The organism is Roseobacter fucihabitans (genome assembly GCF_014337925.2).
GTDB classification, from domain to species: domain Bacteria; phylum Pseudomonadota; class Alphaproteobacteria; order Rhodobacterales; family Rhodobacteraceae; genus Roseobacter; species Roseobacter fucihabitans.
Window position 1 is genome coordinate 3014028 of sequence record NZ_CP143423.1, and the last position, 114088, is coordinate 3128115.

Sequence of the window (114088 nt, forward strand, 5' to 3'; positions counted from 1 at the left end):
AACCGACTAACGGTATTGAGTTTCTTTTTTGCGGCGACCTGTCCTCGGCCTGAGATGAAGCGGCATATGCGATATCAGCGGGCAGCCAAGAAGATCCCAGTGGTACTGAGCGCCGAAGAAGTCACCCGCATTATCGAAGCAGCACCTGGGCCTGGGCTGAGATACCGTGCCGCCTTCAGCGTGGCTTATGGTGGCGGGTTACGGGCAAGCGAAGTCACCCATCTCAAGGTCGGTGATATTGACAGCGACCGGATGCTGATCCGGATTGAGCAAGGCAAGGGGCGCAAAGACCGGCAGGTCATGTTGTCGCCCAGCCTGCTGGACCTGTTGCGCGACTATTACCGAGAAGCCCGCCCGCGCTTTCCTCCTTGTCGGATTTGTCGCCGCTGCAGCTCGCGCTGACAGCAGCCACAAACCTTAGACAGAACGGGCTTTTGATGCGGCTACGCCGATGACGGCTCTTAAGAATAACATATGGGTCATTCACACTTGAAATGCTGTGCCTCTCCTTGCACCATTAAACCAACGACCCAATACTAAAGGAACTGACGGCCTTCTTTTCAAAGGAAAGAGTTTTTTATGAGACCAGTATTCGGATTTTCTTCTGTTATCTTGCTTTGCCTTCCTGTCGTCGCATTCGCACAGGACGCGAAACGTGAGTTCGAAATTAGCTTTTTCGCCGATAATTTTGCGGCGACTGTATTACCCAACGCTCCACGGATCAAAGCGGGAGACTTGCTTAGACTGCAGACCCTCGAACTTGAAGACAGTCTAGAGGCTTGCATGCCCGGTGAATGGACGAACCGTTATGACCGGAGTCCGCCTTCGTATTCCCTAAGCACCGGCATGAAATCACATTCAGGCACTATCGAAGCCCGGGTTGCTTCGAATTTTGGGCTAACTGTGAGCGGAACCGTGGCCGCCGATGTGCGCTCAGCCATCTCAGCTACCGGTTTCCAGATTGAAGCTGACTCGGTGCGCCTAGAACTGCGTAGGATAGTTAACATCATTAATATTGACGATCCGCTTTGCGGAGTGTTCGTCGACGCATTGGGTTCGGGCTACGTGCCCTCAGACCAAGTGCTGGTCGGAAATGCCTTTTTTGTTGATGGCGATATCCAATATGAATTCACCCTCTCGTTATCAGGCGAGGCTGAGGGTGAAATCACAGCTGACAGACTAGTTGCATTCTTGAATTCTGTGCCGTTCTTATCTCGAATTGCACCGTACTTCGACGCGAGTGCCGGGTTAACCGTAGGTGGTGCACAGGTAACCTCGGACACGATCACAGCGGGGTATGGATCGACCGGCCAACGTGCTATCGCCTTTCGACCTTTCTCTGTTAACACGCAAGAGGCCAAGATTTTTTTCGATAGTTTAATTGAGGCATCAGGCGGCATCAGCAGTCTTGCTGAGATTGCTGCGGACAAAGAGCGAGCAGTCGACTTTCTGCAAGAGTTCCCGCAATTCATCCTTGGAGGAGAAGGCTCATTCTTGAGATTTCTATATGCTGGCGAAGGTCTGGTGCCCTACCAGTCATTCGTTAACGAACAGGCTGACTTTGCAACGGACTTCGCTCAAACAGTCTCTTGGGTGCTCACAATCAATGCAGTAGCGGCACTTAACTGAGCTCTCTGAGCGCGACACCGCTTCCGGTAACTATTTCGATCAAGTTAGCGCGAAGCGAAGGGTTCAAAATGCTCATCGTTGAAAACGCGTATGTCCGTAAGCAGACTCTAGGACATGACGCAGCATTCGTCACTTTGGGCTCGCAGTTCGAATTCGCTGCGATTTGCACGAATGGCGGCTAACTTCAAACGCTCGACCAACATCCGTCGTGTTGATTTAGTCAACTTTTTAGCTTCGCAATCTTTGCTTTTCCGTTGCAGCGTGGATAGCTGACGCATGAAAGAAACGGGCCGTATCGACCCCGCTTTTCAACTAACCAACCATCTTCGCAGCTGGGACAACTCGGATATTCGGCACCGCAAGAGCATTTACTCAAACCAGTCTTCGCGTTTCGAATGGGCAAGCCTGCTCCACAAGCAGCGCAAGCGTTCAACGAATGCCCACAAAGGCTCGCGTGTTCACACCTATACCATGTGCGCCCACCTTTCGTCGGCACAGGGACCAGATGCCCGCCACATTCTCCACATGTGTGGTTGTATTCCTCTTGCTGCTGAGCGCCCACGGCCCCGTACTCAGGGTCATCCATCAACTCGGTGATAAAAGCTGATTGTTTTGATGCCGACCCCATCAGGGTCACGGACTTGCGGGCGCGGGTGAGAGCAACATACATGACACGGCGTTCTTCGGCGTTTTCAAATGGCTCTGCTTTAGGTGAGACAAGACTTAGGAGAGGGTCGTCAACAATTTCAGACGGAAAGCCGGTACGCCCCCGGAACATGTTCAAGATCACCACATGATCGGCCTCAAGCCCCTTGGAGGCATGGATCGTGCGAAACGAAATATCCAAGTCAGGGAAGTCGCGACGCAACTGCGAGAGATTTGACGGGGCCAAATGCCGATATCGCCCAAGCAGTAAAACTGATGTTTGCTTCTCTTGCTTAGCGGTCTTTCGTAACGAGTGAAGCACCTGCGACAACTTGCTGTTCTCATCGGCCTTGATGGTTAAGATAACTTTCAATGCAGGCTTTTCAGAGGTCCCAGCGGGTATCACTGTTTTGTTCAACTGGGCTGGGTTTTGTAGCACAAACCTCTTTGCGGCGTGCGCAATCTGATCGATAGAGCGAAAAGTTCTGCCTAAGTCGACTGTACAGTGAACCCCAGATTTCCCATCAAATTCTCCACCAAACTCGCCGCCAAAGTTCCGCATTAGATTGATGTCGGACCCTGCAAATCGGTAGATTGATTGCCAGTCATCACCAACCGCAAATATTCGGGCATCGCTATGCTGCGCCTTTAACGCTTTGACCAATCGGCCCCGACTGCGGGATATGTCCTGAAACTCATCTACCAAGATATGTTTGAAGGGGCTGTGATACTCGTTCGTCTCGGCATACTTGGTTGCCCGCAGGATCATATCTTCAAAATCGATCCGTCCATTTAGCAGTGTTTGGTATTCTGAATAGACAGGCTCAAAAATGGACAAAAAAGCTGAAGCCCGTTTGCCAAGTTTCAAGGTGCGCCCTTTGTTGGCGCATTCGCCAAGCTGATATCCTCCTCCCTTATAATGCTTCAAGAAAGTCCCAAGCAACTGAACAAAGCTATCGGCTTGGTTTAGCTCGACCACCCTGTCAAAGAGTGTTTCAAGTGATCGTGGATTAACAGTTTCAAACGGCGCTATTTTCTCTGCCAGCGCATCCAGTAAGCGACCATCTTCACGTTCGTAACCGAACGTTTCGATCAAAGTCGTTTCGTGTTCAGCGTGGACACCGCGCTTCCATTCCATGCCAGCGAGATATTCTTCGCGATCAACGAATGGCGCTGTCGTCAGGCGATAGGTTCCGTCTGCCGATTTTGAACGGCGAACCCCGAAGTGCTCAATGTATATCCCACTACTAATCAGGCGAAAATCAGGACAATAATCACGGTATCCGCCTTCGGAGACCTTGTGCTCGTAGTCGGGTTCGTACTCATATTCGATGCCATTCTCGTAAAGCCAATTGGCAATCATCAATTCTTCGAAGCTTTTGACCTGTTCGCCCTGAAGGGTGCGCAGATCAAGCTTTTCGATGTAGGTGTAGTAGCTGTGCTTCTTTTTGAAATCCCATTCGCTTTTCTCATCGAGACGCGTGTATGAAAACCAGCCAACGATGGACTTCGATACCTCAGAAGCTGTCTTGACCAAGGCTTTTAAGATGTCTCGGATCAAAGCAAGATAAGCCTTGTCGTCGGTGGCATGGGCGGCCAGCGCTGGCTTGCTTCCCTCAACAGTTCCGATGATATCATAAGCCAGCGAATGAAAAGTTCTGGCCTCCAACGGCTCACCGCACTTTTCTTCAATCCGCTCACTCATCTCTTTGGCGGCGGCACTGGCAAATGCTAAAAGCAGTACTTCTTCTGGTTTGCGCGCGCCCGACTTCAGTAAATAACCTGCTTTGGCGGTGATAACGCTGGTTTTCCCTGAGCCAGCCCCTGCTAAGATCAGTGTTGCGTCTTCATCAGCAACGATTGATTTACGCTGCTCTGGCGTTAATGGGTTGCTTTCGAAAGTATCAAAGAAGTCGCTCCACTCAACAAGCTGACGTTCCTCAAAAGCTGCAATTGCTTGCTGCCTATCGTGTTGAGCGTTTTGAACAAACGTCTGAATTTTTCCAATTTGATCCCGCTGAACATCCCCGAGCGCTTGCTGTGGAAGCTTTGATAGAAGGCTTTGGTCAAGGCCACGCGCACGTTCCACTATTGGTGACACGACGCACGCCGCAGGATAAGTTGCTGGGTCCGAAAGCTGTGCAATTTCCAAAAGCAATGTGTCAATGGCTGCGCGACTTCGCTCAAAATCTGCTTGGTTGATCGCTTCCCAGTCCAAACGAATTTTGTCCGAGAATACTAAAGCTTCTTTTTGCCGAACGCCTTTGAGCAATTGAACAGGTTGTTCGTCCAATTGGAGCCTCAGCGAAGCGCCCCAAAATCCACTCTCAACAATCGGACTTGCTGAAAGCTCTCTCAGCCCAGCAGTCACCGCATACCCAGCTTGGACGACGATCTCATTTCCATCGTACCCTATGTATCTAGGGTATTTCCCGAAGGGGTTGAGAAGGAAACCAACCAACGGTTTTGGCTTTAAGCGCTTCAAAATTCTGGAACTTTCAAATCAATAGAAGAGAAGATCTATGGTTTGAGGGTATCGCGCATTACGATGACCTAAAAGTCTAAATCAAGCATCTGAGGGTAAGCTTGATCTGGTCATACGGACGGTAAGAATGGCCGCTGGGTGCGTTACCTACCACACCACAAAGGTTTACAGCATCACCAAGAAGCCCAACGCCACTGCATCGGACGAGTTTTTTGTCGGCTTGCTTAATTCAAAGCTAATGTGGTGGTATTTGAAGCACACTGGGGACACGCTGCAGGGTGACGCAAGAACTATGAAAACCAACTATATCAACCCGTTTACTCTACCCGCAGCCGTGAGCAAAGAACACGATTTGGCAATCTCTGCACTCGTCACTGAGATAGTGAAAGATAAAGCCGGACCAGCGCGCACCGAGGAAATCCAGTGCCTCGAAGAGGCAATCAATGCCGCCGTCTACAAGCTCTACGACCTGAGCCAGGAAGAAATAAAGGTGATCGAGCAGGCAATCTGAAACGATGCAGCACGCACCAATGTCCGCTAATCGGGCTGCGAGCGCAGCATCTGGGGATCGTGCTCAAAGTCCGTAATGGGCCGTCACTACGGTGTCTGTCGCCGCTTTGCAGCTTCTCGAAACCGGAAGTTCATCGATTGTGTTTATTCTGCCATAGTTCAGCTCGGTCGGCTGATGATGCTAGGCTTGTGTAGAGCGGATCAGATTATAAAAGAAGCAACATGAAGAATATCTTTTTCTCTACGGCATTGGCGCTTTTGGTTGCATCAGCAGCCCTGGCTCACAATGGCGTCAAGAACGCAGCCGTGATGACACGTATGAACGCAATGAGCGGCATCGGCGCTGAGATGAAAACGCTTGGAAAGATGGCCAAAGGTGCGGCCGCCTTTGATGCCAACACCGCCAAAACAGCCGCTGCTGTAATTGCTAAGCATGCCGCGAATACACCTGCATTGTTTGAAGCTCAAGAAGATGACCCCAAGTCAGAGGCAACAGCAATGATCTGGACCAACTTTGCGGATTTCACGGAAAAGGCTGCCGCAATGGAGACTGTCGCTCTGGGCCTGTCGAAGTCCATCAGCACGCCAGATGATCTTGGTGCGGCACTGAAAGCACTCGGTGACACCTGTAAAGCGTGCCATACAGGTTACAGGCAAAAGAGATAGTTAACTGAGATGACTTTGAACCGTCGCACATTTTTGACCACTTCATTGGCGCTTTTGGGTGCGCCCAGAGTATCGCTTGCAGCGCCGTTTGTTCTGCGTGCGGAGCCAGTCACGGCGCAGATTTTGCCAGTTGGAGATGGGGTGACCCAAATGCTTGGCTTTAACGGCAGCACGCCGGGACCGGAGCTGAGGTTTCGAGAAGGCGACACATTAGATATGCGCTTTGACAACGCTATTGGTGAAGGCTCTGCGGTGCATTGGCATGGCATTCGGATCGACAATGCGATGGACGGCGTGCCCTACCTGACCCAAACGATAGTCGAGGATGGAGAGTATTTCGACTACCGGTTCACACTGCCAGACGCGGGAACATATTGGTATCATTCCCACAACCGATCGTGGGAGCAAGTGGCGCGCGGCCTCTATGGCCCCTTAATTGTGGAAGAGAAGACCCCGCCAAAGGTGGATCACGATATAACCGTCATGATCGACGATTGGCGGATCGAACGAACAGGCGACACAATTGAGGATTTCGGCAACCGTCACGACTTTTCCCATGCCGGGCGTTTGGGCACCTTCGCCAAAGTTATCCCTTCAATGTTCGAGGTGCGTCGTGGCGACCGTGTGCGCCTGCGCCTGATCAATGTCGCAACAGCGCGTGTCTTCCCGCTGGAAATCGCGGGACTTAAAGGCAAAGTCGTTGCCCTCGACGGGATGCCTCTTGACACACCGCAAGACATCGGGCCGCTGATGATCGCCCCGGCACAACGCATGGATATTATCGCTGATGTGTCCGAAACGGTGAAATTCATTTTTCCAACGCGGCAAGACCCCTATGAAATGGGCGAAATTATCGTGCGTGGAGAGAACCCAAGCCCTTCTTCAACCAACATCGAAGCTCTGCTGCGCCCATACGCTCCGCAGCCAGCGACTACCCCAGATCACGACTTGACCATGGCGCTGCAAGGCGGCGCGATGGGCGGTGCGCATGGCGGCGATGACATTTGGAGCCTGAACGGGGTGTCTGGTTTGTCTGATGATCCTTGGCAGACATTCAAACGAGGTGAGACAGCACGCATCAAACTGGTTAATGAAACGTCCTTCCCGCATGGCATTCATCTGCACGGGCATCACTTCTACGAATTAGAGCCGGACGGCACTCTTGGCCCGATGCGGGACACGACGCTTCTCCAACGGCAAGAAACCCGCGACATCGTCTGTGTCTTCGACAACCCCGGCAAGTGGTTGCTGCATTGTCATATGCTGGGCCATCAAGCCAGCGGGATGAAAACATGGGTGCAGGTTACATGAGGTGGCTCTGGTTTGCTGGATTGCTTTTGGCCTGTCCTGCTGTCGCGGATCATGAATTGGACGGTCGTGACATCAAGGTTGGTCAGACGCTTTATGTCGAGCATTGTGCATCTTGCCACGGCGTAAACTGGAAGGCGAACCAGACTGGCAGACACCCAACGCAGATGGTGTTCTGCCCGCACCACCCCATGACAAAACGGGCCATACGTGGCACCACGACAATGCGCTGCTGTTTGAATACACCAAGCTCGGTGGCAAAGGCGCGCTGTCGGCGCGGGGCGTCAACGACTTCAATAGCGGGATGCCTGCGTTCGAAGATGCACTATCCGACGCAGATATCTGGAACGTTCTCGCGTACATCCGATCAACTTGGCCGGAACGTGAACAACAGATTCAGGCCAGCCGTAATCCGGCGCACTAATCCAAAGATCGGTCATGCTAATTCGTATTGACCGCGCCCGGTACGTCGCATGCGCCCTTCATTACAAAGCGCTGTCAAAGCGCGATAGCAGGCTTCGTGCGATAGATTTATGCGGCTGGCCAGCTCCATCGCGCTCGCTTCGAGATAACCAGCCTGAACGGCAACCATGATCCGTTCTTTCGCTGACCGAATGGACAGCATTTCAATATGCGCGCGATAATGCTGCACTTGGAGGGCCAAGTGTCTGGTAAAAGCCAGGGAGAAGTCAGCGTCAGCCTCCATCAGCTTCACGACCGCAACCTTGTCCAGCTTTTCGACACTGCCCGCCGCAGTACAGATCGCATCACAATGGTAGGTTTCTGAGAAGATTGAAGCTTCGGCGAAAGAGCCACCCGCCGCCGCGTGATGCAGTGTCAAGACTTCCCCATTTTCACCATGTCTGCGCAGCGTAACGCGACCTGAAATGATACGAAACAGTCCAGACGTCGGTTGTCCTTGGCGAAACAGCACATCCTCATGCCGCATGTCGATCTTATGACATGCCAGCGTCGGCAGTCTGGAGAAAACATCATTCATATGATTTCGATCATATGCCGGACGCGCAGTCGTTCATAGTCTCAAGCTGAACCGAGGAGACACAAATGAAACAGATCATTACCACAGCAACTGCCATTCTAATTGCAACAAGTGCATTGTCGCAACATGCATACAGAACAAACAATATTGCCAAACTGGCCAATCTCAGTTTGCGGCGATTGCTGAAATCGTGACTTTGTTGCGTGCTGATGAGAATACAGATTGGGCTTCAGTCAACATCACAGCTCTGAGAGACCACCTTGTCGACATGGATAACGTGACATCGAGATCATCTGTTGAAACGAGTACTGACGCATTGACCGTGACCTTCACTGTCACTGGAGAGCCGATGGTTGCGCAATCCATTCAACGCATGGTGAGGGCACATGCATCAATGCTGCAAGCCGGTGCAGGTTGGACGGCCAACGCACAAAACCACAGCGATGGTACAAAAATGGTCGTTGCGGCAAACTCAATAGATGAGTTTCAAGAAATCTTGGGGTTGGGTTTTTATGGGACAATGACGGTCGGGGCACACCATCAACAGCATCACCTAATGATCGCAAAGGGAAGGTCGCCACATTGAAGAAACCGCACTTTGACTACTGACTTTAACAGTATTTCCTTGCGGCGCGCACAGCATAAATTGGCGCTTCTCCTATGGGCACGGTGGCCGCTCAGGATCTGTGATATGGTGAACCGTCAACGTTTGGTTGTCGTTGTGGGAGGGATTGGCGGATCGGAGGATCAGTCATGGCAACACCAAACTTACCTGCCATTCGCGCACTTCGCCCTGCTTGGAACAAGGGCCGTATCGTCGGTCAAAAGCGACCGCTGAAACCAAAACATGTTTGGGCCATCAGGGTCCGGCTTGAGCTTGCCGAGAACCATCGCGACCTTGCCCTGTTCAATATGGCCATTGATAGCAAATTGCGCGGTTGTGATCTCTGTCGAATGCAAGTCGTCGATGTAATGGCATCCGGCCAGATCAAGGAACGGGCATCAGTGCTCCAAAGCAAAACGCGGAAGCCGGTGCGTTTCGAGATATCGGAAGGCACCCGAGCATCAGTCGCGAAGTGGATGGAAGACCCGCTGATGGTCGGGTCTGAATATTTGTGGCCCGGTCGCTTCCACGAGCGACTTCACATCTCGACAAGGCAATACGCGCGGATTGTTCGAGATTGGGTGACATCAATTGGTTTGGAAGCGACCGCCTATGGAACCCACTCAATGAGGCGAACCAAGGTGACACAGATCTACAAGAAAACTGGCAACCTGCGTGCAGTTCAGCTTCTACTTGGCCATACGAAAATGGACAGCACCGTACGCTACTTGGGCGTAGAACTTGAAGATGCGCTTGCTATTGCGGAGGCCATTGAAATCTGAACAACGGGACCGCTCGTTAGGGCGGCCCAAATGTATGTACCGGCTGCTGTTCGCAAATGATTTATGGCATGTTCTCGGCAGTCGCTCATATGTATTCGGCCTGTTTATCAATACGCGGGTCGTTGCCTTTTTGGGGTTATCCAAGGCAGTTGTGTGCCCAAACCATTCTTATCGACGTATCTTTAGAAAAGCCGGGCGGACGGGACCAGTCGACGTTGAATGTAACGATAAATGTAGACAAAGGCGCTGTCGATGAGTGCCTAGCGGTCCACTTCCGGCATAGATAACGCGAGTAGTTCAACGCAAGTCTCTGCGGTTCGTCACCATAACTCTGATCTTCGAGATTAGACAGATATTTGCGCCATCTCGCGTTGACGTAAACGCCTGACACGACAGCGGGTCGGGCTGTATCAGCTGCTTCAATACGCATGTTGTAGACATCGACGACCGCACCATCGGCCAACTCTCCTCGAATTTCAGGCCAGGGACTGTTCATTTCCGGATGTGGCGCGAACATGGTCCAGTGCTGATAAAGACCAAAGAATTGTCGAATGGCATGAAACTCCTCTGGCAAACGTATTCCTGCGGGGGGAACGGTAGACACATTCTGGATTGTCACAAATATTAGCGCCATGGCAGCAATCAGGTTTGTGAATCGACTTGCACCGTGTTTTATCAATCGCTGTTCCCTGCCTCTTGGCGAGACCGCCGCAAGCCACCTTCGATTACGTGCGACCCATCGGTAGGCTCGGTCGCCGGCCCACGCTAAAGGTTTGAAGGTGAGCAGCGGCATCGTAAACCAGAAGACAGGTGAGGTGGCGACAAGTCTGCACATGGCCGTCCACCTTAGATGGTGCGACTGACCATCCGTTAAGACCCAGCTGTTCGTCTCTTCAAGAAGAGGACCGATTACTAGATCTTTCTGGGCTGGTTCGATCGACACGTCCCTGAGGAACAAAAAGGTTGTGATCAGGTGGCAGATTCTGCGGCAAAATCCACAATCTCGATCATACCAGATCGTCAGACGCGATTGATCTTTATAACGTAACCTCTCCTCTATCGCATCCCACATCCAAGCGGGCATGAAAGTCAGATTCATAATGATTGAGATCAGAGGAAATAGCCCAATCTCAAGACACATCCAAAAACCGATATGCATGGTCATGAAACAAAGCATAAGTGCCGCGCGCAGTGGGCGGTTCAGGATCGGAGAAAAAATTAGAATTGGGCCAACAAGTTCCAGCGTCCAGACATAGTAAGTCAGTCCCTTCAAAACGCCTTCGAATTGTCGGAACCAGATCGCAAACGGCGTCGCGAGATAGTCAAGGTGGAGGGCATAGTAGACGGCTGTGCCATCTGGCATCCAGATATCGTCGCTCTTAAGGAGCGCACTGAAGAAATACATCGACATACCCTGCAAAAGGAGCGCAGCGGTTCCAATCGAGCAGTAATTGTGGTCCCTGTCTTGCCTGTCTTCGCCCAATGCTGCATCGACCGAATAGCGCGCGCCGGTCGGCAGAAACATTGCCCAAAACAGCAGCAACAATGCTAGGTTATCTTCTCCGGAGAGAATAAGTGTGTTTCGGTTTTGAAGCGAAAGCAAAAGAAGCCAGCACATGAAGGTCGCGAGCCGTGTACGCCACCCGACAATCAGCATCAGCGCAAAAACAGCAGCGAGCAAAAAGAGGCCGGCCTGGAAAGCTGCACTGCCATTCATCAGATGCAATGAGAACGATGACGGCGACAAATGAGACAGGGCAACGTCACGTGGCAGAACACCGAAATCGGTGTAATGCGCTGTAAGATCGCGGCTTCGCAAACAGAGATCGACGAATAGGTAGGCGCCCATCAACACCCGAAAAAGCGCCAAAGTCCTCAGATCAATGCCAAACACCTCTTGTCGCGATGCGATATGCCAAAAGTTCGTGTCGGTTTTTCCCGAAGTGCGGTGTGCTGCAGCTTGCGATCCGTCGGTGTCCAAACTGTTATCCTTTGAGGACGTAAGTTCCTTTGTTTTACGGCAACATAGTGAACGGGCTGTTAAGCAGGGTTTCGACGGAGCTTGGACAAGATGGCGAGGGCGTTCATCCCGAAAAGGGGGGCACCTGCAACAAGCTGGTATGGTCGCCGCAAGATTGTGTTAACCAAGGCGGCTCTGTCGCGACCCCATTCCGGTTTTCTTTACGTTTTTGGAGCAAACTAAAAACGCTTTCGAACAAGGATGAATCAGGATGTTCCGACTCTTATTAGCTGCCATGGCCGTTGTTGCCTTTAGTTTCGCCGCCGCCGCAGAAGGTTGGGTGTTGCAAAGCACCAATGGCAATGTTCGTATTTCAGTCGACGGAAAAACGTGGAGCCGAGCCAAAGAGGGTGCCGACGTCGCAAGTGGAACGTGGATTAGGACAGGAGCGGGCAGTCGAGCGATACTTGGGCGAGGTGTGGAGCGGATCGTCTACCGGGCCAATACACTGGCGGCTGTGTCGGTTTCCCAGCCGACGGGTCAGACCACGCAGGTCACGCACGAAAGAGGGGCGGTTTTTCTATCCGTCGCCACCACGAAGCGGCAACGTACAAGTGTTGTGACACCCCACCTCGCAGCTGTGATCAAAGGGACTGTTCTGGAGGTGATCACCGATGAGGAAAGCGCTTCGGTGCGGGTGGACAAAGGTGTCGTTGAGGTGAGTATTGATGAGCGCAGCGTTGACGTGACCGCCGGACGTGAGGCGTCGTCAGACGGTCGGTCGCTGAGCGTGTCTGAAGCTACGGTCACAAGCCGCGTACCGGGCGCATCAAATACATTCGGTCTAGATCTCAATAACGTTCCGGGGGCTACCGGCAACGGGAATGGTAACGGCAACAGGAATGGCAACGGCAACGGCAGCGGCAATGGCAACGGGAATGGCAACGGCAACGGCAACGGCAATGGCAACGGCAACGGCAACGGCAACGGCAACGGCAACGGGAATGGCAACGGCAACGGGAATGGCAACGGCAACGGCAACGGGAATGGCAACGGCAACGGGAATGGAGGCAGAAACTGACATCTTTTATCGTACCACGCCATATTTTCATCGCACATCTCATTGTCGTGGTGGTCTTTTTCGCTGACCGAAGTGGCTTTCTTTTAGGCTTGAATGATCGTCTGGAAGATTTTCGTACTACACACGCTGAGCGTGCAACCTCGGGTAACTTCGTCTTTGTCGCCATTGATGCGACTTCCATCCAATCAGCAGGAGGATGGCCCTGGTCACGTCAAGTGCACGCGGAAATTCTCAACAATCTGACCGATGCCAATGCGCTTGATGTCTTCTTCGACATCGATTTTGCATTTTCATCCGATCTTTCAGGTGATACCGCCTTCGCTAATGCCTTAGATCGATCCGGAAGCACCTATTTGCCTGTGTTCCAACAGGCGGAACGAGCTGGCAAAGCCGAGCAAATAACAAATTGGCCGCTGGCGCTTTTTGCCGAACGAAGTTGGCCTGCGCTGGTCAACGTGTTTAGCGATAGACAGGGCACGGTGCGCTTCTACCCTTTCGGTGAAACCATCGACGGCAACTACATTCCCTCTGCTGCTGCGCTCCTTACGGGGACCTTCTCAGTACGGTCAGGCAACTTTCCCATCAATTTCTCTTTTCGCCCAGAAAACGTGCCTACCATCTCCGCAATTGATGTGGCGACTGGCCAGTTCGATCCAGATTTGATCGCGGGACGCTCGGTCATTGTTGGGGCTTCGGCGATCGAATTGGGTGATCTCTTCGCCGTACCCATTCACGGGATTATTCCCGGGCCGTTGGTTCACATCCTGGCGGCAGAAACGTTAGCCGCCAGTCTAGTGCCAGCAACCCTTACGGTCGAGTGGGTTCTATTGGCCCTGTTGGCGCTTCTACTGCTCCTGCAAACGCCACTATTTCGCAAACCTGTCGTTTTAATTTTAGCCGCGGGCTTTGCGATTATTGCCAGCGAAGCTACGGCTTTCATACTGTTTGCAACCAATTCTGTTGTCGTCCCGACCGGAGCTCTTTATCCTAGCTTGCTCGCCTTCTGCAGCTGGTCTTTGTTACTAAGGCTGAAGCAGAATGGTTGGGTTATCAACCGCCAAAAACAAGAGGTTGCGAACACATCGGCGCTGCTGCAACAAGTGTTCGATGACAGTTTCGACGCCATTGCCATCGTGGATGAAACCGGCGCGGTTAAGATGCATAGCGACACCGCAGCCAATCTCTTTGGTTTCAATGAAAAAGATCAACTTGAGTTGCCAGCACGCTTGAAAGAAGAGGCTTTGGCAATGATGCGCAACGGCGGTAACAGAGCTGTCCACACCTATGAGACTTTCGACAGCAGTACGCCGCTCCAAATAGAATATAGCGTTACGCCATCTCAGACGATCTCATTTGAAGGCACGAAAGAACACACACAGAGTATCGCCACGTTGGCGATGCGCGATGTGACGAAAATCAAAGAGCAGGAACGCAAAATCGCCTATCTGTCGAGTTACGACGAGCTGACAGGTGCCTTGCGGCGCAGCGTGCTGCTGGATTTCATGGAGCTGCGCGCTGCGGCGGGCGAGCCCTTTACAGTGTGCGTCTTTAACTTAAGCCGCTTCAAGACAATCAATGTGGTCCTCGGACGTGATGTCGGAGATGCCTTGCTTCAGCAGGTGGTGAAACGGCTGGAGCGGGCCAGACTGAACATTTCAGCCGTGGCACGATTGGGTGGCGATACATTTGCATGCTTTACCGAATTTGCAACGGATGACACAGAGGCTTCGGCGGTGGCACGCAGTCTATGTGAGCGCATTGCGGAACCCTATGCACTAGAGAACGCCAAGGCGCGTGTAGGGGTTAAGCTCGGTTACTTCTTGGTCTCTCCTGATATTGAGTTTGACGCTGTGAGTGCCTTGTCCCATGCCGAAGAAGCACTCGATGCGGCCCGGCTTGCGGGCGACGCCGAACCCCGCCCCCATGACCCTCTGCTATCGCGCACGCAGTTCCGTTCACGACAGATCGAGCGCGCCATGGGCCAGGCGCTGGATCAGGAAGAGTTTGAGGTTTGGTATCAGCCGCAACACGGTCTCGACGATCTGGGACTGATCGGCTCAGAGGCCCTTTTACGCTGGAAATCGGAAACCCTTGGCCAAGTATATCCCGATGAATTCATCGAGATCGCGGAGTCGACTGGCTTCATCAAAGAACTCGGCGAGTGGGTGTTAGAAAGGTCGATGCAAGACACCCTCAAGTTGCCTAGTGATCTGAGCGTCGCAGTAAATGTGTCTGGTCTTCAGATGACAAGCGACACGATCGTTAGTGACGTCAACAGGCTTATACGCGACACTGGTTTTCCCGCGTCACGTTTATGCTTGGAACTAACCGAAACCGTTCTGTTCGACGGGACAGACGACCTAGTAGAAAAGATGCGCGACATCCAGTTTCGTGGCGTGAGTTGGGCCTTGGACGATTTTGGAACGGGCTACTCCTCAATGGGTTATCTATCCAAACTTCCAATCGACAAACTGAAGGTGGACAAATCCTTTACGCTTTGCTTGAGCACTGACCCAGCGGCCGCACCCATTCTTGTCGCGATAAGCGATCTGGCGCGAGGCTTGGGGATGACGCTCTTGTGTGAGGGCGTCGAAACCGAAGACCATCTGAATTTTCTCAAAACGCTCCATTGCGCTGAAGCCCAAGGTTACCTCTTCGGTAAGCCAATGCCGTATTCTGAGTTCGCAACATATGTGGAACAAGAAAAATCCGACGGTGCAAACAGAGCAAGAGCTGGGTTTTGAAGTCCAGACAGCAGCCCCGCGCGAAATACTTCGCGAAAGTAAGTTACTTGCTGTCCGCCAAGCCTCGCAAAGTTTTTTTCTAGCTCCGAAATTCCTTTCGTAGGCGCAAATATTATTCTCTTTTCCAGGTCGCTTGAATGTCGGCTGTAAAGGTTCGGGCAAGCACGATCGGTGCTTGCAGCGAATGACCGGAATCCGCCCATTTAGCCAAAAGTCGGTTTTGGAGTGTAACCTGATCAAGCTCATTGGCACCCATATGTCACCCAGTTGAAAGGCACTCAAACACATGGGGGCGTGAGGGCTTCGTAAGTTTCTGTTTTCGCTTGATTTAAATGGTGCCCGGGGGCGGAATCGAACCACCGACACGAGGATTTTCAGTCCACTGCTCTACCCCTGAGCTACCCGGGCACGGGATGCCAAAATATTGGCTGGGTTCGCGGGTTTTAGGAGTTTGCTGCTTGGCTGTCCAGTGTATATTTTCTTTATTTTACAAAGGATTTTTGCCACGCTTGAGTTGACCATTATGAATCTGGCATTCAAGGCGTTGGAATACGTATGGCTTTAAGGACGCGGACTTATATAACCGCCAAAAATTATTGCGCAGTGGGTCTATCTCCCGACCCTGATCTTTGATGTTTCGATCAAGGTGGCCTGAAGCCCACCTTACGGCACCTGCAATCAATGAGGTTTTTCTTGCCGCTCAGGGTTGCGCAGGGCTTCTTCAAGCACCTGTTCGACATCCTCGGGGTCCGTTGAAGGAACCGCGTAGCTGCCGTTGAACCAGCGCGCCAGATCGACGTCCGCGCAGCGTTTAGAGCAAAAGGGGCGCGTTTTGATGTCGGTTTTCTTTCCACATAACGGGCAAGTCATACCAGCACCTCCGAGGTCGGCAGGCGCGCGCGTTTTCGTTGCAATTCGTAATGCCCCAGCGGGGTCCAGCCGACCAGGGCCGTATCGATATCATCACTGCGAAAACTCTGGCGGAGCGCGGTTTCGAACGTGCGGCGGTCCTTTTTCGCCATGGGCGCGAGATCCAGGACGATTTGACCACCCAACCCGCGCAGGCGCAGCGCCCGCGGCAGGGCCTTGGCGCAGGCCATATTGGCTTTGATTCCGGCCGCCAGCGACGCATCCGCCCCGGTATTGACGTCCACCGCAACCAATGCGCGTGTGGGTTCCACGAACAGGCTGGCACCCCCGGTGAGCGCAACCTGGGCATCCTTCAGCTCTTCAAGGGCATCCAACACACCATGTGTTTCAAACCCGCCCGGATCGGTCACGACATCGGCGGGGGCAACCCAATCACGCCATGCCAGGACATGGGGGCCATCACCTTCGGCCAGCATCTCCATCTCCTGGCCTGTATCCTCAAGCACGCGGGCGGCGAGGTCGGCCATATTGGCGATGTCCTCGGCAATATCATCCGCGTCAGCACCCGCGCAGGACGAGCGCAGGATCAGCCCGGTTGCGATCCCGTTCAACGCATCATGCGCGATTTCCAGCAGGCGGTCGCGTTCGGCCTCATCCTTGATGCTGCGGCTGATGTTGAGCCCCGGCGCGCCGGGTGTGACGATGGCGTAACGGCTCTTGAAGAGGAGTTTCTGCGTCACCGGCAGAGCCTTTCCCGGTTCAGCGTATCCCGATACCTGCACCAGAATCATCTGTCCCGGTGCCAGACCCTTGACCTGGCGCAGAAACGCCGCACCATCGGGGGTCTTCAGGAACATACCGCCCTGCCCTTTGACAGGGCGGTCCGCAATCGCGCGATAAATCGTGCCCGGACGCGGGGCATCGGCATCGATCAGCAGGTCTTCGAGTTGCCCATCGACAAGCAACGCCGCCGCCTCACGCTCCGCGAGATGGTCAAGGATGATGCTGCGACCCTTCATGATATTGCTCCGTTCAAAGGATATCCCGCCGCGCGCAGCAGGTTTGCCGTTTCAGCCAAAGGCAGGCCAACAATGCCCGTAAAAGACCCGCTGATCCAGGGAATGAGCGCCCCGGCAGGGCCCTGAATACCATAGCCGCCCGCCTTTCCGCGCCAATCACCGCTCGCGATATAAGCGCGCAGCTCTTCTTGCGAGATCGATTTCATACGCACCGTACTGACGACGTCCTTTTCCCAGATCTTCGCGCCACAACGCAGCGCCACGGCCGTGATCACACGGTGCCTGCGCCCCGAAAGCGCGCGCAAGAAGGCCGCGGCCTCATCGGCATCGCCTGGTTTTCCCATGATGCGCCGACCCAAGGCGACCGTGGTATCCGCGCAAAGCACCACATCCGTGTCCTCGGCGGAGACGGCTTCAACCTTCTGGCGGGCGATACGGCGACAATAAGGTCGCGGCAATTCGCCTTTTTGGGGGTCTTCGTCGATGTCGGGCGCGCGGATTTCATCCGGCAAAACGCCGATTTGCGCCAGCAATTCCTTGCGACGCGGACTTCCGGACCCCAATATAAACAAGGGCTTACTTGAAGCGGTAGTTGATCCGACCCTTGGTCAGATCATAAGGCGTCATCTCGACCTGCACCTTGTCGCCAGCCAGAACACGGATGCGGTTCTTGCGCATCTTGCCTGCCGTATGCGCGATAATCTCATGGCCGTTTTCAAGCTCGACCCGAAATGTGGCGTTCGGCAGGAGTTCCTTCACGACACCGGGGAATTCGAGCGTATCTTCCTTGGCCATGTTTTCTCCATCATTGCACGTCCACCCATTTATGGACGCCGCCTAGATGCGCGCATTTGCGAAGGTTTTCAAGGGGGGATTCAGCGCAACACCACATTAGATGCCGGGTTATCGCGTCCTTTTTGCTCTTGCCAATGCAAGCGGCCCAAAACCCGACCATCGCTGCGTACATTGGCAATGGCATCCAGATCAACCTCGCCGTAGGTCCACCCCGGCATGCCGATCTTGCCTTGCGCCATCACACCGCTATCGGCAAACCCAACATCAGGCGGGCCAAAGACCGCGCCCATACCCGTGGTCACATCGACCGCCTCTGACCAGGGGGCCTCGCCCACCAGGGACGACATGATGCTCACGCATTGGTTTTCCAGCGCCCGCGCCATCGCGCCGATGCGCACGCGCCAATACCCCGACAGCGCCTCGGTACAGGAGGGCACAAGGATCATGTCGCATTCGCTCAGCGCGCGCCCCAAAAGGGGGAATTCGCTGTCATAGCAGATCAGAATGCCGATCCGACCGATTCCCGTGTCAAAGATCTGCAACGGCCCGCCGCCGATCACGCCCCAGGCATCGCGCTCAAACCGGGTCATGATCTGTTTGTCCTGCACCCCGATGCCACCGCCGGGCGCAAAAAGCCGCGCGCGGTTAACCGGACGGGTGGTGGTTGCGGCAGGTCCCGAGGCGGCCAGAATGTGAATATTATGTTCCGCGGCCAGTTTCTGGTGCACCGCATCCGCATCCGCCAGCCGATCCGACACCGCGAATAACGATTGTTCCAGATCGGCGGCCACGTCACGCCCCGCCAGCGTGGCCAGTTCCATCGCCCCGTATTCGGGGAAAACGGCCAAGCGCGCGCCCGCCTGCGCCGCCTCAAACACCCAATTGGCGATCTTATCTTCGTATTGCGCCCATGAGGTAAGGAAATCCAAAGGGTAGGCGGCGGTGGCAATTTTCATGTCGGAACTCCGGGTCAAATCCTTTGGCTATCGTTTCGAAAACGGCACTGAACCGCAATAGGTTATGACACCGGCACGTGGTTCACCTGTTGCAACCGCGCATCCGCAAGCCTGCATGTCCCTGTCGCGCGCAGCATTGGCTGGATGGTCCCGGTGCCTCAGGCGTTTCATGTGCACGCATCGGTTTCACGGCCAGCTTGTCGTGCATCTCTTGCCCTTTGACAGTGATCCCTGATCACGGCATCAAAGGCGCGATAACACAGGAGACCCCCCATGCAGAAAATCGTGATCCTGACGGGTGCCGGAATTTCAGCCGAAAGCGGTCTTGGGACCTTTCGCGCCGAAGGCGGGCTCTGGGCGCAGCACCGGATCGAGGATGTGGCCACCCTGGAAGGGTTCCAGCGCGATCCCAAACTGGTGGTGGATTTTTACAACGCACGGCGCGCGCAGGCCGCTGAGGCCACCCCCAACGCTGGACATCTTGCGCTGGCAAAGCTGGAGGCGGCGTTTCCGGGCGAGGTGGTTTTGATCACGCAAAACGTCGATGATCTGCACGAAAGGGCGGGTTCGCAAAAGGTGATGCACATGCACGGGGCGCTCAGTGGTGCGCTTTGTGGTTCATGCGATCACCGTTGGCCCGCGCCCATGGTCATGGCACCGGGTGACCCCTGCCCCGCCTGCGAAAAACCGACCGCGCGGCCCGATATCGTGTGGTTTGGCGAAATGCCTTACGATATGGAAGAAATTTTCGATCATCTGGCCAGCGCGGATATTTTTGCCAGCATCGGCACATCGGGCAATGTGTACCCGGCTGCGGGGTTTGTAGCCGAAGCGCGGCGCCACCGCGCGCAGACCGTGGAGTTCAATCTGGAAGCCTCGTTGGTCGCCAGCCAGTTCGACGATATCCGCATCGGTCCCGCCACGCAGACCTTGCCGCTCTGGGTCAGCGAAATTCTGGCCCGGTAACGCAAAAAGAACCCGCCCGGTTGGGGGCAGGTTCTTTCAAAACGCATCAAAGGCGGATCAGCTCAGCGCTTCTGCCGTGTCGGATGATTTCGCAATCGCCTTTTTTACTTTCAGCGCATTGGCCGAAAGCTCAACATCCTTCGCTTTCGCCAGGAACTGATCAAGACCACCGCGGTGATCGACAGTGCGCAGCGCAGCCGCAGAAATGCGGAACTTAAACACGCGACCCAAGGCTTCGGATTGCAGGGAAACGTCGTTCAGGTTCGGCAAAAACCGGCGACGGGTCCGGTTTTTGGCGTGGCTTACGTTATTGCCCGACATCGGGCCTTTTCCGGTCAATTCGCAAACGCGCGACATGGGTTCATCCTTTTTTTATGCATCGCCCCGGCGGTCCGGGATACGACGAAGGGGGCAGCCACAGGCCACGCCCCGGAAATTCGTTTGCTGGCTTTAGTTGGAATCGCTGTGGCGGTCAACCCAAGCCGGGCCGGTTTCACGGTTTTGATGTATCAGATTTGCTCAAGCTGGTCAGAAACGCCGCCGCCGCCGCCGCCGGAGCGGTATGACCTGCGGCCACCTCCTCCCCGAGGCGCATTAACGCGCCCCGCGCCTGCGGTGTTTCCAACTGTGCCAAAAGCCCATTTCTGACGTCCTGTTCGAACCAATACCGCGCCTGATCCGCGCGTGTCCGCTCCCAAAACCCCTGTTCCTGTCGCCAATCGCGCAAGCTATTCAAATCCGCCCAGACCGCATCCAACCCATCCTCCTGCAAGGCCGACACCATCATGGCCTTTGGATAGCCCGGTGGGTCCTGCGCGCGTTTGCGCAGCAGCCGCAGCGCTCCTGCATAATCCGCGCAGGTCCGCATGGCGGCGGGTTTCAGATCACCGTCCGCCTTGTTGATCAGGATCATATCGGCGATCTCCATGATGCCGCGCTTGACGCCCTGCAATTCATCGCCCCCCGCTGGGGCCAACAGTAATAAGAAGATATCGGCCATCTGCGCCACGACGGTCTCGGACTGCCCCACGCCGACCGTTTCGATCAGAACGACATCGAAACCCGCGCCCTCGCACAGGGCGACCGCTTCACGCGAACGCCGCGCCACACCGCCCAGATGGGTCTGGCTCGGAGAGGGGCGGATAAAGGCCGCGGGGTCACGAGAGAGCCGATCCATCCGGGTCTTATCCCCGAGAATCGAGCCCCCCGAGCGCGTGGAGGAGGGATCAACAGCCAGCACCGCGACCTTTAAGCCCTGTGCCACCAGCATCATCCCGAAACTCTCGATGAAGGTCGATTTGCCGACCCCCGGCGTGCCCGACAGCCCGATGCGCAGGGCCTGGCGCGCCTTGGGCAGCAGGTCCAGCAAGGCCACGGCCTGCGCCTTGTGATCGCTGCGCGCGCTTTCCACCAATGTGATCGCGCGCGCCAGGGCACGGCGTTCACCTTTTTGCACACGCTCCGCCAGATCGGCGATATCAAGATTATGGTCAGTTTTCATGATTTTGATTTGTCCTGTAGCCGCGCGTAAATGTCCAGTGCTTGGCCGCACGCGCATCATTCGCTAAGCAGCGGTATGGAAATGTCCCTGCCCATTGATACCGTTCTGCCAGAGGTGATCGCGCGCCTGCGTGGAAACCGCCGTTTGGTGCTGCAAGCCCCGCCAGGTGCGGGCAAAACCACGCGCGTCCCTCTGGCGATCCTTGCAGCGGGGCTCACACCGGGCAAGATCATCATGCTCGAACCCCGCCGCCTTGCCACCCGCGCGGCGGCCGAGCGCATGGCCGATACGCTTGGTGAAAAGCCGGGCGAAACCGTCGGTTACCGGATGCGCGGTACGACCAAAGTATCGCGCGCCACTCGGATTGAAGTCGTCACCGAAGGCATCCTGACGCGGATGATCCAATCCCAACCCGACCTGCCGGGGATCGGGGCCATCATATTTGACGAGTTCCACGAACGCTCGCTGAATGCCGATCTAGGGCTGGCGCTGGCGCTGGAGGTGGCGGGTGCGCTGCGCGGTGATCTGTTTCTGATCGTCATGTCGGCCACGCTTGATGCCGAGCCGATTGCGCATCTGATGGGCGCGCCTGTTGTGACATCCGAGGGGCGTGCGTTTGAGGTCACGCCGCATTGGCTGCCCAAGCCTGTGCCAAAAACGCAACGGCTGGAGCAGGCGGTTACGGACCTGACTCTGAGCGCGCTGACCCAAAACGCCGGCAGCGCGCTGGTTTTCCTGCCCGGTGAAGGCGAAATCCGACGGGTCGAAGCTGCACTGCGCGCGCAGGTGCCCCCGGACGTGAGCCTGTGCCCCCTGTTCGGCGCAATGCCCTTCAAGGAGCAGCGCGCCGCCATCGCGCCTGTCGCATCGGGGCGCAAGGTCGTCTTGGCGACGGCGATTGCCGAAACCTCGCTGACCATCGAAGACATCCGCATCGTCATTGATGCGGGGCTTGCCCGGCGCGCGGAATTTGATGCAGGTTCCGGCATGTCCCGCCTGATCACCACGCGGGTCAGCCGGGCAGAGGCGACCCAGCGGGCCGGACGTGCGGGGCGTGTCGCGCCGGGGGCCTGTTACAAGCTTTGGACACGCGGACAGGATGGCGCACTCCCGGCCCATCCGCCCGCAGAGATAGACGTGGGCGATCTGACGGCACTGGCGCTTGAGGTCGCCGTTTGGGGCGGGAGCGTGGGTGAAATGCCCTTTGTGACACCACCGCATGAGGGCCGTTTGCAAGAGGCTCAGGACGTGCTCAAAATGCTGGGGGCTTTGGATGAAAACGGGCGTATCACCGCGCATGGCAAGACGCTATCAGCCCTGCCTCTGCATCCACGGCTTGCACATATGCTAACAAAAGGCGGTATGAATGCACCGCTTGTCACCGCAATTTTATCTGAACGCGACATTCTGAGAGGTGCACCCACAGATTTACGGCTGCGCATCGAGGCGGCCAGAAATCCGTCGCAATTTCGCAACCAACATAACATGGACCCCAACCGCGCAGCCCTTGCGCGCATCCATCAGGAAGCCAAGAGGCTGGCGTCAAAAGCACAAGGGGGCGGACCCGAAGATATCGGCATCCTCGCGGCACTGGCCTATCCGGATCGCATTGGCCTGCGCCGCCCTGGCGAGGCGGCACGGTTCATTCTGTCAGGCGGAAAAGGTACCGTCATGCCCCAGGGTGATCCGCTGAGCGCAGCACCTCTTATTGTGGCAACGGACCTTGATGGGGACCCCCGTGAAGCCCGAATTCGCCAGGCCGTCGCCCTGGACAGGGGCGATTTACGAGCGACGTTTCCAGATCAGATTGCCTGGCAGACTGTCTGTATCTGGTCGCGACGCGAGGCGCGAGTGTTGACGCGTAAACAGGAACGGTTTGGCGCGCTCATTCTTGAGGATCGCATGTGGCAAGAAGCACCGGCAGAAGAGATCGCGCGGGCAATGCTGGAGGGGGTGCGCCAATTGGGGTTACTGGCGAGCCCGAAAGCCACACGCTTCATGGCGCGCGCCAAATTGATGTCCCAAACAGATCCCCAGTTCCCGGATTTCTCAGAAGATCACCTTATGGAGTGCCTGGAGGACTGGCTGCTGGCGCATTTGTCCGGTGTTAAAACGAGCGCCGACTGGAAGCGGTTCGACATCACGCCGGCGCTGAAGGCGCGGCTGAGTTGGGAGCAGTCACGCGCGCTGGACGCCGCCGTCCCGCCATATTTCATCACGCCGCTTGGCCGTCAGGTTCCCATCGACTATGACGGGCCACAACCGCGCATCGCCCTGCGTTTGCAGGAAGTTTTCGGTGTGACGCGCCACCCGAGCGTGGCGGGAACCCCCTTGCAATTGACGCTCCTGTCCCCGGCGCAGCGCCCGGTTCAAGTCACCGAAGATTTGCCCGGATTTTGGTCATCCTCCTATCAAGACGTGCGCAAAGACATGCGCGGACAATACCCCAAGCACCCCTGGCCCGAAGATCCAACGCAAGCCAACCCGACGCTGCGGGCCAAACCCCGCAAGTGAGCACAGTCGCATCACGGCACCAGGCATGATCGCGAACAACGCCTGATAACGGTGGAATTTCATGTGCAGTGCCTCTGAAAAGAGCTCTGCGATGCCGGAACGCCCATGTTGGACTGTCTTCACTTGAATTTGCGTCTGACCGCCAAAATCATCTGAGGTTGTTTACAAAAAATTCGAACTTTTTGCATACTACTTGGGGTCAGTTCAAAATTGTAAATCAACGCCACCCGCCAATAATTTGGAATCCCTGAATAAATCGGATAGGATGGCTAAAAATCAGGTAATAAATACCCCGTTATGATCAATACTGCAAAAACATCACTGACACATGCGGCACGCGAACGGCAAGTTGCAGCACTTTGCTATCGCGAAACGCAAGCGGGTAAAAAAGTGCTGCTTGTAACAAGTCGTGGAACAGGACGGTGGATCGTACCAAAAGGCTGGCCAATCAAAGGGTTGCCAGATCCCGAGGCCGCCTTGCAGGAGGCTTGGGAGGAGGCCGGCGTGACATCCGCCGAGGTGGAAACCGATCCCGTCGGATTTTATGACTACGACAAAAAGCGATCCGGCGGTGAGGTCACCCCGATCAAGACGCAAGTCTACCTCGCCGAGGTGGACACCCTTGCCGATGCATACCCCGAGGACCACCAGCGCGAGCGGCGTTGGTTCACCCAGAATGAAGCCGCAGCCCGGGTCGATGAACCGGAACTCAAGGACATCCTGCGCGACCTCTAGGCCGTCTCAGACCTCAAGACACCAGCGCAGAATGGCTTTTTGCGCATGCAGCCTGTTTTCGGCCTCATCAAAGATCACCGATTGCGGCCCGTCCATGACATCAGATGTGACCTCATCATCGCGGTGCGCGGGCAGGCAATGCATGAATAACGCGTCCGGCTTGGCCTGCGCCATCAATGCGGCATCCACGCGGTAGGGGCGCAGCTGGTTGTGGCGTCTCTCGCGCGCGGATTGCGCATCATGCATCGACACCCAGGTATCCGTCACGATCAGATCCGCGCCCTGCACCGCCTTGGCCGGGTCCCGTTCGATTTCGATACGCGATCCTTTGGTGCGCGCCAGCTCGACAAATTCCCGTTCCGGATCAAGCGTCGGCGGTCCGGTGAATGTCAGATCGAACCCGAATTGCCCGGCGGCATGCAGAAAGGACGCGCAGACGTTGTTGCCATCCCCGGACCAGACCACCTTTTTGCCTTTGATCGGGCCGCGGTGCTCTTCAAAAGTCAGCACATCCGCCATGATCTGGCAGGGGTGCGTGCGATCCGTCAGACCGTTGATCACCGGGACGGTGGCAAATTCCGCCATCTCGGTCAGCACCGCCTCATCAAAAGTCCGTATCATGATCAGATCGACATAGCGGCTCAACACCCGCGCCGTATCGGCAATGGTTTCGCCGTGACCAAGCTGCATGTCACTGCCCGACAGAACCATGGTTTGCCCACCCATCTGGCGCACGCCCACGTCAAAGGACACGCGCGTCCGGGTCGATGGCTTTTCAAAAATCAGCGCCACCATGCGATCCTTGAGCGGTTGATCCGCATCCAAAGCCCCGCGTGGTTTGCCGAGACGCGCGGTCTTCATATCAGCCGCGGAGTCGATGATCCGCCGCAAATCGGCAGCGTCAGTCAGGTGGATATCCAGAAAGTGGTTCATTTTTTGGTCTCAAATTCATGTGGATCAGGCAAAGCCCGTTATTAACAATTCATGTCTCAAGCGACGGCAAGTGCCGCCGCAGCCGCATCAAGGCGATCAATCGCCTGTGCGATTTCGCTGTCCTCGATCGTCAGGGATGGCAACAGCCGGATCACGTTATCCGCTGCCGGAACGGTCAGGATCAGCTGCTCATACCCCGCCTGAACAAGATCGCCGTTAGGGAGTTTGCATTTCACGCCCAGCATCAAGCCCGACCCGCGCACCGCCTCGAACACATCCGGGTGCGTCGCCACAAGCCCCTCAAGTTTCTGGCGCATCAACCCGGCCTTGCGGTTGACGTCTTCCATGAAACCCGGCGCGGTCACGTGATCCAGAACGGCGCAACCCACGGCACAGCCCAGCGGATTGCCGCCATAGGTCGAGCCATGCGTGCCCAGCGTCATGCCGCTGGCCGCATCTTCTGTGGCCAGCACCGCGCCGATGGGAAACCCGCCGCCGATCCCCTTGGCGACCATCATGATGTCGGGTGTAATGCCCGACCATTCATGCGCAAAAAGCTTGCCGGTGCGCGCAACACCGCATTGCACCTCGTCAAAGATCAGCAGAATATCATACTCATCACAAAGATCACGCAGCCCCTTGAGGCATTGATCGGGCACGGGCCGGATGCCGCCTTCGCCCTGTACCGGTTCGATCAGGATGGCAGCGGTGTTTTCGGTGATCGCCGCGGTCAGCGCGTCATGATCGCCAAATTCGAGATGCACGAAACCGGGCAAAAGGGGCCCGAACCCTTTGGTCATTTTCTCCGAGCCCGCCGCCGCAATCCCCGCAGAAGACCGGCCATGAAAGGAGCCGGAAAACGTGATGATATCGGTCTTGTCGGGCTGGCCTTTGTCGTACCAATATTTGCGCGCCATCTTGACGGCCAATTCGCAGGCCTCGGTGCCGGAATTGGTGAAAAACACCGTGTCGGCAAAGGTGTGCGCGGTGAGCTTGTCGGCCAGTTCCTGCTGTTTGGGGATCTGATAGAGGTTGGAGGTATGCCACAGCGCGCCTGCCTGATCGCATAACGCCTGAACCAGCGCGGGATGCGCGTGGCCCAGGGCATTCACCGCGATCCCCGCGCCAAGGTCCAGAAAGCGTCGCCCATCCGCCTCGATTAACCAGGACCCTTCGCCTTTGACAAAGCTGAACGGGGCACGGGAATAGGTCGGCAGAAGGGTCGGGATCATCGGATCGTCCTTAGCAAAAGGCCTGTGGCGTGAGCACGGAAGGTGCATGAGGCTGGCAGGCAGGTCAACAATGTAAGTTGGAAAATGCGCGCTCATAGGCGCAGGATCACGGCAGCGGGGTCAGGCGGCTGCGCGTCGTCGGATCGTTTTATGTGTGACGGTGATCATGCTGCGGCGTCTACGCGATGCCCACCGGTTTGCAAAGCAGTTTTTGACCTCTTGCTGCACGCGCGTTTGAGGCGCATAGCGACGCTCATGTTTCAGCCCAAAACCGATAATCCCGGTCTCGCGGTGTTTTTGATGATCATCGCCACCGCCTTCATCGCGGCGACGACGCTGTTTGCCAAGGCTTTGGGCGGGGACACGTTGGGGCCGCCTCTGCATCCGCTCCAGATCAGCCATGGGCGGTTTGTCTTTGCCTTCATGGCCCTGGCCAGCGTTGCGATTGTCCTGCGGCCCCGGTTCACGCCGCCTCATTGGGCGCTGCATATCGCGCGCACCAGTTTTGGCTGGGCCGGTGTCACGCTGATGTTTGCCGCGGTCGCCTTCATCCCGCTCGCGGATGCCACGGCCATCGTTTTCTAAATCCGGTTTTCGCCATGATGCTGGCAATCCCCCTGTTGCATGAAAAAGTCGGCCCGATCCGCTGGGGGGCCGCCGTGATGGCGCTTGCCGGGGCGATGATCCTGCTGCGCCCGACCTCTGAGAGTTTTCAGATGGCCAGCCTGCTGGCGCTCGCCGCTGCGCTGATCATGGGATTTGAATTGATTTTCATCAAAAAACTTTCCGGGCGCGAAGCACCGTTTCAGGTCTTGCTGATCAACAACATGCTGGGCATGGGCATTTCATCGCTTACGGTGATTGCCGTCTGGCAGATGCCGAGCCTCGCGCAATGGGGTGTTTTGATTGCGCTTGGCCTCTGTATGGCGCTGGCGCAGGCCTGTTTTATCAATGCGATGGCGCGTGCGGATGCAAGTTTCATCGCGCCTTTCAGCTACGGCACATTGTTGTTTGCCACGCTTTACGACATCGCCTTTTTCGCGCAGATTCCGGATACGATCACCCTGGCGGGCGGGTCGATTATTCTTTCAGGCGGGGTGCTTTTGACCTGGCGCGAGGCCAAGGCACGCAAGCGCGCCGCGCAAACGGAACCAAAGCCCCGCGTTCACCGCTTGTAACTCCGCCTGTAGTGATTAGAATAGGGGGCTGACGATAGATACCGGGCGGTCCGCAATGTGCAGGGCCGCTTTTAACTTAGGGAATGGCTGATGTCTTGGACGGACGATCGCGTAGAACTGCTCAAAAAGATGTGGGGCGAAGGACAATCCGCCAGCCAGATCGCCAAGGAGTTGGGTGGTGTAACGCGCAACGCGGTCATCGGCAAGGTACACAGGTTGGGCCTGTCCAACCGCGCCACCGCCTCCGCGACAGCCAAGACGGACGCCAAGCCCAAACCCGCCCCAAAGGCAGAAGCCAAGGCCAAGCCCGCACCCAAACCCGCCGAACCGGCGACTGCCAAGGCCGACCCGCCTCCGCCGCCCGTCAAGCTGCCGGCGCGCAAGCAGATCATTCCGGCCGGTCAACCGCTGCCGCCGCAGCCCTCGGCCAATGAGATCAGTCCGGAAGCCCTGGCCAAAGTCTCCGAGATCGAGAAAAAGGCTAAGCGCCTAGGTCTGATGGAATTGACCGAACGCACCTGCAAATGGCCCGTCGGCGATCCCGCCACAGAGGATTTCTGGTTCTGTGGTCTGCCCGTGCAACAGGGCAAGCCCTATTGCGAGGCCCATGTCGGCGTGGCGTTCCAGCCGATGTCATCACGCCGCGACCGGCGCCGCTAATACCGGGCATCGACGGACAGAACAATCAAGAGCCCACGCCATTATGGTGTGGGCTTTTTTCGTGTTGAAACAGTTTGAACACAATGGTGAATTGCGCTGCGCGCTGCATCGTTTATGACCATGCAGAGATTTTGAAAGCGGGAGCGCCACCATGCCGTCATCTTCCACGATCCGGGCCGCGGATGCCGTTGCGCGCCGCCTTTATGCGCAGGGGTGCCGCTATGCGTTCGGGATGCCGGGCGGCGAGGTTCTGACCCTGATCGACGCGCTTGAGGATGCCGGGATCAGCTTTGTTCTGGCCAAACACGAAAACGCCGCCGCCTTCATGGCCGAAGGGGCCTATCACCGCACTGGTGCGCCTGCCATTCTGGTGGCCACGGTGGGTCCAGGGGCGCTTAACGGGGTCAATGCGGTCGCCAATGCGCATCAGGACCGCGTGCCGATGATCGTGCTGGCGGGGGCCGTGGACGGCGATGAGGCGCAGAGCTACACGCATCAGGTTCTCGACCAGCAAGCCGTGTTTCGCCCCATTACCAAGGCCAGTTTCTCGCTTGTCCCCGGTGCGGCGCATATCATCATCGACAAGGCCATCGGCATTGCCACCGAAGGGCGCCCCGGCCCCGTGCATATCGACGTCCCGATCGCCGTGGCCGATACGCAGGTGCCCGCGAATGCCGCCCCTGCCCGGCCCAAGGCCTCCCCGGTTGCGCCCACGGGGGGCGATCTGGAAACGGCCCGCTTGTGGCTATCCGAGGCCAAACGGCCCGTCATCATCGCCGGGCTGGATGCGATGGTGGAGGGGGCGGGTGACGCGCTTATGCGATTTGCCGAAACCTACAATGTGCCGGTCATCACGACCTATAAGGCCAAGGGCTTGATACCTGAGGACCACCCGCTTTCACTGGGCGGTGCGGGTCTGTCTCCCTTGGCGGACCGTCATCTTTTACCCTTGATCGAAAAGGCCGATCTCATTCTTTGTGTCGGCTATGATCCCATCGAAATGCGCACCGGATGGCGCAACATCTGGAACCCATTGCAGCAACGCGTGATCGACATCATAGCCGAGCCGAACCACCATTACATGCATCAGGCCAGCCTGAATTTCATCGCCGATTGCGCCGCCAGTCTGGATGCGCTCGCGCACGACACGCAAGCGCAAGCGCAAGAAACCTGGCCCGGTGGCGAGATCGCGGCCACGCAATCGGCGCTCTCGGCGGCCTTTCCCAGCGATGAGCCATGGGGACCCGGTGCGGTAATGGACACCTGCCGCAAGGTTCTGCCACGCACCACGCTGGCAACGGTCGACAGCGGCGCGCATCGCATTCTGCTCAGCCAGATGTGGCACTGCTATGAGCCGCGCGGGCTGACGCAATCCACCGCCCTTTGCACGATGGGCTGTGCCATACCGCTGGCCATGGGCACGAAACTCGCCGACCCGGAACGCCCAGTGATCAGCTTTTGCGGCGATGCGGGGTTCCTGATGGTTGCAGGGGAATTGTCCACCGCGGCGGAACTGGCCCTGAAACCCATCATCCTCGTCTTTGTTGATGCCTCCCTGTCGCTGATCGAACTCAAGCAACGCTCCCGCCAGATGAAAAACCGCGGTGTGGATTTCGCCAAACATGATTTTGCAGCTATGGGTGTCGCCTTTGCCGGCGCGGGGCATACGGTCACGAACCGCGCGGAATTGAGCACCGCGCTACAAACCGCAATGACGGCGGACACCTTCACCGTCATCGCGGCGGTGATCGAACGCGGAGCCTATGATGGTCGTATCTGACACCCCCATGGCACTGGATGGCCTCGTCGTTCTCGACCTCAGCCGTATTTTGGCGGGACCCACCGCAACACAGATATTGGGCGATCTTGGCGCAACCGTGATCAAGGTCGAAAACCCCAAATCAAAGGGGGATGACACGCGCGGCTGGGGTCCGAATTACGCGATGGACGCGGACGGCAAACGCACGGATCTGTCGGCCTATTTCATGGCGGCCAACCGCAACAAGCTGTCCATTTCCGTTGATCTGTCCACGGCGGAGGGTCAGGACACCATCCGCCACCTCGCCGCCCGTGCGGATGTGGTGGTCGAGAATTATAAACCCGGCGGCTTGGCCAAGTATGGTCTGGATCACGACACGCTGCTCAAGGCCCACCCCGCTCTAGTCTATTGCTCGATTTCCGGTTTCGGGCAAACCGGGCCGAACCGAGAACAACCCGGCTATGACCTTATGGCACAAGGCTACGGCGGGATCATGTCGCTGACCGGCGCGCCCGATGGCCCCCCGATGAAAGTCGGCGTGGGGATCGCGGATGTTATGTGCGGGATGTATGCCACCATCGGCATCCTTGCCGCTCTGCGCCACCGCGACGCCAGCGGCGAAGGGCAGCATATCGATCTCAGCCTTGTGGATGCGCAAATGGCCTGGCTGATCAATGAGGGCACCAACTTCCTGACCTCGGGCACATTGCCCGAACGCCGTGGCAATGCGCATCCCAACATTGTGCCCTATGACGCCTTTCCCTGTGCGGATGGGCATGTGTTGCTGGCGGTTGGCAATGATGCGCAATTCGCGCGGTTTTGCGATGTGGTGGGTCTGGAGCGACTGGCGCATGATCCCGATTATACAACCAACCTTGCGCGTATCGAGAACCGCGTGACGCTGACCAAACTGATCACGGACGCGCTGGCACCCTTGTCACGCGACGCAGTTTTGGCCAAATGTCACAGCGTAAAAGTGCCCGCCGGTCCGATCCATACCGTGGCCGAGGCGCTGCACTCGGATCAGGCACAGGCGCGCGGCAGCGTCGTCAAGCTCAAAGCCACCAATACGGCAAAAGGGTCGGTCGACGTGCTGGCCAACCCACTCAAATTCTCGCGCACCCCGGTGCAATACCGCCACGCGCCACCGCGTTTCGGACAAGACACCCAAAAGGTATTCGACATGTTTGGCATTCCGCCCAAAGCGGAGTGAAACAACAGCACAAAATCGGCCCTTTTCCGCCTGCTTTACGGTTGTATTGCTGAAACATTGGCCCGTTTTCAACACGCGTCTTCACGTTGGCGTGTAACAGCGCGCGCGACGCTTCGCGGCCTGTCATATTGCGATAAACATTCGAAATCTTTGTTAATTGAAGGCGTGATCTTAATGATGTTTGATATTTGTCAGAGCCCTGTGACGCTCTCCTCTACGCAGGCACTTGACCACTGGAACGGGATGATCCGCGCGTTCCTGGCACATGGCACGACCACACCGACCCATCTTGGTGCCCTGCTGCAAAGCCATCCGGAGTTCGCCATGGGACATGCAGCGCGGGGGTTGTTTTCCCTGATGCTGGGGCGAGCCGAGTTGATCCCGGTTGCGCGGGAGGCGGCCAAAACCGCGCGGGCGGCTTTGCAAATATCCGGGGCATCCACACGTGAAATCCTCTGGGTGGATGCGCTTGATCATTGGTTGGCGGGACGTCCGTCCGGCGCGATCCTGGCCATGGAAGACGTGCTGAGCCAGTACCCGACAGATACGTTAAGTGCCAAGGTCAGCCACGCCATCAGATTCGTTCTGGGTGACGCCAAGGGCATGCGCGCCTCCGTGGAAAATGTGCTGGATGCGCATGGTGCGGATCACGCGTGCCGGGGGTATCTGCTGGGATGTCACGCCTTCGCGCTGGAAGAGACGGGTGCCTATGATCACGCCGAGCGCGCCGGGCGCGAGGGGATGCTTCTGGCACCGGATGATGCCTGGGGGTTGCACGCGATTACCCATGTTTATGACATGACCGCGCGCCCCGAACTGGGCATCGGCCTGATCGAAACACATACCGCAGCCTGGGATCACTGTAACAACTTCCGCTATCATGTCTGGTGGCACAAAGCCCTGCTGCACATGGATCAGGGCCAGCTTGACGTGGCGCTGGGGCTTTATGACGCGCAAATCCGTGCGGATAAAACGGATGACTACCGCGATATTTCAAATGCGACCTCGTTGCTGATGCGGCTGGAGCTGGAGGGCGTGGATGTCGGCCCGCGCTGGGAAGAATTGGCGGATCTGGCGCAAAACCGCACGGATGATGGCTGCGTGGTCTTTGCCGATCTGCACTACATGCTCGCGCTGGCCGGGGCGCAGCGCCCGGAGGCTCAAGACGCCATGGCCCGGCGGTTCGCACGCGATGCGGCAAAAATCGGCGAAATGCCTGCGCTTTACAAGGATCCCGGTGTTGCGGCACTCGCCGGTCTGAACGCCTTTGCTGAGGGGCGTTATGATGCGGCATTCGGCGACCTTATGAGCGCACGCCCTGCCATGCAGAGCATCGGGGGCAGCCACGCCCAGCGCGATGTGTTCGAACGGCTCACCATTGATGCGGGCCTGCGCGCCGGGCGATATGAGCAGACAGAAGCCGTTTTGCGCGCCCGCCTGGCCCAGCGTGCCGGGTGCGAGGATCGCTTTACCCATACCCGTTTGGCTTCGCTTCATGAGGCCCGGCGGATCCCCGCACAGTGAGTGACGGAGCCTGATGACATTCCCCTGGACAAGGCATAAAAACCCGCCATGACGCTTGCTGACCCCTCATATATTGCACCCCGCACCGGTACGACCACGCAAGCGACGCCCGTGGTGAAACAGCGTGACGTGCGTCTTGATTTCTTTCGCGGTATCGCGATGTTCATCATCCTTTTTGCCCATACACCGGGGAATTTTTTCACCTCCTGGATACCGGCGCGATGGGGCTTTTCGGATGCGACGGAAATCTTCGTGTTCTGCTCGGGCATGGCGTCGGCCATCGCCTTTGGGCGGGCCTATGACACGGTGGGCTGGCGTCTGGGCACGGCGCGGGTAAGTTTTCGCGTCTGGCAGGTCTATTGGGCGCATATCGGGCTGTTTTTCGCAGTGGCAACGCTGCTGGCAGCAATCGATATGACGGGGGCTTATGACAAGGTCTATATTGGCACGCTGAACCTGTGGAAGTTCTTTGCCGATCCCGGCCCACAGCTTGTCGGGCTTTTGACGCTGACCTATGTGCCGAATTATTTCGATATTCTGCCGATGTATATGGTCGTTCTGGCGATGATGCCCGTGATCATGGCGCTGTCACGGGTGCATTTGGGACTGGTTGCTCTGTTCATCGGCGGTACGTGGTTTTTTGCGCAACAACATCTGCTTGGTGGCCTTGGCCTTGCGGCTCTCCATTTTGAATTACCCGCGGAACCCTGGTCAGATCGTTCCTGGTTTTTCAATCCCTTCGCATGGCAGCTGATCTTCTTCTCCGGCTTTGCCTTCATGCGCGGCTGGCTGCCCAAACCGCCCGTCTCACCGATCCTGATCGGCCTGGCGCTGGCACTTGTGCTGATCAACGTGCCGCTTTCCAACATCGGCGTGCGCGAATTTGGCTTCGAGTGGGCGCGTGACTGGCGCATCGCCAATAAGGCGTGGATTTCCAAATCTGACTTCGGATTGCTGCGCTATGTGCATTTTCTGGCCTTGGCCTATCTGTGCTGGGTGGCCGCCGGGGACAAGGGTATGCGCCTTTTGACCACCGGGACCAGCGCGCTGTCGCGACTATGGCAGCGCATCCTGGCGATCATTCTCAAGGTCGGACAGCAATCGCTGGCGGTCTTCATCGTCAGCATGTTCACCGCACGGGTCAGCGGGTTCGTGATGGATGTTGTGGGGCGCGATACCTGGACGGTGGTCGCGGTCAATTTTGCCGGAATGGGGGTTCTGGTTCTGACAGCTTATGGCGCGGGATGGTATAAATCCCAACCCTGGCGCAAGAAGGTGGTTTGATATGCTGCGCCGTGATGTTCTGAAATCTCTGGCGGCTTTGGCTGCCGTTCCCGCTGCGGGTTTCGCAGGGGAACCGGGGTTGCAACTGGGCGATGCGCTTCCTTTTGACGGCGATACCGTCCGGGCGACGGCCAAGGCGCTGGCGACACAAGAATACCAGCCCCGCCCCCTGATCCCCGAAAGCTGGCGCAACCTGAGCTATGATCAATACCGAAAGATTTGGTTTGATGGTCGCAACGCGGTCTGGGAGGACACTGACAAGCCCCAAAGGGTCGATGTCCTGGCACCCGGGCTCTATTTTCCGCAGGCGGTTGAGATCAATGTTGTCGAAAACGGCATGGCGCGTCCCCTGGCCTTTGATATGGCGGTGTTTGACAGCACCGACAAATTTCCCGACGTCGAGATTGACGCGACATTGGGCTATTCCGGTCTGCGCCTGCGCGCCGAATTGGAAAACACCGGCATCTTTCAGGAATACGCCGTGTTTCAGGGCGCGAGCTATTTTCGCGGTATCGGGACGGATGAAACCTATGGCCTCTCCGCACGCGGCCTTGCGCTCAAAACGGGCGATCCGATGGGCGAGGAGTTTCCCGATTTTACCCGGTTCTGGATGGAAACACCGGCGGCGGGGGCGGGCGCGGTCGTGTTGCATGCCTTGCTCGATAGCCCAAGCTGCACGGGGGCCTACCGTTTCGAGATTGCACCGGGGGACACGCTGCGCATGTCGGTCTCGGCTGAAATCTTTGCGCGCACCGAGATAACCCATGTCGGCATCGCACCGCTCACATCAATGTTCCTGTTTGATGAAACCATGCGCCAGCGGTTTGATGATTTCCGCCCCGCCGTGCATGACAATGACGGTTTGCTGATCCACAATGGCGCGGGCGAAGTCATCTGGCGTCCTCTGGCCAATCCGCTCACGCTCCAGATCAGCGCCTTTTCGGACAATAATCCGCGTGGCTTTGGCCTGATGCAACGCCCGCGTAAATTCAGCGATTATGCGGATCTCGAAGCGCTTTATCATGCGCGCCCCTCGGCCTGGATCACACCGCAAGAAGACTGGGGGCCAGGTGCCGTGACGTTGGTCGAAATCCCCGCCGATCTGGAAATCTATGACAATATCGTCGCCTATTGGCGCCCCTCGGCCCCGATTGCCGCCGGGCAAAGCCACAAGATGAACTACCTACTTGACTGGGGCGATGATCCGGCACCCCAGGTTGATACGCCCCTGCGCGTGCTTGGTACGGCCATCGGCGGGCGCCCCGAGGGTGGCAAGATCGTCACGATTGATTTCGAGGACGCCGCCCTTGTGCCGCAGGACCTCGATCAACTGGAAATCGTGCTGCGCAGCAGCGCCGGAACCCTGACGCGCGGTCTTGTGCAAAGAAATCCGGAAACAAATGGGCCCCGGCTGGCGTTTACCTTTGAGCCGGAAGATGCGCGCTACATTGAGTTCCGGGCACAGCTGCGTTTGAACAACGCCCCCCTGAGTGAAGTGTGGTTATATAGGTGGACCACCGGGTGAACAACGATTTGCACAACACGGACACGGCAATGACGACCATGCCCCCCCGCACGCCAATGCGCATGTGGGCGCAGGATCTGTCTGCCTGCCCTGACCAGCTTGCAAGCCACGCCAATCCGAACTTTGGGCGTGGCTTTGGGTGGCGACTGGCGCTTTTCGTCCCGGCCCTCACAGCGACCGCATTATTGGTTGCTGGCATGTATGGCTGGCTGTCCGAAACCGGCATGACCGGTCTGGAATGGGTCCTTTTGATGCTCATCGGGGTGACATTCATTTGGGTGACCCTCTCGGTCAGCACGGTCGGGGTTGCCATTGCCGGGCTTTTGGCACGCGAAAAGGCGCAGACCCGCCCGCGTTGTGATATCATACCGTTGGACGTGGCTTTGCTGGTGCCAATCTACAACGAGGTCCCGAGCGATGTTTTTGGCAATGCAACGGCCATGCTGGATGATCTGGCGCGCCAGAACAGCCCGCATCGCTATACGCTGTTTGTGCTCTCCGATACGCGGGATGATGACATCGCGTTGGATGAATTGCGTGCTTTTGCGGCCCTGCGCGCTTCCGCCCCACAAGGCGTCGCCGTCCATTACCGCAGGCGTGAAACCAATTTCGACAAAAAGGTCGGGAACCTGCTGGATTGGATCACCGGCTGGGGGGCCGCCTATGAGGCGATGCTTGTGCTGGATGCGGACAGCCTGATGACGGGGCGCGCGATTGAGCGGCTTGCCGATGAGCTCAGCGTTGATCCCAGCGCCGGTCTGATCCAGACCTTTCCGATGCTGATCGGGGCCGAAACCGTTTTCGCCCGTCTGCAACAGTTCTCTAACATCGCCTATGGCTGGCTGCTGGCCGAAGGTCTGGCCAAATGGGCGCGCAGCGAGGGCAATTACTGGGGCCATAACGCGATTATCCGTACCCGCGCCTTTGCGGCCTCCGCCGGGCTGCCGTATTTGCAGGGGCGCAAGGGCAAGGCGGAGTTGATCCTGAGCCATGATTTCGTCGAAGCCGGGTTGCTGCGCCGCGCAGGGTGGCGGGTGCGCTTCCTGCCGCGCGTGACGGGCAGTTTCGAGGAAACCCCCGGCACGCTGATTGATTACGCGCTGCGCGATCAACGCTGGTGTCGCGGCAATCTGCAACATCTGCGCCTGCTGAAAACCGCCGGGCTGCATCCGGTCTCGCGCTATCATCTGTTCCACGGCGCGGTCAGCTATCTGCTCTCGCCCGCCTGGTTTTTCCTGCTGATTGTCTGGGCCTTGCTGGGCGTGGATTCCGAGACCAACGTTGTGCGGTATTTCAACGAAACCAACCCGCTGTTCCCCGACTGGCCCCCCGAGATGAGCCATATCGATTCAGCCGTCTTTCTGGTCATCATGTACGCCATGCTGCTGACGCCCAAGCTGGTTGGCGCGGGCATCATCGCGCTGCACCCCAAGGCCACCAGGGTCTATGGCGGGCGCGGTGCGTTCCTGATGGCCTTTGTGGTCGAGATCACCCTCTCCATCGCCTATGCGCCGATCATGATGGTACAGCAAACCCGCGCGGTGTTGCGGGCGCTCTTTGGGCGCTCAGATGCCTGGGTGGCGCAATCGCGTCACGCGCAGGCCTATCCGCTCTCGACCCTGCTGCGCTTCCACTGGGTGGAAACCATCCTTGGTCTGGTGCTTTTGGCGGGCTTGGGTGCGGGGCTGGTATCGTTCTGGCTGATCCCGATTATGGCGAGCCTCTGCCTTGCGGTGCCGCTCTCCGCCCTGAGCGCCGTACCGCTATCACGCAGGCTGCCGGGAGGGCTGAAAATGCAAAGCCCCAACACGATCCGCGAACCCGGCATCGTCAGCCGCGCCCGCCTGGAACGCTCCCGTCTTCACGCCATGCTGAAAGCGGCGCGCATGCCTGCGGAATAATACCGGGCGGTCGTTATTGGTGTTCAGGACATCGTGCGTGGATCAGGAATGACGCGCTTGGGATCATGGTGGATCCGGTCAAGGTGAGGCGGCCTGCAGGACGCGATGGCGGTCAAAAGAGCTCAGCCCTTGCGCCGCACCGGCAAGCCGCGTTTGATCCAGCCGGGTCCTGCACCAGATCCAAGCATCCCTTCAGGAACATCAATAATACGCGTAAACCCGGCGCTCAGGAGTTTCGCGCCCTGGTGATGTGAGCGCACCCCCCGCGCACAGATCAGCGCGACAGGGCGCGTGGTATCCCCCCGCACCACATGCATCAAAGCCTCGATGAAATCGCCGCGCCGCATGTCGATAGGAATCGCCCCCTCGCCGACGCCGGTCAGTGCCCATTCATCCGGGCGTCTGATATCGATCAGTGTAACCTCTCCGGCCAATGCGGCTTGATGTGCCTCCGCAGCGGATAGGGCAGCTTCACCGTTCTCGGCCCAGATATTGAACCAGCGCGCCGCACCTGCCCCACCGGTGACGATGCCGATGGCCCCCAACGCCAAAACGCCTCGCCGCGACAGACGCGGCGAGGGTGTTGCAGAGTTGGCAGGGGGAACCTTTTTTGCCAAACTCAATTCACCGGCGCAGAACTTTCAAACTGCGGGATGGCGCGGTCGGAGGCGGGATCTGCTTCAATGCTGACCCAGTTGTTTTCCGATAGCTCCAGGTTGCCCGGAATGTCCTCTTCCCAGAAACCAACCACATTTTGCGTGATGTTGAGATAGAGTTTTCCGTCCAGAATACGCCACAGGTTCGGGTTGCCCGGTACCTTGCCGCCCTTGGCAACACCGTAGGCACAATGCCCGTCATATTGCGGCAAGTACTTTTCGGGGTTGGCTTCAAAGGCGGCTTTATTGGCCTCTGTGGAGAAGGCAAACGTCGCGCCATTATGAGTGGCGGTGATGTTCTTGTTGCCCGGGATGGCTGCGGGTTGGGATTGACCAACGGCATTCTGGTCCAGATCAAAATAGGCGACCACGTCATAGCCCGACACGGCAAACCCTGTCGGATCAACATATTGATCACCCGCCCAAGCGGAAGACGCGATGGTCAAAGCAATCGCGATACCGGCGATTTTGAGGGGAAAACGATTCATTGCAAACTCCAATTCGGCAAAGGAACATTCCGAGATGATCCTGTCTGTGTCCCGTGTAGAGGACCATTGGCGTTCTGTGCACCCTCTGAAGCACTCTCTCGCGCGCTTGTGAAAAAACACGCGCGCTGCGTGATCACGCCGTGAGACCTGCGTGAGCGATTAACGCAGTTTTGGCGGTCTTTGCGGGTCGGACCCCGGAGCCGGAACCCTGCGCAGGGTCGGTTCCTGCAACTGCGGCAAATCAAACCGCAGCCCAACCTTATCCATTTGCGCCACAATCGGATCACCCGCGCGGAAGAACCCGACGTCAAGTGCTCCCGCTTCGATGCCCGAAAAAGTCAGCGCCTCTGCGACTGCCTTGGTCAGGGCATCCTGGGCTTCTGGCACGGCCTGCACAAACCCCAAAAGATGGCCGCGCCCGCCCGTATCATAAGACACACCAATCAGATACGCGCATTGTGCAAGCCCCATGGCGGTTGCCAATTTGCCATCCAGCGCCGTGATCAGCGCCTCTGGCAGACCCGCAGGCGGATGCATCTGCGTGATTTTCGCTTCGACCTCATCGGGTGCGTTGCCAAGTGTGGCGTGCAGCCAATCCACCGCCCTATGCGGCAGCAACATAGCCGATGGCGTCACATCAAGGTTCACCCCCAACCCGATGCCCTGCCCGGCCAGCATGCCCGCAATCACGCGTCCCGACAGCGCCACATAAGGCACCGGTTGTCCGGCAAACTGGGCCAGTCGCTCTTCGCGATCAAACACCAGCACATAGCGCCCATCCTCAAGCTCAAACACCTCCGGCGTGACCTGATCCCCGTCACCCGCGTCCTGCGCCAGCATCAGAAACATCTCGCTTTCCGCCAGTTTTTCGAAATATCGCAGCCGGGCCGCGTCCTCCTGGGGGGCGGCCTCCATCGCGGCATGCGCGCGGTCCAGCGCGGTTTCTTGTGTCATTGCGGCACCTCGGGCTTGATCGTGGTCTGGTCTGATACGTCCTTTGTCAGGCATCCGGCAATATATCTGCGCACCACCGGATGCCTGCCTGCCGTTACCCTGCGCCGTCCACAAGTGCAAATGATGACGGCGCGGATCAGAAGAATACGGTTTTGATGACAAGAGGTTCGGATGCTTTTGCCCCCTCGCCCGGATGGTTACGGCCTCAGTTTTGGTTTTTGACCTGCATCATCTGTGTAAAAGCGCTGTCGCCTTTGAGCGAACCCCCGGCACGGCTGATTTTTCAGGCGAGCCAATTGTTCCAACCCTCCGGTACACAAATCCCGCCGCTGTTCCACGCGCAACAAGCCGGACAGGAGGCTACGAAACATGAACGTCAAGGGATCACCACCCGCGATGTTACGGGGAATTCCGACGCTCGGGTGGCGCAGGATGGGCCTGCAACCGCCTTGGATGCAATCAAAAATCGGCTCGGGCGGGTCTCGGGGAATGACTGCGCCGATGGCAAACCACCCTGTTGCAGTCCGGATGCAAATCACGGCGGCATCCCTGTCGGATATCTTTCCGCCCGCCGTTTTAGGAGCGCGCCAGCCCTGCGTGAAAACTGCTTCGGGGTCGCCCCGGAACGCCATGTGTCAAAGCCGCGTGCCAACCCCCTCGGGGCCGCGCCAAAGGTGCGAAAACTCCCGGTTGATCTCTGGCAAAGCAGGCATTCAAGCGTTGTTCGGGGACCGATGGCGGAAATCGAGTCTATCGTTTTCAAGAAAAAGCTCCGGGTCGAGCGTAAATTCTGGCCCATGTCGCGGGATCCACACGCCAATGCTGGTTTGTCACCAGATCAGCGAGCAAAACACGCAAGGTCATGAATTCGCGCGGCGTCCCCGCCAGAACCTTCCGATGTGCGGCAGAGAAACAAAATCAGCATCTCTCGATACGACACGGAAAAACTGCGCCTTCCATTTCATTTCGACAAAAGTCGAAATAAATGTTGCAACGACTCAATAAATTCAATACTTCTAGAAACATGGAAATGAATTTTGCAAACGATATCGATCTGACCGTCGCGGCGGCGCAATTTGCGGCTCTGGGCTCGGAACAACGGCTGAGTGTTTTGCGCATGTTGGTGCGGGCTGGCCCGGAAGGGCTGAGTATTGGCGTTCTGGGCGCACGCACGGGCGTGACGGGATCAACCCTTACGCACCATATGAAAATACTGACCTCAGCGGGCCTTGTGACACAGGTAAAACAGGGGCGCAGCGTCATCTGCGCCGCCGTGGCCTTTGACGATGTGCAGGCCCTTTCCAAATTCCTGTTGAACGAATGCTGTGCCGATCGCACGGCCCCGGATGGAGAGCACCGCCATGGCTGATGCCACCCCGACACCTTCCGCAGTCCGACGTCTGCCGCGCCCTGGGGCCTGGGGCGTCACGCTCAGCCTGCTGATCCTGGTTGCAGTGTTTGATACCGCCCGTTTGACATCGACCCTTGAATTTGTGGCGAAAGCACTAGCGGGCACGGCGCCTTTCATCCTTTTCGCGGTTCTGGCCGTCGCCTATCTCAAGGCCTCCGGCGCGGAAACACTGCTGGCCAAGGCCTTTTCCGGCAATCAACCCCGCATGATCGTCATGGCGGCGCTGCTGGGCGGTTTGTCGCCATTTTGCAGCTGCGAAGTCATCCCCTTTATTGCCGCCTTGCTGGCGGTCGGCGCGCCGCTGGGGGCTGTTATGGCCTTCTGGCTGGCCTCTCCGCTGATGGACCCGGCCATGTTCCTGATTACCTCTGGCACGCTGGGATGGGAATTTGCGACCGCCAAGGCCGTCTCGGCGATTGGCCTCGGGATGTTGGGCGGCTTTGGCACCATGCTCTTTGCGCGCACGCCTGTTTTTGCCGACCCCTTGCGCGAACGCCCTGCCGTTGGGGGATGCTGCGGTGCCAAGAAACCCTTCAGCGGCGCACCGCTCTGGCGCTTCTGGCAAGAAACGGAACGGCGCGATACCTTTCGCGATACAGCGCTTGAAAATGCGATGTTTCTGCTGAAATGGCTGACCCTGGCTTATGTAATTGAAGCGTTGATGCTTGATCATGTGCCCGCTGAAATGATTGCGGGCCTGCTGGGCGGAACAGGTGTCTGGACGATTGTGCTGGGCGCTTTGGTTGGGGCGCCTGCCTATCTCAACGGCTATGCCGCGGTGCCTCTGGTGGATGCGCTGTTGAGCCAGGGAATGGCACCGGGGGCGGCGATGTCCTTTGTGATCGCAGGCGGTGTCAGCTGCATCCCGGCGGCCGTCGCCGTCTGGGCCCTGGTCAAGCCGCGTGTCTTTCTGGCCTATCTGTCCTTTGCCCTGATCGGCGCGGTTATTGCTGGAATGGTCTGGCAAACCCTGGCCTGAAACTCCCGCGCGCGCCGCTGAGCTACACTCAAACCGCACAGCCCCGGACAGGACGAACCAGAGCGCCCCGGCAAGAGGGCGGCGTTTGAGACCAAGAACAAGCGTTTGCGTGACAGGAAACGCATCAAGAAGAACGCGGTGCGTTCTTCACGACCCACCTCAGCCCCGCAAAAAGGTGCCATTGCCAGATGTCGATAATCCCGCGGGATATCAACAAGCGCAGACGTCGCAAATTTACCATGTCAAAGGCGCGCCTTTCGTTTTTCACCGCATTACCAACCCTCATCATGGGGTAATATTTTACTAACTTGCCATACCCATATATGCGCCGAAATCGGAAATCTTGATCCAACAGGCGGATGGCAGGGCGGCGGCATCAGTGGATTATTGTTGGGACGCAGTTTGCGACATCAGCGGACCGTATTGCCGTAAGGACGCCTCTATAAAACCCCGCATCGACCCGGTATCGCGTTTGACCCCTGTTGTCTGCAATGAACAGGCCGAGCTTGCAACGCGCGACAAGGTGTTCAATCCACGTAGCTGCAGATGAAACCAACCCGTATGGAAGCCCATCGCCAGGTGCGATATCGTATCATCAGCGCCGCGCCATAGGCCTCGCATCAGGCCAGCAATCCACGTAAATTCGAAAATCCGTCGCGGCCTCCTTGATCTTTTCGAGTGTCTACCTGATGATCTCCTTCACGGCTTTCCTTATTCGCGAACAGGTGATTTCCTAATATGACAAATGTTTCAGTTGGCGCTCTTAGGATCGGCAACGACCAGCCTCTCACCCTGATTGCGGGTCCGTGCCAGTTAGAAAGCGCGGATCACGCGCAGATGATCGCCGGCAAGATGAAAGAAGCCTGCGACGCAGCCGGTGCGCAATATGTCTTCAAGGCGTCTTATGACAAAGCCAACCGCACGTCGCTGAACGGCATCCGGGGCCTCGGGATCGACGAGGGGCTCAAGGTTCTGCAATCCGTGGGCAAAAAGATCGGCGTGCCGGTCCTGACGGATGTACATAATGAAGCGCAATGCGCCCTTGCCGCCGATGCGGTCGATATCCTGCAAATCCCGGCCTTTTTGTGCCGGCAAACCGATATGTTGCTGGCTGCGGGCGCAACGGGCGCCGCGATCAACGTCAAAAAGGGGCAATTCCTCGCCCCTTGGGAAATGCCCAATATCGTAACGAAAATCGAATCGACGGGTAACAAACGCATCCTGCTGACCGAGCGCGGCACGTCTTTTGGCTACAACACCCTCGTGGCTGATATGCGGTCTTTGCCGCAGATGGCACAAACAGGCTACCCGGTGGTGATGGATGCGACGCATTCGGTCCAACAACCAGGCGGGCGCGGTGGCTCTTCGGGGGGGCAACGCGAATTTGCACCGGTCATGGCGCGCGCGGCGGTCGCCATCGGCGTGGCGGCGGTTTTCATCGAAACCCATGAGGACCCGGACAAATCCCCCTCCGATGGCCCGAATATGGTTTATCTGGACCAAATGCCCGCGTTGATCGAAACCCTTATGGATTTTGACCGGCTGGCCAAGGCATCGCCTGTGCAAATCTGATCGTCGTTCCGCGCGACGTCCGGGCGCGCGGAATTCAATCGAACAGCTTTTGTAACAGCTTGTTTTTTAGCTCATCCTTCACGGCATCTTCCGTGGACTGGCCTTCTTGTGTTTCGATCCCGAGCTTATCGGAGAGTTTTTCTTTGGCGCGCGCCTCCAGCTCATCCGCTTTGGCATCCAGTTCCGCATCAAAAGCCGCCTCGAGATCGGGGCGAATTTTGACGTCCGACCAGGGTCCGGTGAACCGTACAGGGATAGAAATACCCTGCCCGCTATTGGCTCTGAGCGCGACGGGGGTTGCGGTGAAATCCACGGTTTGCGTACCAAGCCCGACCTCGCCCGCGCCCGATGCCTGATAGTTCTTGAGCTGCAACAACAGATCGGAATTGCGCAGCACGCCCGCGGCGATGCTCCAAGTCGCGTTGAGGCTGTCAAAGACCGTTGTTCCCGCGCCCGCATCGCCCGAGCGCATCAGCCGATCCAGATCAATACCCAGGATTGTCCCGCGACCCACCGTAAGAGACCCATCCCCGGACAGCGACCGCATGATCGCATCAACCGATCCGCCAGACCCCAGAAATGTTAACCGCACTGTGCCGTCGCCGGTCAGCCGGTTAATATCTGCGGCATCGCTCAGCAAGGGTTGCATCTGGATGCCATTTGCCGTCAAACCGCCGCCGATCGAAAGCCCGGAACGGTTATTCATGACAAACTCGCCCGTCACAGTACCGCCATAGGCCTGCACATCGCGCAACTCAAAGACCATGCGCGAGCGGTCGTTGCGCAGCAAGGCGCGCGTTGCGCCCAGTTTGAACTGACCGAGATCGATGCTGTCAGCACTCAAGGCAATCTCACCATTGAACGCCGCCAAACCGCTGGCATCCAGCGGCGTTTTGGGCCATCCACTGCCAGCCGCAGGTGAATTGGCCGGAGCGGGGGACGCGGCACCAGTTTCGTTCGCCCCCGTGGACGGGGTCTCGCTCTGCGGCAAGACAAGGTTGCCCACATCGAGTTGCGCATTGATCTGGGGCACCGCGCTCAAGATGACATCAGCCGCGCCAGAGAGTTTGTTCCCCCCCAGATCAACCGCCAGATCCCGCAGCGCCAGCCTGAGATCACTCGTGAGGGTCAAGGCCGTTTTGAGATCGATACGGCGGCCAAGCGTGTCCGGCAATGCGACACCCGGCACACCGGCTGCGCGCAGAAAGGCACCGGAATCATCGGTTTTCAGCAGCAGGGTTCCGTCCACCGCCCCCGAAATACTGCCCTTGCCAGTAAATGACAGCGTGCCTGCATCCGTCTGCACATCTGCCCGCAGCGTCTGGGTTTGTCCCGCAAGAAACACCGCAAAACCATCGATACCCGCATTAATGTTCACTCTGGCATCGGCGGGTTGAAGGGAGAGCGCGATGTCGGCTTTTCCAGCCGGGTCGGGCCAGTCCAGCGTCATATCAACGTCGTCATAGGATTGGAGAGGGCTGCCTTCTGCATTGTAGACGAAACTGGCATTGGTAATTTTTACCCGCTCGATGCTGAACCCGCGTGCGGTGGTTTCGGGCGTGGCAGGTGCCGCAGAGCTTGGTTCTGCTTGCGTGACGGCTGCCTCGGAAAACACCCAATTGGCGCGCCCATCGGCGCGTTGTTCAAGCTGGATCACCGGGCTTTCAGCTTCGATATTGGTGATCCGGATGTCACCGCCCAGCAGCGACATGGCCTCGACCCCAATGGCCACCTGATCGGCCTCAAACATCGCATCGGCCTCTGCCCAATCGGTATTGCCAATGCTGAGCCCCTGGACACGCGCCCCAAGAACCGGCCAGAATGTCAGCCCCACATCCCCGCTGATCGATACATCCCGCCCGGTTGCGGCACTCAATTGATCCGTCGCAATCCGTGCAATCCGCTCTGCTGGCAGCAACAAAACCGACACCACGGCGACCCCTGCCAGCACCACCAGCAAAACCACCAGACGCAAAATCCACTTCATGCCGCACTCTTCCCTTGCTCACGAGCCCTTTTCTGGACCCCATACTTCCACTATAGCGCAGATCATGAGCACAAACCCACCCAATCTGCGTCCTGATCTGGCCCCCAAAGCCCGGATGAGTGATCCCGCCCGCCCCGGTCAGCCCACCATCGGCATGGTCAGCCTCGGCTGTCCCAAGGCGCTGGTCGACAGTGAGCGTATTTTGACACGTCTGCGGGCCGAAGGGTATGGTATTTCGCCCGATTATGCCGGTGCAAATGCGGTGATCGTAAACACATGCGGTTTTCTGGACAGCGCCAAGGCCGAAAGCCTGGCGGCCATCGGCGAGGCCTTGCAGGAAAATGGCCGGGTGATCGTCACCGGCTGCCTGGGGGCGGAGCCTGAATATATCACCGGGGCGCACCCCAGCGTGTTGGCCGTGACCGGCCCGCATCAATATGAACAGGTGCTGGATGCGGTGCACGGTGCGGTGCCGCCCAGCCCCGATCCGTTTGTCGATCTGCTGCCCGCGTCCCAAGTCAGCCTGACACCGCGCCATTTCAGTTACCTCAAGATTTCAGAGGGCTGCAATCACAAGTGCAAGTTCTGCATCATCCCCGATATGCGTGGGCGTTTGCAATCACGCCCCGCCCATGCGGTGCTGCGCGAAGCGGAGAAGCTTGTGCAAAGCGGCGTCAAGGAATTGCTGGTCATCAGCCAGGATACCTCAGCCTACGGCGTGGACATCAAACATGCGACGGATCGCGGGCATCGCGCCCATATCACCGATCTGGCGCGTGATCTTGGCTCACTCGGGGCTTGGGTGCGGCTGCATTATGTCTACCCTTATCCGCATGTACGCCAGCTTATTCCGCTGATGGCGGACGGGCTGATCCTGCCCTATTTGGACATTCCGTTTCAACACGCCCACCCGGAGGTGTTGCGCCGCATGGCGCGCCCGGCGGCGGCGGCAAAAACGCTGGATGAAATCGCGGCCTGGCGTGATATTTGTCCCGATCTGACGCTGCGCTCCACTTTCATTGTCGGCTATCCCGGTGAAACCGAGGAGGAATTCCAAACCCTGCTGGATTGGATGGATGAGGCCCAATTGGACCGCGTCGGCTGCTTTCAGTACGAAAACGTGGACGGGGCGCGCTCAAACGCGCTGCCGGATCATGTGCCCCAAGAGATGAAACAAGACCGCTGGGATCGTTTCATGGCCAAGGCGCAGAGCATCTCAGAGGCGAAACTGGCCGCTAAAATCGGTCAACGGATGGAGGTTATCATCGACGATATCGATGCGGAGGCCGCAACCTGTCGTACCAAATCAGATGCCCCCGAGATTGACGGCAACCTGTTTATCGATGAAGGATTCGAGGCGCTCGTTGTCGGCGATATCGTGACAGTCGAAGTCGAGGAGGCCGGAGAATACGACCTTTGGGGCCGTGTGCTCGAATAAGGCGTGAGCTGCATCAACGCGAGCGGCCCCTGACAAATCACCTGTTCCGTGTTACATGGAACGCTCTGAAAAGCGCAGCGATTGCATCATATCGCTTTTATTCCAGAAAGGTTCCTTATGTCCGAACGTCCCAAGATCGCCCAGAAATCCCCCTACCCCGTCGAGGTATCCGCTGGCAAAGCCTACTTCTGGTGCTCTTGCGGCCAGTCCTCCAAGCAACCGTTTTGTGATGGCTCGCATAAGGACACCGGGTTTACGCCCGTGAAATACGAAGCGGATTCGGACAAAACTGTGTTTTTCTGTGGCTGCAAGGCGACAGGTAAGGTGCCGCTTTGTGACGGGGGCCATAACAAGCTCTAAGCGCTCTTGCTAAATATTAACGGGCCACTGTTGATTTTGTTCTCTTTTCGTTCTAGATGTAAAGGAACGTAAGGAGGCGTCGTTATGTCTTTTGAGCCAAGTTTCCCTGGTCTGTTTTCGCAAGCGCAAGGCGCGCGACCCATTGAGCAGCCCCGCCCCGTCACGGAGAAACAATTGCGCTACGCACAGTCCATCGCCGCAAAAACTGGTGCCGTGATCCCCAAGGGAACAGACGCCAATCGCGCGAAACTATCCGCATGGATTGAAGCGCATAAACCGAAAGCCGTCACAGGGCGGTTTTCTAATTACCCCTCCTCCAAGCAGGTCGCTTTTGCGGAACGGATCGCGCGGATAAAGCGCCGCGACATCCCGCGCGAGTGCTTTCGTGACAAAGGCATGATGTCGAACTGGATTGAGAGTAACAAGCCTGGCTGATCTGCGACAATTCGGACCGTGGCAAGAGGCCAAGACCGGGTTATGTCAAGTGCATGACACAAGTGAGCGTTCTTTATAATGCGGATTGCCCCGTATGCCGTCGGGAAATCGACCATTATGCGCGGATCAGTAAGGCGCATTCTTTACCTGTCCGATTTGACAACCTGAATGACCCCGATGTTTTGCGCGAGTGGCGTATCGACAAGGAGCAGGCGGCCAAGCGATTGCACCTGCGCAAAGGCGATCAGGTTTTCAACGGCGTACCCGCGTTCATTGCCTTGTGGGACAGCCTGCCGCGATATCGCTGGCTGGGCAAACTGGTCAAGCTGCCGGGCATCCATCGCCTGGCGGTCTGGACCTATGACCTTATCCTGGCACCGCTGCTTTACTGGCGGCATCAGAAACGTGTTGCCACATCAGCCTGCGGGCATTCACCACAACGCGATCCCTGAACTACCCACGCAGGTCTTTGCGGCCCTTTCAAACCGGGGCATCGCACAATTGGTCAGGTCGCTCATCGCGCACCTCAATCCACTTGTGAAACCGATACAATGATAGCGCCCCTATAACCCCGCAGCGGTACGGCGCACGGTTTCCAATCGCTGGCTGTTGGGTGGATGCGTGCCCAGGAATTTGTCGCCCGGATCTGGAATGCGGGCAAAAAACTGCGCACCCCGCAATGGGTTATATCCCGCACGTGCCGTAATCACCGTGCCCAATGCATCCGCTTCAAGCTCAAAATCCTTGGAATAGCTGCGAGCCCCAAGCTGCGCGCCGGTGCGTTGCGCGGATTGCACCGTTTCCGCACCCCCGCCCACCAGGACTGCAAGGACCCCCCCGATCACCGCCCCGGCCACCGCGTTTTGCTGCTGGCGCGCGATATGTCCGGCGATGTGATGCGCCGCCTCATGACCGAGGACAAAAGCAAGCTCGTCGGAATTCTGCGCGTCATCAATGAGCGCCTGTGTGAAAATGATAATGGGGCGTCCGGCATCATTGAGCGTCTGATAAGCATTGGCGGGTTGATCGGCGCGCGGGTCGATACCAATCTTGAAATTGCAATTGACGCCTCTGGTGCGGTTGCGACACTCCTGCTCGGCTACGGGTTCGACCACGCTGACGATCTGAGAGAAGGATTGCTGCCCGGAGGCTGTATTTTCAATACGCAACGGTCCCGATGTCGCAACAGGCCCCCCACCCGTTGCCACCCCGCATCCGGCAAGCAGCAGCGCGCTTATAACTGTGACAATCGGTTTGCATGGCATCGGGCTGCATCCTCTCGGCTCTTATTTTCACATTCATCATCTTAGCACCTTCATTGTCAGCGGCCAGCCCGATCACGCAGCTTTGTGCTCTTGCATCAGCGGGCGCATGGCGTACTCTGGCCACATGTTTACAATTGAACATGAATTTGACGCGACCGTTGTGACGCTGGTGGATGACGGCAGCGCACCGTTGCAGGAGGACGTGAGCGTGCATGCCACGGAAAGCGCGATCCTGCTGAACCAATATGACCCCCGCACGGATCGCATCGTTTCCATCACCCTGTCACCGGAACAGTGGCGCGATCTGACCGCCGCCCTGAACCTGCCCGAAGGCGTCTACCGCGTTCCCTAGACATCGTTTCAACTGGCGGCTCGCGTCCGCCCCCCTCTCCGGAGCCCACATTCAATGAGCATTGGCACGCATATCACCACCTATTTCGACGGGCGCTGGCACAAGGGCGATGTTGCAGTCATGCGCGCAGCGGATCACGGCAGCTGGCTGGGGACGACCGTCTTTGATGGTGCCCGGTTCTTTGCCGGGCGCGCGCCCGATCTGGCCCCCCATTGCGCGCGGGTGAACCGTTCGGCTGAGGCTTTGATGATCCGCCCGACCGTCAGCACGGCGGATATGGTCGAAATCATACGCGAAGGTCTCAAGCACTATGGCCCGGATGATGCCGTCTATATCCGGCCGATGTATTGGGCCATTCACGGGGATGCCACGGCGATTGTGCCGAACCCTGATGAGACCGGATTCGCGATTAGCCTAGAGCAGGTTCCGATGGCCCCGGCGGATGCGGCGGTGACGCTCGCCCATACCCGGTTTCGTCGCCCCGTGCTGGAATCCAGTGTCGTGAACGCCAAGGCCGGGTGCCTTTATCCCAATAACGCGCGCATGCTGGCAGAGGTGCGCACGCGGGGTTTCAGCAACGCATTGGTGGCGGATGCCTTGGGCAATGTGGCCGAAACGGCGACAGCCAATATCTTTATGGTCAAGGACGGCGAGGCCTTCACCCCCATCGCCAATGGCACCTTCCTCGCCGGGATCACCCGTGCACGTCATATCGCCAATATGAAGGCGGATGGCATAGCTGTGCATGAAAAAGTCCTGAGCTTTGAGGATTTTCATGGCGCGGATGAGGTTTTCATGACCGGAAACATGTCGAAAATTACGCCGGTCAAGGCCTTTGAGGACACACAATATCAGGTCGGGCCGATGGCGCGGCGCTTACGCGATATGTACTGGGATTGGGCAGCCTCCCAGCCGCTATGATGATCCTTGGCTATTGCCTGATCGCAGGAATATGGCCCGGATTTCTTGTTCACTTGCCGAAGTGAGGGCCCCATCGTGGATTGCTTCGGGCGGATAGAGCCAGCTTTCAGCCGGATCATGTTTCATCGCCCAGTCCGGAAACAGGCGATCCTCAACTGACCCGCTGGCCAGCTTCGTAATCTCAAGATGTCTGTCATCCCGGCAAATGCGCTGGAATGTCGCCTCGACCTGCACCGCAGGGCCTTCGAGCAATTGTAAAAACACATCCGAGCGGCAAATCAGGGCACCGGTGATATCATCGCGGGTATTGCGTTGGCGAGATGTTGCAAGAATGGACGCCAGCATGTTCAGATCATAGCCGAAGGGCCGTGACGCATAGATGAGTTGCAAGTTGGGCATGGGTTGATGACCCCCGTTTCTGCATCACAGCATCGCGCCTGCGCGGGCAACTGTCCAGAGGCATTGCAGCGTAGATTGCGATTGCGCCCTCGGGCGTGACCCGTCATGATCCGGCACAAAAAGGGGGACATGGTAGGATGCGTAAGTTTCTTGTCGTTCTGGATGATAGCCGCGAATGCCTGAATGCAATGCGGTTTGCGGCAATGCGGGCCGCCAATACAGGCGGGGGCGTTGAAATCCTGTCGGTTATTCCACCGGATGAATTCAACCACTGGATCGGGGTCGGTGCCATGATGCGCGAAGAGGCGCGCGAGCGGATCGAAGTGCATTACGAAGTTTTTGCCAAATGGATGCGGGACCGACAGGGGATCGATCCGGGGCTGGTGATCCGCGAAGGACAACCCGTCGACGAAATCCTGGCGCAAATTCATGAAGATCCAAGCATCGGCGTGTTGGTGCTTGGTGCTGGAACCGATAAAAAGGGACCCGGACCGCTGGTGACGCAGCTGACCAAAAGCGCGGGCAACTTACCGATACCAATCACCATCGTGCCCGGTGATCTGAGCAAAGAGAAGCTCGAGGCGATTACCTGATCAAATCTGTCGGAAAGGGCCCTCCGAGAAAGATTAGAACGATTCCAAACCTTGACTTAGCCGCCCTGCGTCCGCATATCTGATGTAACATCAGGAGAGGCACCATGTTCATCCAAACCGAATCGACCCCCAACCCGGCGACATTGAAATTCCTGCCGGGTCAGACAGTGCTGGAAATGGGTACTGCGGATTTCCCGACACCGGAAACGGCTGATAAATCGCCGCTCGCCACAAAGATTTTTGCCGTAGAGGGCGTGGCGGGTGTGTTTTTCGGCACCGATTTCGTAACCGTTACCAAGGCGGAAGCCGTGGATTGGGATCACATCAAACCCGCTTTGCTGGGCGCGATCATGGAACATTTTCAGTCGGGCCAACCGGTCATGGCCGGAGATCATACGCCCGTCTCAGGCCATGCCGAGCATGAGGGCGAAGACGGTGTGATCGTCGATCAGATCAAGGAATTGCTCGACAGCCGCGTGCGGCCCGCCGTGGCACAGGACGGTGGCGATATTACCTTTCATGGGTTTGACCGGGGCGTTGTCTATCTGCACATGCAGGGCGCTTGCGCGGGGTGTCCCTCTTCAACATTGACGTTGAAGATGGGCATCGAAAACCTGCTGCGTCATTATATTCCGGAAGTGACGGAAGTGCGCCCCGTCGCCACCTGAGCCCTTGTGTTCCGTGGCATCGCCCGCAATCCCCAAAACGCCGATGGTATTGGCGTTTGACACCTCCTCAGCCCATTGCGCCGTCGCCGTTCTTGTGGGGGATCGCATTGTCGCCCAGGCGCAAGAACCCATGGCGAAGGGGCAGGCAGAACGGTTATTGGTCCTGTGCCAGGAAATGATGACGCAGGCTGGTGTTGCCTATTCCGACCTGACCGCCATTGGCGTCGGGATCGGCCCCGGTAATTTCACCGGCATTCGTATTTCAGTGTCTGCGGCGCGCGGCCTGGCTCTGGGGCTTGGCATCCCGGCGATTGGCATATCCAGTCTTGAGGCCCTTCAATATGGCGCAACTGCCCCCTGCGCCTGTGCGATCGATGCGCGCCGCGAACAGATTTATGTCCAGATATTTAACGGCGAAACCATTCAGGCGCCGGCGCTTTACGGCGTGGATCAGATGCCGGTTTTTGATGGCCCTCTGATCGGCCACGGCGGACAGTCCCCCGCCCGGCCTGTGGCGCAGGCCATCGCCCGATTGACGATGGCACGACAAGACACAACCGCCCCACGGCCCGCCCCGCTCTATTTGCGCGCTGCGGATGCAGCACCGGCGCGCGACGCAACGCCCCTGATCCTGCCATGACACCACAGGCGCTTGCCGATCTGCACCGCAGAGCATTTATGTCCGAGCGGGCCTGGTCAGCGCAGGAATTCAGCGATTTATTATCAAACAAATACGTTTCATTCATTGATGAACCGGGAGGATTTGCGCTCATCCGCTCGGTTGCGGGCGAAGACGAGCTTCTGACGCTCGCGGTTGATCCCGCATGCCGCCGCCAGGGCATAGCGGACCGTCTGATGTCACATTGGCTTGCCAAACCGACCGGAAATATCGCTTTCCTGGAGGTCGCCGCGGACAATACACCGGCCCGGCGGCTTTATGAGAAACATGGTTTCGCCGAAACCGGGAGGCGAAAAGCCTATTATGCGCGCGACGGTCGCCCGGCAGTTGATGCGCTCTTGATGTCAAATGCACCTAAAACATTTCGCATTTAATCTGAGGCATATCCGGCAGCCTTGAGGAGGTTCCAGCATTCGCTTGGATCAAACGGATCATAAATGTCGCCGAGGGCCTGGAAGTTTGTATCAAACGTTTTTGGTCCGATCCGTCTCAGATGGGCTTTGAGAAAGCCATCTCATCCACTGGCCGTCAGGGTATTGCGCAGCAATGTCCCCAGAAGCAATAAAGACCAGTCTGTGTGGCTCCTGGCTCCTCGCGCATGCGCGGCTGGCGGTGGTTGATCCACCCCCGCCTTGCCTTGCGCAGGGCAGGCCGATTACGTTCCCGTGCGATAAGTCCTTTTTCCATATGAGAACCCGGCGTGTACCAAGGCGCGGTGAATTGATGAGAGGTGAACGGATACGCCGTATGCGTCTTCCAGCGCGCCCGATAGTGCATGCAATGTTATGTCTGGTTCGGCACGGATAATCCCGATTAAGAAATCCTTATACGGTGCCAGCTGGCCAAATCCGGCCCACCGGCCTGCCCTGTGGTCTGGGCGTGACGTCGCGCCGCTCTCGTTTGTCCGCAGCATAACGCACCCCCGTTGCCGCACTGACACCAAAAATACGCCCTGCTGCACGACAAAAGATCCCAGCAGCAACATACCCGCAAATCCGGTGCCGAAGATCTAAAGAAAGAGGTTTGCCCATCATCCACCTCCACACTGAAAATGAAGCAGACAAAGACTCCTTTGGGAAACACAAATCAATTCAGATCAAACGCAAACCGCTTTAGCCAATTTTGGCTTAACGCCATATCCGTTTTGGCTAGCTTAATTTCAGAAAAGGGATTTAGCGTGATGACCGATACACTTAGCACATTTGAGTTCTTTCAGAAATTTCCTACTGAGGAAGCGGCGCGTCAATTCTTTGAAGCGCGTCATTGGAATGATGAACCCGTATGTGGTCACTGCGGCTCGGTTGCCGTGACTGAGTGTAAAGATCACAAGCCAATGGCCTATCGCTGCAAAGATTGCCGCAAGCATTTCAGCGTCCGCACTGGCACAGTCCTTGCAGAGAGTCGCCTTCCTTTGCTCAAATGGCTGCTTGCCATCTACATGCTCACCAGCGCCCGTAAGGGCATCTCCAGCACTCAGATGGCTCGCGAATTGGGTGTCACTCAGAAAACAGTATGGTTCCTTGCGCAGCGCATCCGCGAAACTTGGATGGGCGGCAATAGTAACAAGATGGACGGCCAAGTTCAGGTGGATGAAACCTATGTGGGCGGAAAAGAGAAGAACAAACACGCCGATAAGAAGCTGAAAGCGGGCCGTGGCGCGGTTGGCAAGATCGCTGTCGTTGGCATGCGGGACGAAAGCGGCGAAGTTGTCGCCAAGCCTGTTAAGCGCACCAATGCGGCCACACTGGTTGGTTTCGCGCAGGAAAACGCACCAGAGGGTGGCGAAGTCGTTACAGACGAGTCCGCGCCTACAAAGCCTTGAGGTCAAGGGCTACACCCACAAGACGGTTCGTCACTCTGCTGGCGAGTATGTCCGCGACATGGTGCACACCAACGGAATTGAAAGCTTCTGGTCATTGCTCAAGCGCGGGTACATCGGCGTTTACCACTACATGAGCGAAGATCACCTGCACCGCTACATCAACGAATTTTCGTTCCGCCATAACACCTCAAAAGCTAGCACCATGAACTTCATCACCATGACGATTGACCGGATGGTTGATAAACGTCTGACCTACAAGGACTTGATCAATGGCTAAAAAGCCCGAAACCACAATTAAGCCTATTGATGCCAGCTTTGATGAGGTGGTCGGCGCGATCACCCCAAAATCAAGCAAAAACAGAATGTTAACTACCGCCCCCGGGGCTTCCGCGATCACCCCCGCCCAAGGCAGGCTAAATCTGCAAATTGAAAAGCAGATCGAAGTAGATGGCGTCGGCATGGGTGTGCTGACGGATGGGACGCCGTTCCTAACTGGACGAGGGCTTGCCCGACTATGCGGCGTCAGCAACGCACGTATCGTTGAGTTGAGTGCCGATTGGGTAAACGAGCGCCGAGCGCTCACCAAGCGCGTTAAAGAACTGCTGGAGTCCAAAAGCATCAAGGTTGAGGCCCCACACATCAAGATAAATCAGCGCAGCGGTGCCTTCTATGCCTATCCGGATGTCGTCTGCATAGCAGTCTTGGAGTATTACGCCTTTGACGCTGGCGAAGGTGTTCGGGATACCGCAATCAAGAACTTCCGGCTTTTGGCAGGAAAGGCCCTTCATGATTTCATCTATTCCCAAGTCGGGTATGACCCCGAACAGCACGTCCCAGCTGTCTGGAAGCAATTCCACGACCGAGTGTCTCTGACGTACAATTCCGTTCCCACTGGATATTTCAGCGTCTTTAAGGAGATAGCAGACATGATTGTCACGCTTGGGCAGGCTGGCCTCTCGATTGACAGTTCATTTGTGCCGGACGGCAGTGTTGGTATTCACTGGGCAAAGCATTGGAAAGCCCAAGAGCTTGAGTCCAAGTTTGGAAAGCGCGTTCCGTGGGATCACAACTTCCCTGATTATTTCCCTCAAGCAAAATCAAACCCGCAGCCAGCGAATGCCTATCCAGAGGCGGCGTTGCCAGAGTTTCGAAGGTGGATGCGTGAGAATTATATCGGTGATGGAAAATTCACCACATACATCAACACGAAAATCAAGCAAAAGGAACTTCCGGCATCGTTTTCGCAGCTTGTCATAGCAGCGTATGATCTTGACTCATGACATGCAGAAAACGCGTCCTATTCGATACGCCGCCTCAGCGTCTGAAATGCGCGCTAAGATAGTCACCATGCCGTTTGGCTCTGCCACACGCTCTTCCATAAGGAAGTACCCACTGGTGTCCTCTGGCGGCTCTGGGCAGCGTGCCAGCTTAGAGGAAGTGATCGGCGCAATTGAAAGGCGCTTACTATCTTCAGTATTCGCGGTAAGATAGAGTTCCTCTATAACTACCCTGAAAGGTTCTTGGTATGAGTGATAAGCCAACGCACCGATGGGTCAAGACGCCAAAGGTGAGCAGTCGGTTCCTTAGTGACTATATGGTCGCATCTGAAATACAACAGCGCTCCATCGTTCGCAACTGCAAATAGCGCAAAATCGCCAGAGGCATTCAACATATCAGGGCGAAAACCTTCATCGCCAACTCTAATAAAAGATGGAACGCTTAGCGCCGATTCGTTTAGTACAGAAGGTTACCGATATCTTGAAATGGTGGCCAATGATGACTTTGAGCGTGACACCTTAAATGTCAATGGGGATTTCTTGATTTCCTATGGCGAAGACGAAATCGCCGCAGAGGAAAAGTTATGTCTGACACTGGATGGTGCGACGGGACACTTCATAGCCGCGCCTACCAACGCCACAAGACGGTTTCAAAATGTTCAGGCCGCTTGTGTCTCAATTGCCGAGCGATGGGAGAATATTGAACCGCCTGAAAGTGCAGTCTTGTCTAACGGCGGGTTAAGTATATACGCACCCTTTGACTAAGCGCTAGGTGCAGAGTTTTGCGCGATTATCTGCATCAAAACGGGTTTCCATCACCGTACCATCCGCGAAACTGAAAAAGACGCGCGCGCCCGCCATCTCACCGCCTGTAACGCGGATTTGGCCGAGATCCGAGCGAATCTGGCGATCATCCACGTCAATGGTGAACCCGGCGCGCTGCCCCTTGGACATGTTGTTCAGGCGCACTTCCAACTGATCCGCGCCATCCGCCACGTCGATCCGCTGCATCTCACCTTGCGGCTCAAACGGTTGGAACACCTCAACACCCTGCCCCCCCGCAGCCGTGTCAAACACCAGATTTCCCGCGGACCCCTTGAGATCAATACGCAGGCCGGTCACGAAAACACCCGTGGCGGTGTGAATAATGTCAAACCGATCCTTTGGGGCGCTTTCGATGAATTTCACCGTCAAGGCCTGCTTACATTCCGCATGTGCTGCTGGGGCGCAGAGTGCTGCGACGGCCAGAGCGAAGTATTGGAGCTTTAACATTTTGATCTCCCTGTTTGAGATATTTTGATGACACCGCCACAGCTATGTCAAACACCAAGGCTACATGGAGAAACTGCCAAAGGGAATGTATCTGACCATGGTCCCGGTTGTGATCTCGACCGCTGCATCGGGCAGTTCCACAAAGCCTTCGGCCCAGGACAATCCGCTGATACGGCCGGAACCTTCAGAGCCAAAAACCTCCGCCTGCCCATCCCGGATGCGCGCGCGCAGGTATTCCGTGCGGCCCGCCTTCTTGCGCTTGGAAAACCCCGCCGGTACGTCAAAACCCTGCGGCTCTTGCCAGTCCTGACCGGCCAGACGCGCCATGGCAGGGGCCGCAAAGATCATCGCGCAAGTCATGGCCGCGACCGGGTTTCCGGGCAGGCCGAAGACCGGCGTTCCCGCCCACATCCCCAAAGCGAGCGGGCGCCCCGGTTTCACCGCGATGCGCCAAAGCGTCATCGCCCCAGCCTCGCGCAACAAGGCGGAAACATGGTCCTCATCCCCCGCCGAGGCACCACCGCTGGTCAGGATCAGGTCGGCCCGTCCGGCAGCCAGGTCCAGCCGTTGCGCCAGCAAGGCGCGATCATCCGGCACGATCCCCATATCCAGCGGGACATGGCCACAGGCGCGGATCAGTTCCAGCAGCATCGGACGGTTGGCGTCAAATATCTGGCCCGGCTGGGCCGCGTCCCCCGCTTGCACCAATTCCGCACCGGTTGACAGCACCGCAACCTGCAAGGGGGCATGCACCGCGACCTCCCGCACCCCGATGGCTGCGAGCAAAGCCGCCTCAGCGGCCCCCACGCGGATGCCTTTTTCCAGCGCTTTTGCGCCTTCCTGAACGTCTTCGCCAGCGCGCCGTGTATTTGCTCCGGGCTTGATCGGCCCGCGAAATGCGATGTGCCCCTCAGAGAGCGTCACGTCCTCTTGCAGCACGACCGTGTCGACGCCGCCCGGCAAGGCAGCCCCGGTCAGAATGCGCACCGCATGACCCTGCGGTACAACGCCCGGCGCATCGCCCGCCGCCGCGCGCCCCTCTGCCAGCGGCATCCGGTGCACGCCCGCCGCCTTGCCCCCGGCAAACCCATATCCATCCACCGCCGTGTTGGGCAGGGGCGGGTTGGACCGCTGTGCCATGACCTCATGCGCCAGAATACGCCCCGTGGCCGCGCCAACCGGCACGGTGCTCACAGGCGTGACCGGTGAAAGCCGCGCACGCAACATATCAAGGGTTTCGCGCACCGGGGTCCAATGCACACCGGGCGGCAAGGCGAAGCAATCATTGGTCAATTTAGGCGGTTGCGCCGCAGCGTGCCGCAGGTCGGCTTCGTGCCCGAGACCGAAAATCCACCCCTCCTCGGGAGCATCAACCTCCAGGATGCGCGCCAGCACATCCGATCCGATGTTTGAGACCATTCTGGCCACTTCTTGCACCTGCCAGGCGTCCTTGATCTGGCCCAACGGTCCCGCCCCAAGCGTCAGGGAGGGCCAGATTTCGACGAATGCAATTTGACCGGTCAACGGCTCAAACGGCCAAACGGCCACATCAAAGCGTTTTCGCAACCGCGACAGAACGGGCAAGCCCATCAGAACCTGTGATCCCACAGCCCCCGTCCCACCCAGCTGCCAGCAGGAAAACGCACCCTTGGTGGCCTCTTCGGCGGCGCGTTTTTCGGGGAACGGGTTTTCGTAACCGTCCTTGCGACGGGGCAACCCTTCGATGTCGCGTTTCAATGCGTTGAACCAGAACGGGCCTTTTCCCCCGAACCGCTGGTTGATGCCAGCCGCCAGATCAAAGCGGTTACTGGCGTGCGGGGTGTCCTCAATCTGCTCTTCCAACCACGCCCAAACGGCGAACGGATCGTCGCGCCCGGTGAGGGCCTGGGCAAATCCGCGCGGGTATCCGAAGGGAAAATCAAACCCGGCCAACACACGGTTTCCCGCCCGTGTTTCGGCCTCAAACAACTCGACAAGCCAGTCCTCCGCTTGCGCCCGGTTGCGCAGATATACCGGCTCCTCGGCCCGTCCCTGCCGCGCAACGCAAGCCCAGATCGCATCCGCGCGCGGGGTCTTGCCGGTATCGTTGCCGCCGGACCAATCCACCATGACAATCGTGTCAAAGCCCTTCACAAACCGACCTCGGCCAGGATGAAATCAGCAATGGCCCCGGTATCATCGAGGTTGAAAACCGGCCTGTCCAATGTGAGGGGCGTATCACTGGCCACCGCCCGGATCGTTTCATCCTCAGGCGCAATCAGCGGGTTGTTTGTCTCGGCGCGATGGGCCTCGATCTTGGGGTGCAGGTCGCGTTTGTAGCCTTCGATCAGGACTAAATCGACCGGGCTCAGTTTGCTCAGCAACACCTCCAGGCTTGGCTCTTCGGCGTCGCGCAATTCATGCATCAAGGCGAAACGTTTGCGCGAGGATAATAGGACCTCGCGCGCGCCCGCCTGCCGGTGCCGATGGCTGTCCTTGCCCGGCTGATCCACGTCAAACACGTGATGCGCATGTTTGACCGTCGAGACCGAAAACCCGCGGCGCGTGATCTCGCTCACCAGCCGTTCCATCAGACCTGTTTTGCCCGCATTTTTCCAGCCGACGACGCCGTAAACCCTCATAAAAACGCCTCTGCGCGGGCCAGATCCTCGGGGGTATTCACATTGAAAAACGGATCAATCGTGCTTACCGGAAACAGGGCCTCGCGCCCGCCGTGCTTTTCCGTCCAGATCACAACCTTGCGCAAACCACCCTGCAATGCCGCGCGCAGGTCATCGCGCAACGCCACCGGCCAAAGACCAAAAGTCGGATGGCGCGCGCGGCCCCGTTCGGGGTCCGGCGTGGCCGATAACACCAGCGGATGCGTCATGCCGTCGCTGGCCAATAACAGCTGCGGCACCAGATCGCCGGGGAAAAACGGCGTGTCCGCGGCGGCCGTCACAATCTTATCGGCACCGCGCGCCGCCGCCCAATCGAGCCCGGCCAGCACACCGGCCAGCGGCCCCGCAAACCCCTCGATACTATCCGCCAGAACCGGCAGGCCGAAGGGGTCAAACCGCGCCGGATCGCCATTGGCATTCAACGCCAACCCCGCGACCTGTGGCGCAAGCCGGTCGATCACGCGGGACAACAACGTTTGGCGTCCCAACATCAAAAGGCCTTTGTCACCGCCGCCCATGCGCGTGGCCTGACCGCCTGCAAGGATCACCCCCAATGGCTGTTTCATGTGCCGCTCTTTCGGCCCGCGCGGCGCGGTTCCTGTGGCACGGCAGCTGGGTCAGCGTCGCGGATCAGGCGGTCCTCGCCGGACAGGCAGACAAAGCGTTGCCCCTTCATGCGCCCAATCAGCGTCAGACCAACTTGTTGGGCAATCTCAACACCCCATGCGGTAAATCCGGAGCGCGAGGCCAGCACCGGGATGCCCATTATCGCCGTCTTGATCACCATTTCCGAGGTCAGCCGCCCGGTGGTATAGAGGATCTTATCCTCGGCGCTCACGGCTTCAGACAACATCCACCCGGCGATCTTATCCACCGCGTTGTGCCGCCCGACATCTTCCATATAAACCAACGGCCTATCCTCATGACACAGGACCGTTCCGTGGATCGCCCCCGCCTCCAGATAAAGCGATGGCGTGCGGTTGATCTTGGCGCTCAGCGCATAGAGCCACGATGTCCGCACCGGCGTCGTGGGCAGGCTCACCCCCTCCAGCCCCGCCATCATATCGCCAAACACCGTCCCCACGGCGCAACCGCTGGTGCGGGTTTTCTTGCGCATCTTTTCCTCATAGTCGGTCTTGCGGGCCGTGCGCACGATGACGGTTTCAAGCTCCTCGTCATAGTCCACACCGGTAATGTCATCAGCAGCGCTCAGCATGCCCTGATTGCGCAGAAACCCCAGCGCCAGATAATCCGGATAATCGCCAATCGTCATCGCCGTGACGATTTCCTGCGCGTTCAGGAATATCGTCAGCGGCCTTTCCTCCACGACACTGGCTGTAATTCGATTACCCTCGTGATCGATCCCGTCCACCGCCCGCGTGAGGCGTGCAGCGCCGGGATCGGGTGCGATCAAATAGTCACCGATGTCATCCAGTCTGGCCAATTGCATCCCCCCTGCGGCTCGGCTACGTCTGTGGGGTAACTTAGAAGCATCCTATGTCCTCCACCACACCGAAAATACAAACAAAAGCGCGGGCCTTCTGGAAAGGTGCCGCCGAAGGTGCCCCGTTCCTGCTGGTGGTCGCCCCCTTTGCCATGCTGTTTGGTGTTCTGGCGACCGAAGCGGGGCTCAACGTGTTGGAAACGATGCTGTTTTCCGTTGCGGTTTTTGCCGGGGCTGCGCAGTTCACCGCCCTGCAATTGATGCAGGAAAATGCGCCCACGCTGATCATTCTGGCCTCTGCGCTGGCGGTCAACCTGCGCGTGGCGATGTATTCGGCGGCCCTTACGCCATGGATCGGGGCCGCGCCCCTGTGGCAGCGCGCCATTGCCGCCTATTTCACGGTCGATCAATCCTATGCCTGTTCGGTCATGCAATTCGAAAAAGATCCGCAGATGAGCGTGCCGCAACGCATGGCTTATTTCTCCGGGGTGCTCTTTCCGATTGTACCGATGTGGTATGCCAGCACCTTGTTCGGGGCGCTGCTCGGCGCACAGGTGCCCGAGGCCTGGGCGCTTGATTTCGCGCTGCCAATTACCTTTCTGGCGATGGTGGCCCCAATGTTGCGCACCCCTGCGCATGTCATTGCCGCCGTCGTTGCGATCACCACCAGCCTGCTGACCGCCTGGGTCCCCTACTCACTGGGGCTGATCATCGCGGGGACACTTGGCATGATGGCGGGGGCGCAGGCCGAACTGATGCTCGAAGGCAAGAAAGCGCGCCATGATTGATCCCGTTAAACTCTGGACGGTCATCATCGGCCTTGGCATCGGCAGCTACGCCCTGCGCTTCACCTTCCTCGGGATCGTCGGCGACCGACCGATGCCCGCGTGGTTGTTGCGTCACCTGCGTTATACCGCCGTGGCGATGCTGCCGGCGCTGGTTGCCCCGCAGGTTGTCTGGCCCGCGGCCACCGATGGGACCGCGGATCTGCCCCGCATCTGCGCAGCCGTGGTCACGCTCGTGGTGGGGTTGATGACGAAAAACGTGCTGGCGGCTGTTTTCTCAGGGGGCGCGACGCTCTTTGGATTGCTTTATCTGGCGGCCTGACCCGCGCATCTCAGCTTTGCGCCGCAATGATCCCGTCGCGCACGTCGCCTGCGTCATTCTCGTAATATTCATTCATGACGACGCCGGGGCGTGTTGCCAGTTGCCGCATCAGATTGGCAGGATAAAAGGTCGTTTTGACGTCTTCAAACCCTGGCACCTGCCGCAGGATCGAAGACGTCGACTGCGTACAAAAAGCATTTCCCACCGCGCCATTTGACAGCACAAGTTGCAATGCGCGCTCGGCCTGTTCGGGGCTGACGACAAATTCCTGGCTGACCACGTGATAGGTACTGCGCGCATGCGCGCCTTTATAGGCCTGCACCCACCCCGGCGTCATGCCGAACAATACATCGCCACGTTCCGCCACATCGGCGTGAAAAAACGAGCCCGCAGGGTCAAAGATGACCCGCTGGGACCCCGATACCATCAAGGCCGTATGCCCACCACTGCCGGTGTTATTATTGATCACCGTGAATAGGGTCAGCTTTGGCGCACCATCCGCCACATAGGTTTTGGCGGCGATTTCTTCGGGTGTGGCTTGTGGCATGGAGGAGACCGCGCAGCCCATCAGCAGCGCCAAAACGCCAAAAACCACGCCAGCGCGCAGCGCACGGACCGCCATCGAAACAGGGATCACGTGATGAAAATCGCCATCCACACGAACAGGACGATGATCGCGATCACGATACGCGTGGTCCAGCTCATGAAGCCGTCGAAAGTTTTCTCTTGGGTGGTGGTATCCATTTCGCCGTGTTTGTGATCTGCCATTGCCGCAGCCCTTTTTGATGTTGCTGGCACAAGCCCTAATGGATTCGTTCGGCCCTGTCACCCGTCGCCTTACGCCGTGGGACAATTGATCGCGTCCTGCCGCTGCGCGCATCCGGTGGCCCTGCTGGCAGGCACTAACACTCGGGTTTGCCACTGCGCCGCCCTCACGCTTTGCGCTGGTACACCCAGGCCCCATCCGCGCGCCGCTCCCGTGTGGCAAGACCGTCCTGATAGAGATGGCTCACATGCGCGACCGCTTCCACCAGCGCCAACCCGTATTCCGCCGAACCAATCTTGCGTTTGAACAACGGCGTGAAGCACTCGGCCGCGGATTTCGGCGTATCGAGATAATCGAGCAATCGCGTCAGCGCCCCGTGATGGTTGTCGATCAATTGCCGCATTCGCATCGGCAGGCCGGTAAAGGGCAATTTGTGCCCACCCAGCACCAGATGATCCGGCCGCGCCAGTGGCGCAAGCCGCTCGCAGGCCTCCAGCCAGTCGGCAATCGGATCGGCCATGGGTTCGGTCGCATAGACCCCGATGTTGGGGCTGATAGAGGAGAGTATCTGATCCCCCGCCAGCACCAGATTGTCCTCCCGACTCCAGAAGGTCGCGTGTTCGGGGGCATGACCATTGCCGATATGCACGTCCCAGATGCGCCCGCCCATGGTGATACTGTTGCCCTGCGCGATCCGGGTATACCCAAGCGGCAAGGGCGTGACCACGTCACAGAAGTTGAACGGGCGTTCCTGCGCGCGCTGCGCATAGACCTGCGCGTCCATCCCGGCAGAACGGTAGAATGCAAGGGATTCGCGTGACGGCAGTTTTTGTTCATCCAGCGTCAGCATCCGCGCCGTCAGCCAGGCGGTACGTGTCGTCACAAGTTCCGCGCCATATTCCGATTGCAACCACCCGGCCAGCCCGATGTGGTCGGGGTGGTGATGCGTGACAACAACGCGCCTGACCGGTTTACCGCCCAGCGGACCGGTCATAAGCGCGCGCCAGATGGCCTTGCTGCGTTTGGAGGCAAAGCCGGTATCCACCACGCTCCAGGCGTCGCCATCATCCAGCGCATAGATATTCACGTGATCGAGCTTCATCGGTAATGGCAGGCGCATCCAGAGCACACCGGGCGCGACTTCGATCGCTTCGCCCTCGGACGGGGGGTGCTCCCAGGGCGTGCGCAAACCTTCTGGTTGATCTTTCATCAGGCGACCAACTCTTGGGCACTCAGCGCAAACAGATCCTCTGCCCCCGCTTGTGCATGGATCAAAAGACCGACGTGCTCGGGCAACAACCGTTTGATATAGAACCGCGCCAGTGCCTCATGTGTCCCGCCCCTGTCCGCGAGGGCCGCCTTAAGGTGCAGATATCCCCCCATGACCCGCGCGAACGCCCGCAGATAGGGCACCGCCCCGGCAAATCGCGCGTCCATATCCGGCTCGCCCGCGATCCATTCCGTCACCTCGCGCAGGGTTTCAGAGGCCTGCCAGACCGGCTCGGCAAGGTCGGGCAGGGTTGCGCGCGCTGCCTCCGCGCAGGCCTCGATTTCATCGAGCAAATGCGCCGCCGCCTCCCCGCCGTCCATCATCTTGCGCGCCACAAGGTCCATCGCCTGAATGCCGTTCGTGCCCTCATAAATCGCGGTGACGCGCACGTCACGGCTGAATTGTGCAGCACCCGTTTCCTCGATCACGCCCATGCCGCCATGGACCTGAACACCCATTTCGGCCACGGCGATCCCCGTATCCGTGCCAAAGGCCTTGGCGATGGGCGTCAGGAACGCCGCCCGCGCCTGCCAGTCGGCATCACCGGTCGCATGTGCCATATCAATGGCCATCGCACAGCTCAGCGCGATGGCTCGGGCGGCGAAAACATCTGCTTTCATGCTCATCAGCATCCGCCGCACATCCGCGTGATCCACAATGGTGCCCGCCCCCCCGGCGCGCGCCGTATGCCCCTGTTTGCGATCAACGGCGTAGTCCAGCGCGTGCTGGCAGGCCGCTTCGGCCACGCCAATGCCCTGCCCGCCGACACCGAGACGCGCGTTATTCATCATCGTGAACATGGCCGCCATGCCGTCTTGTTCCTGGCCGATCAACAGGCCGGTGGCGCCTTCAAACTGCATTACCGCAGTCGGTGAGCCATGCAGGCCCAATTTATGCTCGAGGCTGACAACCTTCAGATCATTGGCCCGACCCAGCGTTCCATCGGCGTTGGGGATATATTTCGGCACCAGAAACAGGCTGATCCCCTTGGTGCCCGCAGGCGCATCCGGCAGACGCGCCAGAACAAGATGGCAGACGTTTTCGGCGATGTCATGGTCCCCCCAGCTGATGTATATCTTTTGTCCCGTCACCGCGAAAGTACCATCGCCCCTGTCCACGGCCTTGGTCGAGAGCGCCCCCACGTCCGAGCCGGCCTGCGGTTCGGTCAGGTTCATCGTTCCGGTCCACGCCCCGGCGGTCAGTTTGGGGAGATAGAGCGCTTTGATCGCCTCACTTGCGTGGTGATGCAGCGCCTCGATCTGCCCCTGGCTCATCAACGGCGCGATTTGCAGCGACAAACATGCCCCGCTCATCATTTCGTTCACGGCGGATGTCAGCGTCATCGGCAAGCCCATCCCGCCATGTTCCGGATCCGCCGACATACCAATCCAACCGCCCTCCGCAATAGCCTTCCAGCCCTGCGCAAAGCCCGGCGAGCTGCGCACCACACCGTTTTCCAGCCGCGCCGGGTTCATATCGCCAGCGCGCTGCAATGGTGCCAGAACCTCATCAGACAGCTTACCCGCTTCGCTGAGGATCGCCTGGGTGACATCCTCTGTGGCCTCGCGAAACCGCTCGGTTGCACGCAGTTTTGCGTAATCCACCACATGTTTGAACAAAAAGGCAAACTCATCCACGGGGGCATGATAGGGCATCGTGTTGTCTCCGATTGACTGTGCGGCGGCCTTGGCAAGCAAGACATGACCCGGTAAAGGTCCACACATTGCAACATGTGCCGCATGGCTGCCTTCGGCAATAAAAACGCGGCGTCACGGAGCCTTATGGACATGACCTCGCCCCTGATCCTGCCTGCGGATGCCCCAGGCATCGCGCGGGCGGCTGGCTTGCTCGCAGATGGGGACCTCGTGGCCTTCGCGACCGAAACGGTCTATGGGTTGGGGGCTGATGCACGCAACGGGCGCGCGGTTGCGGCGATCTTTGACGCCAAGGGGCGGCCGCGGTTCAACCCGCTCATCGTGCATGTTCCCGACATTGATGCGGCACGCACCTACGTTGAATGGAGTGATGCGGCGGATATACTCGCGCGCACCTTCTGGCCCGGTCCGCTGACACTTGTTTTGCCACTGCTGCCCGATCACGGGCTGTCGCCTCTGGTGACGGCGGGGCTGTCGACCCTGGCCCTGCGCGTGCCTGCCAAACCCTCTGCGAGAGCGCTGCTAAAGGCGTTCGGCGGGCCTGTCGCGGCACCCTCGGCAAACCCCTCCGGACGCATAAGCCCCACAACCGCCACACATGTGCGGCAAGGTCTGGGCGATCGCATCGCTGCAATCCTGGATGATGGTGCCTGCCCGGTGGGTCTGGAAAGCACAATCATCGCCTTTTCGCCGGCACCGGTCCTGATGCGCGCGGGCGGCCTGCCCGCAGAAGCCATACAAACGGCCCTTGGAACTGCGTTGCCGCGTGCGCCGCACCCCAAAAGCGAAGAAACCGTCACGGCCCCCGGCCAGCTGAACTCGCATTACGCGCCCCGCGCTCCGCTCCGAACGCAGGTGACGGAGCCAAATGCCAATGAACTCCTGCTGGGTTTTGGCCCAATGCCCTGCGATCTCAATTTATCCGAAACCGGCGATCTTCAGGAAGCGGCCGCGAACCTGTTTGCACATCTTCACCAACTGGACAAACTGCACCGCCCCATCGCGGTGGCACCCATTCCTGATACTGGCCTTGGCTGTGCCATCAACGACCGGCTGTCACGTGCTGCCGCGCCGCGTGCGCCGTAAGGTGGGCTTCAGGCCACCTTTGCTCCCTGTACTCCCGGTCAGGCATGGCCCGCCGTGGAGGACAGCCCCAAAGGATCCACCCCGAGGCTCCTGAGCGCGGCGCTCCATTTGTCCGCCGCAGGTGTTTCAAAAATCAACGCGGACGTGGCATCCGCCGTCAGCCACCCGTTGCGCGCAATCTCGCTTTCCAACTGCCCCGGCCCCCATCCCGCATATCCCAACATCATCAACGCACGCGACGGCCCGCTGTCCTGCGCAATCTCTTCGAGGATATCCAAAGTCGCCGTCATCCCAAACCCGCCAGGAACGGACAGGGTATGCAGGCTCGACTGATAATCACCCGAATGCAGCACAAAGCCCCGCCCGGTCTCTACGGGACCGCCAAAATGCACCGGCATCGCAGCGGCCTTGCGGGAGGGTTCGATCTCCAATTGGTCCAGAACATCGCTCATGCGCACATCACCGCTTTGCTTGTTGAGGATCAACCCCATCGCCCCTTTGTCTGAGTAGGCGCAGAGCAAAATCACCGACCTCTCAAAACGCACATCTCCCATGCTCGGCATCGCCACCAACAGCGACCCGGTCAAATCAAGCGTATCATCGCGCGTATCGGAAAGTCCCATGGCGTCAGAATGGCCTGACCCTCCTGCCAGTGCAAGAGGCATCCAGAAATCCGTGGCGAAACATGGCTGAACGGAACGTGACTTGGCTTTCCGGGCTTGCTCGGCCATATCAGGCTCATGAGAAATACGATTACCGCTGCCACCGCTGCCTGTCTTTTCGCGCTGCCTGCCGTCGCGCAGGACCAATTTGCCATTCCCGTCACGGCGCAGATCTTGCCCGGATGGGAACGCGAGGATGGCACCCGCATGGCCGCCATCCACCTGTCGCTCGATCCGGGCTGGAAGACCTATTGGCGCGCGCCCGGAGACGCTGGCATCCCGCCCAGCTTTGACTGGTCGGGCTCGCGAAATCTGCACTCGGTCTCCGTCGCATGGCCCAGACCAAAGGTTTTTGACCAAAACGGCATGCGTTCCATCGGATATGAAAACGAGCTGGTGATCCCGCTTACCCTTGCGCGCTCGCACGCCGGGCAACCGATCAGCATTGATCTTGACATGAACATCGGCATTTGTTCGGACATCTGCGTGCCCCATGACGTCAGCCTGAAGGCCATGCTCGACGGCACCGCCACAACACCCACACCGGCCATCGCCGCCGCCCTGGCCCAAACCCCCTACTCCGCGCGCGAGGCGGGGGTGACGCGGGCCACCTGCAAAATCGAGCCGACCAAAGACGGGTTGCGCATTGAGGCGCGGGTCACGGCACCCTCCGCCGGAGGTGCAGAAGTCATCGTGATCGAACCCGGCCTGCCAGATGTCTGGGTCAGCGAAGCGGATACGCGCAGGACCGGCAATGACATCATCGCCGTTTCCGAAATGATCCATGTGGAAGGGGGCAGCATCGCGATTGATCGCTCTGCGGTGCGCCTTACGGTGCTGGGCAGCAGCCACGCCATCGACATACGCGGATGCACTGCGGGTTAGGGCGCGGGGGCGCGCTTGCGCAACAGCATGATCAGCACCGCACAGAGATAGGCGAGCAGAACCAGAGCCGCCGCGCCAATCACGAATAGCAACAACGCAGCGGGCATCACAGGCCAGCCCTGCACCCCCGGCACCAGCGCGGTGATCACAAAGGCCAGGCTCCCTTGCGCGATGGCAACCCCCATTGTCGCACCGGCCCAGCCCAGGATCAGCCCCCAAAGCACCACAAATGACATCCGCAGGCTCAGAACCGGGGCCTGCATTCCGCGCCGCATTGCCCTGATCTGGCGCGAAATATCATGTGACACCGCCACCAGCGCCGGCACCATCATCAACACCAATACGACCCCAAATCCCAACCCATAGACCAATGTGATCACCGTGGGTTTAAGGAACTGCGCCTGGCGGCTGCTTTCATGAAGCAGCGGCGTCATGCCCAGAACCGTGGTCATGGTCGTCAACATGACAGGCCGCAGCCGATCCGCCGCCCCGTCAATAATCGAAGGGATGAGACCGCGATCTTCAGCGTATTCGTCAATGGTTGTGATCAAAACGATAGAATCATTAATTATGATGCCGGTCATGCCCAAAAGCCCCACAACCGTGAACATGCTCAGCGGCACCTCCCAGACCACATGGCCATAGATTGTGCCAATCAGACCGAAGGGGATGACCGCCATGATCAGGAAGGGGCGCGACCAGCTGCCAAAGACCCATGCCAGCACCAGAAATATGCCCAGAAGACACAGGATGAGACCGCTCAGCGCATCGCTGAGGAAATCCTGTTCCTGCTCGGCCAGCCCGCCAAGGCTCCAGGACACTTGATGCTCGCTGGCGATGCGGGGCAGGATTTGCGCGCTGAGCACCCGTTGGATTTCCGCCGCGCGTTCCGGGTCATCCTCGGAGATATCACCGCTGACTGTAATCACCCGCGTGCCGTTTTGTCGCTTGAGCGCCAGAAATCCATCGCGGCTTTGCACGCTGACGATATCTGCAAGCGGGACGTAGACCCCCTCTGGCGTGCGCATCTGCGTGCGTTCCAGAAAATCCGCCGTCAATTCATCGTCCGGCAGCTGAACCTCAATCGTCGCGGTGCGCGCGCCTTCGGGATATGTCGCGGCCTCAATCCCGCCCAGACGGTCCCGCAGAACCCGTCCCAATGTATCGATGCGAAATCCCAGCGCCTGCCCCTTGGCGGTCAGATCAAGGATCAACTCTTCCCTGCCGTAGGCCAGGTCATCCTGTAGAGACAGCACCTCGGGATATTCCAGCAGCGCATCCTGCAACGCCAGGCTGGCTGTTTTCAGTCGCTGCGTATCGGCGCCCGAGAACTCGACTGACAGCGCGTCACCGCCCTGCCCCGACCTCCAGCCACGAAACGACAGCGTTTCGATCAGTGGATGGCTCGCCACCCGGTCGCGCAGATCACCGGTAAAGGCAAAACTGGAATAGGGTCTCAGGTCCGCATCGATAAGTTCAATCGAAATGCCCCCCAAGAGGTCATTATCTTTGAATTCCGCGCCATCCAGCCCGCGACCGATGGTGCCGCCCACTTGCGCCAACACGAAATCAACCGGATTACGCCCGTATTTTTCGGCGTATTCCAGGCTCAATTCTTCGGTGGCGCGCTGCAATTCCTGCATCATGGCGATGGAATCCGCGCGGGTCGCGCCCTCGGTCATGGCGAAATTGCCCGTCACAGATCCGCGTTCAGGTGCGTTGAAAAAGCGCCATTGCACATCGCCACGAATGAAAATACTGACCTGCGCCGCGAGCAGGACGATCAGCCCCGCCAGCACCACATAACGCGCCGCAATCACACCGGCCATAAAGCGGCGAAACAGCACATCACGCATCCAGTCGAACCCGTAATTGACCAGCGTCGAGGGCCAATCCACCCCGCGCATGCCCATCCATTGCACCACATGCGCTTTGCGCGCGCGCGGCATCAGCAGGAAAACACCCGCAACAACGCCCAGCGCGATCAACCCCGTGACCACATCCTGGCGATACGGCAGATCCGCAATCAGCGCACCCTCCGGGGCCAGCCACAGCCGCGCCCCAAAGGCCGCCGTTCCGCCCACAAGCACCACCAGTGCGACGAGAGCCCCGCCGAGTTTCAGGCGCGAAAACCCGGTCTCTTTGGCGCGTGCGATCGAATGGGCCATATGGTTGGGCAGAATCAGAAAACACTCCACCAGCGAGGCCACGAGCACCGCAATCACCGTCAGGGGAATATCCTGGATCAGCGTGCCAAAACGCCCGCCCACGGCCAGCAGCCCGAAAAACGCGATCACCGTGGTCAGGGTCGCGGCGAACACCGGAATGGACATGCGCCGCGCGGCGGATTCTGCGGCCACAAACGGGTCCTCCTTGAGGTGGCGCGCCCGGTAATCGGCATGCTCGCCAACCACAATCGCATCATCGACAACGATCCCGAGCGTGATGATCAGCCCAAAGAGCGAGATCATATTCAACGTGATGCCGCCCGCATACATGATCGCAATCGCCGCCAGCATCGCCGCCGGAATGCCCGCAGCCACCCAAAATGCCGTGCGCGCATTGAGGAACAGGAACAACAGGCCCAGCACCAGCCCAAGCCCCATCAGCCCATTGTCGATCAATATATCAAGCCGGTCCGAAATCGCCGCCGCCCGCGTCCGGATCAATTCAAGCGACGAGCCTGCGGGCAAGGTCGCCTGTAAATCAGCGGCGATCTCCTCCACGGACGCCTGTATCTTGATCGCATCGCCCTGCGCCGAGCGGTCGACGCGCACCGAAATCGCCGGGTTTTGCCCAACGAAATAGGCGCGGTTCCGATCCCCGCTTTCCTTGGTGATACGCGCGACATCCCCCACGTTCAGTTTCGAGCCATCCGGGTTCGAACGCAGCACGATCTGCGCGATCAGTTCGGGGTCGCGTTTTTCGGTCCCGGTGCGAACCTGCGTGTTTGCACCGCGCACGTTACCCGCGGGCGCGGTATCCACTTCCGCCTCAATCGCAGCGGCAATTTCCGCCATGGTAATGCCATAGGTCACAAGGTTCAGCGTGCTCACTTCCACCGTAATTTGTGGTGCTGCCACGCCCCGGATCGTGGCGCGGGTGATGCCAGCCGCAAACAGCCGGTTCACGAATTCATCCGCAAAGAGGCCTAATTGCTCTGGCCCGACCGGGCCGCTGATCACCACATCCGTGACCCGGTCCCGCCAGGCCGCGCGCCGCACAACCGGATCATCCGCACCATCGGGCAGATCCGTCACCGTATCCACCGCATCCTGCACATCGCCTGCGGCGCGCGTCATGTCCCAATTGGGTTCAAAATGCAGCGTGATGGTGCCGCGTCCCTGCCGGGCCGTGGACGACGTGCTCTCCACCCCCTCCACCGTGCGCAGGGCGGGTTCGAGCACCTGCACAATACCCCGGTCCACATCCTCAGAGGCGGCATTGGCCCAGGAGGTATTGACCGTCACGCGCTCCAATACTGTGTCGGGAAAGAACTGCGTGCGCATGTTCGGCAAGGCGGCAAGGCCCGCGACCACCATCATCACCAGGATCAGGTTCGCCAGCGTCCGGTGACGCGCAAAATAGGAAAGAACGCCCCTGGCTGCCCCCGGAATTTGCCGCGCCATAGCGTTCTACCCCCCCATGCGGCTTTCGATGCGCGCCACCACGGCGGCGGCGACGACCGGTTCGGCCAATTGTGCCAAGACACGGTCGCGGGCCTGCTTGGGCATGGTATTGTTGCCCTGCACAAAGGCCACGAGACGCGCACGCCGCTCTGCGCTGAGTTCCAGCATTTCAGGGCCCGTATCGCGCGCCGCGCTGTCACGCCGCAGCGGGCGCACCAGAATACCGGAACCAAGCAAAGGGGTCTGCGCCGCGATCACTTCGCGCCCAACCAACCCGCTGCCACGCACCAGAATGTCGTTGCCCTGACGGCGAAGCAGCGTGACAGCGACCGCCTCTGCGCGATCATCCGCGCCCAGGACAAGCACATCGCCCTGCGCATTCAGGGCGGCTGCCGGCAAGCGCACTACATTATTCAGCGGCGGCTCGAGCACGCTCAGCGACACGAAATCTCCGGGACGAAATCCCGCCACCTGATCCAGCCGGGCAAACATGAGACGCCCCGTCTGGTTCTGCGCCGTGGCCGCACTCACCCGGCTCAAAACGCCGGTGGCCTGCAAATCATTGCCCGCCCCATCCAGCGTCGCCGTCACTGGCACCGCCATCAGGTTGCCTTCTGCGTCCAGCAGCCGCGCGTATTGCGCGGTCGAAATCCGAAAGGCCACCTCAAGATCTGTGGGGTCGATCAGATCCGCAAGACGCTCATTGGCGGAGACCAGACGCCCGGCCACCACGGAGGTGTCGCTCAGGATGCCGTCAAAAGGCGCGCGTACGGTGGTATCATTGAGGTTCCGCTCGGCCTCTTCCAGCGCGATCCCGGCGCGCAACAGCCGTGTGGTGCCCTGATCCACACGGGCTTCGGCCTGCGTGACAACCTGGCGACGCGCCAAAACGGTTGCACGCGCAGCAGCCACGGCCAGTTCGGCCGTTTCCACCGCCGCCGAGGTGCCCACACCGCGCGCGGCCAGATCGACCTGACGGCGGTAGGCCTTTTGGCGCAGATCGACCTGATCTTCGGCCGCTGTTTCCTCATCGCGCGCCAGATCGCGCGAGCGCGCGGCATCGCGCACTTCGGCCTGTGCATCCGCCAGATCCGCTTTTGCGCGGTCCAGGACCGATAGCATATCCGCCGGGTCGATCCGCGCCAGCACCTCACCTGCACCCACGCGACCGCCATCCTCGAAAACCTCAGACAGTTCCACCACGCGCCCCTCAATGGCGGCACGCAACTCCAGGGTGCGCCGGGATTTGATCTCTCCGAAGGTCTCAAGGATCGGGCTGATCGTCTGTGCCTCTGCGCGGATCAGATTGACCGCAAACACACGCTCGTTCGCGCTTGGCGCGGCGGGCTTTTCGGCCAGCCGGTCCTGTATGGCCCCGCCAACCAGTTGCCCCGCATAAAGCAGCAGGCCAAAGGTCAGCGCCGCCAGAAAAAGACCGATCATGCTTTGGCGCAAAAACCGCATTTCGCCGTTATCCTAATCACTTGATCAACACTGGTGTAAACTAGTGCGCACGCGCTGCATACCAAACCCTAAAAAGCAATACGCACCGAAACGTCATTTCCGCCGTTGATGCTCATCCAATCGCGGCAGGATTTCCACAAAATTGCAGGGGCGGTGGCGGAAATCGAGCTGCTTGGCGAGGATTTCGTCCCAGGCGTCCTTGCAGGCCCCCGGACTGCCGGGCAGGGCAAACAGATAGGTGCCATTGGCCACGCCGCCGGTGGCGCGGCTTTGCACGGCGCTGGTGCCAATTTTCTGCATCGACACGATGGTGAATACCGTGCCGAAGGCGTCGATTTCCTTTTCATAAACATCGCGGTGCGCCTCGACGGTGACGTCGCGCCCGGTGAGCCCCGTGCCCCCGGTTGAAATCACCACATCCACGCCGCTGTCCTTGCACCAGGCGCGCAATTGTGCCGCGATATCGGCGCGCTCATCAGGCAGGATGCGGCGGTCGGCCAATTCATGCCCGGCCGCCAGCAGCCGGTGCACCAAGATATCGCCCGAACGATCCTCCGACAGACCCCGCGTGTCCGATACCGTCAACACGGCGATACGCACCGGCAGGAAGTCCTTTGTTTCGTCAATTCGGCTCATCTCAACTTCTCTCCAACAGGGCAAGGCGACCGGCAAGGGCGGTGAAAATTCCCGCTGTGATCCAGTCCAATATTTGACTGCCACGCGCAAGGCGCTGGCCCAATGAGCTCGCGAAAACGCCGACCAACCCGTTTATGGCAAAACCGCCCAAGCCGATCACAGCGCCAAAGATCGCAAATTGCGTCAGAACGGGACCGGCTTCGGGGCGGATGAACTGCGGCATGAAGGCGAGAACGAAGAGGATGACCTTGGGGTTGGTCAGATTGACCAGCAACCCTTGTCGAAAAGGCCGTCCCCGCGGCGCAGGCAGGGTTGCGTCTGTCCGGGGCCTGTTGCGCAACGCGCAAAACGCCAGCCACAGCAGATAGGTAACACCAATCCAACGGATCACGTCAAAAGCGATCGGCGCGGAGGCAATCAGGGCGCTCAGCCCTGCACCCGCCAGCAGGACGTGGATCATGCCACCCGTCGCGATCCCGGCACTGGCCAACCATGCCGCCCGTGGCCCCGCGCGCACCCCCTGACCCAGACAGAACATCATATCCGCCCCCGGTGTCAGGTTCAGCGCCAAAGCGGCGGGGATAAACGCGACGAGGGTCAGGGGATCAACCATCCGAAAGACGCGCTTTCAGGCTCAGCAAATCCGCCCAGGCCTCGCGTTTGGCAAGGGGTTGGCGCAGCAGGTAGGCGGGGTGGAACATCGGCAGGGCGGGAAGCCCAAAGCACTCCGTCCAACTCCCGCGCAACCGCGTGATGCCACGTTTGCCCAGGCATGCCTGCGCGCTGATGTTGCCCATGATCACAAGGACCTGCGGCTTGGCCAGCGCGATGTGGCGTTCCAGAAACGGGCGCATCATGGCGATCTCTGTAGGGTGCGGATCGCGGTTTTGAGGAGGGCGCCAGGGCAACACATTGGTGATATAAACCGGCGATGCCGCAGGGTCGCGCCCCATGTCGATGGCCGCCAGCATCCGGTCCAGCAATTGCCCCGCACGCCCGACAAAGGGGCGCCCCTCGCGGTCTTCATCGCGCCCCGGTGCCTCGCCAATGATCATGACGGGCGCCCCCGGCACACCGTCGCAAAACACCAGATTGCGCGCGCCCCGTTTCAATTCACAATGCTCGAAACCGGCCAGCGCATCACGCAGCGCCTCCAGCGTATCCACACCCGCCGCCGCCTGCTCGGCTTGCGCCACAGCATCCAGTTTTGCCGCGACGGACGCGGCCTGCTGTACAACCGGAGCCGCGCTCTTTGGTTTGGCCAGCTTATCGGGCAATTCATAGCAATTGACCGGCACGTCACAGATCGCCTCGGTCGCGCCAAGCTCGATCTGCCAATCCAAAAGCGCCAGGGCGTTGTGAAACTCTGCTGATTCCATATCCGCACAATACGCCGACCCTGCGGCAAACTGAACAGCCACTTGCACATGAACCCCCGCTTGCCCGCCCCGCGCGCGCTCCCTATAAGGTGGCAAATCACGATAGGTTGCCGCATATGAGTTTTCCGCACCGACATCTGCTGGGTATCGAGGCCCTGCGCCCCGAAGAAATCACCACGTTGCTTGATCTGGCGGATACCTATGCGGGTCTGAACCGCCAGCCGGATAAACATTCCGACGCGCTCGCCGGGCTGACCCAGATCAACATGTTCTTTGAAAACTCCACCCGCACGCAGGCCAGCTTCGAGATCGCAGGCAAACGTCTGGGTGCCGATGTGATGAACATGGCGATGCAGGCCAGTTCGGTGAAAAAGGGCGAAACGCTGGTGGATACCGCGCTGACGCTGAACGCCATGCACCCCGACCTGCTGGTGGTGCGCCATCCCCATTCCGGTGCGGTCGATCTTTTGGCGCAAAAGGTCAATTGCGCGGTGCTGAACGCAGGCGACGGGCGGCACGAACACCCCACACAGGCGCTGCTTGATGCGCTGACGATCCGGCGCGCCAAGGGCCGTTTGCACCGCCTGTCCATCGCCATATGCGGCGATATCGCCCATTCACGGGTCGCGCGCTCCAACATCATGCTGCTGGGCAAGATGGAGAACAGGATTCGTCTGATCGGGCCGCCCACCCTGATGCCTGCGGGCATTACCGAGTTCGGTGTCGAGGTCTTTGATGACATGCGCGAAGGATTGAAGGACGTGGACGTCGTGATGATGCTGCGCTTGCAAAAAGAGCGCATGGACGGCGGGTTCATCCCCAGCGAGCGCGAATACTATCACAGGTTTGGGCTGGACGCTGAGAAGTTGTCCTACGCCAAACCCGATGCGATTGTCATGCACCCCGGCCCGATGAACCGCGGTGTGGAAATCGACGGCACGCTGGCGGATGATATCAACCGCAGTGTTATTCAGGATCAGGTGGAAATGGGTGTGGCCGTGCGTATGGCCGCGATGGATTTGCTGGCGCGCAACCTGCGGCTGACCCGTATGGTGCCTGCATGAGCGCGCGCGTCGAGGTACAATCGCAGGAACGCGGCAAGATCAGAGTGTTCGCGATCAACAAGCCTGCCTCAGAAATCGAAACGGCGTTGAAAACAATGCCGAAATCCGATCTGGCAAGGGACTTGCTGGGCGATCCGCATCTTAACACGGCCAGCACCGAGATTTTTCCCATTGCCGATCTGACCGGCATGGGGTTGGGGGCCTATCTGAGTGAAGGCTACGCCGTGCCGAGTGATCAGATCGCGCCCGATCGCAGCAAACTTGATGCTTTGGAAGGCTATGCCCTGTTGCTGTTCTCGGATAGCTTTGCCGGAGCAGAGACAACGCTGACACCGGGAGAGGCGCTGACCCTGATCGCCACTTACAGCGAATACCAACCCCCGACGGGTACAACCACCATGGCCAGCGAGAGCGCCAGACCCTATAGCGGCCAAGCGTCAAAACGGCCCGACCCGGCCAGGAAAAAACCCACAGGCAGCATGATCATTGTACTGGCGATCGTGGTTTTGGCCGCTCTGGTGCTGTGGTTGCTGTGACGAAATGCGAGGATAAACCCGATGAATGAGCCCAAAGACCCGAAAATGTCCGGACGCATCGCGATGATCGCCCTGCTCGTCGCCTTCTTTGTTGTCGGGCTCATGTTCTGGGTCGGCACGTGAAAGGCCCGCTTTTTAACGCCGGACATGGCCCAACACAAAAGCGCCTGCGGAGCCCTCGCTCATGAATAAACTGACGTTTCTCAACGCCCGTCTTGTCGATCCGGAAACGGATGAAATCACGGTGGGCGGGCTGGTGGTCGAGGACGGCCGCATCACCAAACGCCTGCCCAAGGATGCGCCGCGTCTGACCTCCGGGCGGGTCATCGACTGCCACCTCAAATACCTCGCTCCCGGCATTGTGGACATCGGCGTCAAGGTCTGTGAACCCGGCGAGCGGCACAAAGAAAGCTATCGCTCTGCCGGGCTGGCAGCGGCGGCGGGGGGCGTGACGACCATGATCACCCGCCCGGACACCGAACCCGCCATCGACAACCCCGAAACACTCGAATTCGTGACGCGGCGCGCCAATGAGGCCGCACCGGTCAACGTGATGCCCATGGCGGCGCTGACCAAGGGGCGTGCGGGACGCGAGATGACCGAAATCGGGTTTTTGATGGACGCCGGTGCCATTGCCTTCACCGATTGCGACCGCGTTGTCACGGACACAAAGGTGTTCTCCCGCGCGCTGACCTATGCGCGCAGCCTTGGCGCTTTGGTGATCGCCCACCCGCAAGACCCTGGCCTGAGCCGTGGTGCCGCCGCCACATCAGGCAAATTCGCCTCGCTGCGCGGCTTGCCTGCGGTCTCGCCCATGGCCGAGCGCATGGCGCTGGACCGCGACATGGCGCTCATTGAGATGACCGGCGCGCGCTATCACGCGGATCAGATCACATCCGCGCGCGCCCTGCCCGCCCTTGAACGCGCCAAGGCCAACGGTCTGGACGTCACGGCAGGCACCTCCATCCACCACCTGACCCTGAACGCGCTGGATGTGGCGGATTATCGCACCTTCTTCAAACTGAAACCGCCACTACGCGATGAGCAGGACCGGCTTGCCATCGCGGAGGCCGTCAAATCCGGGCTGATTGACGTCATTTCCTCCATGCACACGCCCCAGGATGAGGAAAGCAAGCGCCTGCCGTTTGAGGAGGCCGCTTCCGGCGCCGTCGCGCTTGAAACGATGCTGCCAGCGGCGATGCGGCTTTATCATGCCGGGTTGATCGACCTGCCCGCTTTGTGGCGCGCGATGTCGCTTAATCCGGCAAAACGTCTGGGCCTTGCGAGCGGACGTCTGGCCATTGGCGCGCCCGCCGATCTGGTGCTGTTCGACCCAGACACGCCGTTTCTGATGGACCGCGCGACGCTACATTCCAAATCCCGCAACACCCCGTTTGACGGCGCGCGGATGCAGGGCCGCGTCCTGTCGACGTTCGTCGCCGGCACCTGCGTCTATGAGAGGTCCTGATGCCAGTCCTTGAACACTCCGCCGCCATTCTGGGGCTCTGGGCCGTCATCGGTTATCTGCTTGGCTCGATCCCTTTCGGCATGGTGCTCGCGCGCGTGATGGGTCTGGGCAACCTGCGCGACATCGGGTCGGGCAATATCGGGGCCACCAACGTGCTGCGCACCGGCAATAAAACCGCCGCCGCGCTCACGCTTTTGCTCGATGGGGGCAAGGGGGTTGTCGCCGTCCTGCTGGCGCGCGCCTTTGGGGGCGAGGATACGGCGCAAATCGCGGCCCTCATGGCGATGATCGGCCATTGCTATCCGATCTGGCTGCGCTTTGCCGGTGGCAAGGGTGTGGCCACCTTTCTGGGACTGATGCTGGCGCTGAGCCTGCCGGTCGGGATCGGCTGCTGTATCGCCTGGCTGGTGGGCGCATTTACCGTGCGCATCTCCTCTATGGGGGCCATTGTGTCTTCGCTCGCTTCCCTCATTTTATTGCCTGCACTCGGGGCGGGTCACGCGCTGTTTCTGGGGCTGGTGCTGAGCCTGATCCTGCTGTGGCGCCACCGCGGCAATATCGCGCGCATCCGCGCCGGGACCGAACCCAAAATCGGCCAGAAACCGTGAACCCGTCAAGATTGGCGCGGCTCGAAACCGCGCTGCTGGCATTGCCAAACGGCAGCTTTACCGGCGCATCGCAGGATCGCCGATACATCGTGACCAAGTCGCTCTTCAATGCGGGAAAATCAATGAAACTGGTCGCCGAAGAACTGGGTGGAGCTGATTATATAAGCCTCAACTTCTATCGTCTGGCGCGCGGATCACGTCTGTTTCCCTGTGAAATGAGCGTCGAAAAAGTGACCGATTTCATCCTGGACCTGCGCCCTCATCCCGTTCAGGCCGAGGCGTAGCTGCCATCCGGCCCATGAGTTTCATCCCCCTGCAAGGCGGGCGAGAACACACAGATGAGATGAAACGGCACGTCACCGTCGTTGCGCACCGCGTGGCGATCATGCAAATTCGGTGCATAAAGCACACCCGGCGTGATGTGATGCACCATACCGCTGTCCAATTCGGTCACGACACCTGCACCGCCGATGCAATAACACGCCTCGACGTGGTGCTTGTATTCCAACGTCATGGCGGCGCCGGGCAACACTTGTGTTTCGGTCATGGAAAACCCCATGCCGTCGGATTTCACCAACAGGCGCAGGCTGGTCCACCCCGGCCCGGCGGCATCGCGCGGCGTCCCTTGCAGGTCGGATTTTTTTGTGACGATCATGGCAATGCCCCATATGGTTTCAAACCGGTGTTTTGAATATTGCATGGGCGCGCATGACATGCCACTTCTGGAGGCATGAAATCACATCTGACCAGCCCTGATGGCACCCCCGCAAGCCGCCTCGCCTTTGGCACAATGCAATTTGGCGGACGCGCGGACGCGACCGCCGCGCGCGACATGTTCGAGGCCTCGCGGGCCGCTGGCATTACCCATTTCGATACCGCCTATGTCTATAACGACGGTGCATCCGAGGAAATCCTGGGAGCATTGCTCGGTGATCAGCGCGACCGTCTGATCATCGCGACAAAGGCCGCCTATACCGGGGGTGGGTCGAAACAGAACATTCACGATTCCTTTGCGATTTCGCGCAAACGGCTCAATCTGGATGTGGTTGATGTGCTTTACATGCATCGCTTTGACCCGGACACGGACCTGCGTGAGAGCATGGAGGCGCTTGCAGAGCTCAAGCAGCAAGGGCTGATCCGCTATGTTGGCGTGTCCAATTTCGCCGCCTGGCAGGTCGTCAAAGCGATTGGTATCGCTGCCAAATTTGATCTGCGGGTGGATATCCTTCAACCGATGTATAATCTGGTCAAACGTCAGGCCGAGGTGGAAATTCTCCCCATGTGCGCCGATCAGGGCGTGGCCTGCGCGCCCTATTCTCCCCTGGGGGGCGGGTTGCTGACGGGCAAATACACCACCGGATCAGCGGGACGTCTGAGTGAGGATGAGCGTTACGCGGCGCGTTACGGGTTGGAGTGGATGCATGACGCGGCGGCCGGGCTGAGCGAAGTTGCGCAGGAGGTCAACGTGAACGCCGCAACCCTGGCCGTGGCCTGGGCGGCGGCGCATCCGATGGGGCCGACACCGATCATCTCCGCGCGCAACGTGGAACAATTGAAACCCTCCCTCGCGGCGATGGATTATATGCTGACACCGGACCTCTATGACCGGCTCGCCACGCTCACCCCGACACCACCCCCGGCAACCGACCGCATCGAAGAGCAGTAATGCAAGACATCCTCGTCATCGGCGGCGGCATCGCGGGCCTGTCTGCTGCCGCGCGCCTGTCCGAGACGGCCAAGGTCACGGTAATCGAGGCCGAAACCGCGCTTGGGTATCACGCCTCCGGGCGCTCTGCCGCGCTGATCGAGCCAAATTACGGTGCCACCAGCGTGCAGGCGCTAAACCGGGCCAGCGTGGCATTCCTCGCAGAGGGCGGGTATCTGAGCCCGCGCGGGCTGATGATCATCGCACAGGCGCATGAGCGCGCCGCCTATGAAGCCGATATCGCGGTGATGGGCACGAGCCCGATCACCAAGGCGGAGGCGCTGGATTTCGTGCCCGTGCTGAACCCCGAAAAGCTCGCCTTTGCCGCCTATCACGAGGATGCGCAGGATATTGATACGGACCTGCTGTTGCAGGATTTCGCCCGGACGCTGCGCGGTCATGGTGGCACCGTCGAAACCGGCTGTCGCGTGGAGGCGATCCGTCGCGACGCGGGCCTTTGGGAGGTGCGCGCGAGCGATCGGGTGTTTACCGCACCAACGCTGATCAATGCCGCCGGTGCCTGGGCTGACGGTATCGCGCAGATGGCCGGGATCGCGCCTCTTGGCATCACACCGCATCGCCGGTCCATGGCCCGCATCCCCGCGCCGGGCGGTCACGATGTGCGCGCCTGGCCGATGTTCTTTGGGGTGAATGAGACATGGTATGCCAAACCGGATGCCGGCTGTTTGCTGGTCTCCCCGGCTGATGAAGACCCCGTGGAGCCGCATGACGCCTGGGCCGAAGACATGACACTTGCGCAAGGTTTGGCGCTCTATGAGGAGATGGTGAGCGAACCCGTTACGCGATTGCTCTCAAGCTGGGCGGGGCTGCGCAGTTTTGCACCTGACCGCACGCTTGTTCTGGGCCGTGACCCTGACGCGCCGGAATTCATCTGGTGCGCGGGTCAGGGCGGGTATGGGTTCCAGACAGCCCCAGCCGCCTCGCGCCTGTTGGCCGATCTGGTTCTGGGGCGCGCCCCGGAGATGGCCCGCGACACCGTCGCCGCCCTTCAACCGGACCGTTTGCGATGAGCGGCAAACTCCCTCCCAGCGCCAGCGTCGCCTCCGCTTTGGAAGGTGCCAAGCTGCACGCCCCAGCAGCGGCGCGCAACACGGAGGCTCTCTGCGGGCTTTTACGGCAACACGCCCCGACATCCGGGCAGGCGCTCGAACTCGCGAGCGGCACGGGTCAGCATGTGATCGCCTTTGCGGCGGCTTTGCCAGACGTCATTTGGCAGCCCACAGAAATCGGTGTCACACGTCTGGCCAGCATCAACGCCTATGCGTCCGGGTCGGGTTTGAGCAACATCAACCCTGCGCGCGTCCTGGATGCCACGCAACCGGGATGGCACCGGGTGCATCCGGACAAGAGCCTGATCGTGCTGGCCAACCTGTTGCATTTGATCACCGAGCAGGCGGCCAACACCCTGATCGCAGAGGCCCTTATGGCGCTGGCACCGGGCGGCAGGGCCATTCTTTATGGCCCCTTCAAACGGGCTGGGACCCTTACCAGCCCAGGTGATGAACGCTTTGATGCACAGCTGCGCGGGGCCGATCCCACCATTGGCTATAAGGACGACAGCGACGTTAAGGGATGGGTGATACAGGCGGGCGGCAGTGGCATCAAAACCGTGGAAATGCCCGCCAACAACCTCGCCTTTATCGCAACCAAAGCTTAGCCATCCACGCGGATACGCTCGTTTTTAGGATCATAGGGGCTGTCCTCGACGATCTCGGCATCCCAAAGCTGATCGAGCATCTTGACCTTGAGCTTGGTGCCTTTGACGGCCAGATCCGGCGTCACATAGCCCAGGCCAATGCTCTTGCCGAAGGCCACCGAATAGCCCCCGGACGTGAGCCGCCCAACGCGCGTGTCACCGTGATACAGCGCTTCGCGCCCCCAAGGGTCTGCATCATCCGGCCCATCGATCAGCAATGTCACGCATTTTGAACGCACACCGGTTTTCTGCAAAGCGTCCTTGCCGTGGAAGTCCTTGTTGAGGTCGATAAACCGCGGCAAATCCGCCTCCAACGGGGTCGCATCCCGGCCCAACTCATTGCCGAAAGCGCGGTAAGATTTCTCCTGCCGCAACCAGTTCTGCGCCCGCGCGCCCACCAGTTTCATACCATGCTTTTCACCCGCTTTTTCAAGCTGATCGAAGAGGTAATTCTGCATCTCGATGGGGTGGTGCAATTCCCAACCCAATTCGCCCGTATAGGCCACGCGGATCGCGCGTACCGGGCACATGCCCAGCTCAATATTGCGCATCGTGAGCCAGGGAAACCGCTTGTTGGACAGAACGGTCGCAGGATCGGCATCCTTTACGATCTCATTCAGCACATCGCGCGATTTCGGCCCGGCGATGGCAAAGACGCCCCATTGCGTCGTCATATCATGGCATTCGATATAGCCAAACTCGGGTGCCTTATCCGCAATCGCCTTGCCCAGATAATCCGCGTCATAGGCCGTCCAAGCCCCCGCGGAGACGAGGTAATATTCATCCTGCGCCAATCGCACAATCGTATATTCCGTGCGCGTGGTACCATGCCCGGTCAGCGCATAGGTCAAGTTGATCCGGCCAACCGAAGGCAATTTATTGCAAGTGAACCAATCGAGGAACTGCGTCGCCCCCGGCCCCCGCACCAAATGTTTGGTGAAGGCCGTGGCATCAATCAGCCCGACGGTTTCGCGGATGGCTTTGGCCTCCTCGACGGCATATTGCCACCAGCCACCGCGCCGAAAAGAGCGCGCCCCGTGATCATCAAACCCCTCGGGGGCGTAATAATTCGGGCGTTCCCAACCGTTGACCCAACCGAATTGCGCCCCGCGCGCAGCCTGGCGGTCATAGGCGGGCGATGTGCGCAGGGGCCGACAGGCGGGGCGTTCCTCATCCGGGTGGTGCAGGATATAGACGTGCTCATAGGCCTCCTCGTTCTTGCGCGCGGCAAATTCCGTGGTCATCCAGTCGCCGTAGCGTTTGGGATCGAGGCTGGCCATGTCGATCTCGGCCTCCCCCTCCACCATCAGCTGCGCGAGGTAATAGCCCGTGCCGCCCGCCGCCGTGATGCCAAAGGAAAACCCCTCGGCCAGCCACATATTGCGCAGACCGGGTGCCGGACCGACCAGCGGGTTGCCATCGGGCGTATAGCAGATCGGGCCGTTGAAATCATCCTTGAGACCACATTCCTCAGCCGACGGGATGCGGTGGTTCATCGCCATATACTGATCTTCGATCCGGTCCAGATCGAGCTGAAACAGATCGGCCCGGAAACTGTCCGGCACGCCGTATTCAAACCGCGCAGGGGCGTGTTTTTCATAAACCCCCAGGATCCAGCCGCCGCGCTCTTCACGCACATAGGATTGCGCATCGGCATCGCGGATCACAGGATGTTCGACATTTCCCTCGGCGCGGAATTTCACCAGCTCGGGATCCTGATCCATGACGATGAATTGATGCTCCACGGGAATCGCGGGGATTTTGATGCCCAGCATCTGTGCGGTGCGCTGCGCATGGTTGCCCGATGCGGTCACGACATATTCGGCGGTGATTGTGATCTGCTCATCCGATGGGATCAGATTGCCGCCCTTTTCCACCATCTTGGTAGCCGTGACCTCCCAATGCGTGCCGTTCCAATGGAAGGCATCCACCTGCCATTTGCGCTCGATCATCACGCCGCGTTGTCGCGCACCCTTGGCCATCGCCATGGTGACGTCAGCGGGATTAATATAGCCATCGGTGTGGTGATAAAGCGCGCCCTTGAGGTCTTCGGTGCGGATCAAGGGCCATTTCGCCTTGATCTCCTCCGGCGTCATCCACTGATAAGGCACACCACAGGTCTCGGCGGTGGAGGCATAGAGCATATATTCATCCATGCGCGCATCAGTTTGCGCCATGCGCAGGTTCCCGACAACGGCAAACCCCGCGTTCAGACCGGTTTCCTCCTCCAATGTCTTATAAAAACGAATGGAGTAGTCATGGATGTGCGTTGTTGCATAAGACATGTTGAAATATGGCAAGAGCCCGGCGGCGTGCCATGTGGAGCCAGAGGTCAGTTCGTCCCGCTCCAGCAGCATTACATCGTCCCAGCCCGCGCGCGCAAGGTGATAGGCGATGGAGGTGCCAACCGCACCGCCTCCGACGACAAGAGCTTTGACCTGGGTTTTCATGACGCGAGACTCCCTGACGCGTGTTAACGGTCAAGCTTTAGCGGTTGAACGCAGAACGTGCAAAACACGCCCGACCGGTCATGGCGGGAAAGCGACATCCCAAGCAAAGGTGGCCTAAAGCCCACCCTACGTAAGCGTTGCTTCAGGTTTTGAAGTTTCAGGGTAGCAGTTGCTCGATTTCCTTTTGTTTATGGCGATTGACGATGGCTTTGAGGACGCCTGTCAGATAATTATGTGACTCGATTTGGGTGAGTTTGCATGTTTCAATCAGTGACGCGAGCACGGCCCAGTTCTGTTACATTCCATGCGCGATCATCGCGGGTGATCGCTCAAAAGTAACCCTTCTTTGTCCTGCCGCTTCCCGGATTGAGAACCATAGCGGCGTCTCATCTATTACCCAGCAGACGATTGCGCAGCAATCTGCCGAGAGGGCATGAAGAGCTTCGCAGATGCTTTGAGATGCGCCAGCAAGGCGCGGCCTCAGTTCATGTGCGGCCTTGTCGACCCAGAACGCCAAAGTGGAGCGGTCGATATCGACGCCCTATCGCGCATAGATTTGCGATTGACGATACAGTGGCAGATGGTCGGCATACTTCGAGACAATCACACTGGCGACAGCCGCCTCGGCCGGCATCCCATCTTCGATCAGTTGCAGTTTGGCAGGCGCGTGCACAATTCCAGCTTCACATGACCGGCATCTATACTTAGGACGACGGGTGACGATGACGCGGAACTGCGCAGGGATGATATCCAGCCGTTTGCTGACGCCTTTGCCCCCCTCTCATTGATCGCTTTGCAATCAACTGCCGGGCAGAGGATGACGTGGCGCTCAGTACCGCAACCACAGGTCACGTCTGGGGCGCGCACTTCCTCGATGCGCAGCAAATGCTTTGGCAGAACCCCGCGCTCTTTGCTTTGGGGTGATCAACTGCTTTATCCTCAACCTGGACGACAGCCATGGCTGTCTCAATATCGTCCAGCGCAAGGTGGTATGGATCCGCCCTCCCGGCGGATTTCTACGTAATCGCCTGCCGGGCAATAGATGGCCCTTCTCGCACTTTGCGCCGTAAAGCGCCTGCTTGAAGTCTGCCAGCAGTTTTTCAAGGCGCACAACGGGACCTTCCTTGAGTTCGATGATGCCATCACACTCATCAATAGTCCTGTTTTGCGCGCCAATCTGGACCTTTGCCGTCAATTAAGAGGGCCTTGAACGCATCGATATCGTCCACTGCCCGACAGGGCATCGCATAGCGATGTCCCGAGAGGGAGGAAGATCAGCAGGAAAAGGCATGGATGTTTTTTACCAAAACCTCGCCTCAGCCGCCTGCGTAAAACGCCGTCCGAGTTATTCTGTCGCAGCAGGTAGACGGCTCTTCAACGGCGTTACCCCCCGCCAATCCAGACCCGCAAACAGCGCCTCAAATTGCGCAGGGTCCAGCCGTAAAACGCCGTCGCGAATGATAGGCCATTTGAATGCATTCTGCTACAATCGTTTGTACTCCATGACCAAGCCGGTCCCATCCCATCCTTTACCCTCGTCGTGCTTGATCTTATCTAAGAGCAGATGACGTGCCCCTAGTTTCCTAGACGCTTGCCTTGTTCATTTTCTGCTGTTCCATTTCATAGTCAACCGGTGACTGCATGCTATTGTTCGTGTGCTTGCGTGTAGGGTTGTAGAACATCTCGATGTAGTCGAACACGTCTTGCCTTGCTGCGTCGCGTGTGAGGTACGTTCGTCGCCTGATCCGCTCCCGTTTCAATAGGTGAAAAAAGTTCTCTGCCACGGCATTGTCATGGCAATTCCCACGCCTGCTCATACTGGCATCCAGATTGTGTTTGCTGAGAACCGATTGCCACTCTGCACCCGTGAACTATAGCCTTGGACGCCCTTCTAAGTGTCAAGCCGCGATCTGAGCCCGATTGATCTGTTTGTGGCGTCGCGCGATGATGTTGAAGACTTCGCGAGCTATGTATCGCTTGACGCAGCGGATTGCTTCGAGTTTGGAATGGCCTTGGGCTACTCGGCGCGCCACGTATTCTTGGGTCTTTGAATCCAGTCGCAACCGTCCAATTGCAATGATATGAAGCGCGCTGTTGGCGGCACGGTCGCCGCCCCGGTTCAACCGGTGGCGTGTTGTTTTGACTGATGACGCCGGAACCGGACTGACACCGCATAGAGCAGCAAAGCTTGTCTCTGATCTCAGTCGTTCAGGATTGTCACCTGCAGTCAGCAAAAGTTGGGCCGCGCTGTTCAACCCAATTGAGTTGCGTGCGATCAGCTCTGGAGCCAGGTCTTTGACAATTGCTTCGATCATATCGTCAAGGTCGGCCACTTCGTCATGCAGTTCGAGATAACGACGTGCCAGTGATTTGAGCGCGATCTTGTAGGCTTCTTCAACATCCCGATACCCTGATAAGTCGGGCTGCCAGGCCGCCAAAGTCCGTATCAATTGCATACGGGTCATTTTGCGCAGAGTGTCGCGCAATCGATCCGGAGCGCAAACAATTGTCGTCTGGATTATTTGCAGCGCGATCCGGCGTGCTTGAACCGCATGCGTCGGGCAAACAGCGCCCCACGCTGTTTGCTGGTCCTCCTCATTGCGGCAAACCTTCAATACACGCAGGGATTCCACCATTCTATCTCGACTGCGCGGGGTGACTGTGCGCCGCTCTGCGAAAGCCGCATGGGCGGTACTTTCAGCATCAAAGTCATCATTCTTGCCGCGCCGTCTTCGATCCAGCTTGTGTGGTGCGGTTACCTCCAGAACATCAACATCAGCGACCTGCATATATCTTAAAAGTCCTGCGCCGCAACTGCCGGTGCATTCCACCCCAATGCGCTGCAGGTTCCCGAATGACCGCATCCACGCCAGCATCAACTTGTAACCCTGCCGCGTCGTCGCAAAGTTCTGCGTGCCCAGCACTTGATCATTATCATCGACAACTGCCGCAACATGAAGATCTTTATGCGTATCAACCCCGCCAACGACTGGGATGGTTTGCTTAGTTTTGCCCATGGGATCATCCTTTGCGGCGGCTTTCGACATACTTCACCAGAAAGAATGCACGGACAGGACAGTCATGAGACCAAGTGGTCAGGCCCTTCTTTGGTCACGCGATATCTTCGAGACGAAGCCTCACCGCAAAGCGTTCCCGGATGATCGACAGGTCCAGGGAAAGACACAAGTCAGGTCGATCGGAGTGAGGGTCAGATCACACCAAGAGGCCAAGCGGTACCAACCCAACGAATGGTCGATCGGTGTTAGAGTCAAACCACCCGAGAACTGGTGTCCATTCTATGACTGTCGGAATGGATCATGACCTTTTGCTTTGGCTTGCGTCGCCAAACCGCGGCCAAGAGCGCTTGTAGGGCGAGATCGGTTGTCATACGCGCCCAAATACTTGCCTGCGATGTGGTGGTGTGTGCCAACCTCAGCGCGACGCAGGCGGCTAAAGAAGCTTTCCGCTTGGTTGGTGCAGGCACCATTTTTGGAATATGCGATCTGGTGGTTGATGCGCTTTATTGGGAAGTAGGCGGCCAGCTTGTCCCAGTGTGACGCTTCGTCAGCGTGAACTGTGGAGCCGTGCTGCACGTTTGCGGCGACCAGAGCGACGCCTTCGGCCTCTGTGGCGGTCACATAGGTAATTGTGCGGCCACCACGCTCACGCATGACGATAACAGACTGACGCTTGCCGGACTGGTGGATTTTCTTGCGGCGGTCCTTGCGGTCCTTCTTTTCGTTTGCGGGCTTAACATAGCCACCGAAGTAAGCGCCATCCACTTCGACAGAACCGGACAATGCGCCTTCGTTGCGGGCAATCTCTATGCTTTCGCGGACCTTGTGCAGCAGGACGAACGCGGTTTTGTAGTCAACCGACAGATCGCGGGACAACTGCAATGCGCTGTAGCCCTTTGCGCCGTTTATAAAGATCGCGATTGCCGCCAGAATATCGCGGATCGCCAGTTTGCGGCTTGCGAAGATCGTGCCAGAGGTCAGGCTGTATTGCTTTGCGCACCCTTTGCACTTGTATACCTGACGTGTTCTGAGGTCGTAGGCTTCACAGCAACCGCACTCTGGGCAATATGGTGCGCCATCGGTGTCAGCGAAGCGGATATTGCGGACAGCATCGCGGGCTTCGTCGTGAGACATGCGCATGACCTTCACAAGTGAAAGTGTTTTGGCTGCGGGCGAGAGTAGAAAGTGCTGTGACATATCATATCCGATGATGTTATACATCGTATACAGGTATAGTGTTCATCACATGCAAGAGTTATATCATCATAAATGATGTATTTTATGAGGATTCGATGATGTCAGCAACAGATGCCTATGAAGCTAAAGCCAAGAATATACTGAAATCCGAACTCAAACGGCGCGGGATCACTTATGCCCAGTTGGCGGAAAAGCTTGCCGCCTTTGGTGCTACCGAGAATGAGCGCAACCTTGCGAACAAGATAAGCCGGGGCAGCTTCACGGCTGCATTCTTTATGATGTGTATGGATGCAATAGGTGCCAACAACGTCAACCTAGAAGCGTGATCGCGCATAAAAACACTAAATAAAGTGTATTACTTCATCATGTTTGGTGAGCTTGCTCCATAATGTCGTAAAATTACCAAGCAAAGCGTCTAGAAATCTAGGGGCACCTCAGCCCTTCATCCGAAATGTCGTTAAATGTGACTGCGAAGGAGTCATAGGTTTGTGCTCTCAGGCAGCCAAGCTCCACCAAACGGCATTGCCTGGCGAAGACCTTCACGGAAAGCTCGCGGCTGTATTCGCCTGCCATGACTCGCTTGACGGTCTTCAGCAGGTTAGAGCCGATGCTGCTGTCGTTTTCGAACTGCTCGCCACAATAATGGACCCGGATCCCGGCACGAGAGCAGACATGCTCGTGACAGGCCCCTTTATCAGCATCCTGAAGCTGGCCCCAGCGGCTGACGTCACAGACCAGAATGGCCCTGAAATCAGCCTGGACTGTTCGGACCTCGACCATCAGGTTCTGCAGCGCCTCGCGGCCGTACAAGCGCAATCCGAACCGTCCGGAGTCGTCAAAGACGCGCAGGATCTGCAAACCCCGGACGGAAGCAAAATTCCGGATTATGTCGAGCTGGTTCTCGGTCGAGCACTTCTGGTGATCGGTCGACATCCGCACATAAACTGGGATTGCACCACAATGCTCAGATGTGGCCAAAACCGGCCACAACTACTTGCCTCCTGCTTCCTTCCACAAACTTTTACACAGGGATCACACCTAACTTTAGGTTGCATTTTTCAGATTTTTTGGTTAACATTTGCTATTCTTTGATTTATTTGGCTTGGTTTGGATGTGAATTTCCGGAACCGCTTTCATTTTTATACTCTGGTGTTGGCATTTGCGATTATCCCCCCGCAGAGCCACGCAGATTTGTTAATTTACCACTTTGATGTGGAAACCGGGGATTCCACCCTGATCATGGATACTGTGTCCCGCCGGAGTTTGCTTGTCGATGCCGGCGACAGAGGATACGGGCGAAATATTCTGGTGCCAGAGCTGAAGAAACTGGGCCTTAACCAAATCAACTACTTTTTGGCGACACATTACGATGCGGATCACATCGGTGGTTTTCACGAGCTGATCGATGAGGGCATTCTGTTCACGGAGGCTGTTTTTGATCGAGGTGGCGTCACCAGTCGAACCGAAACGACGGCAAAAGGGAACAAGACGGAATACGGGACCTATATTGAATACGCCTCCTCACTCAGAACGACACTTCGGCCCGGATGCGACAAGACGATCGACTTGGGCCCGGATATCTCCGTCATGGTCGTGGCCGGTGCGGGCGAATTTCTGAAAGAAACTAAACCGTCCTGCGTTCTGGACAGTATTTCCATACCCAAGAACAAGGACAACGATCTGAGCATCGCTCTGGTGATCTCAATCGGCAACTTTTCGTATTTCATCGGTGGGGATCTGACGGGTGGCGGCAACGGCACGAAAAAGATGGAGCCGCTGGTGGCCCGTGCGGTGGGGGACATTGACGTTCTCAAGGTGAACCACCACGGCTCGGAAACCAGTTCAAACGAAGATTTTCTGCGGTTTCTGTTGCCCGAGGTGGCCGTGATTTCCATCGGCAATGGCGGGCGGAACCTGAAGTATCGCTTGCCACGACAGTCAATTTTGGACCGTCTGTCGGATTTGGAAAGTGACCCCACCGTTTTTCTCACCAACAGCGGCGAAGGTGGTCGCTTGTCCGACAGCTATGTCGAGGATCGCCATATTATCGTATTCTCGGATGGCGAGAGTTATCACGTGAACGGCATCATTTATTCAGCGAATGACAACTAGGAATTCGAACGTTTTGAGGAGCGCGCAATGACAGACCAACAGAACAGCATTCCCGACCAGCCCGAAACGGAAACCGGATTCATGAGTATCTTTCGCCGCAAAGCTGGGCGCGAAATTAACATCACCGAAAAGCTGCTGGATGACGTCGGCCTATTGGCCCAGCATGGCGTGCGCACAGGTCGGGTGCCCGCCGACGTCAGTTTCCAAGATATTTATAACGCCCGCATTCAGTGGGAGACCAAAGGCGAACTCTCACCGCAGGAAATCGGACTTCTGGTGGAGGCCTACCAAAAACTGCAAAGCCAGTTCGCCAATGTCACCCCCGACACCCTGAGCGCCACAACGCCGGAAAAAGAGGGTAAGATGCAGACCAGTCCAGCTGGCCGATATCTGTTCAAACTATGGATTACCGTCATCGTGATGATCGTGATGGTTCTGTTGTCCAATTTCCTGCAGTTCTACCACGATTTCAACTTGACGGATTTTGAGGAGGAATGGGAAGACTGGGACTATAAAGTCAGTTACGCTTATCAGTTTTCGCAATATATGGAGCCCTTCGTTTATGGGACGCTTGGCGCGTTGGCGCATATGTTGAGGGTGACGGCCCGGACGCTGCGAGATCGGGAATTTGACCCCAGTCGTGCGCCTGAACACATTAATCGCATCATTCTTGGCACGCTGAGCGGCGGTGCCATCATCCTGTTTATTGCACAAATAACCGACGAAGACGGTCAGCTCCTGCAAATCTCGGCGGCCGCTCTGGGTTTTATCGCCGGGTATAGTGTGGATTTTCTGTTCCAGACAATTGACAGGATCGTAGAGGCCATCTTGCCACAGGTTGGTCTTTCTACAGTTCAGTTGCGCCAGAAGAATGCTCGCAACCTCGACCTTCTGGCTCAATATCGGGACCTGCTCAACACCGAGACCGACGCTGCGAAGAAAGAGCTTCTAAAAGACGTCGTGTCTGACCTGAAGCGCCTGTAAACCGCGAGACCAGTCCGGTGCAGGCCGCCAAACCTAATAGCTTTGGGTGCCTTTTTGGACCGGGATATCGATTTTTGGCAATTTATTGATGCGTGGCAACAGAAAACGGGGGAATTCGGGGCGAAACTGACGCGCAAAAAACGAAGGCATGTCAATCAACGCGGCGCTGCGAACCCATCGTGATGCGCCGATCCGATTGTCGACGCGGCAACACCTGATCACGCCGAAAAAATACCGCGGAGCTTGCCCAAAAGCTGGCAGGGCCGACCCCGCGCTTGGCCCAATGGACCTCGTTCAACGGGTCCGTCAAATCGGACCCAAGGCAATTTTGGGACGCTTTAGCCACAGTTGTTGAATGTAATGGACGACCGTTTCGGGCCGTCCTCAGCCCCTGAGCACGATTCATTCAAAGTCTGGAGTGACTTCAGATTGGCATCTCAACGGACATCACGCGGGAACAGATACGGCTTGGGCAAATGAGCTTCGACATTTTTCCAATGCTTGAAACCACATATTACGGGGGCAGTCAGTGCGAGATCATCCAGGGCCGTTTCGTCGGGAAAGACTTTGCGCCATTGGCATGATGCAGGGTCTTGGAGGGGCGTGCTTTGGAAGACGAACAGCATGAACACCCCGGCCCATGACTGGACCTTTTGGGGCTGTCGGCGCTGCGTTCATTTGTTTCATGCGCACGACGCGTACCGCCCGACATGACGGCAAGCCTCGGTGCGTTCAATAAAACGCGGGGCGCGCTGCTGGCGCATTCCGGGCACTCACAGGGCACATTGAACCGCTCCAGAGTGGCGAAGGCGGTAAAGGGACCGCAGTCCTCGCAATAATAGTCATATAGAGGCATGTCCTGCTCCTTGTTGTTTGGGGGCCGGGCGGCTTGCATCAAACCGCCCGTTGTATTTTTCAAAGATCCGGCGCAATCGGCATATCAACGGAGCCATCGAGATATTTCTTCGGGCCATCGGCGTTGGGCATCATGTCCCATTCGAATATATCGTTCGGCAACCAAAGCGTGGCACAAGCGTTGGGAATATCAACAACGCCGGAAATGTGCCCCTGCACTGGGGCCGTTCCGAGAATGGAGTAGGCCTGCGCGCCAGTGTAGCCAAATTTCTTCAAATACTCTATGGCGTTAAGGCAAGCCTGCCGGTAGGCAATATGTACATCAAGGTAGTGCTGCTCACCACTCTCATCGACAGAAATCCCCTCAAAAATCAGGAAATCATCATATTGCGGCTTGATCGGAGAAGGTTTGAAGATCGGGTTCTTGACCCCGTATTTCTCCATGCCAGCCTTGATGACCTCAACCTTCAGATGCAGCCAACCGGCCATTTCGATGGCCCCGCAGAAGGTGATCTCACCGTCACCCTGGCTGAAATGGAGGTCCCCCATCGAAAGGCCTGCGCCGTCCACATAAACGGGGAAATAGATCTTGCAGCCCCGGCTCAGATCCTTGATGTCGCAGTTCCCGCCATGTTCGCGCGGGGGCACCGTGCGGGCGGCTTCCATGGCGGCCTTGTCACGTGCATCACCCTGCATGGCACCCATATGCGCGCTTTGTGTATTGGGCAGCGCAGCCAGCGGCGGTACACGCTCGGGGTCGGTGTTGAAAAGCTTGGTCTCGCGGCTGTTCCACATGTCCAGCATCTTGCGATCCGGCAAACACCCGATCAGGCCGGGGTGGATGAGCCCTGCGTATTTCACGCCAGGCACGTGGCGGGATTTGGTGAACATGCCGTCGAAATCCCAGATCGATTTCTGTGCCGATGGGAAGTGATCGGTCAGAAAACCACCCCCGTTGTTCTTGGAAAAGAAGCCGTTAAAGCCCCAGTTCATCTCTTCCTTGGCACCGATGTCCAGAATTTCGACGACCAGCAGATCGCCCGGTTCGGCCCCTTTGACGCCAATGGGTCCCGAGAGGTAATGCACCTGTTCAAGTTCCACATCGCGCACATCGGAGGCATCATCGTCGTTTTTGATCTGCCCGCCGGTCCAGTCGTAGGTTTCGATCTTGAAATCATCGCCCTGCTCAACCCAGATGTTGATGGGAATGTCAGGATGCCAGCGGTTGTGGATATTCTCGTTCGTGTGCGGGCTTTCGCTGAGATCCACAGAAATTAATGTGTCTGCCATGGTGTAGGTCCTCTCCTTCTTAGTTTCTTGACGTCAAACGGATAGAAATTTCGATACGCGGTCGGCGTCGATGCCATCGCGGGGGCTGTCATGGACAAAACTCCCGTTCTCGATCACGATCACCCGGTCAGCCACGTCCAGCGCAAAGCTCAAAACTTGTTCTGACACGACGATCGTCAGGTTTTTCTCGTCGCGAATGCGGCGCAGGGTGCGGGCCATTTCGCGGATGATCGACGGCTGAATGCCCTCAGTTGGCTCATCAAGCAAAAGCACCTTCGGCGCGCTTGCCAGAGCGCGTGCAATGGCCAGCTGCTGTTGTTGACCGCCAGAAAGGTTGCCCCCCCGGCGCGACTTCATTTCCAACAGCACCGGAAAGAGTTCGTATATGTCCTCGGGGATATCCTTGGAGCCTGTCGTCGTAAGCCCGGTTTCGATGTTTTCGCGCACGGTCATGGAGGAAAAGATCATCCGACCCTGTGGCACATAAGCAAGCCCCGCGGCCACGCGCTGGTGCGGTTTCATGCCATAAACAGAGGTTTCGCCCACCCGCGCGTCGCCGTCCCTTTCGGGCAGGATACCCATGAGCGTCTTCATCAGCGTGGTTTTGCCCATGCCATTGCGACCCATTATGGCGACAATCTCGGCTGGTTTCACGTCCAGGTCGAGACCGTGAAGCACTTCGGATTCGCCATAGGCCGCGCGGAGATTCTTGATCGAAAGCATGGAGGCTCCTTTTCAGTGGCCGAGATAAACTTCGATGACCTTGGGGTCGTTTTGCACCCGTTCCATGGAGCCCTCAGAGAGGGTCTTGCCCTGGTGCAATACGGTCACGCGCGTCGCGATATCGGCGACAAATCCCATGTCGTGCTCGATCACAATCACCGAACGGTCCTTGATAATCGTGTTGAGAAGTTCCGCGGTTTTCTTGCGCTCAGCCACAGACATGCCCGCAACGGGTTCATCCAGCATCAGAAGTTCGGGGTCCTGGATCAGCAACATGCCAATTTCGAGCCATTGCTTTTGCCCATGGCTCAGAAACGCGGCTTTCTCATCAAGCAATGCCTCGAGGAAAATCGTCTTGGCGATCTCCTTAATCCGTGACCTGACCGCGTCGTTACGACGAAACGTCAGCGCGCCAAAAACGCTGTAACCATGCGGGTAGGACAGCTCCAGATTTTCGAAAACCGTCAAGTCCTCGTAAACCGAAGGTGTCTGGAATTTGCGCCCGACACCGGCATGCACGATCTGATCCTCGCGCATGCTCAAGAGTTCCTGACCCTTGAAATTGACGGACCCGCTGGTCGCCATGGTGCGCCCGCAGATAAGGTCAAGCACGGTTGTCTTGCCGGCACCATTTGGGCCGATGATGACGCGGCATTCATTGGGCTCAACATAAAAGCTGAGGTCATCGACCGCCTTGAACCCGTCAAAAGAGACGGTCAGCCCTTCGACGGAGAGAACGAAATTGGGGTTCTGGTCCAACATGGGTCTGTCTCCTATTCCGCCGCCGCGCGGGTTGCGTCGTCAGGCTTGGTTGCGTCGGTCGCGGATTTTGCCAAAAGGCGGTTGATGCGCGGGGCGACATGGTCGGCGTAAAGCCCGGCCAACCCGTTGGGAAAGAGCATCACGACAGCGATGAACAGACCGCCAAGACCGAACAGCCACAACTCCGGAAAGCTCTCAGAGAGCGAGGTTTTTGCCCAATTCACCAAAAGCGCGCCATAGACCGCACCGATGATGGACAGACGCCCGCCCACAGCACAGAAGATCACCATTTCGATGGAGGGCACGATGCCGACAAGCGTCGGCGACATAAACCCGACCTGCAAAGTGAACATGGCCCCGCCGATCCCGGCAAATGCAGCGCCCAAGCAGAAGATGAAGATCTTGAAGCTTGCAACGTCATAACCGGAAAAGCGCACCCGGTCTTCCTGATCCCGCATCGCGATAAGCAGGCGGCCCAGTTTTGATTTGCGCACGAATTGCGCGATGAACAGGCAGATGAAGAGCAACACGCCGTTGACGTAATAGAGCGTCTCTTTTGCGGCCTCAGTCCGGATGTCCCAGCCCTGCAATGTGCGCAGATCGGTAATGCCGTTCACACCGCCGGTGAAACCCTGTTGCCCGATGATCAGGATCGTCAGGATCGCGGCGAAGGCCTGGGTGATGATCGCAAAATAAACCCCGCCCACGCGCCGACGAAACATCGCCATGCCGATGATAAAGGCGAATATGACCGGCACCGCGACAACCGCAAAAAGGGCAAAAGCGAGATGGCTGAACGGTTCCCACCACCATGGCAAAGCTGTGAGCTGGTTCCAATCCATGAAATCGGGGATGCCGGGCGTGGATTGGATGGACGTGTTTTCAGGTGTTGAGGCTTCGAGTTTGAGAAACATCGCCATGCAGTAGCCGCCCAGTCCGAAGAAGACGCCTTGGCCAAGGCTGAGGATGCCACCGGCCCCCCAACACAGCACCAGACCGACCGCGACGAAAGCGTAGGTCAGGTATTTGCCAAACAAGTTGAGGCGGAAGCTGTCCAGTGCCAGCGGCAGGACAATGAAGATGATCGCGGCGAGTATGGCAAAGCCAACGATGTCTTGCCGGGTGAACAGGCGGTTGGAGGCGATGCTCATCTGTCAGGCTCCTTATTTGCGCAGCTTGAGGGTGAACAGACCTTGCGGGCGGATCATCAGGATGCCGACGACAATCAGCAGCGTCAGCACTTTGGCCATCGAACCGGAGAGGAAGAATTCCATGATCGACTGTGCCTGACTGATCGAAAAGGCGCTGGCGATGGTGCCGAGCAGGCTGCCTGCGCCACCAAAGACCACGACAAGGAAGGTATCCACAATATAGAGCTGCCCCGCTGTGGGCCCGGTCGATCCGATCATCGTGAAGGCGGAACCCGCCACGCCCGCGACACCGCAGCCGATGCCAAAGGTCAGACGGTCGGTCCAGGCGGTGTTGATCCCGACCGCATCGGCCATCACCCGATTTTGGCTGATCGCGCGTACCTGCAGACCCCAAGAGGAGCGAAACATCAGATAATAGACGGCCAGCGAGATCGTTACTGCCAGCACCATGACAAATATGCCGTTGATCGGGATTTCGACCAGATCGGTGAGCGGTAGCGATCCCATCATCCAATCCGGGATGCTCACGCCGACTTCGCGCGCACCGAAAACGCTGCGATAGAGCTGCTGCAAGATCAGGCTCAAACCCCAGGTGGCGAGCAATGTGTCAAGCGGGCGTTTGTAGAGGTGTCGGATCATCGCCCATTCAACGAAAAGACCCAATAAGCCGGACGCGAAGAATGCGATGATCATTGCGACAAAGAAATACATGCTAAAGAGGCCAGGCAGATAGGCCTCAAACAGATTGGACGTCAGATAGGTCATATAGGCGCCGAGGATCATGAACTCGCCATGCGCCATGTTGATCACGCCCATTTGGCCAAAAATGATGGCCAAACCCAAGGCCATCAGCACGAAGACCGAGAACAGAATAAGGCCGGCGAAGCCCTGCATGGCGAAAATCGCGCCTAGTTCGCTCATTGAGTAGTCGGCAAACATCCTGTGCCTCCGTGTCATGTTGGGGGAGAAAGGCGGGGGGCGTATCCTGGCAATACGCCTCCCCTTGCGGTGCTTACTGGTAGCCTTCCGGGAACGGATCCGGCTCCACCAACTCCGCAGTCTCAAAGACCACTTCATATTGACCATCCGCCTGCGCACGGCCCACGCGGGTCTTGGACCACAGATGGTGATTTTCGTGTATTTTCACGTATCCCTCGGGCGCGGTTGTCATCTCAATACCTGGGCTGGCCTCGCGCACTTTATCCACGTCAAAGGAACCCGCCTTCTCGACCGCAGCCTTCCACAGCCAAGGTCCGAGGTAAGCCGCCTGCGTCACGTCACCGATCACGATGTCCTCGCCCCACATCTCCTTGAAGGCCTTGACGAATGCGAGGTTGTTTTCGTTCTGAAGGCTCTGGAAATATTTCATGCAGGCATAGGTGCCTTCGATATTCTCGCCGCCGATGCCACGGATTTCATCCTCGGTCACGGAGATGGTCAGCACCATCGGGCTTTCACCTGCCGGATCGATCCCCGCGGCTTTCAACTGCTTATAGAATGCCACATTGGAACCGCCGACAACGATGGCATAGATCACATCGGGCTTGCGCAGGCGGATCTTGTTGATGACGGAGTTGAACTGGGTATGGCCCAGCGGATAATATTCCTCGCCCACAACCTTGGAATCCGGCAGGAAATTTTCGATATGCTTGCGCGCGATTTTATTGGATGTGCGTGGCCAGATGTAATCGGACCCGAGAAGATAAAACGACTTGGCGCCTTTGGTTTCAGAAACCCAATCAAGGCCCGCGATGATCTGCTGGGTCGCTTCCTGGCCCGTGTAGATCACATTGGGTGACTGCTCGAGACCTTCATAGAAAGTCGGGTAATAGAGGAACCCGTTATGCTGCTCAAAGACCGGCAGAACCGCCTTGCGGCTGGCGGACGTCCAGCAACCCATGACGGACGCAACCTTGTCATTCACCAGCAATTTGCGCGCCTTTTCCGCAAATGTGGGCCAGTCAGACGCGCCATCTTCCTGAATATATTCGATCTTGCGACCCAGAATACCACCCTGAGCGTTGATCTGTTCGATGGCCAGTTTTTCAGCCTGAACGGAACCGGTCTCCGAGATTGCCATCGTGCCCGTGACGGAATGCAGAATTCCGATCGTGACGGTGTCATCAGTCACTGCGAGGCCGGTTGTGTTGACTTCAGCGGTAGGAAAATCAGCGGCGCGCAGGCTTTTGGGCAAAAACAGCGAGGCTGTCATCGCGGCGGTGCCAGCCATAAACGCACGACGGCTCGCGCCTGTCATCTTTGCCGGGAATTTCTTATCAGACATGGACAATCCTTTCAGTTGATTGCGGTATTTGTGCAGAATCTGTGCAGGTTGCCTTAATCATCTGTTAATCATTGCCCGTCGCGAATACGTCGATTGACGTATGCCGCTGCGCGTAACTACGCTGTATCAACGTTCCAACATTGAATGTGACGGGGAGGGGAGGTCCCATTGCGCTGAAAACTTCAGCCAATCATCCTTTTCAGGATTACGGCTGTGGGACCGGGGATGCAGATGGCGACGACGTATCGCGCGACAAAGGAAAAACGGCAGTATAATCGTTGGGTTGCCAATGAAACAAAGGAAGACTTCGCGTTGCGCTTTACGGCCCACCGGGCCCGGCGCTGGTCTTGTGCACGAGTTGCCAATACCGCCATTGGCTCGATATCTTTCCTAGCGCTTGAGGCCATAGGTGCCGCGATCACGCTCTCTTACGGGTTTGATATCGCCGTCACCGCGATCATGCTGGTGGGGGCGGTTCTGTTTCTCACGGCCCTGCCCATCAGCTACTATGGTGCGCGCTACGGTGTGGATATTGACCTGCTGACGCGGGGGGCGGGATTTGGCTACATCGGCTCGACGATCACCTCACTGATCTATGCCACCTTCACCTTCATCTTTTTCGCGCTTGAGGCCGCAATCCTTGCGCTGGCCCTGGAATACAGCCTTGGGATTCCACTGGTTATTGGTTACTTCATCAGCGCGGTGGTGGTTATCCCACTTGTCGTGAATGGCTTCTCCAAGATCTCCTCATTTCAGGCCTGGACACAGCCGCTCTGGGTGCTGCTGCATATTGCGCCCTTCGTCATTCTGGGCGTTGTGGGCTACGATATCCAAGGCTGGTCCAGCTTTGAGGGCAACGCCGAACAAACCAGTGAGAGCAGCAGCAAGCTGATCATGTTGGGCGCGGCCTCTGGCGTCATTTTCTCTCTGATTGCGCAGGTCGGTGAACAGGTTGATTACCTGAGGTTCCTGCCCGTGCCGCACACGCCGTCAGAAAAGCGCCGCTGGTGGGCGTCGCTCCTATTAGCCGGTCCGGGGTGGTCCATCCTGGGCATGCTCAAGATGCTTGCAGGCTCCTATCTGGTGGTAATTGCCATCGCGAACGGGGTCCCCGAAGCACTGGCCACCGACCCGACGCGCATGTATGAAACCGTGTTTGACATGGCGCTGGAGCAGCCCTGGGCAGTTTTGTTGCTCACCAGCAGTTTTGTCATTCTCAGCCAGCTCAAAATCAATGTGACCAACGCCTATGCCGGCTCGATCGCTTGGTCCAACTTCTTTTCCCGCCTGACCCACGCCCATCCTGGCCGCGTGGTCTGGCTGGTGTTCAACGTCGCCATTGCCCTGATGTTGATGGAACTGGGCGTGTTCGGCGCTTTGGAGGCCACATTGGCGCTTTATTCGCATGTCGCGCTGGCGTGGATCGGCGCGTTGGTTGCCGATCTGGTCGTAAACAAACCGCTTGGCCTCAGCCCGCCGGGCATCGAATTTCGTCGCGCGCATCTTTACGATTTCAATCCTGTTGGGATCGGATCCATGGCAACGGCCTGTTTGCTCTCCCTACTTGCCTTTGGTGGCGCGTTCGGTGTGATGATGGAGGCCTTGTCCAGTTTTATCGCATTGGGAACCTCGTTTCTGCTGGCCCCTGTGATCGCCTGGGGCACGGGCGGGCGTTACTATATCGCAAGGCCCGCGCCGGTGGATGTCGCCGGGACATGCATCGTGTGTGATTACAGCTTTGATCCGCCCGACATGACGCATTGTCCGTTTCACGCCGGTCCGATCTGCTCGCTTTGCTGTACGCTGGACAGCGCTTGCAGAGACAGTTGCAAACCGCATGCACGTCTCGATAACGCCACACGTGGATTGCTGTTGCGGAAGCTACCGGGATCGGTGGCGCAGGCGCTGATGTCGCGCATGTCACGATTTATCTTCAGCACGGCTTTCATCGGTTTAGGCTTTGGAGGATTATTACTTTTTGTGCGTGACCTGCGTTATGCAGAGAACTTTGATGCGATACTCTGGGTTGTTTTCACGATGGTTCTGATCGTCAGCGGCATCACGGTTTGGATGTATCTGTTGGTGTCCGAAAGCCAAAGACAGGCGCGCAAGGAAGCTGAAAAACAGACGGAACGACTGCTTTTTGAGGTGCGCGCGCATGAACGCACGGATCAAGAGCTGCAACAGGCCAAGGATAAGGCGGAGGCCGCCAATCTTGCCAAGACGCGTTATATGACCGGGCTCAGCCATGAATTGCGAACGCCGCTTAATTCCATCTACGGATTTGCACAAATCCTTGAGCGCGACGAAGACATGCCCGCGCGCAGGCGCAATTCGATCACCACCATCCGGCGCAGCAGCGAACATCTGGCCGGTCTCATTGAGGGGCTGCTCGACATCTCGAGGATCGAGGCCGGGCGGCTGAAAATCAGCCGGGACCGCATCAACCTTCGGGTCTTTTTGCAGCAAGTCAGCTCGATTTTCGAAGAAGCCGCACGCGAAAAGAACCTCCGTTTCAGTATGGAAACCAGCAGGGTTCTGCCGGTGTGGATCACCTTTGATGAAAAGCGCCTGCGTCAGATCATCATCAACCTGCTGTCCAATGCCATCCGCTATACCGAGCAGGGCGAGGTTTCGATGCGGATCAAATACCGCAATGAAGTCGCCGTGATCGAGGTCAGCGACACCGGATGCGGCATTCGCAAAGAAGATCGCGCGCGGATCTGGGAGCCGTTCGAGCGCGGCAGCGGATCGCAGGCGCAGGGGTCGGGTCTCGGTCTGACCATTACCAAGCTGTTGGTCGAGATTCTGGGTGGCGAGATCGAAATGGAAAGCACCGAAGGCAAAGGCAGCCTGTTCCGGGTCCGCGTAATGTTGCCAGCGGTGCCGACGGATGCACGGGACAACCCATTTGAAACAATCGCGGAAACTGAACCGGTGTCTGTCTCGCGGGTGCTGGGGTCGCGCAAGACCTTGCTTGTGGTGGATGATGACCCCAACCACCTGGACCTTGTCGATAGCTTTCTGGCGCCCTTGGGTTTTGCGGTGTTGACCGCCCCGAGTGCAGAGCAGGCGATGGCAATGCTCGAAGACATCACGCCTGATCTGTTTGTGCTGGATATCGATTTGCCGGGTCTGGATGGGTATTCGCTGGCCGATAAATTGCGACAGGGGGCGCATCATTCATCCCCGATCATTGTGATCTCCGGGCATGCGATGGACACGCAAACTCCCACGTCCCAGGTCCCCCTGTGCGACGCTTTCATCACAAAACCCTACAATCTTGATGATCTTCTGTTGCGTATTGCCGAACTCCTGCGGCTTGAACTCGCCTATAAGGAAACACCCGGTTCAATGATAAGGCCCATCGCGGAATTTACCAAAGCAGAGCGTATCGAATTGATAGACCTTGCACGTAACGGCATGGCGCGCGCTTTGACAGATCGGATTGGCGAACTGGCCAAACAAGGCAGTTTGCGAGGCTCCATGCTGGTGCGCCTCAACAAGATGGCCTCGGTTTTCGATCTGCCGGGCATTGCTGATATTCTTGAGGAGATGACCGATGCCGACCGTTGACAGCAAAGACCGTCACATCGCGCTGGTCGTGGACGACAGTCCGGAAACCTTGAGCATGATCAGTACGGCGCTGGAGGAAAACGGCATCAGTGCCGTTGTGGCCACCAATGGTCACACGGCCCTTGATCTGGCACAACGCATACTCCCCGACGTCATTTTGCTGGATGCCATGATGCCGGGCATTGATGGGTTTGAGACCTGCTCCCTGCTCAAGGCAGACGAGCGTCTGGCGTATGCGCCGGTGATCTTCATGACCGGGCTTAGCGACCCTGAACATATCGTGCGCGGTCTTCAGGTTGGGGGTGTGGATTATGTCATGAAGCCCGCGGTCATCGACGAATTAATTGCGCGGATCACCACCCACATCATAAATGCAAAGGCGATACAGAGTGCACGTCAAGCGTTGGATACCTCAGGGCGCTCCATCATTGCGGTGTCCCCAACGGGTGCGTTGCTCTGGGGCAGCCCAAAAGCGCTTCGTTTTCTCGGGGAGCCGATAAAACATCCTGAAACGGCACTTACGGAAAACAAGTGTTTTCTGCGTTGGCTGTCTTCAACTTCGCAACTGCCTGCCTCAAAAGCGAGCAGCTTTTCGTTTGAGACCTTTGTGCTCGATTACATCGGCACGTCGCCTTCTGGTGAGGTTTTGCTGAAAACCCAACAAAAAGGGGGCGCGCGTCCCTATCACCAGCTTGAAGAGGTATTCGGCCTGACCCCGAGGGAGGCGGAGGTGCTGTTCTGGCTATCCCTGGGCAAGGCCAATCGCGATATCGCGCAAATCCTGTCGCTGAGCAGCAGAACCATCAATAAACATCTCGAACAGGTATTTCAGAAAATGGGCGTGGACAATCGCACCGCGGCGGCGGTCTCAGCAGACCGTGTGATGCATCAGCTATGAGGCATTGACCCGTTACGCCCTGTTGTTGAACAGACTGCCAGGCACATATTGAATGCCCATAGCGAAGATCACGTCAGATTGGCTGTTCAAAGCAGCTTTCAAGCAGATCCGTTGTGTTCTTTTCCGTCATTTTGATCGGATTCCCGCCACAACTGGGATCCTGCAAGGCAGAGGCCACAAGAGCGGCAATATCGGGATCTTTGACACCCAATTCGGTCAGGTTCTTCGGAATGCCCAATTGCGCGTTGAGTTCCCCCACGAAATTGTAAAATCCGTCGAACCCACCCGAGATGCTAAGGTAATTCGCGGCCCGCGCCAGGTGCTTGCGCACGCGGGGACGGTTAAACACCAACACCTGCTGCATGACCACCGCGTTCGTGGTGCCGTGATGCGTGTGATGCACAGCGCCGATCGGGTGGGAGAGCGCATGAATGGCTCCAAGCCCCTTCTGGAACGCCGTGGCCCCCATCGCTGCCGCCGACATCATATGCGCGCGCGCCGTCAAGTTGGTGCCATCGGTATAGGCCAGCACGAGGTTATCCTTGACCAGACGCATCCCTTCCAGTGCAATGCCCTGTGACATCGGGTGGTAATGCGGCGAGCAATAGGCCTCAAGGCAATGGGCAAAGGCGTCCATGCCGGTACCTGCGGTAATCATCTGCGGCATGCCAACGGTCAGTTCGGGGTCACAGATCACCACTGCGGGCAGCAGTTTGGGGTGGAAAATGATCTTTTTCTCGTGGGTTTCAGAATTGGTGATGACACTGGCGCGCCCGACTTCGGAACCGGTGCCTGCGGTGGTTGGTACGGCCACAATCGGCGCGATGGCGTCGGCATCGGCACGCGTCCACCAATCCTCAACGTCCTCGAAATCCCACAAGGGCCGGGTCTGTCCGGCCATGAAGGCAATCATCTTGCCCAGATCAAGCCCCGAGCCGCCGCCAAAGGCAACGACACCGTCATGCCCACCCTCAAGATAGGCCTTCACGCCCTCTTCAACGTTCTTTTCCGTTGGGTTGGGGTCTACATCCGAAAACAGCCCACGCCCCAGACCGCCCGCCGTCAGCAGTTCCAGCGCATTCCCCGTGATCGGCAGGTCCGCCAGCCCCTTATCCGTGACCAGCAAGGGTTTGGTGATTCCCGCAGCAGCGCAGGCCTGTGCGATTTCGGATATGCGGCCCGCACCAAAACGCACGGCGGTGGGGTATGACCAGTTAGCAATAAGAGACATCGGTTCAGGCCTTCTTGAGGTGGTAAGATTTGGGGCGCGTCAGGTTATGATAGCCGATCACAGACAGCCCGCCCCCCCGGCCCGTATCCTTGCAACCCGTCCAGCACAAGGCCGGATCGAGGTAATCGGCCCGGTTCATGAAGACGGTTCCAGTCTCGATCGCATCGCCAATGGCCTCGGCGCGCGCAATGTCTTGGGTCCAGAGCGAGGCCGTCAGCCCATAATCGCTGTCATTCATCAGCCGGATCGCCTCGGCGTCATCCTTGACGGGCATGATACCGACGACAGGGCCGAAGCTCTCCTCACGCATGACGCGCATGGAATGGTCCACATTCACCAGGATCTGCGGCATCAGATACGCGCCATCGTCCTGCGGGAAGAGCGCGGGATCAATCAATGCTTTCGCCCCCGCGGCAACCGCCTCAGCGGTTTGGCTGCGCACGGTATCGGCAAAACGGGCCTGCGCCATCGGGCCAAGAGTGGTTTCCGGGTCCATCGGATTGCCCAGCTTGTAGCCCTCAACGATCTTCACCGCCTTGGCCACGAAATCGTCAAACAGGCTCTCCACTACATAGATCCGCTCGATCCCACAGCAACATTGCCCGGAATTGAACATCGCGCCATCAATCAGCGTTTCGACCGCCGCATCGAGATCCGCGTCCTCCATCACATAGCCGGGGTCCTTGCCGCCAAGCTCCAGCCCGAGCCCGGTAAAGGTCCCCTGAGCGGCGGCTTCCATCGCCTGCCCGCCGCCAACCGATCCGGTGAAATTGACAAACCCGAATGCACGATCCGCGATCAGCGCCGATGTGGTCTTGTGATCAAGGAACACGTTCTGGAACACGCCGTCCGGCACGCCCGCATCATTAAATGCCTGGGCCAGCCGCTCGCCCACCAGCGGCGTTTGGCTGGCATGTTTGAGTATCACCGCATTGCCAGCGATCAACGCGGGCGCGACCGTGTTGATCGCCGTCATATAGGGGTAATTCCACGGGGCCACGACCAGCACCAACCCGTGCGGCACCCGCTTGATCACGCGGCGAAAATCACCGCTGTCCTCGACGGTGATTTCGGCCAATGCCTCTTCGGCGATGTCGGCCATATGCTGTGCGCGCTCGTTAAAGCCGCCAAATTCGCCGCCATAGCGGATCGGACGGCCCATTTGCCAAGCCAGTTCAGGCACGATCTCATCATTCATCGCGCCGATGTTTTCGACGCCCTTCATCACAAGCGCAGTGCGTTCGGACAGGGGCCGCGCGGCCCATAGGATCTGCGCGGCGCGCCCCTTACCCACGGCTTCGGCCGCCTCGAATTCGCTTAGGGTGGCGCGGGTGGCGTAAACCGATCCGTTGATCGGCGAAATACAGGTGATCGTCATTTTCAGGCCCTCTCAAAGCCGCGCGCGATTTCCCAATCGGTCACGGCACGGTCAAATTCTTCCTGCTCCCATTCGGCGCAGCGGGTGTAGTGATCCACCACATCATCGCCCATGGCTGCCCGCAACATTGCAGAGCCGCGCAGAGTTTCCGTGGCTGCGCGCAACGTTTGCGGGATATCGGCGGCCTTGGCATCCTCGTACACATCGCCCTGGGTCGGAGCGGCCAATTCCATCTTCTCCTCGATCCCTTTGATGCCTGCCGCCAACATTGCGGCCTGTGCCAGATAGGGGTTCAAATCCGACCCGCCGATGCGACATTCAACGCGCACGCCCTTGGTGCCATCTCCACAGAGGCGGAACCCAGCGGTGCGGTTATCCACCGACCAGACTGTTTTGGTGGGCGCGAAGGTCCCCTTGGAAAAGCGTTTATAGCTGTTCACGTAAGGCGCGAGAAACACCGTGTAATCAGGTGCATAAGCAATCAGCCCAGCCATATAATGCCGCATGAGATCGGACATGCCCAGCTTGTCCTTGGCATTGTAAAACGCGGGCGTCTCACCGTCCCAAAGCGATTGGTGCACATGGGACGAACTGCCCACCATGCCCGCCGCCCATTTGGGCAGGAAACTTGCGGCGTGCCCGTGCTGCCAGGCGATTTCCTTGATCGCATGTTTCGCAATCGTGTGGTGATCGGCACAAGCCAGCGCATCGGCATAGCGGATGTTTAGCTCCTCTTGTCCCGCTTCGGCCTCGCCTTTGGTGTTCTCTACCGGGATTCCAGCGGCATAGAGGTGATTGCGGATCGGGCGCATGATGCCCTCTTCTTTGGTGGTCTGGAAGATATGGTAATCCTCGTTATAGCCACTGATCGGGGCCAGATCGCGGAAACCGCTCTTGCGGATCTCATCCAGGCTTTTTTCGAACAGGAAAAACTCCAGCTCCGTCGCCATCATCGGGGTCAGCCCCATCGCCTCCAACCGCGCGATCTGGCGTTTCAGGATCGTGCGGGGGGCTTGGGGGACCAGATCATGGGTGCGGTGATCCAGCAGATCGCAGAGCACCATTGCGGTGCTCTCCAGCCACGGCACCGGGCGAATTGTCGTAAGGTCCGGTTTCATTACATAATCGCCATACCCGGAGGCCCAGGAGGTAGAGGCATAACCCTCCGGCGTGGCCATTTCGAGGTCCGTGGCCAGCAAGTAATTGCAGCAATGCGTCTCCACATAGGAATGTTGCACGAAATTCGCGCCGTGAAAGCGCTTGCCGGTCAGGCGGCCTTGCATATCGACAAAACACACAAGCACCGTGTCGATCAGCCCATCGGTGACCTGCGATTTCAGTTGATCAAAGCTTAGCATACCTGCCATCGGGAATTCCGTTCCATGTTAAGTGAGGGGCGACCAAAGCCGCCCCCAAGTGTTTAGCCATAGCGGTAAGGACGTCCCGCCTTCACCATATCTGCGTTATACTGTTTGAAGATTTCGACAACCTTCGCCTTGGTCGGGCTTTCTGCGGCGATCTCGTCCCAGAACACGAGGGCTGCGTCCTCGACCTGCTGCCATTCTTCGTCCGGAATCGTGGTCAATTGCATCTTGGTGCCATTGACGCGCAGGTTGGCCTCGCCGCCCCAATACCACCACTGGCGATAGTAATGCGACTGGTCCATGCACACACGCAGCAGTTCCTGCAAATCGGGCGGCAGCGCGTTGTAGCTTTCCATATTGGCAAAGAACGATCCCGCCCAGGCGCCGGAAATATTGTTGGTCAGGAAGTAGTTGGTCACATCTGCCCAGCCCACGGTGTAATCCTCGGTGATGCCCGACCAGGCGATGCCATCCAGCTCGCCCGTCTGCACGGCCACTTCGATATCTTCCCACGGCAGGGTGACAGGCACCACGCCAAATTGTGTCAGGAACCGGCCCGCCGTGGGGAAGGTAAAGACGCGCTTGCCCTTGAGGTCCGCAAGGCTGTTGATCGGGTCTTTGGTCGCGAAATGGCACGGATCCCAGGCCCCCGCAGAGATATGTTTGACGCCGACCGCTGAATATTCCTCGTCCCAGATTTCGTTCAGACCGTATTGGTTGAACAACACCGGAACATCGAGAGAGTAGCGCGACGCGAACGGGAAATAGCCGCCAAAAACCGTCACATCCGTGGGCGAGGCCATGGAATCATCATCCGATTGCACCGCGTCGATGGTGCCGTTTTGCATCGCGCGGAACAATTCGCCCGTGGGGACCAATTGGTCGGCAAAGAACAGCTCGATCTGCATCCGATCCCCGGCGATCTTGTTGAAACTATCGATAGCGGGTTTGATCACATGCTCGGCCAGCGCGGGACCGGCATAGGTCTGCATGCGCCATTTAATGGTGGATTGCGCCAGGGCCGGGGCGGCGAGCGGCGCGGCGGCGGCACCCGCTGCGGCGGTGGTGATAAACTTACGTCTTGTCGTCATGGTGGTTCTCCTTGTTGAATTGAATGCCCCACATGCCGGGGTCTTGGTTATTTTCCGTAAACATAATTGGGTAACCACAGGGCAATCTGTGGGAATATCATGATCAGCGCCAGACAGACCAACATCACGCCGACAAAGGGCAGAATGGAGCTGTAAATGTCGCGCAAGGTGATCTCGGGCGGAGCCATCGCCCGCATCAGAAAAAGGTTATAGCCGAAGGGCGGCGTCATATAGGCGATCTGCGTGGTGATCGTATAGAGGATGCCGTACCAGATCAAATCGAACCCAAGTGCTGCCACCAGCGGCACATAGAGCGGTGCGACAATGACCAGCATCGCGGTGTCATCCAGAAACGTCCCCATGATCAGAAAGGACAGCTGCATGAGGATCAGGATCATCCAGGGGTTCAAGCCCAACTGTTCAGTAAACAACATATCGATGGCTTTAACCGCCCCCAAACCATCAAAAACCGCACCAAAACCGAGGGCGGCGAGAATAATCCACATGAACATGCAAGAGATCGCCAGCGTCTGGCGGACGGAGGTTTCAAACACCTGCCGGTTCATGCGGCCTTTGAGGACGGCGGCCAGAAAAGCGGTGATCGCGCCGATGGCGGAACTCTCGACCAGCGAGGTCCAGCCATTCACGAAAGGCACCATCATGGTCATGAAGATCACAACCGGCAGCAGTCCCGCGCGCAGCAGGCGTATCTTTTCCCCAAGCGGAACTGTGCGCTCTTCGGGCGGCAGGACCGGCCCAAGCGACGGGTTCGCCTTGCAGCGCAGGTAGATATAGAGAATGAACGCGCTCGCCATCATCAGCCCCGGAAACACGCCTGCAAGCCAGAGTTGCCCAACGGGCTGGCGCGCGATCATCGCGTATAATACCAGAACCACCGAGGGCGGCACAAGGATCCCCAAACTCGATCCGGCCTGAATAACCCCCGTTACCATGCGCTTGTCATAGCCGCGCCGCAGCAGTTCCGGCAGCGCGATGGTTGCGCCAATGGCCATGCCCGCCACGCTCAGCCCGTTCATCGCCGAGACCAGCACCATCAAGCCGATCGTTCCAATCGCCAGACCGCCTGACACCGGCCCCATCCAGACATGGAACATCTTGTAGAGATCATCGGCGATTTTGCTCTCTGAGAGCACATAGCCCATGAAAATAAACATCGGCAGGGTCAGCAGCGGATACCATTTCATCAGCTTCATGGCGCTTGAAAACGGGATGTTCATCCCGCCTGGCGTCCAGAGTAACACGGCGGCCACCGCGGCCACCCCGCCAATTGCGCCGAACACGCGCTGGCCCGTCATCATCATCAGCATCATGGAGGCGAACATGAAGATCGCGATCATCTCATAGGACATTGAGATCGACCTCGCGCAGAGTGGCAATATCCTTGATCAGCTCGGAAATCGCCTGAAGCAGCATCAGAAAAAAGCCCAGAACCATAATGGATTTGACCGGCCAGATGTAGGGCCGCCAGGCGGTGCTGGAGCGTTCCAGACGACCAATTTCTTCGGTCCCCGTGAGCAGGCCCGCAAGATAAGCCGCCGGTTCCTGCCCCCAATAGCCCAACGAATAGGCGGTGGAACTGAGGCCCCCATAAAACAGAATGCCTAGATAAAAGATCAGCAAAAGCACGGTGAACGCATCAAACCACGCCTTCTTGCGCGTGGACCAGGTGCCATAAAACAGATCCATGCGCACATTCGCACCCATCTGCACCGCGTATGGCCCCCCCATGATGTAATAGGCGACCATGGCGAATTGCGCGATTTCCAGCGTCCAGAGCGAGGGCAGGAAAAACGTCTTGGACACCGAGGACCACAGCAAAATCGCCATCATCACGAAAATGCCGTACATCATCATGCGCCCGATCCGGTAATTCACGGCGTCCACGACGCGCACATAGAGAGCGGCCAATCGCATCATGATTGTGCCTCGATGGTTGCGGCAACCGATGCGCAAAGCCAGGGGGTCAGCATTTCGGCCATCGCGCGCTGTGCGTCCTGCGTGGCGATCAAGTCATTGCGTAGTTCCAGCATGACATTCAGCAAACCGCGTTTGATCCCGTGTTCCTTGAGCGTGTGCGTCACGCCATCCTCCGGTCCGTAGGGTTGATTACGCTCGGTTTTCAGATCGGTATGGGCCGACGCATGCGCCAGCATCGCATCGCCCAGACGCGCGTCTGCATCATGCAACACGCCGATTTCAACAGGGCGCGACTGGCCGAGGTAAATGGGCGTAAAACTGTGAATTGTGATCATCACGCGGGCTTCTGAGGCGTCCAGAACCTGCGACAGGGCCGTGCTGAAAGGAGTATAGACCTGCGCTACACGTGCTGCCCGCGCCGCTGCGCTCAGTTCAATATTACCTTTTACATCAAAGGCTTCGCTGCGCATAGGCATGGCATCGGGGGCCTCAGGCGGGCGGTTGCAATCATAAATCAGGCGCGACACGCCCCCCGCCACCAAAGGCGCATCCAGCAGATCCGACAGATGCCGCGCCACACCTAACGCACCGGGATCCCATGCGATATGGCTATCACGCGCGCCCCTGCTCAACCCCAAATCCCCAAAAGCGTCAGGGATGAAATTCGATGCGTGTTCGCACACCAGCACAATGCCCGACGCCCCGCTTTCGCGGCTGACAACAGCGGGTGTAAACCCCACATCAGACATGGTTTCCAGCGTCATTCGTCCTCCATTTGTCACAAACCTCTTGCCGGATCGGGATTCTGTCAACACAATAATGAAACTATTGTTTCACTTTCTGCACTCCTGTAACAAAATCCATCAAAACACGGGCAACCCCTTTGCAAACACCCGACCTCACCATCGCAGATCGCATTCAGGCCCGGCTGGACACGCTGACACGGGCCGAACGGCAGCTGGCCGATTCCATCTTGCAAAACTACCCGGCCTCCGGCTTGGGGCCCATTTCAGCATTGGCCCATGACGCAGATGTTTCCACGCCGACAGTCGCGCGCATGGTTCAGAAACTGGGTTTCAAGGGCTATCCGGAATTCCAATCCGACCTGCGCGAAGAGCTCAAGGCCAAGGTCCAAAGCCCCATCGCCAAACATGACACCTGGGCGACGGGCGTACCCTCGGGCCATATGCTCAACCGCTTCACCGATGCGGTGATCGACAACATCCGCCAATCACTGGCCCAAATCGACACTGGCGATTTCGACACGGCCTGCGCGCAGCTCGCCGATACCACGTCCCGATTGCATATTGTCGGCGGGCGGATCACCCATACCATGGCGGAATACCTGTTCCTGCACCTGCAAATGATCCGCCCGGATGTGATTCACATCCAATCGACCTCCAATACCTGGCCGCATTACCTGCTGGACGTGAAACCGGGGGATACCTTCGTAATTTTCGATGTGCGCCGCTATGAGAGCAATACGCTGAAACTGGCGGAAATGGCGCATCAGCGCGGGGCGAAAATCATCCTGTTTACCGATCAATGGCGCTCGCCCGTGCACCGGTTGGCGGAAATTTCATTCTCCAGCCGCATCGTGGTGCCATCAGCCTGGGATTCCGCCACAACGACGCTCCTGCTTGTGGAGACCGCCATCGCCGCCGTGCAGGATCTGATCTGGGATGACACCAAAGACCGGATGCAGACGCTTGAAGACATGTTTGATCAGACCAAATTATTCCGTAAATTCACCTGACGCCTGCACCACCCCATACCACCCTGCACCACAACGAAAGGCCGCCCATGACACCGCATGACCGACGCCCCCAAAACGGCCTGTCCCATGTGATCGGTGATACCTCTTCGCCGCTCCTCAACCTCACGATTCCGGATCTGCTGACAGGGACTGTTGCCGATATGCCGGAGCATCCGGCCGCAGTGTTCCGGGCGCAGAACATCCGCTGGACATATGCTCAATTCAGCCGCGAAATCGACCGTCTCGCAGGCGGGCTGCTCAGCCTTGGCATTGAAAAGGGCGACCGTGTGGGCATCTGGTCGCCCAACCGCGCGGAATGGTTGCTGACGCAGTTCGCCACAGCCCGTATCGGCGCGGTGCTGGTCTGCATTAACCCGGCCTATCGCCTTGCGGAACTGGAATTTGCGCTCAACAAAGTGGCCTGCAAAGCCCTCATCACCGCTCGATCGTTCAAATCCTCCGACTATACTGGCATGTTGAGCAACCTCGCATCCGGTGCCATTCTGCCCTCAGAACGACTCCCCCATCTCCACCATATCATCGTCATGGGTCCAGACATCCCGGCCGGTATGCGCAGCTTTGATGCCCTCTGCGCCAAAGGCGACGCCGCCTGCGTCAATCTCGATGCCATCACCGCGACGCTCGATCCGGCAGACGTGATCAATATCCAATTCACCTCCGGCACCACCGGCAATCCCAAAGGGGCAAGCCTCACCCATCACAACATCGTCAATAACGCACATTTCGTGACACAGGCGATGCGCTTCACACCTGCCGACAGGC

At 58.1% G+C, this 114088-nt stretch carries 109 protein-coding genes, 1 tRNA gene and 5 pseudogenes (2 of these 115 only partly in view); 58 read left to right on the forward strand and 57 right to left on the reverse strand.

Features of this window, described 5'->3' with window-relative positions; all coding sequences use genetic code 11:
• Together ROLI_RS14820 and ROLI_RS14825 are read left to right on the forward strand one after the other, a co-directional pair.
• A protein-coding gene (locus tag ROLI_RS14820) for a site-specific integrase (RefSeq protein WP_262386683.1) crosses the window boundary here: on the forward strand, positions 1-402 show its 3' portion. It extends 213 nt beyond the left edge of the window; the window shows 402 of its 615 coding nt (coding positions 214-615); its start codon lies beyond the left edge, outside the window; the stop codon is at positions 400-402.
• Between the two features lie 177 nt (positions 403-579).
• Positions 580-1629, forward strand: coding sequence for a hypothetical protein (locus ROLI_RS14825; RefSeq protein WP_187431991.1), 1050 nt, complete (start codon positions 580-582; stop codon positions 1627-1629).
• Positions 1630-1849: 220 nt separating this feature from the next.
• Here ROLI_RS14825 and ROLI_RS14830 read toward each other — a convergent pair whose 3' ends face one another.
• Complete coding sequence (locus tag ROLI_RS14830) at positions 1850-4759, reverse strand: UvrD-helicase domain-containing protein (protein ID WP_187431990.1); 2910 nt, start codon at positions 4757-4759, stop codon at positions 1850-1852.
• A 127-nt stretch (positions 4760-4886) separates the two neighbouring features.
• Here ROLI_RS14830 and ROLI_RS14835 point away from each other — a divergent pair, with 127 nt between their 5' ends.
• The 4 genes and pseudogenes from ROLI_RS14835 to ROLI_RS14850 all read left to right on the forward strand — a co-directional run bounded on the left by ROLI_RS14835 (position 4887) and on the right by ROLI_RS14850 (position 7667).
• Positions 4887-5270: a TaqI-like C-terminal specificity domain-containing protein gene (locus tag ROLI_RS14835; RefSeq protein WP_187431357.1), complete on the forward strand. Its 384-nt coding sequence runs from the start codon at positions 4887-4889 to the stop codon at positions 5268-5270.
• 221 nt (positions 5271-5491) lie between these two features.
• The gene (locus tag ROLI_RS14840; RefSeq protein ID WP_187431356.1) at positions 5492-5935 is read left to right on the forward strand and encodes a cytochrome c; all 444 of its coding nucleotides are present in this window, start codon (positions 5492-5494) and stop codon (positions 5933-5935) included.
• 141 nt (positions 5936-6076) lie between these two features.
• Complete coding sequence (locus tag ROLI_RS14845; RefSeq protein WP_316247481.1) at positions 6077-7246, forward strand: multicopper oxidase family protein; 1170 nt, start codon at positions 6077-6079, stop codon at positions 7244-7246.
• A pseudogene (locus ROLI_RS14850) lies at positions 7243-7667 on the forward strand (c-type cytochrome). Before ROLI_RS14845 ends, ROLI_RS14850 begins: the two are co-directional and overlap by 4 nt.
• A 12-nt stretch (positions 7668-7679) precedes the next feature.
• On the opposite strand, the gene ROLI_RS14855 reads toward ROLI_RS14850, so the two are convergent.
• Positions 7680-8243: a Crp/Fnr family transcriptional regulator gene (locus ROLI_RS14855; RefSeq protein ID WP_187431354.1), complete on the reverse strand. Its 564-nt coding sequence runs from the start codon at positions 8241-8243 to the stop codon at positions 7680-7682.
• A gap of 65 nt (positions 8244-8308) precedes the next feature.
• Here ROLI_RS14855 and ROLI_RS14860 point away from each other — a divergent pair, with 65 nt between their 5' ends.
• The 3 genes from ROLI_RS14860 (at position 8309) to ROLI_RS14870 (ending at position 9629) form a co-directional block, all read left to right on the forward strand.
• Positions 8309-8437, forward strand: coding sequence for a hypothetical protein (locus ROLI_RS14860; RefSeq protein WP_262386599.1), 129 nt, complete (start codon positions 8309-8311; stop codon positions 8435-8437).
• Positions 8438-8511: 74 nt separating this feature from the next.
• A complete protein-coding gene (locus tag ROLI_RS14865) occupies positions 8512-8829 on the forward strand; it encodes a hypothetical protein (RefSeq protein WP_187431353.1) in 318 nt (105 codons plus the stop codon).
• A 167-nt stretch (positions 8830-8996) separates the two neighbouring features.
• Positions 8997-9629 (forward strand): tyrosine-type recombinase/integrase, encoded by a 633-nt coding sequence (locus ROLI_RS14870; protein WP_187431352.1) that lies wholly within the window; start codon positions 8997-8999, stop codon positions 9627-9629.
• A gap of 136 nt (positions 9630-9765) precedes the next feature.
• Here the strand turns inward: ROLI_RS14870 and ROLI_RS14875 are convergent, their stop codons facing one another.
• The gene (locus tag ROLI_RS14875; RefSeq protein WP_187431351.1) at positions 9766-11610 is read right to left on the reverse strand and encodes a DCC1-like thiol-disulfide oxidoreductase family protein; all 1845 of its coding nucleotides are present in this window, start codon (positions 11608-11610) and stop codon (positions 9766-9768) included.
• A gap of 250 nt (positions 11611-11860) precedes the next feature.
• Here ROLI_RS14875 and ROLI_RS14880 point away from each other — a divergent pair, with 250 nt between their 5' ends.
• Together ROLI_RS14880 and ROLI_RS14885 are read left to right on the forward strand one after the other, a co-directional pair.
• Entirely contained in the window at positions 11861-12670 is an 810-nt protein-coding gene (locus tag ROLI_RS14880) for a FecR domain-containing protein (protein ID WP_338469170.1), read from the forward strand.
• A 50-nt stretch (positions 12671-12720) separates the two neighbouring features.
• Positions 12721-15414, forward strand: coding sequence for an EAL domain-containing protein (locus ROLI_RS14885; RefSeq protein ID WP_338469171.1), 2694 nt, complete (start codon positions 12721-12723; stop codon positions 15412-15414).
• Between the two features lie 333 nt (positions 15415-15747).
• Here the strand turns inward: ROLI_RS14885 and ROLI_RS14890 are convergent.
• From ROLI_RS14890 to ROLI_RS14915, 6 genes are all read right to left on the reverse strand, one after another.
• Positions 15748-15822, reverse strand: a tRNA-Phe gene (locus tag ROLI_RS14890).
• A 270-nt stretch (positions 15823-16092) separates the two neighbouring features.
• Positions 16093-16284, reverse strand: coding sequence for a DNA gyrase inhibitor YacG (locus ROLI_RS14895; RefSeq protein WP_338469172.1), 192 nt, complete (start codon positions 16282-16284; stop codon positions 16093-16095).
• Positions 16281-17303: a ribonuclease E/G gene (locus tag ROLI_RS14900; protein ID WP_338469173.1), complete on the reverse strand. Its 1023-nt coding sequence runs from the start codon at positions 17301-17303 to the stop codon at positions 16281-16283. The genes ROLI_RS14895 and ROLI_RS14900 overlap by 4 nt, the downstream gene beginning before the upstream one ends.
• Positions 17300-17875: a Maf family protein gene (locus tag ROLI_RS14905; protein ID WP_338469174.1), complete on the reverse strand. Its 576-nt coding sequence runs from the start codon at positions 17873-17875 to the stop codon at positions 17300-17302. Before ROLI_RS14905 ends, ROLI_RS14900 begins: the two co-directional genes overlap by 4 nt.
• A gap of 4 nt (positions 17876-17879) precedes the next feature.
• Positions 17880-18098, reverse strand: a complete 219-nt coding sequence (infA, locus tag ROLI_RS14910) for a translation initiation factor IF-1 (protein ID WP_005978431.1) — start codon at positions 18096-18098, stop codon at positions 17880-17882.
• An 80-nt stretch (positions 18099-18178) separates the two neighbouring features.
• Positions 18179-19054 (reverse strand): carbon-nitrogen hydrolase family protein, encoded by an 876-nt coding sequence (locus ROLI_RS14915; protein WP_338469175.1) that lies wholly within the window; start codon positions 19052-19054, stop codon positions 18179-18181.
• 273 nt (positions 19055-19327) lie between these two features.
• Between ROLI_RS14915 and ROLI_RS14920 the strand changes: the two genes are divergently transcribed.
• A complete protein-coding gene (locus ROLI_RS14920; protein WP_338469176.1) occupies positions 19328-20020 on the forward strand; it encodes an NAD-dependent deacylase in 693 nt (230 codons plus the stop codon).
• A 57-nt stretch (positions 20021-20077) separates the two neighbouring features.
• Here ROLI_RS14920 and rpmB read toward each other — a convergent pair whose 3' ends face one another.
• The gene (rpmB, locus tag ROLI_RS14925) at positions 20078-20377 is read right to left on the reverse strand and encodes a 50S ribosomal protein L28 (RefSeq protein WP_338469177.1); all 300 of its coding nucleotides are present in this window, start codon (positions 20375-20377) and stop codon (positions 20078-20080) included.
• A 136-nt stretch (positions 20378-20513) separates the two neighbouring features.
• On the reverse strand, positions 20514-21521 hold the full coding sequence (gene meaB / locus ROLI_RS14930) for a methylmalonyl Co-A mutase-associated GTPase MeaB (protein ID WP_338469178.1): 1008 nt from the start codon (positions 21519-21521) through the stop codon (positions 20514-20516).
• Between the two features lie 75 nt (positions 21522-21596).
• Between meaB and hrpB the strand changes: the two genes are divergently transcribed.
• Complete coding sequence (gene hrpB / locus ROLI_RS14935) at positions 21597-24035, forward strand: ATP-dependent helicase HrpB (RefSeq protein WP_338469179.1); 2439 nt, start codon at positions 21597-21599, stop codon at positions 24033-24035.
• 297 nt (positions 24036-24332) lie between these two features.
• Positions 24333-24770 (forward strand): NUDIX hydrolase, encoded by a 438-nt coding sequence (locus ROLI_RS14940; RefSeq protein WP_338469180.1) that lies wholly within the window; start codon positions 24333-24335, stop codon positions 24768-24770.
• Between the two features lie 6 nt (positions 24771-24776).
• On the opposite strand, the gene argF is transcribed toward ROLI_RS14940, so the two are convergent.
• Positions 24777-25703 (reverse strand): ornithine carbamoyltransferase, encoded by a 927-nt coding sequence (gene argF, locus ROLI_RS14945; RefSeq protein WP_338469181.1) that lies wholly within the window; start codon positions 25701-25703, stop codon positions 24777-24779.
• Between the two features lie 56 nt (positions 25704-25759).
• The gene (locus ROLI_RS14950; RefSeq protein WP_338469182.1) at positions 25760-26935 is read right to left on the reverse strand and encodes an aspartate aminotransferase family protein; all 1176 of its coding nucleotides are present in this window, start codon (positions 26933-26935) and stop codon (positions 25760-25762) included.
• Between the two features lie 255 nt (positions 26936-27190).
• Between ROLI_RS14950 and ROLI_RS14955 the strand changes: the two are divergent.
• The 8 genes and pseudogenes from ROLI_RS14955 (at position 27191) to mdoH (ending at position 37979) form a co-directional block, all read left to right on the forward strand.
• Positions 27191-28113, forward strand: a pseudogene (locus ROLI_RS14955) (DMT family transporter).
• A 90-nt stretch (positions 28114-28203) separates the two neighbouring features.
• The gene (locus tag ROLI_RS14960; RefSeq protein ID WP_338469183.1) at positions 28204-28773 is read left to right on the forward strand and encodes a GcrA family cell cycle regulator; all 570 of its coding nucleotides are present in this window, start codon (positions 28204-28206) and stop codon (positions 28771-28773) included.
• A 151-nt stretch (positions 28774-28924) separates the two neighbouring features.
• The gene (locus ROLI_RS14965) at positions 28925-30553 is read left to right on the forward strand and encodes a thiamine pyrophosphate-binding protein (protein ID WP_338469184.1); all 1629 of its coding nucleotides are present in this window, start codon (positions 28925-28927) and stop codon (positions 30551-30553) included.
• On the forward strand, positions 30540-31745 hold the full coding sequence (locus tag ROLI_RS14970; protein ID WP_338469185.1) for a CoA transferase: 1206 nt from the start codon (positions 30540-30542) through the stop codon (positions 31743-31745). The genes ROLI_RS14965 and ROLI_RS14970 overlap by 14 nt, the downstream gene beginning before the upstream one ends.
• Positions 31746-31919: 174 nt before the next feature.
• A complete protein-coding gene (locus ROLI_RS14975) occupies positions 31920-33269 on the forward strand; it encodes a tetratricopeptide repeat protein (protein WP_338469186.1) in 1350 nt (449 codons plus the stop codon).
• A gap of 48 nt (positions 33270-33317) precedes the next feature.
• Entirely contained in the window at positions 33318-34553 is a 1236-nt protein-coding gene (locus tag ROLI_RS14980; RefSeq protein ID WP_338469187.1) for an OpgC domain-containing protein, read from the forward strand.
• Between the two features lies 1 nt (position 34554).
• Positions 34555-36078, forward strand: coding sequence for a glucan biosynthesis protein G (locus ROLI_RS14985; RefSeq protein WP_338469188.1), 1524 nt, complete (start codon positions 34555-34557; stop codon positions 36076-36078).
• Between the two features lie 29 nt (positions 36079-36107).
• The gene (gene mdoH / locus ROLI_RS14990; protein WP_338469189.1) at positions 36108-37979 is read left to right on the forward strand and encodes a glucans biosynthesis glucosyltransferase MdoH; all 1872 of its coding nucleotides are present in this window, start codon (positions 36108-36110) and stop codon (positions 37977-37979) included.
• A gap of 122 nt (positions 37980-38101) precedes the next feature.
• Here the strand turns inward: mdoH and ROLI_RS14995 are convergent, their stop codons facing one another.
• The 3 genes from ROLI_RS14995 to ROLI_RS15005 all read right to left on the reverse strand — a co-directional run bounded on the left by ROLI_RS14995 (position 38102) and on the right by ROLI_RS15005 (position 40077).
• Positions 38102-38596, reverse strand: coding sequence for a rhodanese-like domain-containing protein (locus ROLI_RS14995; RefSeq protein WP_187432116.1), 495 nt, complete (start codon positions 38594-38596; stop codon positions 38102-38104).
• Between the two features lie 2 nt (positions 38597-38598).
• Positions 38599-39123 carry a YHS domain-containing (seleno)protein gene (locus tag ROLI_RS15000; RefSeq protein ID WP_187432115.1) on the reverse strand — a complete coding sequence of 175 codons (525 nt, stop codon included), beginning with the start codon at positions 39121-39123 and terminating at the stop codon, positions 38599-38601.
• Between the two features lie 159 nt (positions 39124-39282).
• On the reverse strand, positions 39283-40077 hold the full coding sequence (locus tag ROLI_RS15005; RefSeq protein WP_187432114.1) for an SseB family protein: 795 nt from the start codon (positions 40075-40077) through the stop codon (positions 39283-39285).
• A gap of 254 nt (positions 40078-40331) precedes the next feature.
• Here ROLI_RS15005 and ROLI_RS15010 point away from each other — a divergent pair, with 254 nt between their 5' ends.
• From ROLI_RS15010 to kdsA, 4 genes are all read left to right on the forward strand, one after another.
• Positions 40332-40943 carry a hypothetical protein gene (locus tag ROLI_RS15010; RefSeq protein WP_187432113.1) on the forward strand — a complete coding sequence of 204 codons (612 nt, stop codon included), beginning with the start codon at positions 40332-40334 and terminating at the stop codon, positions 40941-40943.
• A 158-nt stretch (positions 40944-41101) separates the two neighbouring features.
• The gene (locus ROLI_RS15015) at positions 41102-41446 is read left to right on the forward strand and encodes a helix-turn-helix transcriptional regulator (protein ID WP_187432112.1); all 345 of its coding nucleotides are present in this window, start codon (positions 41102-41104) and stop codon (positions 41444-41446) included.
• Positions 41439-42467, forward strand: a complete 1029-nt coding sequence (locus ROLI_RS15020) for a permease (RefSeq protein WP_187432111.1) — start codon at positions 41439-41441, stop codon at positions 42465-42467. Before ROLI_RS15015 ends, ROLI_RS15020 begins: the two co-directional genes overlap by 8 nt.
• 738 nt (positions 42468-43205) lie before the next feature.
• The gene (kdsA, locus tag ROLI_RS15025; protein ID WP_338469190.1) at positions 43206-44039 is read left to right on the forward strand and encodes a 3-deoxy-8-phosphooctulonate synthase; all 834 of its coding nucleotides are present in this window, start codon (positions 43206-43208) and stop codon (positions 44037-44039) included.
• Between the two features lie 34 nt (positions 44040-44073).
• On the opposite strand, the gene ROLI_RS15030 is transcribed toward kdsA, so the two are convergent.
• Positions 44074-46026, reverse strand: coding sequence for an AsmA family protein (locus tag ROLI_RS15030; protein ID WP_187432109.1), 1953 nt, complete (start codon positions 46024-46026; stop codon positions 44074-44076).
• A 64-nt stretch (positions 46027-46090) separates the two neighbouring features.
• Between ROLI_RS15030 and rimO the strand changes: the two genes are divergently transcribed.
• From rimO to ROLI_RS15050, 4 genes are all read left to right on the forward strand, one after another.
• Complete coding sequence (gene rimO / locus ROLI_RS15035) at positions 46091-47464, forward strand: 30S ribosomal protein S12 methylthiotransferase RimO (RefSeq protein ID WP_187432108.1); 1374 nt, start codon at positions 46091-46093, stop codon at positions 47462-47464.
• A gap of 117 nt (positions 47465-47581) precedes the next feature.
• Complete coding sequence (locus ROLI_RS15040) at positions 47582-47824, forward strand: CDGSH iron-sulfur domain-containing protein (RefSeq protein ID WP_187432107.1); 243 nt, start codon at positions 47582-47584, stop codon at positions 47822-47824.
• An 84-nt stretch (positions 47825-47908) separates the two neighbouring features.
• On the forward strand, positions 47909-48259 hold the full coding sequence (locus tag ROLI_RS15045) for a hypothetical protein (RefSeq protein ID WP_262386693.1): 351 nt from the start codon (positions 47909-47911) through the stop codon (positions 48257-48259).
• A 53-nt stretch (positions 48260-48312) separates the two neighbouring features.
• Positions 48313-48711 carry a thiol-disulfide oxidoreductase DCC family protein gene (locus ROLI_RS15050; protein WP_187432106.1) on the forward strand — a complete coding sequence of 133 codons (399 nt, stop codon included), beginning with the start codon at positions 48313-48315 and terminating at the stop codon, positions 48709-48711.
• Between the two features lie 111 nt (positions 48712-48822).
• On the opposite strand, the gene ROLI_RS15055 is transcribed toward ROLI_RS15050, so the two are convergent.
• Positions 48823-49524: a M48 family metallopeptidase gene (locus ROLI_RS15055; protein WP_187432105.1), complete on the reverse strand. Its 702-nt coding sequence runs from the start codon at positions 49522-49524 to the stop codon at positions 48823-48825.
• Positions 49525-49648: 124 nt separating this feature from the next.
• Between ROLI_RS15055 and ROLI_RS15060 the strand changes: the two genes are divergently transcribed.
• Together ROLI_RS15060 and ROLI_RS15065 are read left to right on the forward strand one after the other, a co-directional pair.
• On the forward strand, positions 49649-49876 hold the full coding sequence (locus ROLI_RS15060) for a hypothetical protein (protein WP_187432104.1): 228 nt from the start codon (positions 49649-49651) through the stop codon (positions 49874-49876).
• Positions 49877-49930: 54 nt separating this feature from the next.
• Positions 49931-50797, forward strand: a complete 867-nt coding sequence (locus ROLI_RS15065) for a branched-chain amino acid aminotransferase (RefSeq protein ID WP_187432103.1) — start codon at positions 49931-49933, stop codon at positions 50795-50797.
• Here ROLI_RS15065 and ROLI_RS15070 read toward each other — a convergent pair.
• Positions 50792-51196 (reverse strand): BLUF domain-containing protein, encoded by a 405-nt coding sequence (locus tag ROLI_RS15070; protein ID WP_187432102.1) that lies wholly within the window; start codon positions 51194-51196, stop codon positions 50792-50794. The genes ROLI_RS15065 and ROLI_RS15070 overlap by 6 nt on opposite strands.
• A 137-nt stretch (positions 51197-51333) precedes the next feature.
• Between ROLI_RS15070 and ROLI_RS15075 the strand changes: the two genes are divergently transcribed.
• The 7 genes and pseudogenes from ROLI_RS15075 (at position 51334) to ROLI_RS15105 (ending at position 57000) form a co-directional block, all read left to right on the forward strand.
• Complete coding sequence (locus ROLI_RS15075; protein ID WP_187432101.1) at positions 51334-51789, forward strand: universal stress protein; 456 nt, start codon at positions 51334-51336, stop codon at positions 51787-51789.
• A gap of 104 nt (positions 51790-51893) precedes the next feature.
• A complete protein-coding gene (locus tag ROLI_RS15080; protein WP_187432100.1) occupies positions 51894-52457 on the forward strand; it encodes a NifU family protein in 564 nt (187 codons plus the stop codon).
• A gap of 13 nt (positions 52458-52470) precedes the next feature.
• A complete protein-coding gene (gene tsaB, locus ROLI_RS15085; protein ID WP_316247509.1) occupies positions 52471-53097 on the forward strand; it encodes a tRNA (adenosine(37)-N6)-threonylcarbamoyltransferase complex dimerization subunit type 1 TsaB in 627 nt (208 codons plus the stop codon).
• Positions 53094-53510, forward strand: coding sequence for a GNAT family N-acetyltransferase (locus ROLI_RS15090; protein ID WP_187432099.1), 417 nt, complete (start codon positions 53094-53096; stop codon positions 53508-53510). Before tsaB ends, ROLI_RS15090 begins: the two co-directional genes overlap by 4 nt.
• Before the next feature lie 806 nt (positions 53511-54316).
• A pseudogene (locus tag ROLI_RS15095) lies at positions 54317-55235 on the forward strand (IS1595 family transposase).
• Positions 55228-56238 (forward strand): hypothetical protein, encoded by a 1011-nt coding sequence (locus ROLI_RS15100; protein ID WP_187431309.1) that lies wholly within the window; start codon positions 55228-55230, stop codon positions 56236-56238. The pseudogene ROLI_RS15095 and the gene ROLI_RS15100 overlap by 8 nt, the downstream one beginning before the upstream one ends.
• Before the next feature lie 306 nt (positions 56239-56544).
• The gene (locus ROLI_RS15105) at positions 56545-57000 is read left to right on the forward strand and encodes a hypothetical protein (protein WP_187431310.1); all 456 of its coding nucleotides are present in this window, start codon (positions 56545-56547) and stop codon (positions 56998-57000) included.
• Between the two features lie 3 nt (positions 57001-57003).
• Here ROLI_RS15105 and ROLI_RS15110 read toward each other — a convergent pair whose 3' ends face one another.
• The 5 genes from ROLI_RS15110 to ROLI_RS15130 are packed head-to-tail and all read right to left on the reverse strand — an operon-like array spanning position 57004 to position 61617.
• Positions 57004-57507 (reverse strand): aggregation factor core, encoded by a 504-nt coding sequence (locus tag ROLI_RS15110; RefSeq protein ID WP_187431311.1) that lies wholly within the window; start codon positions 57505-57507, stop codon positions 57004-57006.
• 60 nt (positions 57508-57567) lie between these two features.
• Positions 57568-59616 carry a gephyrin-like molybdotransferase Glp gene (glp, locus tag ROLI_RS15115; protein ID WP_187431346.1) on the reverse strand — a complete coding sequence of 683 codons (2049 nt, stop codon included), beginning with the start codon at positions 59614-59616 and terminating at the stop codon, positions 57568-57570.
• Between the two features lie 20 nt (positions 59617-59636).
• A complete protein-coding gene (gene mobB, locus ROLI_RS15120; protein ID WP_187431312.1) occupies positions 59637-60128 on the reverse strand; it encodes a molybdopterin-guanine dinucleotide biosynthesis protein B in 492 nt (163 codons plus the stop codon).
• The gene (gene mobA / locus ROLI_RS15125) at positions 60125-60733 is read right to left on the reverse strand and encodes a molybdenum cofactor guanylyltransferase MobA (protein ID WP_187431313.1); all 609 of its coding nucleotides are present in this window, start codon (positions 60731-60733) and stop codon (positions 60125-60127) included. The genes mobB and mobA overlap by 4 nt, the downstream gene beginning before the upstream one ends.
• Entirely contained in the window at positions 60730-61617 is an 888-nt protein-coding gene (locus tag ROLI_RS15130; RefSeq protein ID WP_187431314.1) for a formate dehydrogenase accessory sulfurtransferase FdhD, read from the reverse strand. Before ROLI_RS15130 ends, mobA begins: the two co-directional genes overlap by 4 nt.
• 47 nt (positions 61618-61664) lie before the next feature.
• Between ROLI_RS15130 and ROLI_RS15135 the strand changes: the two genes are divergently transcribed.
• The gene (locus ROLI_RS15135; RefSeq protein ID WP_187431315.1) at positions 61665-62399 is read left to right on the forward strand and encodes an AzlC family ABC transporter permease; all 735 of its coding nucleotides are present in this window, start codon (positions 61665-61667) and stop codon (positions 62397-62399) included.
• Positions 62392-62718, forward strand: a complete 327-nt coding sequence (locus ROLI_RS15140; protein ID WP_187431316.1) for an AzlD domain-containing protein — start codon at positions 62392-62394, stop codon at positions 62716-62718. Before ROLI_RS15135 ends, ROLI_RS15140 begins: the two co-directional genes overlap by 8 nt.
• Positions 62719-62728: 10 nt before the next feature.
• Here ROLI_RS15140 and ROLI_RS15145 read toward each other — a convergent pair whose 3' ends face one another.
• The 4 genes from ROLI_RS15145 to ROLI_RS15160 form a co-directional block, all read right to left on the reverse strand.
• Positions 62729-63340 carry a hypothetical protein gene (locus tag ROLI_RS15145; RefSeq protein ID WP_405049028.1) on the reverse strand — a complete coding sequence of 204 codons (612 nt, stop codon included), beginning with the start codon at positions 63338-63340 and terminating at the stop codon, positions 62729-62731.
• Positions 63341-63351: 11 nt separating this feature from the next.
• A complete protein-coding gene (locus ROLI_RS15150; RefSeq protein ID WP_187431317.1) occupies positions 63352-63486 on the reverse strand; it encodes an aa3-type cytochrome c oxidase subunit IV in 135 nt (44 codons plus the stop codon).
• Positions 63487-63650: 164 nt separating this feature from the next.
• Positions 63651-64694, reverse strand: a complete 1044-nt coding sequence (locus tag ROLI_RS15155) for an MBL fold metallo-hydrolase (protein ID WP_187431318.1) — start codon at positions 64692-64694, stop codon at positions 63651-63653.
• Positions 64694-66409, reverse strand: coding sequence for an acyl-CoA dehydrogenase (locus ROLI_RS15160; RefSeq protein WP_187431319.1), 1716 nt, complete (start codon positions 66407-66409; stop codon positions 64694-64696). Before ROLI_RS15160 ends, ROLI_RS15155 begins: the two co-directional genes overlap by 1 nt.
• 126 nt (positions 66410-66535) lie before the next feature.
• Between ROLI_RS15160 and ROLI_RS15165 the strand changes: the two genes are divergently transcribed.
• Positions 66536-67495, forward strand: a complete 960-nt coding sequence (locus tag ROLI_RS15165) for an L-threonylcarbamoyladenylate synthase (RefSeq protein ID WP_405048970.1) — start codon at positions 66536-66538, stop codon at positions 67493-67495.
• 38 nt (positions 67496-67533) lie between these two features.
• Here ROLI_RS15165 and ROLI_RS15170 read toward each other — a convergent pair whose 3' ends face one another.
• Positions 67534-68118, reverse strand: coding sequence for a YqgE/AlgH family protein (locus ROLI_RS15170; RefSeq protein WP_187431321.1), 585 nt, complete (start codon positions 68116-68118; stop codon positions 67534-67536).
• 117 nt (positions 68119-68235) lie between these two features.
• Here ROLI_RS15170 and ROLI_RS15175 point away from each other — a divergent pair, with 117 nt between their 5' ends.
• On the forward strand, positions 68236-69042 hold the full coding sequence (locus tag ROLI_RS15175; protein WP_187431322.1) for a protein-disulfide reductase DsbD domain-containing protein: 807 nt from the start codon (positions 68236-68238) through the stop codon (positions 69040-69042).
• Here ROLI_RS15175 and ROLI_RS15180 read toward each other — a convergent pair.
• From ROLI_RS15180 to ROLI_RS15200, 5 genes are all read right to left on the reverse strand, one after another.
• Positions 69039-72671, reverse strand: coding sequence for an efflux RND transporter permease subunit (locus ROLI_RS15180; RefSeq protein WP_187431323.1), 3633 nt, complete (start codon positions 72669-72671; stop codon positions 69039-69041). The genes ROLI_RS15175 and ROLI_RS15180 overlap by 4 nt on opposite strands.
• A gap of 6 nt (positions 72672-72677) precedes the next feature.
• Entirely contained in the window at positions 72678-74135 is a 1458-nt protein-coding gene (locus ROLI_RS15185) for an efflux RND transporter periplasmic adaptor subunit (protein WP_187431324.1), read from the reverse strand.
• 93 nt (positions 74136-74228) lie between these two features.
• The gene (moaB, locus tag ROLI_RS15190; protein WP_187431325.1) at positions 74229-74771 is read right to left on the reverse strand and encodes a molybdenum cofactor biosynthesis protein B; all 543 of its coding nucleotides are present in this window, start codon (positions 74769-74771) and stop codon (positions 74229-74231) included.
• Between the two features lies 1 nt (position 74772).
• Positions 74773-75384: a LysE family translocator gene (locus ROLI_RS15195; RefSeq protein ID WP_187431326.1), complete on the reverse strand. Its 612-nt coding sequence runs from the start codon at positions 75382-75384 to the stop codon at positions 74773-74775.
• Positions 75377-76150, reverse strand: a complete 774-nt coding sequence (locus ROLI_RS15200) for a uracil-DNA glycosylase family protein (protein WP_187431348.1) — start codon at positions 76148-76150, stop codon at positions 75377-75379. The genes ROLI_RS15195 and ROLI_RS15200 overlap by 8 nt, the downstream gene beginning before the upstream one ends.
• A gap of 116 nt (positions 76151-76266) precedes the next feature.
• On the opposite strand from ROLI_RS15200, the gene ROLI_RS15205 reads away from it, so the two are divergent.
• The 5 genes from ROLI_RS15205 to ROLI_RS15225 all read left to right on the forward strand — a co-directional run bounded on the left by ROLI_RS15205 (position 76267) and on the right by ROLI_RS15225 (position 80110).
• Positions 76267-77214 (forward strand): aspartate carbamoyltransferase catalytic subunit, encoded by a 948-nt coding sequence (locus tag ROLI_RS15205; RefSeq protein WP_187431327.1) that lies wholly within the window; start codon positions 76267-76269, stop codon positions 77212-77214.
• Positions 77211-77750 carry a hypothetical protein gene (locus ROLI_RS15210; RefSeq protein ID WP_187431328.1) on the forward strand — a complete coding sequence of 180 codons (540 nt, stop codon included), beginning with the start codon at positions 77211-77213 and terminating at the stop codon, positions 77748-77750. The genes ROLI_RS15205 and ROLI_RS15210 overlap by 4 nt, the downstream gene beginning before the upstream one ends.
• Before the next feature lie 184 nt (positions 77751-77934).
• The gene (pyrC, locus tag ROLI_RS15215; RefSeq protein ID WP_187431329.1) at positions 77935-79218 is read left to right on the forward strand and encodes a dihydroorotase; all 1284 of its coding nucleotides are present in this window, start codon (positions 77935-77937) and stop codon (positions 79216-79218) included.
• Entirely contained in the window at positions 79218-79826 is a 609-nt protein-coding gene (plsY, locus tag ROLI_RS15220; protein ID WP_187431330.1) for a glycerol-3-phosphate 1-O-acyltransferase PlsY, read from the forward strand. The genes pyrC and plsY overlap by 1 nt, the downstream gene beginning before the upstream one ends.
• The gene (locus ROLI_RS15225) at positions 79823-80110 is read left to right on the forward strand and encodes a hypothetical protein (RefSeq protein ID WP_316247480.1); all 288 of its coding nucleotides are present in this window, start codon (positions 79823-79825) and stop codon (positions 80108-80110) included. Before plsY ends, ROLI_RS15225 begins: the two co-directional genes overlap by 4 nt.
• Here the strand turns inward: ROLI_RS15225 and ROLI_RS15230 are convergent.
• Entirely contained in the window at positions 80095-80481 is a 387-nt protein-coding gene (locus ROLI_RS15230) for an ectoine synthase (RefSeq protein ID WP_187431331.1), read from the reverse strand. The genes ROLI_RS15225 and ROLI_RS15230 overlap by 16 nt on opposite strands.
• A gap of 75 nt (positions 80482-80556) precedes the next feature.
• Between ROLI_RS15230 and ROLI_RS15235 the strand changes: the two genes are divergently transcribed.
• Genes ROLI_RS15235 through ROLI_RS15245 form a run of 3 tightly spaced genes read left to right on the forward strand, consistent with a single transcriptional unit; the run spans position 80557 to position 83209 of the window.
• Positions 80557-81492, forward strand: a complete 936-nt coding sequence (locus ROLI_RS15235; protein ID WP_187431332.1) for an aldo/keto reductase — start codon at positions 80557-80559, stop codon at positions 81490-81492.
• Positions 81492-82562, forward strand: a complete 1071-nt coding sequence (locus tag ROLI_RS15240; RefSeq protein WP_187431333.1) for an FAD-binding oxidoreductase — start codon at positions 81492-81494, stop codon at positions 82560-82562. The genes ROLI_RS15235 and ROLI_RS15240 overlap by 1 nt, the downstream gene beginning before the upstream one ends.
• The gene (locus ROLI_RS15245) at positions 82559-83209 is read left to right on the forward strand and encodes a DUF938 domain-containing protein (protein WP_187431334.1); all 651 of its coding nucleotides are present in this window, start codon (positions 82559-82561) and stop codon (positions 83207-83209) included. The genes ROLI_RS15240 and ROLI_RS15245 overlap by 4 nt, the downstream gene beginning before the upstream one ends.
• Here ROLI_RS15245 and ROLI_RS15250 read toward each other — a convergent pair.
• The 7 genes and pseudogenes from ROLI_RS15250 to ROLI_RS15280 all read right to left on the reverse strand — a co-directional run bounded on the left by ROLI_RS15250 (position 83206) and on the right by ROLI_RS15280 (position 89912).
• Entirely contained in the window at positions 83206-85698 is a 2493-nt protein-coding gene (locus ROLI_RS15250) for an FAD-dependent oxidoreductase (protein ID WP_187431335.1), read from the reverse strand. The genes ROLI_RS15245 and ROLI_RS15250 overlap by 4 nt on opposite strands.
• Positions 85699-85855: 157 nt before the next feature.
• The gene (locus ROLI_RS15255; RefSeq protein ID WP_187431336.1) at positions 85856-85981 is read right to left on the reverse strand and encodes a transposase domain-containing protein; all 126 of its coding nucleotides are present in this window, start codon (positions 85979-85981) and stop codon (positions 85856-85858) included.
• A gap of 49 nt (positions 85982-86030) precedes the next feature.
• A pseudogene (locus tag ROLI_RS15260) lies at positions 86031-86464 on the reverse strand (transposase); the annotation flags it as partial.
• A 63-nt stretch (positions 86465-86527) separates the two neighbouring features.
• Positions 86528-86893 (reverse strand): hypothetical protein, encoded by a 366-nt coding sequence (locus ROLI_RS15265; protein WP_187431338.1) that lies wholly within the window; start codon positions 86891-86893, stop codon positions 86528-86530.
• A 388-nt stretch (positions 86894-87281) separates the two neighbouring features.
• Positions 87282-87569 (reverse strand): annotated as a pseudogene (locus ROLI_RS15270) (IS3 family transposase); the annotation flags it as partial.
• 27 nt (positions 87570-87596) lie between these two features.
• Positions 87597-88715 carry an IS110 family transposase gene (locus ROLI_RS15275; protein WP_187431339.1) on the reverse strand — a complete coding sequence of 373 codons (1119 nt, stop codon included), beginning with the start codon at positions 88713-88715 and terminating at the stop codon, positions 87597-87599.
• A 279-nt stretch (positions 88716-88994) separates the two neighbouring features.
• Positions 88995-89912: an IS1595 family transposase gene (locus tag ROLI_RS15280; protein ID WP_405048971.1), complete on the reverse strand. Its 918-nt coding sequence runs from the start codon at positions 89910-89912 to the stop codon at positions 88995-88997.
• 98 nt (positions 89913-90010) lie between these two features.
• Between ROLI_RS15280 and ROLI_RS15285 the strand changes: the two genes are divergently transcribed.
• Positions 90011-90238, forward strand: a complete 228-nt coding sequence (locus ROLI_RS15285; RefSeq protein ID WP_187432150.1) for a DUF6471 domain-containing protein — start codon at positions 90011-90013, stop codon at positions 90236-90238.
• A 97-nt stretch (positions 90239-90335) separates the two neighbouring features.
• Here the strand turns inward: ROLI_RS15285 and ROLI_RS15290 are convergent, their stop codons facing one another.
• A complete protein-coding gene (locus ROLI_RS15290; protein ID WP_338469191.1) occupies positions 90336-90890 on the reverse strand; it encodes a recombinase family protein in 555 nt (184 codons plus the stop codon).
• Between the two features lie 213 nt (positions 90891-91103).
• On the opposite strand from ROLI_RS15290, the gene ROLI_RS15295 reads away from it, so the two are divergent.
• Both ROLI_RS15295 and ROLI_RS15300 read left to right on the forward strand, forming a co-directional pair.
• The gene (locus tag ROLI_RS15295; RefSeq protein WP_187432148.1) at positions 91104-92024 is read left to right on the forward strand and encodes a ComEC/Rec2 family competence protein; all 921 of its coding nucleotides are present in this window, start codon (positions 91104-91106) and stop codon (positions 92022-92024) included.
• A gap of 27 nt (positions 92025-92051) precedes the next feature.
• A complete protein-coding gene (locus tag ROLI_RS15300) occupies positions 92052-93008 on the forward strand; it encodes a hypothetical protein (protein ID WP_187432147.1) in 957 nt (318 codons plus the stop codon).
• Positions 93009-93534: 526 nt separating this feature from the next.
• On the opposite strand, the gene ROLI_RS15305 is transcribed toward ROLI_RS15300, so the two are convergent.
• The 7 genes from ROLI_RS15305 to urtA form a co-directional block, all read right to left on the reverse strand.
• Entirely contained in the window at positions 93535-93864 is a 330-nt protein-coding gene (locus ROLI_RS15305) for a zinc ribbon domain-containing protein (protein WP_187432146.1), read from the reverse strand.
• A 59-nt stretch (positions 93865-93923) separates the two neighbouring features.
• Positions 93924-95153, reverse strand: a complete 1230-nt coding sequence (fmdA, locus tag ROLI_RS15310; RefSeq protein WP_187432145.1) for a formamidase — start codon at positions 95151-95153, stop codon at positions 93924-93926.
• Between the two features lie 33 nt (positions 95154-95186).
• Complete coding sequence (urtE, locus tag ROLI_RS15315) at positions 95187-95876, reverse strand: urea ABC transporter ATP-binding subunit UrtE (RefSeq protein WP_187432144.1); 690 nt, start codon at positions 95874-95876, stop codon at positions 95187-95189.
• Positions 95877-95888: 12 nt separating this feature from the next.
• Positions 95889-96638, reverse strand: a complete 750-nt coding sequence (gene urtD / locus ROLI_RS15320) for an urea ABC transporter ATP-binding protein UrtD (RefSeq protein ID WP_187432143.1) — start codon at positions 96636-96638, stop codon at positions 95889-95891.
• An 11-nt stretch (positions 96639-96649) separates the two neighbouring features.
• Positions 96650-97789, reverse strand: a complete 1140-nt coding sequence (urtC, locus tag ROLI_RS15325) for an urea ABC transporter permease subunit UrtC (protein WP_187432142.1) — start codon at positions 97787-97789, stop codon at positions 96650-96652.
• Positions 97790-97801: 12 nt separating this feature from the next.
• Complete coding sequence (gene urtB, locus ROLI_RS15330) at positions 97802-98728, reverse strand: urea ABC transporter permease subunit UrtB (protein ID WP_187432141.1); 927 nt, start codon at positions 98726-98728, stop codon at positions 97802-97804.
• A gap of 73 nt (positions 98729-98801) precedes the next feature.
• Entirely contained in the window at positions 98802-100073 is a 1272-nt protein-coding gene (gene urtA / locus ROLI_RS15335; protein ID WP_187432140.1) for an urea ABC transporter substrate-binding protein, read from the reverse strand.
• Between the two features lie 231 nt (positions 100074-100304).
• Between urtA and ROLI_RS15340 the strand changes: the two genes are divergently transcribed.
• Complete coding sequence (locus ROLI_RS15340; protein WP_262386696.1) at positions 100305-103649, forward strand: ATP-binding protein; 3345 nt, start codon at positions 100305-100307, stop codon at positions 103647-103649.
• Complete coding sequence (locus tag ROLI_RS15345) at positions 103636-104547, forward strand: DNA-binding response regulator (protein WP_187432139.1); 912 nt, start codon at positions 103636-103638, stop codon at positions 104545-104547. The genes ROLI_RS15340 and ROLI_RS15345 overlap by 14 nt, the downstream gene beginning before the upstream one ends.
• A gap of 73 nt (positions 104548-104620) precedes the next feature.
• On the opposite strand, the gene ROLI_RS15350 is transcribed toward ROLI_RS15345, so the two are convergent.
• From ROLI_RS15350 to ROLI_RS15380, 7 genes are read right to left on the reverse strand one after another with little or no spacing between them, the layout of a single operon-like run.
• Positions 104621-105778, reverse strand: a complete 1158-nt coding sequence (locus tag ROLI_RS15350; RefSeq protein ID WP_187432138.1) for an iron-containing alcohol dehydrogenase — start codon at positions 105776-105778, stop codon at positions 104621-104623.
• Between the two features lie 4 nt (positions 105779-105782).
• Positions 105783-107156 carry an aldehyde dehydrogenase family protein gene (locus ROLI_RS15355; RefSeq protein WP_338469192.1) on the reverse strand — a complete coding sequence of 458 codons (1374 nt, stop codon included), beginning with the start codon at positions 107154-107156 and terminating at the stop codon, positions 105783-105785.
• Positions 107157-107158: 2 nt separating this feature from the next.
• A complete protein-coding gene (locus ROLI_RS15360; protein WP_187432223.1) occupies positions 107159-108523 on the reverse strand; it encodes a glutamine synthetase family protein in 1365 nt (454 codons plus the stop codon).
• Positions 108524-108576: 53 nt separating this feature from the next.
• On the reverse strand, positions 108577-109611 hold the full coding sequence (locus ROLI_RS15365) for a TRAP transporter substrate-binding protein (protein ID WP_187432224.1): 1035 nt from the start codon (positions 109609-109611) through the stop codon (positions 108577-108579).
• A gap of 47 nt (positions 109612-109658) precedes the next feature.
• On the reverse strand, positions 109659-110981 hold the full coding sequence (locus tag ROLI_RS15370) for a TRAP transporter large permease subunit (RefSeq protein WP_187432225.1): 1323 nt from the start codon (positions 110979-110981) through the stop codon (positions 109659-109661).
• Positions 110971-111546, reverse strand: a complete 576-nt coding sequence (locus ROLI_RS15375) for a TRAP transporter small permease subunit (RefSeq protein WP_187432232.1) — start codon at positions 111544-111546, stop codon at positions 110971-110973. Before ROLI_RS15375 ends, ROLI_RS15370 begins: the two co-directional genes overlap by 11 nt.
• Positions 111546-112313 carry an N-formylglutamate amidohydrolase gene (locus ROLI_RS15380; protein WP_262386705.1) on the reverse strand — a complete coding sequence of 256 codons (768 nt, stop codon included), beginning with the start codon at positions 112311-112313 and terminating at the stop codon, positions 111546-111548. Before ROLI_RS15380 ends, ROLI_RS15375 begins: the two co-directional genes overlap by 1 nt.
• A 119-nt stretch (positions 112314-112432) precedes the next feature.
• Here ROLI_RS15380 and ROLI_RS15385 point away from each other — a divergent pair, with 119 nt between their 5' ends.
• Positions 112433-113305: a MurR/RpiR family transcriptional regulator gene (locus tag ROLI_RS15385; protein ID WP_187432226.1), complete on the forward strand. Its 873-nt coding sequence runs from the start codon at positions 112433-112435 to the stop codon at positions 113303-113305.
• Between the two features lie 47 nt (positions 113306-113352).
• Positions 113353-114088, forward strand: partial view of an AMP-binding protein gene (locus ROLI_RS15390; protein WP_187432227.1) — the 5' portion only. 959 nt of this gene lie beyond the right edge of the window; only the first 736 of its 1695 coding nucleotides appear in the window; its start codon is at positions 113353-113355; the stop codon falls past the right edge of the window.

What these genes read in the sequence shown, in the direction of transcription:
- ROLI_RS14825 (WP_187431991.1), top strand. Translation starts at nt 580, where the DNA reads ATGAGACCAGTATTCGGATTTTCTTCTGTTATCTTGCTTTGCCTTCCT.
- ROLI_RS14835 (WP_187431357.1), top strand. Translation starts at nt 4,887, where the DNA reads ATGGCCGCTGGGTGCGTTACCTACCACACCACAAAGGTTTACAGCATC.
- ROLI_RS14840 (WP_187431356.1), top strand. Translation starts at nt 5,492, where the DNA reads ATGAAGAATATCTTTTTCTCTACGGCATTGGCGCTTTTGGTTGCATCA.
- ROLI_RS14855 (WP_187431354.1), bottom strand. Translation starts at nt 8,243, where the DNA reads ATGAATGATGTTTTCTCCAGACTGCCGACGCTGGCATGTCATAAGATC.
- ROLI_RS14860 (WP_262386599.1), top strand. Translation starts at nt 8,309, where the DNA reads ATGAAACAGATCATTACCACAGCAACTGCCATTCTAATTGCAACAAGT.
- ROLI_RS14865 (WP_187431353.1), top strand. Translation starts at nt 8,512, where the DNA reads ATGGATAACGTGACATCGAGATCATCTGTTGAAACGAGTACTGACGCA.
- ROLI_RS14870 (WP_187431352.1), top strand. Translation starts at nt 8,997, where the DNA reads ATGGCAACACCAAACTTACCTGCCATTCGCGCACTTCGCCCTGCTTGG.
- ROLI_RS14880 (WP_338469170.1), top strand. Translation starts at nt 11,861, where the DNA reads ATGTTCCGACTCTTATTAGCTGCCATGGCCGTTGTTGCCTTTAGTTTC.
- ROLI_RS14895 (WP_338469172.1), bottom strand. Translation starts at nt 16,284, where the DNA reads ATGACTTGCCCGTTATGTGGAAAGAAAACCGACATCAAAACGCGCCCC.
- ROLI_RS14900 (WP_338469173.1), bottom strand. Translation starts at nt 17,303, where the DNA reads ATGAAGGGTCGCAGCATCATCCTTGACCATCTCGCGGAGCGTGAGGCG.
- infA (WP_005978431.1), bottom strand. Translation starts at nt 18,098, where the DNA reads ATGGCCAAGGAAGATACGCTCGAATTCCCCGGTGTCGTGAAGGAACTC.
- ROLI_RS14915 (WP_338469175.1), bottom strand. Translation starts at nt 19,054, where the DNA reads ATGAAAATTGCCACCGCCGCCTACCCTTTGGATTTCCTTACCTCATGG.
- ROLI_RS14920 (WP_338469176.1), top strand. Translation starts at nt 19,328, where the DNA reads ATGCAGAAAATCGTGATCCTGACGGGTGCCGGAATTTCAGCCGAAAGC.
- rpmB (WP_338469177.1), bottom strand. Translation starts at nt 20,377, where the DNA reads ATGTCGCGCGTTTGCGAATTGACCGGAAAAGGCCCGATGTCGGGCAAT.
- meaB (WP_338469178.1), bottom strand. Translation starts at nt 21,521, where the DNA reads ATGAAAACTGACCATAATCTTGATATCGCCGATCTGGCGGAGCGTGTG.
- hrpB (WP_338469179.1), top strand. Translation starts at nt 21,597, where the DNA reads ATGGAAATGTCCCTGCCCATTGATACCGTTCTGCCAGAGGTGATCGCG.
- ROLI_RS14940 (WP_338469180.1), top strand. Translation starts at nt 24,333, where the DNA reads ATGATCAATACTGCAAAAACATCACTGACACATGCGGCACGCGAACGG.
- argF (WP_338469181.1), bottom strand. Translation starts at nt 25,703, where the DNA reads ATGAACCACTTTCTGGATATCCACCTGACTGACGCTGCCGATTTGCGG.
- ROLI_RS14950 (WP_338469182.1), bottom strand. Translation starts at nt 26,935, where the DNA reads ATGATCCCGACCCTTCTGCCGACCTATTCCCGTGCCCCGTTCAGCTTT.
- ROLI_RS14960 (WP_338469183.1), top strand. Translation starts at nt 28,204, where the DNA reads ATGTCTTGGACGGACGATCGCGTAGAACTGCTCAAAAAGATGTGGGGC.
- ROLI_RS14965 (WP_338469184.1), top strand. Translation starts at nt 28,925, where the DNA reads ATGCCGTCATCTTCCACGATCCGGGCCGCGGATGCCGTTGCGCGCCGC.
- ROLI_RS14970 (WP_338469185.1), top strand. Translation starts at nt 30,540, where the DNA reads ATGGTCGTATCTGACACCCCCATGGCACTGGATGGCCTCGTCGTTCTC.
- ROLI_RS14975 (WP_338469186.1), top strand. Translation starts at nt 31,920, where the DNA reads ATGATGTTTGATATTTGTCAGAGCCCTGTGACGCTCTCCTCTACGCAG.
- ROLI_RS14980 (WP_338469187.1), top strand. Translation starts at nt 33,318, where the DNA reads ATGACGCTTGCTGACCCCTCATATATTGCACCCCGCACCGGTACGACC.
- ROLI_RS14985 (WP_338469188.1), top strand. Translation starts at nt 34,555, where the DNA reads ATGCTGCGCCGTGATGTTCTGAAATCTCTGGCGGCTTTGGCTGCCGTT.
- mdoH (WP_338469189.1), top strand. Translation starts at nt 36,108, where the DNA reads ATGACGACCATGCCCCCCCGCACGCCAATGCGCATGTGGGCGCAGGAT.
- ROLI_RS15000 (WP_187432115.1), bottom strand. Translation starts at nt 39,123, where the DNA reads ATGAATCGTTTTCCCCTCAAAATCGCCGGTATCGCGATTGCTTTGACC.
- ROLI_RS15005 (WP_187432114.1), bottom strand. Translation starts at nt 40,077, where the DNA reads ATGACACAAGAAACCGCGCTGGACCGCGCGCATGCCGCGATGGAGGCC.
- ROLI_RS15015 (WP_187432112.1), top strand. Translation starts at nt 41,102, where the DNA reads ATGGAAATGAATTTTGCAAACGATATCGATCTGACCGTCGCGGCGGCG.
- ROLI_RS15020 (WP_187432111.1), top strand. Translation starts at nt 41,439, where the DNA reads ATGGCTGATGCCACCCCGACACCTTCCGCAGTCCGACGTCTGCCGCGC.
- kdsA (WP_338469190.1), top strand. Translation starts at nt 43,206, where the DNA reads ATGACAAATGTTTCAGTTGGCGCTCTTAGGATCGGCAACGACCAGCCT.
- ROLI_RS15030 (WP_187432109.1), bottom strand. Translation starts at nt 46,026, where the DNA reads ATGAAGTGGATTTTGCGTCTGGTGGTTTTGCTGGTGGTGCTGGCAGGG.
- rimO (WP_187432108.1), top strand. Translation starts at nt 46,091, where the DNA reads ATGAGCACAAACCCACCCAATCTGCGTCCTGATCTGGCCCCCAAAGCC.
- ROLI_RS15040 (WP_187432107.1), top strand. Translation starts at nt 47,582, where the DNA reads ATGTCCGAACGTCCCAAGATCGCCCAGAAATCCCCCTACCCCGTCGAG.
- ROLI_RS15045 (WP_262386693.1), top strand. Translation starts at nt 47,909, where the DNA reads ATGTCTTTTGAGCCAAGTTTCCCTGGTCTGTTTTCGCAAGCGCAAGGC.
- ROLI_RS15050 (WP_187432106.1), top strand. Translation starts at nt 48,313, where the DNA reads ATGACACAAGTGAGCGTTCTTTATAATGCGGATTGCCCCGTATGCCGT.
- ROLI_RS15055 (WP_187432105.1), bottom strand. Translation starts at nt 49,524, where the DNA reads ATGCCATGCAAACCGATTGTCACAGTTATAAGCGCGCTGCTGCTTGCC.
- ROLI_RS15060 (WP_187432104.1), top strand. Translation starts at nt 49,649, where the DNA reads ATGTTTACAATTGAACATGAATTTGACGCGACCGTTGTGACGCTGGTG.
- ROLI_RS15065 (WP_187432103.1), top strand. Translation starts at nt 49,931, where the DNA reads ATGAGCATTGGCACGCATATCACCACCTATTTCGACGGGCGCTGGCAC.
- ROLI_RS15070 (WP_187432102.1), bottom strand. Translation starts at nt 51,196, where the DNA reads ATGCCCAACTTGCAACTCATCTATGCGTCACGGCCCTTCGGCTATGAT.
- ROLI_RS15075 (WP_187432101.1), top strand. Translation starts at nt 51,334, where the DNA reads ATGCGTAAGTTTCTTGTCGTTCTGGATGATAGCCGCGAATGCCTGAAT.
- ROLI_RS15080 (WP_187432100.1), top strand. Translation starts at nt 51,894, where the DNA reads ATGTTCATCCAAACCGAATCGACCCCCAACCCGGCGACATTGAAATTC.
- ROLI_RS15090 (WP_187432099.1), top strand. Translation starts at nt 53,094, where the DNA reads ATGACACCACAGGCGCTTGCCGATCTGCACCGCAGAGCATTTATGTCC.
- ROLI_RS15100 (WP_187431309.1), top strand. Translation starts at nt 55,228, where the DNA reads ATGGCTAAAAAGCCCGAAACCACAATTAAGCCTATTGATGCCAGCTTT.
- ROLI_RS15110 (WP_187431311.1), bottom strand. Translation starts at nt 57,507, where the DNA reads ATGTTAAAGCTCCAATACTTCGCTCTGGCCGTCGCAGCACTCTGCGCC.
- glp (WP_187431346.1), bottom strand. Translation starts at nt 59,616, where the DNA reads ATGGTGGATTGGTCCGGCGGCAACGATACCGGCAAGACCCCGCGCGCG.
- mobB (WP_187431312.1), bottom strand. Translation starts at nt 60,128, where the DNA reads ATGAGGGTTTACGGCGTCGTCGGCTGGAAAAATGCGGGCAAAACAGGT.
- mobA (WP_187431313.1), bottom strand. Translation starts at nt 60,733, where the DNA reads ATGAAACAGCCATTGGGGGTGATCCTTGCAGGCGGTCAGGCCACGCGC.
- ROLI_RS15130 (WP_187431314.1), bottom strand. Translation starts at nt 61,617, where the DNA reads ATGCAATTGGCCAGACTGGATGACATCGGTGACTATTTGATCGCACCC.
- ROLI_RS15135 (WP_187431315.1), top strand. Translation starts at nt 61,665, where the DNA reads ATGTCCTCCACCACACCGAAAATACAAACAAAAGCGCGGGCCTTCTGG.
- ROLI_RS15140 (WP_187431316.1), top strand. Translation starts at nt 62,392, where the DNA reads ATGATTGATCCCGTTAAACTCTGGACGGTCATCATCGGCCTTGGCATC.
- ROLI_RS15145 (WP_405049028.1), bottom strand. Translation starts at nt 63,340, where the DNA reads ATGGCGGTCCGTGCGCTGCGCGCTGGCGTGGTTTTTGGCGTTTTGGCG.
- ROLI_RS15150 (WP_187431317.1), bottom strand. Translation starts at nt 63,486, where the DNA reads ATGGCAGATCACAAACACGGCGAAATGGATACCACCACCCAAGAGAAA.
- ROLI_RS15155 (WP_187431318.1), bottom strand. Translation starts at nt 64,694, where the DNA reads ATGAAAGATCAACCAGAAGGTTTGCGCACGCCCTGGGAGCACCCCCCG.
- ROLI_RS15160 (WP_187431319.1), bottom strand. Translation starts at nt 66,409, where the DNA reads ATGCCCTATCATGCCCCCGTGGATGAGTTTGCCTTTTTGTTCAAACAT.
- ROLI_RS15165 (WP_405048970.1), top strand. Translation starts at nt 66,536, where the DNA reads ATGGACATGACCTCGCCCCTGATCCTGCCTGCGGATGCCCCAGGCATC.
- ROLI_RS15170 (WP_187431321.1), bottom strand. Translation starts at nt 68,118, where the DNA reads ATGGGACTTTCCGATACGCGCGATGATACGCTTGATTTGACCGGGTCG.
- ROLI_RS15175 (WP_187431322.1), top strand. Translation starts at nt 68,236, where the DNA reads ATGAGAAATACGATTACCGCTGCCACCGCTGCCTGTCTTTTCGCGCTG.
- ROLI_RS15180 (WP_187431323.1), bottom strand. Translation starts at nt 72,671, where the DNA reads ATGGCGCGGCAAATTCCGGGGGCAGCCAGGGGCGTTCTTTCCTATTTT.
- ROLI_RS15185 (WP_187431324.1), bottom strand. Translation starts at nt 74,135, where the DNA reads ATGCGGTTTTTGCGCCAAAGCATGATCGGTCTTTTTCTGGCGGCGCTG.
- moaB (WP_187431325.1), bottom strand. Translation starts at nt 74,771, where the DNA reads ATGAGCCGAATTGACGAAACAAAGGACTTCCTGCCGGTGCGTATCGCC.
- ROLI_RS15195 (WP_187431326.1), bottom strand. Translation starts at nt 75,384, where the DNA reads ATGGTTGATCCCCTGACCCTCGTCGCGTTTATCCCCGCCGCTTTGGCG.
- ROLI_RS15200 (WP_187431348.1), bottom strand. Translation starts at nt 76,150, where the DNA reads ATGGAATCAGCAGAGTTTCACAACGCCCTGGCGCTTTTGGATTGGCAG.
- ROLI_RS15205 (WP_187431327.1), top strand. Translation starts at nt 76,267, where the DNA reads ATGAGTTTTCCGCACCGACATCTGCTGGGTATCGAGGCCCTGCGCCCC.
- ROLI_RS15210 (WP_187431328.1), top strand. Translation starts at nt 77,211, where the DNA reads ATGAGCGCGCGCGTCGAGGTACAATCGCAGGAACGCGGCAAGATCAGA.
- pyrC (WP_187431329.1), top strand. Translation starts at nt 77,935, where the DNA reads ATGAATAAACTGACGTTTCTCAACGCCCGTCTTGTCGATCCGGAAACG.
- plsY (WP_187431330.1), top strand. Translation starts at nt 79,218, where the DNA reads ATGCCAGTCCTTGAACACTCCGCCGCCATTCTGGGGCTCTGGGCCGTC.
- ROLI_RS15230 (WP_187431331.1), bottom strand. Translation starts at nt 80,481, where the DNA reads ATGATCGTCACAAAAAAATCCGACCTGCAAGGGACGCCGCGCGATGCC.
- ROLI_RS15235 (WP_187431332.1), top strand. Translation starts at nt 80,557, where the DNA reads ATGAAATCACATCTGACCAGCCCTGATGGCACCCCCGCAAGCCGCCTC.
- ROLI_RS15240 (WP_187431333.1), top strand. Translation starts at nt 81,492, where the DNA reads ATGCAAGACATCCTCGTCATCGGCGGCGGCATCGCGGGCCTGTCTGCT.
- ROLI_RS15245 (WP_187431334.1), top strand. Translation starts at nt 82,559, where the DNA reads ATGAGCGGCAAACTCCCTCCCAGCGCCAGCGTCGCCTCCGCTTTGGAA.
- ROLI_RS15250 (WP_187431335.1), bottom strand. Translation starts at nt 85,698, where the DNA reads ATGAAAACCCAGGTCAAAGCTCTTGTCGTCGGAGGCGGTGCGGTTGGC.
- ROLI_RS15275 (WP_187431339.1), bottom strand. Translation starts at nt 88,715, where the DNA reads ATGGGCAAAACTAAGCAAACCATCCCAGTCGTTGGCGGGGTTGATACG.
- ROLI_RS15280 (WP_405048971.1), bottom strand. Translation starts at nt 89,912, where the DNA reads ATGTCACAGCACTTTCTACTCTCGCCCGCAGCCAAAACACTTTCACTT.
- ROLI_RS15285 (WP_187432150.1), top strand. Translation starts at nt 90,011, where the DNA reads ATGTCAGCAACAGATGCCTATGAAGCTAAAGCCAAGAATATACTGAAA.
- ROLI_RS15300 (WP_187432147.1), top strand. Translation starts at nt 92,052, where the DNA reads ATGACAGACCAACAGAACAGCATTCCCGACCAGCCCGAAACGGAAACC.
- ROLI_RS15305 (WP_187432146.1), bottom strand. Translation starts at nt 93,864, where the DNA reads ATGCCTCTATATGACTATTATTGCGAGGACTGCGGTCCCTTTACCGCC.
- fmdA (WP_187432145.1), bottom strand. Translation starts at nt 95,153, where the DNA reads ATGGCAGACACATTAATTTCTGTGGATCTCAGCGAAAGCCCGCACACG.
- urtE (WP_187432144.1), bottom strand. Translation starts at nt 95,876, where the DNA reads ATGCTTTCGATCAAGAATCTCCGCGCGGCCTATGGCGAATCCGAAGTG.
- urtD (WP_187432143.1), bottom strand. Translation starts at nt 96,638, where the DNA reads ATGTTGGACCAGAACCCCAATTTCGTTCTCTCCGTCGAAGGGCTGACC.
- urtC (WP_187432142.1), bottom strand. Translation starts at nt 97,789, where the DNA reads ATGAGCATCGCCTCCAACCGCCTGTTCACCCGGCAAGACATCGTTGGC.
- urtB (WP_187432141.1), bottom strand. Translation starts at nt 98,728, where the DNA reads ATGTTTGCCGACTACTCAATGAGCGAACTAGGCGCGATTTTCGCCATG.
- urtA (WP_187432140.1), bottom strand. Translation starts at nt 100,073, where the DNA reads ATGTCTGATAAGAAATTCCCGGCAAAGATGACAGGCGCGAGCCGTCGT.
- ROLI_RS15340 (WP_262386696.1), top strand. Translation starts at nt 100,305, where the DNA reads ATGGCGACGACGTATCGCGCGACAAAGGAAAAACGGCAGTATAATCGT.
- ROLI_RS15345 (WP_187432139.1), top strand. Translation starts at nt 103,636, where the DNA reads ATGCCGACCGTTGACAGCAAAGACCGTCACATCGCGCTGGTCGTGGAC.
- ROLI_RS15350 (WP_187432138.1), bottom strand. Translation starts at nt 105,778, where the DNA reads ATGTCTCTTATTGCTAACTGGTCATACCCCACCGCCGTGCGTTTTGGT.
- ROLI_RS15355 (WP_338469192.1), bottom strand. Translation starts at nt 107,156, where the DNA reads ATGACGATCACCTGTATTTCGCCGATCAACGGATCGGTTTACGCCACC.
- ROLI_RS15360 (WP_187432223.1), bottom strand. Translation starts at nt 108,523, where the DNA reads ATGGCAGGTATGCTAAGCTTTGATCAACTGAAATCGCAGGTCACCGAT.
- ROLI_RS15365 (WP_187432224.1), bottom strand. Translation starts at nt 109,611, where the DNA reads ATGACGACAAGACGTAAGTTTATCACCACCGCCGCAGCGGGTGCCGCC.
- ROLI_RS15370 (WP_187432225.1), bottom strand. Translation starts at nt 110,981, where the DNA reads ATGTCCTATGAGATGATCGCGATCTTCATGTTCGCCTCCATGATGCTG.
- ROLI_RS15375 (WP_187432232.1), bottom strand. Translation starts at nt 111,546, where the DNA reads ATGCGATTGGCCGCTCTCTATGTGCGCGTCGTGGACGCCGTGAATTAC.
- ROLI_RS15380 (WP_262386705.1), bottom strand. Translation starts at nt 112,313, where the DNA reads ATGACGCTGGAAACCATGTCTGATGTGGGGTTTACACCCGCTGTTGTC.